At 70.2% G+C, this 108838-nt stretch carries 123 protein-coding genes and 1 pseudogene (2 of these 124 only partly in view); 55 read left to right on the top strand and 69 right to left on the bottom strand.

The window, feature by feature from the left end:
• From MQN93_RS11145 to MQN93_RS11090, 12 genes are all read right to left on the bottom strand, one after another.
• Positions 1-628: the beginning of a PBSX family phage terminase large subunit gene (locus tag MQN93_RS11145; protein ID WP_242709348.1), read on the bottom strand. Its footprint begins 650 nt before the window's first position; the window shows 628 of its 1278 coding nt (coding positions 1-628); it begins with the start codon at positions 626-628; its stop codon lies beyond the left edge, outside the window.
• Entirely contained in the window at positions 615-1112 is a 498-nt protein-coding gene (locus MQN93_RS11140) for a helix-turn-helix domain-containing protein (protein ID WP_242709347.1), read from the bottom strand. The genes MQN93_RS11145 and MQN93_RS11140 overlap by 14 nt, the downstream gene beginning before the upstream one ends.
• A 168-nt stretch (positions 1113-1280) precedes the next feature.
• The gene (locus MQN93_RS11135; protein ID WP_242709346.1) at positions 1281-2093 is read right to left on the bottom strand and encodes a hypothetical protein; all 813 of its coding nucleotides are present in this window, start codon (positions 2091-2093) and stop codon (positions 1281-1283) included.
• A gap of 208 nt (positions 2094-2301) precedes the next feature.
• Entirely contained in the window at positions 2302-2772 is a 471-nt protein-coding gene (locus MQN93_RS11130) for a hypothetical protein (protein ID WP_242709345.1), read from the bottom strand.
• Positions 2773-2925: 153 nt separating this feature from the next.
• On the bottom strand, positions 2926-3549 hold the full coding sequence (locus tag MQN93_RS11125; protein ID WP_242709344.1) for a hypothetical protein: 624 nt from the start codon (positions 3547-3549) through the stop codon (positions 2926-2928).
• Complete coding sequence (locus MQN93_RS11120) at positions 3546-4073, bottom strand: hypothetical protein (RefSeq protein WP_242709343.1); 528 nt, start codon at positions 4071-4073, stop codon at positions 3546-3548. The genes MQN93_RS11125 and MQN93_RS11120 overlap by 4 nt, the downstream gene beginning before the upstream one ends.
• Positions 4074-4083: 10 nt before the next feature.
• Positions 4084-4230 (bottom strand): hypothetical protein, encoded by a 147-nt coding sequence (locus MQN93_RS11115; protein ID WP_242709342.1) that lies wholly within the window; start codon positions 4228-4230, stop codon positions 4084-4086.
• Positions 4231-4232: 2 nt separating this feature from the next.
• Complete coding sequence (locus MQN93_RS11110) at positions 4233-4574, bottom strand: sigma factor-like helix-turn-helix DNA-binding protein (RefSeq protein WP_242709341.1); 342 nt, start codon at positions 4572-4574, stop codon at positions 4233-4235.
• Positions 4575-4740: 166 nt separating this feature from the next.
• A complete protein-coding gene (locus MQN93_RS11105) occupies positions 4741-4935 on the bottom strand; it encodes a hypothetical protein (protein ID WP_242709340.1) in 195 nt (64 codons plus the stop codon).
• A gap of 36 nt (positions 4936-4971) precedes the next feature.
• Positions 4972-6198 (bottom strand): glycosyltransferase family 2 protein, encoded by a 1227-nt coding sequence (locus MQN93_RS11100; RefSeq protein ID WP_242709339.1) that lies wholly within the window; start codon positions 6196-6198, stop codon positions 4972-4974.
• 264 nt (positions 6199-6462) lie between these two features.
• Positions 6463-6642 (bottom strand): hypothetical protein, encoded by a 180-nt coding sequence (locus MQN93_RS11095; RefSeq protein WP_242709338.1) that lies wholly within the window; start codon positions 6640-6642, stop codon positions 6463-6465.
• Entirely contained in the window at positions 6642-6797 is a 156-nt protein-coding gene (locus MQN93_RS11090; protein WP_242709337.1) for a hypothetical protein, read from the bottom strand. Before MQN93_RS11090 ends, MQN93_RS11095 begins: the two co-directional genes overlap by 1 nt.
• Before the next feature lie 181 nt (positions 6798-6978).
• On the opposite strand from MQN93_RS11090, the gene MQN93_RS11085 reads away from it, so the two are divergent.
• Genes MQN93_RS11085 through MQN93_RS11075 form a run of 3 tightly spaced genes read left to right on the top strand, consistent with a single transcriptional unit; the run spans position 6979 to position 7843 of the window.
• Positions 6979-7203 carry a hypothetical protein gene (locus tag MQN93_RS11085; RefSeq protein WP_242709336.1) on the top strand — a complete coding sequence of 75 codons (225 nt, stop codon included), beginning with the start codon at positions 6979-6981 and terminating at the stop codon, positions 7201-7203.
• Positions 7196-7576, top strand: coding sequence for a DUF6221 family protein (locus MQN93_RS11080; RefSeq protein ID WP_242709335.1), 381 nt, complete (start codon positions 7196-7198; stop codon positions 7574-7576). Before MQN93_RS11085 ends, MQN93_RS11080 begins: the two co-directional genes overlap by 8 nt.
• Positions 7577-7636: 60 nt before the next feature.
• Entirely contained in the window at positions 7637-7843 is a 207-nt protein-coding gene (locus MQN93_RS11075; RefSeq protein ID WP_242709334.1) for a DUF6233 domain-containing protein, read from the top strand.
• A 6-nt stretch (positions 7844-7849) separates the two neighbouring features.
• Here MQN93_RS11075 and MQN93_RS11070 read toward each other — a convergent pair whose 3' ends face one another.
• From MQN93_RS11070 to MQN93_RS10920, 31 genes are all read right to left on the bottom strand, one after another.
• Positions 7850-8551, bottom strand: coding sequence for a zinc ribbon domain-containing protein (locus tag MQN93_RS11070; RefSeq protein ID WP_242709333.1), 702 nt, complete (start codon positions 8549-8551; stop codon positions 7850-7852).
• Positions 8552-8645: 94 nt separating this feature from the next.
• The gene (locus MQN93_RS11065) at positions 8646-9056 is read right to left on the bottom strand and encodes a hypothetical protein (protein WP_242709332.1); all 411 of its coding nucleotides are present in this window, start codon (positions 9054-9056) and stop codon (positions 8646-8648) included.
• 3 nt (positions 9057-9059) lie between these two features.
• A complete protein-coding gene (locus tag MQN93_RS11060; protein WP_242709331.1) occupies positions 9060-9320 on the bottom strand; it encodes a penta-EF hand family protein in 261 nt (86 codons plus the stop codon).
• 2 nt (positions 9321-9322) lie between these two features.
• Entirely contained in the window at positions 9323-10075 is a 753-nt protein-coding gene (locus tag MQN93_RS11055; protein WP_242709330.1) for a hypothetical protein, read from the bottom strand.
• Positions 10072-10296 carry a hypothetical protein gene (locus MQN93_RS11050; protein WP_242709329.1) on the bottom strand — a complete coding sequence of 75 codons (225 nt, stop codon included), beginning with the start codon at positions 10294-10296 and terminating at the stop codon, positions 10072-10074. Before MQN93_RS11050 ends, MQN93_RS11055 begins: the two co-directional genes overlap by 4 nt.
• On the bottom strand, positions 10293-10658 hold the full coding sequence (locus MQN93_RS11045) for a hypothetical protein (protein WP_242709328.1): 366 nt from the start codon (positions 10656-10658) through the stop codon (positions 10293-10295). The genes MQN93_RS11050 and MQN93_RS11045 overlap by 4 nt, the downstream gene beginning before the upstream one ends.
• Positions 10655-10891, bottom strand: coding sequence for a hypothetical protein (locus tag MQN93_RS11040; RefSeq protein ID WP_242709327.1), 237 nt, complete (start codon positions 10889-10891; stop codon positions 10655-10657). Before MQN93_RS11040 ends, MQN93_RS11045 begins: the two co-directional genes overlap by 4 nt.
• Positions 10888-11643, bottom strand: coding sequence for a flagellar biosynthesis protein FlhF (locus tag MQN93_RS11035; protein WP_242709326.1), 756 nt, complete (start codon positions 11641-11643; stop codon positions 10888-10890). The genes MQN93_RS11040 and MQN93_RS11035 overlap by 4 nt, the downstream gene beginning before the upstream one ends.
• A gap of 63 nt (positions 11644-11706) precedes the next feature.
• Positions 11707-12420, bottom strand: a complete 714-nt coding sequence (locus MQN93_RS11030) for a hypothetical protein (RefSeq protein WP_242709325.1) — start codon at positions 12418-12420, stop codon at positions 11707-11709.
• Entirely contained in the window at positions 12413-12976 is a 564-nt protein-coding gene (locus MQN93_RS11025; RefSeq protein ID WP_242709324.1) for a WDGH domain-containing protein, read from the bottom strand. The genes MQN93_RS11030 and MQN93_RS11025 overlap by 8 nt, the downstream gene beginning before the upstream one ends.
• 60 nt (positions 12977-13036) lie before the next feature.
• Positions 13037-13213: a hypothetical protein gene (locus MQN93_RS11020; protein ID WP_242709323.1), complete on the bottom strand. Its 177-nt coding sequence runs from the start codon at positions 13211-13213 to the stop codon at positions 13037-13039.
• Positions 13214-13339: 126 nt separating this feature from the next.
• A complete protein-coding gene (ssb, locus tag MQN93_RS11015) occupies positions 13340-13837 on the bottom strand; it encodes a single-stranded DNA-binding protein (RefSeq protein WP_242709322.1) in 498 nt (165 codons plus the stop codon).
• A 2-nt stretch (positions 13838-13839) separates the two neighbouring features.
• On the bottom strand, positions 13840-14043 hold the full coding sequence (locus MQN93_RS11010; RefSeq protein ID WP_242709321.1) for a DUF6011 domain-containing protein: 204 nt from the start codon (positions 14041-14043) through the stop codon (positions 13840-13842).
• Positions 14040-14333 carry a hypothetical protein gene (locus MQN93_RS11005; protein ID WP_242709320.1) on the bottom strand — a complete coding sequence of 98 codons (294 nt, stop codon included), beginning with the start codon at positions 14331-14333 and terminating at the stop codon, positions 14040-14042. Before MQN93_RS11005 ends, MQN93_RS11010 begins: the two co-directional genes overlap by 4 nt.
• On the bottom strand, positions 14330-14617 hold the full coding sequence (locus MQN93_RS11000) for a zinc finger domain-containing protein (RefSeq protein ID WP_242709319.1): 288 nt from the start codon (positions 14615-14617) through the stop codon (positions 14330-14332). The genes MQN93_RS11005 and MQN93_RS11000 overlap by 4 nt, the downstream gene beginning before the upstream one ends.
• A complete protein-coding gene (locus MQN93_RS10995) occupies positions 14614-15306 on the bottom strand; it encodes a zinc finger domain-containing protein (protein WP_242709318.1) in 693 nt (230 codons plus the stop codon). The genes MQN93_RS11000 and MQN93_RS10995 overlap by 4 nt, the downstream gene beginning before the upstream one ends.
• Positions 15303-16349: a phage replication protein O gene (locus tag MQN93_RS10990; protein ID WP_242709317.1), complete on the bottom strand. Its 1047-nt coding sequence runs from the start codon at positions 16347-16349 to the stop codon at positions 15303-15305. The genes MQN93_RS10995 and MQN93_RS10990 overlap by 4 nt, the downstream gene beginning before the upstream one ends.
• Positions 16350-16428: 79 nt before the next feature.
• Positions 16429-16854, bottom strand: coding sequence for a WhiB family transcriptional regulator (locus MQN93_RS10985; protein ID WP_242709316.1), 426 nt, complete (start codon positions 16852-16854; stop codon positions 16429-16431).
• A gap of 77 nt (positions 16855-16931) precedes the next feature.
• Positions 16932-17378, bottom strand: a complete 447-nt coding sequence (locus MQN93_RS10980; RefSeq protein ID WP_242709315.1) for a hypothetical protein — start codon at positions 17376-17378, stop codon at positions 16932-16934.
• Between the two features lie 32 nt (positions 17379-17410).
• Complete coding sequence (locus MQN93_RS10975) at positions 17411-18028, bottom strand: hypothetical protein (RefSeq protein WP_242709314.1); 618 nt, start codon at positions 18026-18028, stop codon at positions 17411-17413.
• A complete protein-coding gene (locus MQN93_RS10970) occupies positions 18025-19872 on the bottom strand; it encodes a DEAD/DEAH box helicase family protein (RefSeq protein WP_242709313.1) in 1848 nt (615 codons plus the stop codon). Before MQN93_RS10970 ends, MQN93_RS10975 begins: the two co-directional genes overlap by 4 nt.
• A gap of 87 nt (positions 19873-19959) precedes the next feature.
• Entirely contained in the window at positions 19960-21261 is a 1302-nt protein-coding gene (locus MQN93_RS10965; RefSeq protein ID WP_242709312.1) for an ATP-binding protein, read from the bottom strand.
• A complete protein-coding gene (locus MQN93_RS10960) occupies positions 21258-21557 on the bottom strand; it encodes a hypothetical protein (protein ID WP_242709311.1) in 300 nt (99 codons plus the stop codon). The genes MQN93_RS10965 and MQN93_RS10960 overlap by 4 nt, the downstream gene beginning before the upstream one ends.
• Entirely contained in the window at positions 21554-21802 is a 249-nt protein-coding gene (locus MQN93_RS10955) for a hypothetical protein (protein WP_242709310.1), read from the bottom strand. Before MQN93_RS10955 ends, MQN93_RS10960 begins: the two co-directional genes overlap by 4 nt.
• Positions 21799-22527 carry a hypothetical protein gene (locus MQN93_RS10950; protein WP_242709309.1) on the bottom strand — a complete coding sequence of 243 codons (729 nt, stop codon included), beginning with the start codon at positions 22525-22527 and terminating at the stop codon, positions 21799-21801. The genes MQN93_RS10955 and MQN93_RS10950 overlap by 4 nt, the downstream gene beginning before the upstream one ends.
• Positions 22524-22829, bottom strand: a complete 306-nt coding sequence (locus MQN93_RS10945; protein ID WP_242709308.1) for a hypothetical protein — start codon at positions 22827-22829, stop codon at positions 22524-22526. The genes MQN93_RS10950 and MQN93_RS10945 overlap by 4 nt, the downstream gene beginning before the upstream one ends.
• 79 nt (positions 22830-22908) lie before the next feature.
• Positions 22909-23139, bottom strand: a complete 231-nt coding sequence (locus MQN93_RS10940; RefSeq protein WP_242709307.1) for a hypothetical protein — start codon at positions 23137-23139, stop codon at positions 22909-22911.
• Complete coding sequence (locus MQN93_RS10935) at positions 23136-23981, bottom strand: BN159_2729 family protein (RefSeq protein ID WP_242709306.1); 846 nt, start codon at positions 23979-23981, stop codon at positions 23136-23138. Before MQN93_RS10935 ends, MQN93_RS10940 begins: the two co-directional genes overlap by 4 nt.
• Positions 23978-24580, bottom strand: coding sequence for a sigma-70 family RNA polymerase sigma factor (locus MQN93_RS10930; protein WP_242709305.1), 603 nt, complete (start codon positions 24578-24580; stop codon positions 23978-23980). Before MQN93_RS10930 ends, MQN93_RS10935 begins: the two co-directional genes overlap by 4 nt.
• Before the next feature lie 211 nt (positions 24581-24791).
• Positions 24792-24998: a helix-turn-helix domain-containing protein gene (locus MQN93_RS10925; RefSeq protein ID WP_242709304.1), complete on the bottom strand. Its 207-nt coding sequence runs from the start codon at positions 24996-24998 to the stop codon at positions 24792-24794.
• On the bottom strand, positions 24998-25240 hold the full coding sequence (locus MQN93_RS10920) for a helix-turn-helix domain-containing protein (RefSeq protein WP_242709303.1): 243 nt from the start codon (positions 25238-25240) through the stop codon (positions 24998-25000). Before MQN93_RS10920 ends, MQN93_RS10925 begins: the two co-directional genes overlap by 1 nt.
• A 169-nt stretch (positions 25241-25409) precedes the next feature.
• Between MQN93_RS10920 and MQN93_RS10915 the strand changes: the two genes are divergently transcribed.
• The 4 genes from MQN93_RS10915 to MQN93_RS10900 all read left to right on the top strand — a co-directional run bounded on the left by MQN93_RS10915 (position 25410) and on the right by MQN93_RS10900 (position 29444).
• On the top strand, positions 25410-25934 hold the full coding sequence (locus MQN93_RS10915; RefSeq protein WP_242709302.1) for a hypothetical protein: 525 nt from the start codon (positions 25410-25412) through the stop codon (positions 25932-25934).
• Positions 25935-26915: 981 nt separating this feature from the next.
• Entirely contained in the window at positions 26916-28100 is a 1185-nt protein-coding gene (locus MQN93_RS10910) for a site-specific integrase (protein ID WP_242709301.1), read from the top strand.
• Positions 28101-28270: 170 nt separating this feature from the next.
• The gene (locus MQN93_RS10905; RefSeq protein WP_242709300.1) at positions 28271-28630 is read left to right on the top strand and encodes an arsenate reductase family protein; all 360 of its coding nucleotides are present in this window, start codon (positions 28271-28273) and stop codon (positions 28628-28630) included.
• Positions 28631-28745: 115 nt separating this feature from the next.
• Positions 28746-29444 carry an SCO2207 family protein gene (locus MQN93_RS10900; RefSeq protein ID WP_242709299.1) on the top strand — a complete coding sequence of 233 codons (699 nt, stop codon included), beginning with the start codon at positions 28746-28748 and terminating at the stop codon, positions 29442-29444.
• 3 nt (positions 29445-29447) lie between these two features.
• On the opposite strand, the gene MQN93_RS10895 is transcribed toward MQN93_RS10900, so the two are convergent.
• Positions 29448-30308, bottom strand: coding sequence for an alpha/beta fold hydrolase (locus MQN93_RS10895; RefSeq protein WP_242709298.1), 861 nt, complete (start codon positions 30306-30308; stop codon positions 29448-29450).
• A 113-nt stretch (positions 30309-30421) separates the two neighbouring features.
• Here MQN93_RS10895 and MQN93_RS10890 point away from each other — a divergent pair, with 113 nt between their 5' ends.
• The 8 genes from MQN93_RS10890 to MQN93_RS10860 all read left to right on the top strand — a co-directional run bounded on the left by MQN93_RS10890 (position 30422) and on the right by MQN93_RS10860 (position 37749).
• Positions 30422-30850 (top strand): MarR family winged helix-turn-helix transcriptional regulator, encoded by a 429-nt coding sequence (locus MQN93_RS10890; protein WP_372504335.1) that lies wholly within the window; start codon positions 30422-30424, stop codon positions 30848-30850.
• Between the two features lie 184 nt (positions 30851-31034).
• The gene (gene glnII, locus MQN93_RS10885) at positions 31035-32066 is read left to right on the top strand and encodes a glutamine synthetase (RefSeq protein WP_242709296.1); all 1032 of its coding nucleotides are present in this window, start codon (positions 31035-31037) and stop codon (positions 32064-32066) included.
• 92 nt (positions 32067-32158) lie between these two features.
• Positions 32159-32281: a hypothetical protein gene (locus MQN93_RS43905; RefSeq protein WP_267880768.1), complete on the top strand. Its 123-nt coding sequence runs from the start codon at positions 32159-32161 to the stop codon at positions 32279-32281.
• 86 nt (positions 32282-32367) lie between these two features.
• Positions 32368-32955, top strand: coding sequence for a winged helix-turn-helix domain-containing protein (locus MQN93_RS10880; RefSeq protein ID WP_016435719.1), 588 nt, complete (start codon positions 32368-32370; stop codon positions 32953-32955).
• 60 nt (positions 32956-33015) lie between these two features.
• Positions 33016-34011 carry an SDR family oxidoreductase gene (locus MQN93_RS10875; protein WP_242709295.1) on the top strand — a complete coding sequence of 332 codons (996 nt, stop codon included), beginning with the start codon at positions 33016-33018 and terminating at the stop codon, positions 34009-34011.
• 94 nt (positions 34012-34105) lie between these two features.
• On the top strand, positions 34106-35368 hold the full coding sequence (locus tag MQN93_RS10870) for a sensor histidine kinase (protein ID WP_242709294.1): 1263 nt from the start codon (positions 34106-34108) through the stop codon (positions 35366-35368).
• Entirely contained in the window at positions 35359-36012 is a 654-nt protein-coding gene (locus MQN93_RS10865) for a LuxR C-terminal-related transcriptional regulator (RefSeq protein ID WP_016435716.1), read from the top strand. Before MQN93_RS10870 ends, MQN93_RS10865 begins: the two co-directional genes overlap by 10 nt.
• 189 nt (positions 36013-36201) lie before the next feature.
• Entirely contained in the window at positions 36202-37749 is a 1548-nt protein-coding gene (locus MQN93_RS10860) for a DUF1996 domain-containing protein (protein WP_242709293.1), read from the top strand.
• 62 nt (positions 37750-37811) lie between these two features.
• Here the strand turns inward: MQN93_RS10860 and MQN93_RS10855 are convergent, their stop codons facing one another.
• A complete protein-coding gene (locus MQN93_RS10855) occupies positions 37812-38246 on the bottom strand; it encodes a hypothetical protein (protein ID WP_242709292.1) in 435 nt (144 codons plus the stop codon).
• Positions 38247-38368: 122 nt separating this feature from the next.
• Between MQN93_RS10855 and MQN93_RS10850 the strand changes: the two genes are divergently transcribed.
• The 3 genes from MQN93_RS10850 (at position 38369) to MQN93_RS10840 (ending at position 41605) form a co-directional block, all read left to right on the top strand.
• Positions 38369-38878 (top strand): tetratricopeptide repeat protein, encoded by a 510-nt coding sequence (locus MQN93_RS10850; protein ID WP_242709291.1) that lies wholly within the window; start codon positions 38369-38371, stop codon positions 38876-38878.
• A gap of 49 nt (positions 38879-38927) precedes the next feature.
• A complete protein-coding gene (locus MQN93_RS10845) occupies positions 38928-40847 on the top strand; it encodes a hypothetical protein (protein ID WP_242709290.1) in 1920 nt (639 codons plus the stop codon).
• Positions 40848-40915: 68 nt separating this feature from the next.
• Positions 40916-41605 (top strand): TetR/AcrR family transcriptional regulator, encoded by a 690-nt coding sequence (locus MQN93_RS10840; protein ID WP_016435711.1) that lies wholly within the window; start codon positions 40916-40918, stop codon positions 41603-41605.
• Between the two features lie 23 nt (positions 41606-41628).
• On the opposite strand, the gene MQN93_RS10835 is transcribed toward MQN93_RS10840, so the two are convergent.
• The 3 genes from MQN93_RS10835 to MQN93_RS10825 form a co-directional block, all read right to left on the bottom strand.
• Positions 41629-41991 (bottom strand): 5-carboxymethyl-2-hydroxymuconate Delta-isomerase, encoded by a 363-nt coding sequence (locus MQN93_RS10835; RefSeq protein WP_016435710.1) that lies wholly within the window; start codon positions 41989-41991, stop codon positions 41629-41631.
• A gap of 120 nt (positions 41992-42111) precedes the next feature.
• The gene (gene pulA, locus MQN93_RS10830) at positions 42112-47457 is read right to left on the bottom strand and encodes a pullulanase-type alpha-1,6-glucosidase (protein ID WP_242709289.1); all 5346 of its coding nucleotides are present in this window, start codon (positions 47455-47457) and stop codon (positions 42112-42114) included.
• 106 nt (positions 47458-47563) lie between these two features.
• Positions 47564-48946: an alpha-amylase gene (locus MQN93_RS10825; RefSeq protein ID WP_242709288.1), complete on the bottom strand. Its 1383-nt coding sequence runs from the start codon at positions 48944-48946 to the stop codon at positions 47564-47566.
• Positions 48947-49185: 239 nt separating this feature from the next.
• On the opposite strand from MQN93_RS10825, the gene MQN93_RS10820 reads away from it, so the two are divergent.
• The 3 genes from MQN93_RS10820 to MQN93_RS10810 are packed head-to-tail and all read left to right on the top strand — an operon-like array spanning position 49186 to position 51901.
• Positions 49186-49542: an effector-associated constant component EACC1 gene (locus MQN93_RS10820; RefSeq protein ID WP_016435707.1), complete on the top strand. Its 357-nt coding sequence runs from the start codon at positions 49186-49188 to the stop codon at positions 49540-49542.
• On the top strand, positions 49539-51335 hold the full coding sequence (locus tag MQN93_RS10815; RefSeq protein ID WP_242709287.1) for a caspase family protein: 1797 nt from the start codon (positions 49539-49541) through the stop codon (positions 51333-51335). The genes MQN93_RS10820 and MQN93_RS10815 overlap by 4 nt, the downstream gene beginning before the upstream one ends.
• Positions 51329-51901 (top strand): hypothetical protein, encoded by a 573-nt coding sequence (locus tag MQN93_RS10810; protein WP_242709286.1) that lies wholly within the window; start codon positions 51329-51331, stop codon positions 51899-51901. The genes MQN93_RS10815 and MQN93_RS10810 overlap by 7 nt, the downstream gene beginning before the upstream one ends.
• 41 nt (positions 51902-51942) lie before the next feature.
• Here the strand turns inward: MQN93_RS10810 and MQN93_RS10805 are convergent, their stop codons facing one another.
• The 4 genes from MQN93_RS10805 to MQN93_RS10790 form a co-directional block, all read right to left on the bottom strand.
• Positions 51943-53619, bottom strand: coding sequence for a glycoside hydrolase family 13 protein (locus MQN93_RS10805; RefSeq protein ID WP_242709285.1), 1677 nt, complete (start codon positions 53617-53619; stop codon positions 51943-51945).
• A 197-nt stretch (positions 53620-53816) separates the two neighbouring features.
• Entirely contained in the window at positions 53817-54737 is a 921-nt protein-coding gene (locus tag MQN93_RS10800) for a sugar ABC transporter permease (RefSeq protein ID WP_016435703.1), read from the bottom strand.
• A gap of 13 nt (positions 54738-54750) precedes the next feature.
• Positions 54751-55755, bottom strand: coding sequence for a carbohydrate ABC transporter permease (locus MQN93_RS10795; protein WP_242709284.1), 1005 nt, complete (start codon positions 55753-55755; stop codon positions 54751-54753).
• Between the two features lie 102 nt (positions 55756-55857).
• Positions 55858-57132, bottom strand: a complete 1275-nt coding sequence (locus tag MQN93_RS10790) for an extracellular solute-binding protein (RefSeq protein WP_242709283.1) — start codon at positions 57130-57132, stop codon at positions 55858-55860.
• 360 nt (positions 57133-57492) lie between these two features.
• On the opposite strand from MQN93_RS10790, the gene MQN93_RS10785 reads away from it, so the two are divergent.
• Positions 57493-58527, top strand: a complete 1035-nt coding sequence (locus tag MQN93_RS10785; protein WP_037782914.1) for a LacI family DNA-binding transcriptional regulator — start codon at positions 57493-57495, stop codon at positions 58525-58527.
• Positions 58528-58658: 131 nt separating this feature from the next.
• On the top strand, positions 58659-59522 hold the full coding sequence (locus MQN93_RS10780; protein WP_016435699.1) for a phosphatase PAP2 family protein: 864 nt from the start codon (positions 58659-58661) through the stop codon (positions 59520-59522).
• A 17-nt stretch (positions 59523-59539) separates the two neighbouring features.
• Here MQN93_RS10780 and MQN93_RS10775 read toward each other — a convergent pair whose 3' ends face one another.
• The gene (locus MQN93_RS10775) at positions 59540-62542 is read right to left on the bottom strand and encodes a bifunctional [glutamine synthetase] adenylyltransferase/[glutamine synthetase]-adenylyl-L-tyrosine phosphorylase (RefSeq protein ID WP_242709282.1); all 3003 of its coding nucleotides are present in this window, start codon (positions 62540-62542) and stop codon (positions 59540-59542) included.
• A 753-nt stretch (positions 62543-63295) separates the two neighbouring features.
• A complete protein-coding gene (locus MQN93_RS10770) occupies positions 63296-64129 on the bottom strand; it encodes a hypothetical protein (protein WP_242709281.1) in 834 nt (277 codons plus the stop codon).
• Positions 64130-64289: 160 nt separating this feature from the next.
• On the opposite strand from MQN93_RS10770, the gene MQN93_RS10765 reads away from it, so the two are divergent.
• The 5 genes from MQN93_RS10765 to MQN93_RS10745 all read left to right on the top strand — a co-directional run bounded on the left by MQN93_RS10765 (position 64290) and on the right by MQN93_RS10745 (position 67073).
• A complete protein-coding gene (locus MQN93_RS10765) occupies positions 64290-65033 on the top strand; it encodes a helix-turn-helix domain-containing protein (protein WP_242709280.1) in 744 nt (247 codons plus the stop codon).
• 117 nt (positions 65034-65150) lie between these two features.
• Positions 65151-65666 carry a pyridoxamine 5'-phosphate oxidase family protein gene (locus MQN93_RS10760; RefSeq protein ID WP_242709279.1) on the top strand — a complete coding sequence of 172 codons (516 nt, stop codon included), beginning with the start codon at positions 65151-65153 and terminating at the stop codon, positions 65664-65666.
• 30 nt (positions 65667-65696) lie between these two features.
• On the top strand, positions 65697-66137 hold the full coding sequence (locus tag MQN93_RS10755; RefSeq protein ID WP_016435694.1) for a VOC family protein: 441 nt from the start codon (positions 65697-65699) through the stop codon (positions 66135-66137).
• Between the two features lie 179 nt (positions 66138-66316).
• Positions 66317-66742 (top strand): VOC family protein, encoded by a 426-nt coding sequence (locus MQN93_RS10750; RefSeq protein ID WP_242709278.1) that lies wholly within the window; start codon positions 66317-66319, stop codon positions 66740-66742.
• A 76-nt stretch (positions 66743-66818) separates the two neighbouring features.
• The gene (locus MQN93_RS10745) at positions 66819-67073 is read left to right on the top strand and encodes a hypothetical protein (protein WP_016435692.1); all 255 of its coding nucleotides are present in this window, start codon (positions 66819-66821) and stop codon (positions 67071-67073) included.
• A 30-nt stretch (positions 67074-67103) separates the two neighbouring features.
• Here the strand turns inward: MQN93_RS10745 and MQN93_RS44365 are convergent.
• A pseudogene (locus MQN93_RS44365) lies at positions 67104-67190 on the bottom strand (glutamine synthetase); the annotation flags it as partial.
• A gap of 298 nt (positions 67191-67488) precedes the next feature.
• On the opposite strand from MQN93_RS44365, the gene MQN93_RS10740 reads away from it, so the two are divergent.
• On the top strand, positions 67489-68724 hold the full coding sequence (locus MQN93_RS10740; RefSeq protein ID WP_242709277.1) for a helix-turn-helix domain-containing protein: 1236 nt from the start codon (positions 67489-67491) through the stop codon (positions 68722-68724).
• Complete coding sequence (locus MQN93_RS10735) at positions 68706-69284, top strand: flavoprotein (protein ID WP_308404281.1); 579 nt, start codon at positions 68706-68708, stop codon at positions 69282-69284. The genes MQN93_RS10740 and MQN93_RS10735 overlap by 19 nt, the downstream gene beginning before the upstream one ends.
• Before the next feature lie 216 nt (positions 69285-69500).
• Here the strand turns inward: MQN93_RS10735 and MQN93_RS10730 are convergent, their stop codons facing one another.
• The gene (locus MQN93_RS10730) at positions 69501-69896 is read right to left on the bottom strand and encodes a GntR family transcriptional regulator (RefSeq protein WP_242709275.1); all 396 of its coding nucleotides are present in this window, start codon (positions 69894-69896) and stop codon (positions 69501-69503) included.
• Between the two features lie 513 nt (positions 69897-70409).
• On the opposite strand from MQN93_RS10730, the gene MQN93_RS10725 reads away from it, so the two are divergent.
• The 12 genes from MQN93_RS10725 to MQN93_RS10670 all read left to right on the top strand — a co-directional run bounded on the left by MQN93_RS10725 (position 70410) and on the right by MQN93_RS10670 (position 79720).
• Positions 70410-70667, top strand: coding sequence for a DUF6284 family protein (locus tag MQN93_RS10725; protein ID WP_242709274.1), 258 nt, complete (start codon positions 70410-70412; stop codon positions 70665-70667).
• Positions 70664-70858, top strand: coding sequence for a hypothetical protein (locus MQN93_RS10720; RefSeq protein ID WP_242709273.1), 195 nt, complete (start codon positions 70664-70666; stop codon positions 70856-70858). The genes MQN93_RS10725 and MQN93_RS10720 overlap by 4 nt, the downstream gene beginning before the upstream one ends.
• A complete protein-coding gene (locus MQN93_RS10715) occupies positions 70855-71718 on the top strand; it encodes a DUF2637 domain-containing protein (protein ID WP_242709272.1) in 864 nt (287 codons plus the stop codon). The genes MQN93_RS10720 and MQN93_RS10715 overlap by 4 nt, the downstream gene beginning before the upstream one ends.
• Entirely contained in the window at positions 71718-72113 is a 396-nt protein-coding gene (locus MQN93_RS10710; protein ID WP_242709271.1) for an RRQRL motif-containing zinc-binding protein, read from the top strand. The genes MQN93_RS10715 and MQN93_RS10710 overlap by 1 nt, the downstream gene beginning before the upstream one ends.
• Entirely contained in the window at positions 72110-72280 is a 171-nt protein-coding gene (locus MQN93_RS10705; protein WP_372504329.1) for a pRL2-8, read from the top strand. The genes MQN93_RS10710 and MQN93_RS10705 overlap by 4 nt, the downstream gene beginning before the upstream one ends.
• Positions 72281-72282: 2 nt before the next feature.
• Positions 72283-72579 (top strand): hypothetical protein, encoded by a 297-nt coding sequence (locus tag MQN93_RS10700; RefSeq protein ID WP_242709270.1) that lies wholly within the window; start codon positions 72283-72285, stop codon positions 72577-72579.
• Between the two features lie 15 nt (positions 72580-72594).
• On the top strand, positions 72595-72969 hold the full coding sequence (locus MQN93_RS10695) for a DUF6251 family protein (protein WP_242709269.1): 375 nt from the start codon (positions 72595-72597) through the stop codon (positions 72967-72969).
• Between the two features lie 332 nt (positions 72970-73301).
• Positions 73302-75203, top strand: a complete 1902-nt coding sequence (locus MQN93_RS10690; RefSeq protein WP_242709268.1) for an FtsK/SpoIIIE domain-containing protein — start codon at positions 73302-73304, stop codon at positions 75201-75203.
• Positions 75204-75303: 100 nt separating this feature from the next.
• Positions 75304-76158: a bifunctional DNA primase/polymerase gene (locus tag MQN93_RS10685; RefSeq protein WP_242709267.1), complete on the top strand. Its 855-nt coding sequence runs from the start codon at positions 75304-75306 to the stop codon at positions 76156-76158.
• A 2-nt stretch (positions 76159-76160) separates the two neighbouring features.
• Entirely contained in the window at positions 76161-77636 is a 1476-nt protein-coding gene (locus MQN93_RS10680; protein WP_242709266.1) for an AICE element replication initiation protein, read from the top strand.
• Between the two features lie 495 nt (positions 77637-78131).
• Positions 78132-78371 carry a helix-turn-helix domain-containing protein gene (locus tag MQN93_RS10675; RefSeq protein ID WP_242709265.1) on the top strand — a complete coding sequence of 80 codons (240 nt, stop codon included), beginning with the start codon at positions 78132-78134 and terminating at the stop codon, positions 78369-78371.
• Positions 78372-78451: 80 nt separating this feature from the next.
• A complete protein-coding gene (locus MQN93_RS10670; protein WP_242709264.1) occupies positions 78452-79720 on the top strand; it encodes a tyrosine-type recombinase/integrase in 1269 nt (422 codons plus the stop codon).
• A 75-nt stretch (positions 79721-79795) separates the two neighbouring features.
• Here MQN93_RS10670 and glnA2 read toward each other — a convergent pair whose 3' ends face one another.
• The gene (gene glnA2, locus MQN93_RS10665) at positions 79796-81157 is read right to left on the bottom strand and encodes a gamma-glutamylpolyamine synthetase GlnA2 (RefSeq protein ID WP_016435691.1); all 1362 of its coding nucleotides are present in this window, start codon (positions 81155-81157) and stop codon (positions 79796-79798) included.
• Between the two features lie 319 nt (positions 81158-81476).
• Here glnA2 and MQN93_RS10660 point away from each other — a divergent pair, with 319 nt between their 5' ends.
• Positions 81477-82664: a globin domain-containing protein gene (locus MQN93_RS10660; RefSeq protein WP_242709263.1), complete on the top strand. Its 1188-nt coding sequence runs from the start codon at positions 81477-81479 to the stop codon at positions 82662-82664.
• A 711-nt stretch (positions 82665-83375) separates the two neighbouring features.
• Here the strand turns inward: MQN93_RS10660 and MQN93_RS10655 are convergent.
• Positions 83376-83813, bottom strand: coding sequence for an RrF2 family transcriptional regulator (locus MQN93_RS10655; protein ID WP_242709262.1), 438 nt, complete (start codon positions 83811-83813; stop codon positions 83376-83378).
• Positions 83814-84005: 192 nt separating this feature from the next.
• On the opposite strand from MQN93_RS10655, the gene MQN93_RS10650 reads away from it, so the two are divergent.
• The 4 genes from MQN93_RS10650 to MQN93_RS10635 all read left to right on the top strand — a co-directional run bounded on the left by MQN93_RS10650 (position 84006) and on the right by MQN93_RS10635 (position 89645).
• Positions 84006-84674, top strand: a complete 669-nt coding sequence (locus MQN93_RS10650) for a thioredoxin-like domain-containing protein (RefSeq protein WP_016435688.1) — start codon at positions 84006-84008, stop codon at positions 84672-84674.
• 1 nt (position 84675) lies between these two features.
• The gene (locus MQN93_RS10645) at positions 84676-85305 is read left to right on the top strand and encodes a DUF305 domain-containing protein (RefSeq protein WP_242709261.1); all 630 of its coding nucleotides are present in this window, start codon (positions 84676-84678) and stop codon (positions 85303-85305) included.
• Between the two features lie 245 nt (positions 85306-85550).
• Positions 85551-87458 (top strand): S53 family peptidase, encoded by a 1908-nt coding sequence (locus tag MQN93_RS10640; protein ID WP_199786573.1) that lies wholly within the window; start codon positions 85551-85553, stop codon positions 87456-87458.
• 162 nt (positions 87459-87620) lie between these two features.
• Positions 87621-89645 carry an NAD(+) synthase gene (locus MQN93_RS10635; protein ID WP_016435685.1) on the top strand — a complete coding sequence of 675 codons (2025 nt, stop codon included), beginning with the start codon at positions 87621-87623 and terminating at the stop codon, positions 89643-89645.
• Between the two features lie 6 nt (positions 89646-89651).
• Here MQN93_RS10635 and MQN93_RS10630 read toward each other — a convergent pair whose 3' ends face one another.
• Positions 89652-90269, bottom strand: coding sequence for a TetR/AcrR family transcriptional regulator (locus MQN93_RS10630; RefSeq protein WP_242709260.1), 618 nt, complete (start codon positions 90267-90269; stop codon positions 89652-89654).
• Between the two features lie 81 nt (positions 90270-90350).
• On the opposite strand from MQN93_RS10630, the gene MQN93_RS10625 reads away from it, so the two are divergent.
• Positions 90351-91484, top strand: coding sequence for an FAD-dependent oxidoreductase (locus MQN93_RS10625; RefSeq protein ID WP_242709259.1), 1134 nt, complete (start codon positions 90351-90353; stop codon positions 91482-91484).
• 75 nt (positions 91485-91559) lie between these two features.
• Here MQN93_RS10625 and MQN93_RS10620 read toward each other — a convergent pair whose 3' ends face one another.
• The 3 genes from MQN93_RS10620 to MQN93_RS10610 all read right to left on the bottom strand — a co-directional run bounded on the left by MQN93_RS10620 (position 91560) and on the right by MQN93_RS10610 (position 95080).
• Entirely contained in the window at positions 91560-92528 is a 969-nt protein-coding gene (locus MQN93_RS10620; RefSeq protein ID WP_372504334.1) for an endonuclease/exonuclease/phosphatase family protein, read from the bottom strand.
• 297 nt (positions 92529-92825) lie between these two features.
• Positions 92826-93446, bottom strand: coding sequence for a TetR/AcrR family transcriptional regulator (locus MQN93_RS10615; RefSeq protein ID WP_242709258.1), 621 nt, complete (start codon positions 93444-93446; stop codon positions 92826-92828).
• A 44-nt stretch (positions 93447-93490) separates the two neighbouring features.
• On the bottom strand, positions 93491-95080 hold the full coding sequence (locus MQN93_RS10610; RefSeq protein ID WP_016435680.1) for an MFS transporter: 1590 nt from the start codon (positions 95078-95080) through the stop codon (positions 93491-93493).
• Between the two features lie 193 nt (positions 95081-95273).
• Here MQN93_RS10610 and panB point away from each other — a divergent pair, with 193 nt between their 5' ends.
• The 3 genes from panB (at position 95274) to MQN93_RS10595 (ending at position 98155) form a co-directional block, all read left to right on the top strand.
• Positions 95274-96140: a 3-methyl-2-oxobutanoate hydroxymethyltransferase gene (panB, locus tag MQN93_RS10605; protein WP_016435679.1), complete on the top strand. Its 867-nt coding sequence runs from the start codon at positions 95274-95276 to the stop codon at positions 96138-96140.
• 165 nt (positions 96141-96305) lie between these two features.
• Entirely contained in the window at positions 96306-97331 is a 1026-nt protein-coding gene (locus tag MQN93_RS10600) for an ATP-binding cassette domain-containing protein (RefSeq protein ID WP_016435678.1), read from the top strand.
• Entirely contained in the window at positions 97328-98155 is an 828-nt protein-coding gene (locus tag MQN93_RS10595) for an ABC transporter permease (RefSeq protein ID WP_242709257.1), read from the top strand. The genes MQN93_RS10600 and MQN93_RS10595 overlap by 4 nt, the downstream gene beginning before the upstream one ends.
• Positions 98156-98174: 19 nt before the next feature.
• On the opposite strand, the gene MQN93_RS10590 is transcribed toward MQN93_RS10595, so the two are convergent.
• Complete coding sequence (locus MQN93_RS10590; protein ID WP_242709256.1) at positions 98175-101471, bottom strand: AfsR/SARP family transcriptional regulator; 3297 nt, start codon at positions 101469-101471, stop codon at positions 98175-98177.
• Positions 101472-101616: 145 nt separating this feature from the next.
• Between MQN93_RS10590 and MQN93_RS10585 the strand changes: the two genes are divergently transcribed.
• Positions 101617-102384 carry a site-2 protease family protein gene (locus MQN93_RS10585; RefSeq protein WP_016435675.1) on the top strand — a complete coding sequence of 256 codons (768 nt, stop codon included), beginning with the start codon at positions 101617-101619 and terminating at the stop codon, positions 102382-102384.
• 7 nt (positions 102385-102391) lie between these two features.
• Here the strand turns inward: MQN93_RS10585 and MQN93_RS10580 are convergent, their stop codons facing one another.
• The 3 genes from MQN93_RS10580 to MQN93_RS10570 form a co-directional block, all read right to left on the bottom strand.
• A complete protein-coding gene (locus MQN93_RS10580) occupies positions 102392-102580 on the bottom strand; it encodes a hypothetical protein (protein ID WP_016435674.1) in 189 nt (62 codons plus the stop codon).
• Between the two features lie 85 nt (positions 102581-102665).
• The gene (gene npdG / locus MQN93_RS10575) at positions 102666-103382 is read right to left on the bottom strand and encodes an NADPH-dependent F420 reductase (RefSeq protein ID WP_242709255.1); all 717 of its coding nucleotides are present in this window, start codon (positions 103380-103382) and stop codon (positions 102666-102668) included.
• 37 nt (positions 103383-103419) lie between these two features.
• Positions 103420-104493, bottom strand: coding sequence for a sialidase family protein (locus MQN93_RS10570; protein ID WP_242709254.1), 1074 nt, complete (start codon positions 104491-104493; stop codon positions 103420-103422).
• A 79-nt stretch (positions 104494-104572) separates the two neighbouring features.
• Between MQN93_RS10570 and MQN93_RS10565 the strand changes: the two genes are divergently transcribed.
• Together MQN93_RS10565 and MQN93_RS10560 are read left to right on the top strand one after the other, a co-directional pair.
• Positions 104573-105175, top strand: coding sequence for a hypothetical protein (locus MQN93_RS10565; RefSeq protein WP_242709253.1), 603 nt, complete (start codon positions 104573-104575; stop codon positions 105173-105175).
• Between the two features lie 82 nt (positions 105176-105257).
• Complete coding sequence (locus tag MQN93_RS10560; protein ID WP_242709252.1) at positions 105258-106565, top strand: MFS transporter; 1308 nt, start codon at positions 105258-105260, stop codon at positions 106563-106565.
• A 14-nt stretch (positions 106566-106579) separates the two neighbouring features.
• Here the strand turns inward: MQN93_RS10560 and MQN93_RS10555 are convergent, their stop codons facing one another.
• Positions 106580-106810, bottom strand: a complete 231-nt coding sequence (locus MQN93_RS10555; RefSeq protein WP_242709251.1) for a hypothetical protein — start codon at positions 106808-106810, stop codon at positions 106580-106582.
• A 58-nt stretch (positions 106811-106868) separates the two neighbouring features.
• Here MQN93_RS10555 and map point away from each other — a divergent pair, with 58 nt between their 5' ends.
• Positions 106869-107726 (top strand): type I methionyl aminopeptidase, encoded by an 858-nt coding sequence (gene map, locus MQN93_RS10550; RefSeq protein ID WP_242709250.1) that lies wholly within the window; start codon positions 106869-106871, stop codon positions 107724-107726.
• A 41-nt stretch (positions 107727-107767) separates the two neighbouring features.
• On the opposite strand, the gene MQN93_RS10545 is transcribed toward map, so the two are convergent.
• On the bottom strand, positions 107768-108574 hold the full coding sequence (locus MQN93_RS10545; RefSeq protein WP_242709249.1) for a hypothetical protein: 807 nt from the start codon (positions 108572-108574) through the stop codon (positions 107768-107770).
• Positions 108575-108643: 69 nt separating this feature from the next.
• Positions 108644-108838, bottom strand: the final stretch of a protein-coding gene (locus MQN93_RS10540) for a PhzF family phenazine biosynthesis protein (RefSeq protein WP_037782533.1). 462 nt of this gene lie beyond the right edge of the window; the window shows 195 of its 657 coding nt (coding positions 463-657); its start codon lies off the right edge, out of view; its stop codon occupies positions 108644-108646.

The raw sequence follows: 108838 nt of genomic DNA, 5'->3' as shown, positions 1-108838 counted from the left end.
GGCGGTACCACAGGCCCGTGAAGTTCCGCTTCATCCGGGCCTTGTACTCGTCGGACAGGCCCGGGTTGTCGTCCATGACGAAGTGCCAGACGCGGATGCCGAGCTCGTCGGCTCGGTTCAGCCATTCCTTCTTCGCCCAGTGGCCGGGGTTGTCCGGGTTTGTGGTGGCGAAGATCAGTGCGCCGGGCACGGACATGCGGTCGACGAGGCGCTTGAAGAACTCCTTTGGCAACAGGGTCAGCTCGTCCACGTAGGCGCCGGCCCCGGTCAAGCCTCGGAGTCGGGCTTCGGCCTTCGCATCGTTGGCGGTGATGACTTCGATCTTCTTGCCGAGGATCCACGCCACGCTCGAACCACGCGTGTACGAGACGAGCTTGGCGGTGTGGACGCCGACGATGTTCGGGTCCTGCAACGGGCCGAAGACGTTGCGGGCGACGGTGTCGTAGGTCTTGCCGACGACGACGAGGTCTCCGCCGGCGGGTGCTGTCCAGACGTACATGAGCCAGCGCAGGAGGGAAGCGATGGTCTTGCCGGATCGGACGCTGCCCTCCCACACGTTGAGCCACGCGGTGGAGTGGGCGATGCTCCGTTCCTGCTTGTCGGACAGCCCGAGCTCAGTGGTCGCCATGCTTGGCTCGGAGCTTGTCGAAGAGGCCCACCAGCAGGGAGCCGACCTCGTCTGCGCCGCCCTCCTCCTTCGGTGGGGAGAGCTTCAGGGAGCGGTCGACGGCGGTGGCGACGAGGGACATGTAGGCGCGCTTGTCGCCCGGGGTGGGCTCGTTCGCGGTGTAGGTGTCGAAGTCGTGTTCCTTGCCGCCCCAGTCCCAGTACTCGTGCGGCTGGTTGATCTTCGCGGCCTCGGCTTCGGCGATGTCCTGCAGCTTGATCGCGAACGCTGCGCGCCGCGCGGCGAGGTCGGCCTGGCGGATCTCGGTCGCCTGGCGCACCTCGCCCGCGCGGGCGAAGGACAGCCCGAGGCCCGTCGCGATCTCGCTGATCGTCCGCCCAGAGCGGCCGAGGATCTTCGCGATCTCGTTGCGGCCCTTGCCCTGCGCGTGCAGCTGGCGGACGCGTTCGCGTTCCTTGTCGGTGACCGGCTTGGCGGCGCCCATGCGGGTCACCCCCTGGACATGGCGGAGGCCCGCACAGTGGCGGGCCTCCTCATGCGCCCGAGGGGCGCGAATCAATCTGGTTATGAGTCAGTGTGTCCGGGCACGCCGGACTTGCAGACAGGCTGCCTGACTGTGATCGGAAATGCAACTACACCCGTAGTGTCGCGCCTAGACCTTGCAGAATCCTGAACGCTTCAGCGCCCCGTTGATCTTCGCGCCCTGCGCTTCTGACGTCGTCACGTCCTTGTACGTGAAGCGCTGAGACGCTACCCAGTTAAGCCGATGCGATCCTCCATTGATCGCTGAGCACTGGTTGCGTGCGGCTTCAACGGCCTTGTCCTCGTACCGCACTACGTCCGGGGCGACTGCGGCCAGGGTGGCGAGGAGCCTTCGCCGGTCGGCTCCTGTCGGCTCGGGTGGGATGCCGGCTGCCTTCTGCGCGGCCTTCCGATCTGCCTCGTCCTTGGCCTTGTCGGCGGCGCTCACCGGGCACTTCTGACCAGCGTTCGTGGAGAATTCGGTCCCGCCCGCCTTGAGTCCGGTCGTGGCAGCGCCCATGTTCCCCACTGCCTTCTGCCCGTTGGCCAGGCGGTTGTCGAGGTCCTTTGTGCCACCGGTTGAGCAGTTGATGATGATGGAGTAGCCAGCCTCGTCGGTGAGGTCGTTGGCCACGGCGTCGAAGACGGCACGCAGGTTCTTGGTGGTCTCGACCTCGACCACGACGTTGCGCTTGTGGCCGGTGTCGTCCTGCTCCACGACCTTGTACGGCGGAGCCTTCGTCTCGGGCTTGTCGTTGCTGCCGTCGGCCAGGGCCGCCACGATGACGATCAGGATCAGGAAGGCGAGGCTGCTGAGACAGCCGATCGCCGCGATCTTCCCGCCTGCCTTCTTCGGTGGCTGTGGAGCTGGTGGCGGTGGGCCCCATGCGGGCTGCTGGGGCTGTGCCCAGCCGGGCTGCGGTGGTGGCTGCTGGTAGCTCATGGTCCCCCCTGGACACGGTTGCTGAGGGGGCATCATTGCGCCGGTTGTGGTGATCCTGTGCGGGTGTGGCTGTTCTGTGACGTTCCGGCCCGTCATGACGGGCGTCAGGATGCGCGTCGGCCCGCGGTCACAGGGGGGACGGCGGGCCGTTGGGCGCACAGCAGGAGCCCGGATGCGTCGGTCGCGCAGCGCCAGTGTGCCCAGAACGTCAGGCCTGCGCCAGCACCCACTCGCCACTTTCGTCCTGGATCATGCTCACGCCGCAGCGGCCGCACAGGCCGACACGATGCGGCAGATCCTGGTACGTCGTCGTGTCCTCGGGCTCGTGCTCCAGGCAGGTTCCGGATCGCCGGAGAGCGATGGTGAGCGCGGCCACGGTGCCGGCCTTGGGCGGGATGCCGAGAAGGTCGTGCTCCAGGACGGCGATGAGAGTGGGGTTCGCGCGCGGCCGCGCGGGCGCTGGCTCGGGCGCAGAGCGACGATGCGGCCACTTCATGGTCAGCTCCTGTCGACTTCGGTGGAGACCTTCAATCTCCTTGATCTTGCAGCTGGTGGAGAGTTCGGCGCGTACGGGGTTGTCGCCGGGCACGCCGGCCTTGCGCGCGGCGTCCACGAACTCGGCGAGCTCGTCCAGGGTCAGGTCCTTGTCTTCACCGGTGAAGCGGAGAGCGGCAGGCATGAGGCCAGGATGACGTAACGGGCCCCGCCGCGGGAGGGGTTCGCGGCGGGGCCCGGTCGGGATCAGTGCCCGCAGTGCGGCTTGGTCCACCATCCGCAGATGGCGCAGTACTCATAGCCGAGGGTGGCGCGGAGGCGTCGGATCATCGGTCGCTCACCTCCCCCGGCTGTTGAAGTAGTCCTCAAGGAGGTCGAAGATCCGCAGTCCGGCATCGGTGCGCTCTACACGGATCCCCTCTCCGGGGCCCTCTCCAAGGCCGTTGTTGCTGTTGCTGTTGTCGCCTGACCTGCAACAACAACCCTCGCTATGCGCGTCGGCGACAAGGGGAGGGGCGGCCGGGATGTCGTTCTTGTGGACACCCGGGCCATTCCCGTGTGGGGTGCGCACGGCCTTCCACGTGATGCCGTCGGCGTCGAGGAGACGCTTCACGACCTTCGTGTTCGGCAGCTTCAGGTCACGTTGGAGGCGGGTGAGGAGTACGCCGTTGTCGTCGCCAACGAGGCGGCGCAACGCTGCGCCGACATCCGGCGGCACGGCCTCCTCTGCGGCCTCCGTGGCATCGCTGCGCTTCGCACGCCAGGCCTGCCACTTCTGCACGCCCAGAGTCCCGAGAATCCCGACGATGACGTACGCCACGTTCGGGAAGGCGACCAGCAGACGCCACACGATCAGCGCGAGGACCACGATCACGGCGCCCTTCGCCGCGCGGCTGGGCTCGTCCTCCTCCCCCAGTTCCTCGGCCTGCTCGGCGGGCTCGTCCTCGGCCGGCCGCTTCACAGCAGCCCCATCACGTAGTCGCCGGCCCACGAGACGGACGGGGCGACGATGAGGCCTACGGCGCCCGCGATGCTGGACGCGAGGCCGAGGGCGATCCCGGCGAGGATCTGGCGGACGAAGTCCCAGCGCACGCCCTTCCTGGAGCAGACCGCGAGGACGACGACAGTGATGATGATGATCGCGGCGTGCCCGCCGGGGGTGAGCGCGAGGTGGCTGGCCCTGGTCACGTTCGGGGTTGAGGCGCCGAGGCCGTAGACCAGGACGATGTCGCCGGCGGTGTTCGTGCCCCACAGGGACCAGTCGGCGATGGCGCCGATGATGCCGCCGGCGGACAGGATCAGTAGCGCGCCGTACGCCATGCACAGCAGCTGGGGCAGCAGGTCGCTCAAGGCGCGCAGGGCGAGGCGCTTCTTGTGGCTGTTCCACCAGCGGGTGAAGTCCCAGGCGAACAGGGAGAGTCCGACGGTGACGCCTCCGAGGGAGACCAGGCCGTAGGTCGGGATGTCGAGTGGTGGCAGAGCCATTGCTGGTGCCTCAGTGGAGGATGGCCACGGCGAGCGCGGCGAAGGTCAGGATGAGCGCGCACGTCCCGGAGATCTTGGGGACGTCGCGAGGGACGATGAGCCACAGCCCGGCGAGGGCGAGCGCGGCACAGGCGGCGAAGAACAGGCCGGCTAACACGGCTACGTCCTGGCCGGGTGAGGCGTGCGCGCGTCAATCACCGCGTCGGCCGTGGCGCGCACCGCGGCCCGTACGGCCGCCACATTCTGCGCCGCCGTGTCGGGCCCGTTGTGGACCGAGCGGAGTACCCGAAGTGCCTCGCTCAGTGGCTCGTCCAGGGGCAGCACGAGTGCGTTGTCCGGCACCGCGTCGGCCGCCACAGGGGGCGGCTCGGGTGCGGGCGCATTCTGGAGGTCCCTGCGCACGGTTTCCTTGGAAACGCCCAGCTCACTCGCGATCTCCGGCAGGGTCATGCCGTGGCCGGTGAGGCAGGCGACGATGAGGATGCGGGTGTCACGGGACATGCCGGCCACGAGGCCTCACTCCGTTCAGTGTTGGTGCCGCAGATGCGGCGGGTTTGTGGCGGGCGAGTGGCCGCGGGTGTGGCTCCCGGTGTGGCGGCAGATGTGGCGCGGCCTGGCTGTGCTGGGCGACCACCGAACGGCCGGGCCCGTCCTGGCGCCGCTGCTTTCAGGCCCGCCCCGGCGTGCGGGCGATCACTGCGCCGCCCATCGGGTAGGCGAGTTCCAGCTCGTGGTCGCGGGCGAATTGGCGGGCCACCTGGTCGAGCTCGGCGCGGGCTGTTGCGTCGCTGTCGGCGCTGACCGGGTGCTGGTTGACGAGGTTCTCGTTGTTGTCCCAGACGTGGATGACGTAGCTGGTCATTTCCGGTTCTCTCTCCGTCGAGTTATCAAGGGGCGGTCAGCGGGCGGGCAGGGCGGTCTGCAACGTCCGCTCGGTGTCGGGATCGCGGAGCTTCACCAGCGGGATCTGCAAGGTGTCGTCATCGACGGGCACGGGATCGGCCGCGACCGGCTGAGGCTTCGAGGCGAGCAACCCGCGGTGCGCGCCCGCGTGGCGTCTGCGTCGCGCGTCGGCGCGGCCCTTCTCGTACACGTGCAGCCCACGGGACAGCCCGAGGGGTACGAGCACGAGCTCGTTGATCAACGCCTTCCAGTCGTAGTAGGCGTTGAAGAACTTCAGGACGTAGAACGACGGGTAACAGGCGATGACCTTGAGCGGGTTGATCTTCCGCTTCGCCGTGGCGTAGGCGAGCGCCGGAGCGAGCGTGAGTGCCTCACCGCCGATCCACCATGCGGCCACCGACAGTGCGGAATGCCCGTGCGTCGCCCACCACACGGGCAGCGTGAGCATGACCGGGGACAGGAGGATCTCCGCCACGGACAGGCCCACCCACAGGGCGAGCCACCGTTTGCGGGTGATGAGGCCGCGCGCGTGCTGGCGGACGTTCTGGAAGTAGCCGGACTTCCATCGCCACAGCTGCTTCTTCATGAACTTCGCGTTGATCGGCTCGGCCGCGTAGGCGACCGCGTCGGCGACGTACACGGCGCGGTGTCCTGCGATCTGCTGCGACCAGCTGTAGTCGATGTCCTCGACGATCGTGCGTGCGGGGAAGCCGCCAAACGCGCGGAGCATGTCGGTGCGGAAGGCGGAGCAGCATCCGGAGCAGACGACTGGGGAGCCGTAGGCCTGTTGGACGGGGCGGAACCAGTGGAAGCCGAAGAGGTATTCGATCTGCCTGCCGCGTTCCCACACGGTGTTGGTGAAGCGGGTCATGACGCAGCCGGCCGCGATGGCGACGTTGGCGTCGTCGAAGGGGTCGCGGATGAGGGCGGCGTAGTCGTCGGCGAGGACGGTGTCTGCGTCGACGGGCAGGACGAGATCCGTCGTGCAGTGCGGGAGCGCGTAGTTCTGTGCGCCGGCCTTGGATCCGGTGCCGGGTGCGTCGAGGACGGTGACGCCGTAGGAGGCGGCGACCTCGTGGGTGCGGTCGGTGGATCCGTCGTTGACGACGATGATCTCTTGCGCGGGTTCGGTCTGCCGCAGCAGCGATTCGAGGGTGGCGGGGAGGCCTTCCTCTTCGTTGTAGGCGGGGACGATGAACGTCAGGGTGGGGCGACTGGTCACCGGTTCCTCCTGCCGGAGACCTTGGCGATGATGCCGCTTGCCACGGCGATGACTCCGGTGACGGCGTAGATGACGGTGGAGAAGCCGGTGGTGGCCAGGTTGTACACGTGGGTTCCTGTTCTGGATCGGTGTTGGTGGTGGCCGGGCCCGCAGGGGATGTCGGGCCCGGCCGGTCTGTGGGTCAGGCGGGGATGACGCCTTGCGGGTGCGGGCGCGGCGGCCTGATCGGGAGCGGCTCTTTCGCGCGCTCGTGCTCGCCGGCCATCAGCTGCGCCTCCGGAACACCGCGGCCGTGGCGACCGACACGAGGGCGATCAGCAGGCAGCCGCCGTAGTTGGTCTGCGGCTGGTTGTCGAAGGAGGCGCGGTCCTCCAGCTGGCGGCGTGAGTGACCGCGGCCGTCGTCCTGCGGGCGGTTCCAGGTGCCGCCGAAGGTGTCCGGCATCAGATGCCGCCCTGCTTGCCGGTGCCGCCGCAGGCCTGGCAGCGCACCCAGTGCTGGCGGGTGATGCCACCGCTGCTGGTGTCGATGGTGCGGCCGCCGGCGCCGGAGCATCCGGTGCACGCCTGGGGCTGTGGCTTTGGCTGTTGCTCGGTCACGCGATCCCCCCTTGGGTGTAGCTACACCGCAAGTAGTCCGCGACTCCGGTTGAGTGCGGGTGTAGCTACACCTTAGAGTGGGGTGTAGCTACACCGCAAGCCGCTCCCGTACTTCGCGTGTAGCTACCGATGAGAGGAGCCTGCATTGCCCCCTGTAGCTACACGCCGATACGGTTTGCGCATGCCAAACGCGCCGAAGACCCCTGCTCGCCAGATCCGCATTGGCGATCAGTGGTACGACTTCGACGAGGCGGCGAAGGCGCTTGGTACTGATCGAGCCACCCTGATCCGGGAGTTCATCTCCTGGTTCCTTCGGAAGCCGGGCGCGAAGATGCCGGAGCGGCCGCCGGCGGGTCCGTGGTCCGCGGACAAGGAGCCACCCGTTGAAGAGGCGTCGGATGGATGATCTTGTGCAGTGGCTGCGCGCCCAGCTCGACGAGGACGAGCGGATCGCCCGCGCGGCTGGTGGGACGTGGTGGGCACCGCCGGACCTGCCGGGAGAGGTCTACGATTCCGGTGGCGTGAACATCGACGCCAAGCTGAAGAGCTTCGCGGCCCACATCGCCGAGCATGATCCGGCGCGGGTGCTGCGCGAGATCGACGCCAAGCGGCGGATGTTGGAGCTGCATCACTCCATCGAGCTACCTACCGAGGCGCTGGACGCCTGCGCGGAGTGCGAGGTGACAGGCGCGTACCCGGAGTACCCGTGCCGCACGTTGCGGCTACTTGCCTTGCCGTACAGCGACCGACCCGGCTACCGCGAGGAGTGGCGGCCATAGCCGTACGCACCGCAGGCCCCCGTCTCGACGAGGTGGGGGCCTGCTGTTTGAATCCCTCACGTGACCGGTTCGGCCCGCTTCAAGATCGTGCACAAGGTGTCGGGCGGCGGCGAGGAGTACGCCACCGTCCACCAGCGCGGCTGCACGGTCGACTCGGGCGAGAGGCGCTGGATCGACGCGCACGAAGCGTGGGTGGCACTGTCGGATGGAGTGCCTGGCTGCGCGTACTGCCGGCCGGACGATGTGCTCGGCTTCGACGACGACTGATCCCGGTCACGCCACGTCGCTCGTGTGCCCCGTCCACGTGCGCCCGCAGCCCTTGCACTTCACGGCCGGCACTTGGCCGTCCCCGCCCTCGATGCGCAGCTGCCCGCGGCAGTGCGGGCATGGGCGTTCCAGGACCTGCGTCTTCCGGGCCATCTCCAGGGCTTGTGCGATCTGGTCGGCGGCCCATCGGGCGGCTGTGGCGATGGCGTCCTGGTGCACGCCGGTCAGCTTGGCGAAGGGACCAGGAGCGTTCTCGATCCTGGCGAGGAGCCAGGCCGCGGCGAACGGCGCGGTACGGCGGCGCGGGTCGGTGTAGCTCCACCGTCTGGCGTCGGCCTCGTCCTTGAGGATCAGCGTGCGCAGGGCAAGGGCGACATCGTCTCCGGGGCCGGCCACGCGCACGCTGCCGTTGGCGGGGTCCCGCTGGACGTGGCTGGCGATGATGTCGGCGCTGTCGACCAGGCGCTGGTCGATTGCGGTCATGGTGTCGAGGATGGCGATGCGGAGCGGGGCCGCGGACGCCCCGATCTGGGTGGGGCTGCGCTCGAGCGCGCGCAGCTCCTTCGCGTCCTCGGTGGCCTTGAGGTGGTCGTGGAGGCGGGCGATGCCCATGACGGGGGGCCAAGTGTCGGCCTGACTGGTGGCGAGACTGGCCTGGAGGTCCGGCCAGTGGTTGATGACGGTCTGCAGGTTGTCGGCGGTGGTCATTGCAGCTCCATGGGGTGAGTGGGGCCTACAGTGATCAACGCCTGGGGGCGCGCTCGGTCTGGGGAGACTGGGGAAGCGCGCCCCTTCCGCATGCTCAGCGCCCGGGGCAGGTGGGGCAGAGGACGAGGCCGGCCTGAGTGGGCGGACAGTCGCAGTGGGCCTTCGTGGGCAGGAGGTCGGTGAGGGCCTGGTCCCAGTCGACGAAGCGCACGGCGCGGTCGTCCAGGTAGTGGTTCGCGGCCAGCTTCCGGTTTGTGACCAGCAGCTGGCCGCGAACGTTCCAGAATGGGCCGTCGTGCTCGGTGCGGCAGATGAAGCCGCGCATGCTCAGCCAGTCGGCGACCTGGATCGGGTCGCGGGTGGTGTGCACGAACACCGAGTCGGCCTCCATGAGTTGGCGGAGGCCGTCGAGGGCGCCGGGCATGGGCGGGTCGTAGATCGTCCCGTCTCCCCAGCCCCGGCTGTAGGCGTGGATCACGCCGTCAAAGTCCACAGCGATCGTCACGGGTCAGCCTTCCACCGGGTCGTACGTGGCGGCGAAGATGTCCGGCTTGCACGGGTAGAACTCGCCCTGGACGCCCTTCACGATCCAATCGCCGTACTCGAACTTCACCCACGTGTCGTGGAGTCGGTCGTAGACGGTGAAGTCCCGGTCGACGTCGTCGAGCTCGACCAGCCCGTTCGTGAAGTCGATCAGCTCGCGCATGGACATGTCCTCGGTCCACTGCATGGCTTCGATCTGTACGGGCTTCTTGCGGAACTTGGGCATGGTCACTGCTCCTTGGGCTGGTCGGCGGCCGGGGTCTCGGTCTGGTCGGGCGGGAGGATGGCGGCGTGCAGCTCGGCGAGCCGCGCGTCCCACCAGCGGGCTACGGACGTGCCGAGCGGTGGCGGGCCAGCCTGCACCCAGCGCTCGTACAGGGCGGTGACGCGCTTCAGGTCGGCGTCAGCGCTGCGGGCCAGCTCGCCGAGGAGCTTGGTGGTCGGCAGGATCACGGCCAACACGGCGTCGGCCATCCGTAGCCGCTCGGCGTCGGTGACCTCCGGCATGAACGCCATTTCGCCGCTTTGGGTGGGCCGAATGTCGGCGGTGCGTGCCAGGTGGTCGTGTAGGGCCTTGTCGATTTGGTCGCGCAGTGGTGACGTGGGTGAGCCGATCGGGCATTCGGGGTGCGGGTGGCACTCCTCGCCGTTCTCCTCGTAGCAGAGACCGCAGCCGAGGAGGCGGGGCTCGGTCGCAGGACCTTCGAGCTGTGTGCGGAGGTCGCGGGCGATGGCTGCGTACAGCTCCCGGTCGTCGGTCTTGAGGGCGTTCTCGGCGAAGCATTCGAGCCGGGTCGCGAGGCCTCGCACGCGCTCGATGGCAGCCTCGCCGCTGCGCTCTGTCGTGGCGGGCGGGGCCAGGGTGTGGCTGTCCTGGCGCGCTCCGGTGGCGAGGCGGTCGGCGATGCGGCGTACCTGCTCGGTCAACGCCTCGGCGGCGCGGACGATGGCCTTCGCGTCCGGGCTCAGGTGAGGGCTCACTGGCCACCTCGCGGGGCGCGGATGGCGTCGGCGACCGCCAGGAGCGCGGAGGCGATGGCCAGATTGGACATCGTGGCGAGCACCCGGGTCGCCATAAGCGCGTCGAGGTCGCGTGGGCGCCCGTGCGAGTCGTTGGTGATGGCGTTGAGTTGCTCGTTGGCGTGGTTGATCAAGTGGAGGCTGTGTTCGTACGGCATGCGGCTGGTGGGCGGCTGGCTCATGTGGTCTGGTCCTTTCTGGTGCAGTGGTTGGGGTCGTGTTCGGCGCCGGCGGATGTCCACCAGCGCTCGCAGCACGCGGCCGCGAGGGCGACCGCGACGACGTCGGCCGTGACGTCCGTGAGCGGCGGGCCCTGCGCGGCCGGGGCGGTGTGGGCCGCGCGCTCGGCCCGGGCCGCTTCCCGGAGGCGCGCGTCCTCCAGGGCGCCCTCACGCATGAACGCGACGACCGCCAGGCCGGAGCCGACGGCGAATGCGCCGCACGCCCACAGCGCGTGGTGGTACGCGGCGTAGACCGCGGTGACGGCGAGCCATGCGAACTGGGCGCCGTACGCGAGGTAGAGGGCGCGGGCTATGCGTCTCACGCGGCCTCCCGGTAGTCGTCGCGGCGGCAGCGCCGTCGGGCGTATCGGCGTGCGCGTGCGCGGCCGCGGGCCCACGCGGGGTGTCTGGCGGCTCGTTGGAGGCCGCGGAAGGCGTAGGTGCTGGTGCCGATCGCGGCGTAGATGATCATGGTGCCGAAGACAGCGAAGGCGATCAGCCATCCGGCGAGGGCGTAGCCGAGCGTCCAGATGGTGTCGATCAGTTCGGCGATCACGAGGGGCCTCCGCCCTGCGTCGTCTCGGTGGTGGTCTGGTGGCAGGGGCAGACGTGCCCAGGCTGGGGCGCCCCGGCGGCCAGACGGCGCAGGTGCGCGGCCATGTCGCGGACGGCAGCGCCCTGCAACTCGGTCTCGTGGTCTAGGAAGCCGTGCTCGTCCTGTTCTTGGCGTTCGATCTCGGCTTGCCTGGCCTCGATGGCGTCGGCGGCCTCCAGCAGGACGGCGGCCCGGTCGGCGGGCTCCTGCTCAGCCTCGGCCTTGACCCGCCGCTGCTGCTCTTCCTTCCACGCCTTGCGGTAACCGTCGCGCTCGCGGCCCACGGTCTGGACGTTGCGGACGAGCTGCTCGGCAGTGTCCTCGGCCTCTTCCAACTGCTCGCGCAACCGCTCGACCTCGGCGGCCCGGTCGGCGGGCGGCGTCTTGGGCTCCGGCCTCGATGGCGGCGTGTTCGGCCGGGCCAGCTGCTCCAACTCCCGCAGCGTCAGGGCGCGCAGCACAGGCAGCACCGCGTCGGCGAGGTCATCGGCCTCGTTCATGTTGAGGATGATCGGCTCACCGCGCTGTGCCATGGCGATGGCGTTCGGTCCGAGGCGGAGGCGCACGGTGCGCGCGGCCTCGGCGATGCGGTCGCGGATGGCAGCCTGGGCCGTGAGGTCGGCGCGGAACTCTTCGATGATCTTCCGGTCGCCGTCGGTGAGTTGGGCGTTCGGGTTGTTGCCGCAGCGTGGGCCGATGGTGGGTTCAGGCATGGGTGCTCCTGGTGGGATGGTGGGGTGGCGGCCGCCCGGGCTCCCTCCGGGCGGCCGGTTCGATCAGCTGTTGCGGCAGGGGCAGTTGGGGTCGCAGTCGTCGCCTTCGTCCTTGAGCTCGCCGAGCTCGCGGCGCGCCTTGTCGAGTGCGGTGCGGGTGTCGGCGAGGTCGATCGCCATCCGCGCGTACTCGCCGGCCGCGTGGTGGACGCGCGCCGTACCGACGCGGATCACGTCCTCGGCGAGCATCACCTCGGCGCGGTGGTATCCGGTGAGCAGGAGGTCGAGGGACTCGGCGCTGCTGGAGAGTCCCGTCTCGGGGTCGTCGATGATGACGGCTTGGCCGTTGGGGAACACGGCGCCGTCGAGGGTGCGCTTGCCCTGGACGATGCGGAAGGGGCGTGCCCAGGTGTCGGAGGCCTGCCACCAGTCGGCGTGCTGGTCCTGGCGGCAGATGGCGCACAGGCCGTTGTGCCGGGTGGTGGACTCGCAGCGTCGGCATTCCGTGGTGGGGAACCGCGGCGGGGCCTCGCCACGGTGCGCAGCGATGCACAGCGGGCACAGACCGGCCGGCAGCGGGCCGTCGAGCTCGTCGGTGTAGGTGATCGGCTCGGTGGGGACAACGGTCATCCGCTCGCACCTGGTGAGGACGAGCGAGCCCGGGGCGGGATCGCCGACCAGCTCGGGGGCGAAGACGGGGAACAGGTGCCGGTAGAGCGGATCGGCGTCCGCGTACGGCGAGTAGGGGTTCGGCAGGACGAAGGTCGGCTCAGGCACTGTGGGCCTCCCGCATGGCGTCGGTCGACGAGGTGTCCGCGGTGAGGCCTTCGAGGGCCAGGAGCCGGACGTGGTTCCGCATGCGCTCGTACTTCTGCTCCGTGCCGTGCCCGTCCCACTGCGCGCGCGGATCGGTCACGTCGACGACGGTGACGTGCCGGAACAGGTCCGCGTCGCGCGGGTGGATGTGCCAGGACATTTGCCAGCCGCCGGCGACGAGGTACAGGAGCTGCCAGCCGTCCTCGTCGACATCCGGGGACTGGGTGATCACGGTGCTGGAGGGGTGGAGGGCGGCGAGCCAGGAGAGGAGCTGTGCCCGCTCGCGGTACGCGCCGTCACGCTCCTTCGCGAAGGAGTCCGCGTGCTCCTTCCAGCGCTCGGCCTCCTCGCGCGCGGCCGCGGTGCCTTGACGGATGCCGGCGGCGAGGGCCTCGGAGAGGGTGGCGGGGATGCCTGTCGGCTTGGCGACGGGCGTGGGCCTGCGGCGGAGCAGGCGCGCGAACCAGGGGCGAACCGGTTCGGGGTTCTGGTTCCTGCGGGGCTTGTTGTCGGTCATGGACATGGCTCCGGTGGTTGGCCGGAGGTGGGTCCCTCGGGGGTTCCCTGTCCTCGGTGGTTACTGGTGTGGTGCGGGGAGTGCGTCGAGTGCGTCGCCGATGTCGTTGGCGAGCCAGCGCCAGCGGAGGGCTTGTTCTGGCGCGGTGTGTTCGCGGGTTTCGGCGGCTGCGATGAGGGCTTCGACGATTTCTGCGGCGTCGTCTGTGCCGCCGGGGAGTCGGAGGATGGCGGCCATTGGTTCAGCTCCCTTCTGGTGGGGTGGGTGCTGCTTGGGGTGCCGGGTGGGGCACGTGGTGGTGGTCGGCGTGGGTGCAGCTGGTGAGGAGTGCTGCGGCGATGAGCGCGGCTGCGAGGGTTCTCATCAGAAGGGCGGTTCGTTGCTGTAGCCGTTGGCCTGGTCGACGGCCCACGGGTCGTCTTGCGGGGGCGGTCCGTTGCGACGCTGTGCCTGGCCTTGGGGGCGCTGCTGGGTGCGCTGTCCGCCTTGGTTGCCTTGCTGGCCCATGGCGTCCTTGGAGACCTGTGCGACGGCGTACGCGAGGTTGGGCGCGATGCTCCGGATCAGCAGGGCCGGCCGCTCGTGCTTCTGGCCGTCCTTCTCCCATCGCTCGGTGCGGAGTTCGCCGGTGACGAGGACCTCCATGCCCTTGGCGAGGGTCTCGGCGACGTTCTCGGCGAGGCGCTCCCAGGCGGTGCCGCGGACGAAGAATGTGTCGCCGTCCTCCCACTCGTTGGTCTGCTTGTTGAGGCGGCGGGAGTTGAAGGCGAGCGTGACGCTGACGACTGCCTTCTGGGACTGGGTGAAGCGCAGCTCCGGGTCCCCGGTGAGGCGTCCGACGCCAGTGATGGTGGGAAGCAAGATCAGTTCTCCTTGGGTAGTTCGGGCTGGTACGGGATTGCGGTCTGTCCGGGTGGGACGTCGGGCGTCGTGGCGGGCTTCGTCGAGCCGCGCCGGCGGGGTCTGGCGAGCGGGATGAGTCCGCGTCTGCGTCCGCATACGGGTCCGTAGCCGCGGGCCTTGGACTCCGGCGTGGTGAGGAGCTGCGGGCAGTAGCGGCACTTCATCGGCGCTTCTTTCGGCGGTGCTCGTCGAGGCTGGTCACGCCGACGGGCAAGGCCAGTTGCTGGATGCGGGCGGGGCAGGTGGCGACGTGCGGCATGTGGAGTCGCTCCCAGCCGCAGAGGGGGAGTTCGTCGGTGGGGCGGCGGGATCGGAGGGTTCCGGTGCCGTCGCGCCAGATGGCGGCGTTGCCGGCGGGGTCGGGTGTGGGGTCGACTGCGAGGTGTTTCCCGGCCTCGGTGAGGGTCCAGAGGATGGGCTGCTGGCAGTCGTGGCATGTGGAGTGTCGGGTCATGGCGTGGTGGTGGTCGGGGTGTTGGCGGCGAGGGTGCGGGCCTGGTGGACGTCGGGGGTGAGGGTGCAGGGCTGGTTGGGTGCGGCCTGGCAGATGCGCTCAGGGCACCGGGTTGACATGACCCTGATCCATTCGGTCAGTCGAGCGGAGTGCACGTCACGGCGCCGGTCCTCCGTGCCGCGCTGGTTCGTACACAGGGCGCCCGGGCGCGCGCGGCACCAGGTGCACTGCACGGCCATCGCGGCGAATCGGTACGGGCCTCGTCGGCGGACTGGTGTCGTCATGACGCCTCGGCCTCCTGCTCCTGGTCGTCGCGGGCGAGAGCGGCGGCGCTGGCTGCCTTGATGCGGGCCTCGTCCTGGTCGTGGTCGAGCAGGGGGAGGCCGGCGGCCGCGCGCTTGGTGTCTTCGAGGCGGACGGGGTGGACGTCTCGGCGGCGCTGGCCGTTGGTGGTGCAGCTGCTGCCGGGGGTGGCTCCGCAGCGTCGGCAGCCGCGGCCGCGAGGGTCCTGCGAGGTGTCGCGGTCGGCGGGCATCTTGCCGATGGCGGCTCGGGCTGCGGCTGCACGCCCGGCGTACGGGCCAGGATCGGCGCCTGGGGGCAGTGCGGGGCGTTCGGCGGTGCCGAGGGACCCGGCGATGCTGCTGGGGCCTGTGAGGCCGTCTCCAGCGGCTCGGATGATCTCCCGGAGGTTCTCGGCGGACTCGGCGCCGGTCTCCAGCGGGTTGCCGTCGTACACGATGTTCGCCAGCTCGATGCGTTCGGCTCGGCGGGCCTTGATCTCGGTGATGATCTCGGCGGGGGCGATGAAGGCCTGGCGGGCGGCGACGGTGACGACCGCGGCCCGGGCCTCGTCGAGGGCGTAGGGGGCGAGGACGTCGCCCCAGACGTCGGGGGTGTGTTCGTTGAAGCGCTGCTGAGGGCACAGCTGGTGGACGTAGGCGCAGAGGGCGGTGGCCTCCTGGCTGTTCATGTGCTGCCTCCTTCTGCGGCTGCGGCTTCGTCGCGGGCCTTGGCGCGGGCCATGGCGCGGTCGAAGAGGTTGGTGCCGGTGGCGGGGTCGTAGCCCGGGCCGGTGGACCGGTTGGGTGCGGCGGTCTGCTGGCGTTGGGCGGCGAGGCGGAGCTGGTCGTACTTCTCGCGGAGCTTCGGCATCGAGAGGACGTTGGCGCGCCAGAAGGTGTCGGCCTGGCACCAGGCGATGGCGGTGAGGACCTGGTCCGGGGTGCGGCCGTCTTTGTCGATCAGTAGGCGGGCTTCGCGGCGCCAGGCTTTGGTGATGGTGGGCCGGCGGGAGCCGTTCGCTTCGATGGCGTCGGCGAGGGCGAGGCAGACCTGTTCCACGTCTTCGCGGTTGGGGGTCTCGTCGGGGATCTCTGATCCCGGACGTTCTCCTCCTTCCTCGTAAGAGGAAGGAGTATTGGGGTTGGGGTTGGGAGCATCCGTTACCGGCCCGTTAGTAGCGTCGTGAGTAACGGCGTTACTGGTGGCGTTACTTGGGTCGTCGGTAACGCCGTTACCTGGCTCGTTACTTGGGTCGTCACGGCGGGGAGCGGGAGGCTTCTGCGCCTGCTTGCGGCGCTCCTTGAATGCTCTCTGACGTGCAGCGTTCTTGTCGCGCTCGGCATGGATCTGGTCGGCCGACTTCTGGTAGTCGAGGTAGTCGTGGATCAGGTAGCCGTCTGGGTGCTCGCTCCACAGCCCTGCGGCGACAAGTGTGCTGATCGTGTTGCTGCGGAGGACGGTGGCGGCGAGTGCGTGATCCATCGTGTTAGAGCCCGGATTACCACCTCCGTTAGTAACGCCGTTACCTACCGCGTTACTGGCATCGGCGATGGCGTCCACCACGTCCTCGAAGTCGAGGAGCCGCCGGGCCACGGCGCGCGGTACGACACCGTCCGTGAGGTTCCTGTTGGACCAGGCCAGCGAGGAGGTCCACAGCGCAACCCCCAGCGCGCCCACCCGCTGGAACTTCGGGTGGTCGTAGAAGTCGTCTGACAAGCGGACCCAGGCCATTCGGTGGCGCCTCTCTCGTGGATCTAGTGGTGGCCGGTGGCCTGGCGGGCGCGGATGTCGACCGCCAGGCCACCGGGGCTCATCGGGATGCCGGGACCTTCGTCGACCCCGTGGCGCGATACGCCACGCCGCTCGCGGCGTTCGCGGCCCGGCACGCGTCGTCGATCGGCTCCTTCTTCCGCACGTGCCGGTCGTAGGCGGCCTTCGTGCCGCACGCCGCCAGCTGGCGGCCGGAACCAGCCGGCTTCGTCCTCGCCTTCGTGGGCTGCGGAGCGCGCCGCCGGGCGACCTTCGCGCGCTGGGCGCCGGTCAGGCCGGCGAAGATCCCGGCGCGCAGGCTGTCGGGCGTCCCCGACTCGCGGGCGAGGATCGCCTCCAGGCACTCCTCACGGACCGGGCATTCGTCCCGGCAGATCCTGCGGGCCTTCGTCCAGGTGGTCTGCGAGAACCAGATCTCCGGGTCCTGGCCGAGGCAGGCGGCCTTGCTCTCCCACTCTCGATCCATGACGGGGCCTCCGTACGGTCTGTGATCAAACGAATTTCTGCTGGTGGCGGGTACGCGGCAGGCGTCGTCGGCGGGCATCATGAGGCCACCGCCGAGAGTTCCGGGGCACCGATGTACGTCCCGTGCAGCCGGTAATGCCGGTCGGCGAGGGCGTTGGCCTCCTTGCACCTCTGGCACTGCCGCTCACCGCGCTTGCGGTGCCGCCTGTAGCCGCGCCGGGTCCCGCATCGGACGTCGGGTGTCGGCGCCGGCAGCCCGCGCGGCCCGCCGCGCGCCATGTACTCGGCAGCAGGCTCGATCTCACCCGGGAACCAGGCATCCAAGGTGGTTCCGCTGACGCCTACGCGCGTCGAGATGATCGAGTACGGCACCTCGGCGTCGAGCATGATCCGGGCTGCGAACCACTTCTCGTCCCGCGTGAGCTTCCAGCCCTTCCGGCGGCCGTTCATTGCCAGTTCGACGGCGATCAGGTCGAGCAGGACCAGGCCGTCCCGTGTGGCGAGCCATACCGTCGGCATGGTCATGCGGGGAACGGAGATCCACTCCGGGGCGCTGGTCACTCGCTCACCGCCGTCACGGTGCCCTCTGGTTCGGGGGCGACGTCTTCGAGGAGGAGTCGGATCAGCCGTGCGATGTCGTCCGGTGAGAGATGCCGACGCAGGGCTGCGGCGAGGGAGTCGGGGCGACTGACGGGGACGCTGACCGTCTTGGGCCGGAAGCCGGCCTGGACCATGGCCGCGTGTGCGGAGAGGCGTCCCGCGAGGACGTCGGCGTGCAGCTCCGGCTTGTCCTTGCGGAGGCGGCGGAGGGCGGCGGCTTGGGTCGTACCTGTAGGCGCCTTAACTTCTTTGCTAATATCCAAGAGGTCGGTGCGCTCCCCCTGCCTCCCGGCAAGCGCCTGGTCAAGCAAGTCGAGAGCCTCAGCATCGCTGGCGATGATCCGGCGTACGAGGTCGACGGATGCACCGATGCCCTGCGTAGGCGGCGTGGTCACGAAGTCCACGAACCGCTCGTGCTGCACAAGTTCGCCCCGCGGTGTGACGAACTCCCGCCACGACTCCTCAGCGAGCACTCGCTTCAGCAGGTCCGGCACATCCTCCAGAGCGTTCCCACCGCGGCGCAGCGCGGACCCGAGAGCCTCGACCAAGACAGCGTTCCCCTTCGGGCTGGTCACGCTTCCTCCAGCCACTGATCCAGCAGCTCCAGGCGCCGGTTGAGAGTCTCCGTAGTCGCGGTCTTGGCCGTGTCCCCACAGCGCTTGTTCAACTCTGCGTGGATGTGCGAGAACTCGGCTTCGGTCCGGCGGTTGAGCTGACCCACCCTCCGCTTGATCAGCTTGCGAAGCGCTGCCTTCGTCTCGGCCAGCGTCTTACCTTGCTCGACAGCCGGCGGTTCGACACGCGCCGTGCCGACGACCCGGCCCGCGCCCGCAAGACGCAATGCGTGCGCCATCATCTCCGCGCTCACCGAGCCGGGCATGCCAGCCTGCCTGGCGGCGTTCTCCGCTCGTTTCAGCTCACCGTCGCTGAACGATTCAGCACGGAAGATCGTTGAGTGGTGGACCGCCTCAGTGGAGTCCAGCGGCTCGACAAGATCGAAGGTGAGCGCGGTCTGCTTGGCTCCCTGTTCGCCCCGCTCGCGCAGCTCCTTCTCTTCTTCAGCCAGAACGGCTTCGACCGTGCGCTCGATGTCACGCGCGTACGACATGAGCGGCTCGATGGACGGGATGAACAGGGTCGCGGTGGTCTCGTCTTCAGAGCCACGCATCCGTACGAACCGACCGACGACCTGCCGGAAGAACATCTCTGTCGAGATGCGAGAGGCATACACCCCGAGCGCGAGACGCGGAATGTCGACGCCCTCGGAGACCATCTGCACGGCGACGATCCACCGCTGACTGCCCCTGGCGTATGCCTTGATCAAGTTGGAGGCGTCGGCCTCGTCGGAGATGGCGACAGTGGGCGTTTCACCGGTGATCCGCTTGAGGATCGCGGCGTACTGGCGGGCGTTGTACTGGTCGGCCGCGACAACAAGGCCTCCCGCGTCGGGGGTCTCTTCACGGAGACGGGTGAGTTCGTCATCGGCGCGGCGCAGCACGGAGCGGATCCACTCGCCGGTCGGATCGAAAGCCGTGTCGAGAGCGCGGGTCAGCTTCTTCTCATCGACCGTGGCGAGTTCCGCGGTGACGATGGCCCCCGCATCCCGCCAGCGCATCTTGCCGTCCAGGACCGGGAACGCGACGGGCCGGACCACGTCGCGGTCGGCAAGTGCGGTGCCGTAGTCGTAGTTGATGCTCGGCACGCACTTGCCCTGGTCGTACGTGACGAAAGGAATCGGCCGCCCGTCGGAGCGGAACGGGGTCCCAGAGAGCAGAAGCCTGCGGTGTGCCGGATCGAACGCTTCGGTGAGCGCCGGGCCCCAGCTGAGATGGTCGGCGTCGCCCGCGTGATGGACCTCATCGAGGACGACGAGGGCGCCATGCTGGGTGGCCAGCTTGCGCCAGAGCTGTGGCTGAGCGGCGACGGTGGCGTAGGTGACCACGGTGCCGTCGTAATCCCGGGCGATGACCGTGTTGCCGTTGGCGAAGGTGTTGTCGAGTTGGATACCGACCTTCGCGCCGGCCTGTGCCCACTGATTGCGGAGATGGGCGGTGGGGACGACGACGATGATGCGGGAGATGTCTCCGCGGTCGATCAGGAGCTTCGCGGCGGTGAGGGCGAAGGTGGTCTTGCCTGCGCCGGGGGTGGCGACGGCGAGGAAGTCGTCGTTGTTGCGGAGGAAGCGGCGTACGGCGTCTTCCTGCCAGGCGCGGAGCTGCATGTGGCGAGGGCCTTTCTTGAGGTTGCAGGCGGGGCAGAGGGACTGGCCGTTGACTACGTCTGTGGTGCCGCCGGCTGAGTAGGGCTTGATGTGGTCGCCGTGCCAGCCGGGTTGCAGTTCGATGCCGCAGATCTCGCAGTGGCCGTCAGCGGCGAGGTAGAGGGCCACGCGTTCGCCGGAGTTGAAGCGTCTAGACATCGGGCTCCTGAAGGGCGGACGTCGCTTGTCAGGTGCGGGCCCGCCCCGCGCAGGGGAAGTCGGGGCGGGCCCGCGGTCAGTGGTGAATCAGGCGGACTGATGGGCAGCGCGGCGTTCCTCGGCGAGGCCGCGCACCATCTCGGAGAAGTCGCTGACCGGCGTCTCGCGGTCCCCGAAGGCCGTCAGCGTGTCCAGGAGCGTGGCGGCCTCAGTCGAGGTCAGTTCGTTCGCGGACTGGATGTCGCGGCCGATGATCAGGGCAGTGGCCTGGAGCCGACGGGCACGCTCCTCCTTAGCGCCGAGGCCGACCTTCGCGAAGCAGGCATGCATCATCCGCATCTGCGGGGCGCTGACGGGCCCCGGCGCCTGGTCCTGCTCCGAGGTCTGGGTGACCGCAGGGGCGGACCCTTCGGCGTCTGCCAGCGAGTGCGCCGAGGGGCCGCTGTACTCGCCCTCGTTCGCGTCCTCGGTGGCCTGCGTTGACGGGGGCGTGACGCCCGTCGTGACGGGCTTGACGGCCTGCCCGTACTCCTTGATGACGTCGCCGAGCTTCGCGGGCTCGCCCGTCTTCGGGTGCAGGAGGTCGGCACCGAGGAGGCGCCGGCTGTTGGCCTGTGCGTGGAGCTCCAGCGCCCGCTCGTACGTCAGGCCGTCGCGGACCAGCTCGTCGACGATGACCTGGACGGGGTCGACGCCCTGGCCGAGCTGTTCCAGGATCGCGTCGGCGAAATCCTCGCCGGGGTGGTGAACGCAGGCGCCGTCCAGGGCGGTGTACCGGGTCTTGGTGACCGTGCCCGTGCCCTCGATCATGTCGATCACGACGTCTACTTCGTACTCGGCGCCCTCACGCTGGACGGTCTTCACGCCCAGCTTCTTGACCTTGCCGCCGGACAGTTCGTAGTCGTTCTTCGTCCGCATCGTGACGATGACGTGGCCAGGGAAGCCGAGCAGGGCGTCGAGCATGTCCTGTTCCATCTCGTTCACCGGGCCCCAGGCGGAGAACTTCCCGCCGCTGATCTTCTGGCCCTCTTCGTCGACGCGGGCGAGGAGTCCGCCCTTGCCAGCCCAGAAGTGGGACCAGGAGTCGATGATCAGGACGGCGAGCCGTGCCTCCTCGGCGGCCTTGACCGCGGCGATGAGGTTCTCCGGGGAGCAGTACGCCATCGGAAGGTGGGCGAACTCGTGGGCCTCGATGTCCGGGCGGCCGGGGACGGGGGCGTACTTGAGGGCGGAGCCGCGCTCGGTGTCGACGACGCCGATCTGTCCGCCCTTGGCGAGGCCCTCGGCCATGCGGAGAGCGGTCTTGGTCTTGCCGGAGCCGCCCGGGCCTTGGAGGGCGATCCGGGCGCGGGCCTGCTCGCGGGTGGCCGGCTGGAAGGTGAAGGTCATGACGTGCTCCGGTTGTCGCGCTGGTGCGGAAGAGTCGGGCGGAGGGGTGCGGCCGCCAGATGACGGACCGTGTTGACCACTCGCATCGCGGCTCCGTACGCCCTCTGCTTCCGCTTGAAGGCGGCGTCGGTGTCCGTGTCGGTGCGCCGGTACTTGCCGGCCAGCTGCTGCTCGATGGCGTCCGCCAGCTCGGTGCCGAACTCCTTGCGGAGGTCGGCGAGGAGCAGCGCGGCCTCGCCGGGGCGCAGAGCCCGGCCGCTGGTGAGGGCCCGGTAGGCCTTGGCGTATGCGCTCACGAGGCCTCGCCTCCGACGTCCGTGACGGACGGGGTGAGGTCCTGCCACGTGCCTCGGCCGGAGTGCCGGGCGAAGCTGAGCAGTCGGCCAGCCGCGGCGAACTTGCGTGCCTCGCGGTACGCCTTGCGGCGGTCCATGGTGCTGAACTCGGCGCTCGTCCGGGCGCCCGTACGGCGGGCGATCCGGATGACGTAGAGGCACGTGTTCTGCGTCTGCTCCTTGCCGTGGTGCTTACGTCGCTTCACTCGGCCACCCCCATCGGCGGGGTGTCGGCGAACGCGCACAGGATCACCACGTGCGTACCGCGCCACGTGGCGTGCGAGGTGACGCAGCCGCCCCGGTTGGTGGTGCGGCCAAGGTCGACCTTCAGAGCCTCCTGCCACGCCCTCCACTGCTTCTTGCTGGCGGTCAGCTCCAGCTCGATCGTCTTCGAGCCGGGGATGTACGCGGCATCGGCGTGCCAGGCCGGGGCGACCGTCAGGAGATCGCTCACCTCCTCGGCACGCAGGGCCTGCGTCGGCGCGATCTGCCGCGTGATCCCATCCGCAGAACGGACCGTGTGCCGCTCATTCACCAGGCGCTCCGCCTCAGCGAACGGCAGTTGCCGGTACCCGGGGCAGCCGCACGGCTCTTTGCCGCGAATGTTCCCAACGAAGCAGGAGTGCGGCTTCGGCACCGTGTGGACGAGCTTGGAGTGCCCACACCGGCACAGCTTCGGGAGGTAGCGCGCCTCCAGCTTGGTGACCCGGGCCCGGAGCGCCTCGCGGTCCGCGTGGACGTCCGCGAGGTCCTGCGACCGCTGCGCCAACTCAGCACGCAGCCTCTCCAGTTCAGCGGCCGTCTCAGGCGACTGAAGCTGCTGCGACGACTCCAGAGCCTCGGCGGCCTGCGTCGCGAGGTCGTACGCCGGGCCGTTCAGCCAGGCGGCCTCGATCGTCTTCTTCGCCGTCATGGCGAGCTTCGAGATCACTCCGCCTCACCGCCCGTCACAGCGGAGAGAGCGTCGGCCCATGCCTCGTCGGGGTCGCCCACGTAGCGGGCCTCGACCCGTACGCCGAACTCCGTGTGCTCGCGCCGTGCCTCGTACGCCCCTGCCGGCGCCCAGGGCGACTCGGCCTTGCGGCCGGGGCCCACGTAGGCCTTGCGGATCGTCGTAGCGGTGCTGTCCGCGGACTGCATGGAGTTGTACTCGCCGACCTCCTGCCACTCGCCGGAGTTGGCGCGGCAGCGCGCGGCGATAGCGAAGTGGTCGGTCGGCCTCTTGTGCCTCACTCCGTCTCACCACCCGTCGGAATGCAGGCGGCGACGACACAGAGGACGACGCAGACCGTGAAGGCCAGGAAGATCCAGATCACGAGCCCTCACCGCCCCGCTCCTTGTCGAGAGCGGCGAGCACGCCCCGCAGCCGGAGGTTGAGCGAGACCGCGGCATGCAGCATGGCGCTGTGGTCGTGGATGTTCAGGCCAGCGGTCTCGTCCAGGATGCGGCGCGAGGCAGCGATCTCGACAGCGAGGGACGCGGGTTCGGGGGACGGGTCGTTGGGGCCGAACAACGGGTCGTGCGCCGAGGAGCGTTCGGTCATGCCCGCTCACCACCCTCAGCGCCCGTCGTCACCGGGGCGGCCTGCGGCGTGGGCGCGTTCGGGACGGGCGTCAGCGGGCCGCGCATCCGCACGATGTTCGCCAGCGAGCAACGCTCCGGCCGACCGTCCAACGACAGCAGCGGCATACCGTCCGCCGTGCGCACGCCCTGGTAGAACCACTCATCGCCGTCCCCGTCCTGCTGCGGGAGCGCCAGGTCGTAGACGACGCCCTCGAACTCGAACGGCTCCTTGGCGATCGACAGCGCGTGCTTCCGTGCCTCCGGCAGGTCGTACGCCACGACCGAGACACGGATCCCGTCGCGGTAGCCGTCGCCGGCCACCATGTAGGGGAGCGCCGTCTCCTTGTCGTGCGTGATGCCGAAGTAACGGCGCCACTGCACCCACTCGCCCTGGTCGACGATGTGCAGCGCGACCAGGACGCGGTCGCCGTCCAGCTGGACGTTCTGGAAGGACCGGTGCTCGCCGATGTGCCGGCGAATCTGCGCGGCGACCTGGCGGGCACGCCCGCAGGCCTCGTCCCACGCGGCGGCCTGCTGCTCCAGCTCGGTCCGCTGAGTCTCCGGTGCAGGTCCGGCGGCCGGGGGCTCGACGTGCGCCTGGTGCTCGCGCGGGCCCTCGGTCGGCGTGACCGTGTCGTCGACAGCCTTCGCCCACCCACCTGCAGGCGCGCGGGTCAGGAGCATTCCGTACGAGCGCTCCGGGTCGACCAGGAGACCAGCGGAGTTGAGGCCATGGACGATGGCGGCCGCCAGGTCGTGGTGTCCGCTGGAGGCGATGGCCTGACGGACGACCTTCAGGGCGTGCGGGAAGTTCTTGTTCATGCCGCAGCTCCCTCGGCCTCGGTGAGCGCGTGCTGCATGCTCCGGACCGCGCGGAACGTCAGCGTCTTGACCGCGCCGTGGTTCTTGCCCATCCGCTCGGCCGTCTCGCCGATCGACAGGTCCTCGAAGAACCGCAGCTGCAGGCACTCGCGCTGAGCGTCATTCAGCGTGGTCATCGCCACGGCTACGGTCTCGGCGGCCTCGACGACCTCCAGCTCCCGGAGAGCGTCGACCTCGGCACTGTCGAGCCGCTCATCCGCGTCGAAGAACTCGTCGGCAAGGACTTCCAGGCGGGTGCGGCTGCACTTGAAGTGGTCGGTGAGGATGTTGCGGGCGATGGTCATCAACCAGCCGGCGAACGTGCCTCCCGGGAGCGGCCTGAAGGTCTCCAGCCGACGCAGCGCGCGGACGAAGACGTCCTGGGTCAGGTCCTCGGCGAGGTGCTTGGACCGCGTCCGGTGGAGCAGGAAGCGGTGCACCTCGTCGTAGTGGTCGGCGTAGAGGCGAGCGAACGCGTCGCGGTCTCCGGCCTTGGCCCGGGCGACGAGCGCGGCCGTCGTATCTCTCGGGATGATCACAGCGTTAACCTGGGTAGACACAGCCAGGTCTCCTTTGACGTAGGTAGGGGTTTTCGGTTGTGCGAGGGCCGTTCCGGGTCGCATCCGGGCGGCCCTCGGCGTGTTCAGGGGGTAGATCAAGCTCCGAGCGGCCGAGGGCGCCGGCACTTGCGGCACTCCATGCGCCCCTTCGGGTTGCGGTGCTCGCACGTGGGGCACTGCCAGCTGAGGAGGCCTCGGCGTCGTCCGCGCATCAGGCGGCTTCCAGGAGCCGGACCAGGGACGCGGTGATGACGCGGTGTCGGCCGTCGAGCGGCAGGACCTTCACGGGCGACTCGTTCCGCTTGATCAGGTCGTGCAGGTAGCTCTTGGAGATGCCGAGCGCCGTGGCGGCCTTCGGGACGCTGACGGTCGCCGGCCATGCGCGGACCTCGTCGAGGGTCGGGACGGTTACGGGCATCAGGCCGCACCTGCCTCGTCCTCGCGTGGTTCCGGCTCCGGCGGCATCAGGTCCTCGACCTCGCAGTTGAGGGTTTCCGTGAAGCGCTTCAGGACGCGGGGCGAGGCACCCCGCAGGCCGCGTTCCAGCAGTGACATGTGCGAGGGCGAGACTCCGGCTGCTTCCGCTAGCTCCTTCTGGTTCAGCCCCGCCTCGATGCGCCGTCTTCTGAGGCGCTTCGGGTCTTGAGTGGGTGGTGACATGCCTCAAGAGTAGATGAAAGTAGAAGAGAGTCAAGGCGTGAGTAGCAGTAAGTAGAACCTTGTTTGTGAAGAAGTTGTGCGGTGGGCTACTCGGCTTGGGCGTAGGGGCCTACACCTGGGAGAGTTGACGGAAGTTGACGAAAGTCGACAAGAGTAGGAGGACGTAGCCATGGGCTCGCCCGAGCACGGCACCCCCCAGCCGCCGCCCGAGGCAGACCTCATCCGTCTCGCCCGACAGGCACGGGGCCTCAGTCCAGAAGAGGCAGCAGACCGCACCCCGGTCAGGATCAAGGGCTTCCGCTGGCGACAGATCGAGAAGGGCTGGAAGGGCAAGCCCGGCGAGTCCGATCGCGTGATCGGCCCGGACAAGACGATTGCCCACATGTCGCACACCGTCGGCGTCACCTCGGCCCGTCTCGCCGAGCATCGCCCGAAGGCCGCGGAGATCCTCCGTGAGATTGAGATCCAGAGCATCGAGCGCTCTGACAACCTGCCCGACCCCCTGGGCAACCTCACCGCGGAGCGTCAGCGCATCATCCTGGAGATGGTCGCCGAGCTCGCCGTCGAGGACCGGGCCCCCGCCTTGCGCCGGCTTGCGGAGCGCCTGGAGGCCGGTGAACTGGGAACAGCCGATGGACCGTCAAGGTCCACCGACCTGCGTGGAGTTGACGAGCGCCCCCCTCGCGCCATGTAGTAACAGTTCAGTCACGATACGTGCCTGTTCGAATCACATAAGTCAACTTCTGTCGCATTGTTTGTAACCCGCACATACACGCCGACATGTGCGGAGACCGAGCCAACCGTGCACAGGGGACGAGAATGATCTGGATCGTTCTCGCGGCTGGGCTCGGCGCCAACTGCATCGTGCTTGCGCTGCTCTTCCGGCGGCTGAGGGGGGACCTCAACCGGCAGCTGCGCGACATGCGTGCCGAGCACAACAGCGAATGGATATTGCGCGCCCTCAGAGACGCGCCAGAGGAAGCGGCCATGGCCGCGAACGGGAGAGGATTCGAGCCGCCGCCCATGGGCCCGCAGCCCGTCCGGCGGAAACGGCACCTGGGCTTATTCCTGGGTGGGGCAGCGGCTGCACTACTCACCATCAGCAGGGCAGCACGGGAGACGTGGCGGAGCCACCGCGGTCAACTCGCCACGGCCGCGGCAGCAACGGCCGCGACCGTGGCGACCGTAGTGCTGATTGTCGTCAACCCGTGGTCGGACGACAGCGACGACGGGCCACCGTCCTCCGCACCGACCGCCAGCCCAACCGCTACTCTTCCGCCTGGCCCGAGCCAACCGCCCCCGGGCACAAGCCCGTCGGCGAGCGGCGCAGACCCCGGAAGGAACGACCGCCCGGAAGCCGGGGGCTCCCCCATGGGGAGTGATCCCACCTTTAGCTCCCTGACGCCAGTCGATGACACGTCGCAGGACTCGGGGACACAGGGCCCGTCCAGGGAGCCGCCGCCACAGGGCGGCGAGTCCTCGCCCGGCTCACCCGAGCCAGGTACGTCTCCTCCAGCCGAGTCCCCGCCGCAGGAGACGCCTCCCGGACAGCCCCCGACCGAGGAATCAACGGGCCCGCCGGGCCTGTGCGTTGGCCTCGCGGTCGGCTCCCTGCTGGACCTTCAGGTCTGCCTCCTCGGAGGTGGTGCCTGAATCCGAGAGAGAAGGAGAGGAAGTGCCGGAGATCAAGAAGATCGTGCTGCGAAGCGGCAAGGTCCGCTATCGCACGGTGGTCGACGTGGGCCGAGATGCCCAGGGCAACCGGAAGCAGTTGACCATCACCAGGGACAAGAAGTCGGAGGTGGAGAACGAGGTTTCCCGCATCCGACACCAGCGCAGCACAGGGCAGTTCATCATGCCCAGCAAGATCACAGTCTCGGAGTGGATCGACCAATGGCTACGCAAGAAGGCCCGGGACCTCGAGGAAACCACGCTCCACAGTTACGGCCTGATGGTCGTTCACATCCATCAGGGCCTCGGCGGAGTCCGCCTCCAGGAGCTGACCGAGGAGGACGTCGAGGAGTGGGTGGAGTGGCTGCTGACTGCAGCCCGGCGCCGGGGAGGTAAGGCCGGCACCGGGCTGCGCCCGTCAACTGCGGAGGGGATTCTGGGGCGGCTCAAGGAGGCGATGCGGGCCGCGGTCGCCAGGAAGCTGGTGCACACGAGCGTTGCCCAGGAGGTGAAGATCCCGCGGCAGGCCAAGAAGCAGGACCGCCGCGACAACGAGAAGGTCAAGCCGTGGAACGTCGAGGAGGTGAGGGCGTTCATCAGCGGCATCAAGGGCGACCGGCTGTACGCGATGCTGCTGCTGTCCCTCATGGGCCTGCGGCCGGCCGAGGTGGCGGGCATGCGCTGGGAGGACGTCGACCTGACGGCCGGGACGGTGGCCGTCCTCAACACCCGCACCATGCTGGGCAATCTCGTCGTGCACGAGAAGGACACGAAGACCACCAGCGGTGAACGCACCCTGCCCCTGCCGCAGGAGGTGTGGGACGCGCTCAAGCGGCTCAAGCGCCGGCAGGCCCGGGAGCGCCTGGCGGCGGGCGAGGGCTACACGGACAGCCCGTACGTGTACGTCGACGAGCTCGGCGTGCCGTGCACCACCAGGGACTTGCGTGAGCACGCGTACAAGCTGATGGCCTCGGTGGGGCTGCGGCGCGTGCGGCTGTACGACGCGCGGCACTCGTGCCTGACCTACCTCGCGAACAACGGGGTGCCGGACCACATCCTCGCCGCGTGGGCCGGGCACACGAACGCGGCCTTCACGAAGGCCAAGTACGTGCATCCGGACGCCGAGGACCTGAGGCCGGCCGCGGTCGTGCTCGACGGGCTGCACCGGTTTCCGCAGGCTCAGGTGTGAGATTTTGTGCGAAATGATCTAGGAATTCCCTCACCACAGCGTCCTGACGTGTGCTCATACCCTCGCTCGTAGAATCCTGCTTCTATTCTACCGCCCGCCACTGACAAAAGCCCCTGGCCACAAGGGCCTTCGGCCGGCCCTCGACGCCGCCGATCGCGTACCGTGAGCCCATGGAGATCTGGATCAACCCCGCCTGCTCGAAGTGCCGCAGCGTCCTCAGCCTGCTCGACGCGGAGGGCGCCGACTACACGGTCCGCCGCTATCTGGAGGACGTCCCGAGCGAGGACGAGATCAGGGACGTACTGGACCGGCTCGGCCTCGAACCCTGGGACATCACCCGCACCCAGGAGGACGCCGCCAAGGAGCTCGGGATGAAGGACTGGGCGCGGGACGAGTCCTCCCGCGACCGGTGGGTCAGGGCCCTCTCCGAGCACCCCCGGCTGATCCAGCGCCCGATCATCACGGCCGAGGACGGCACCGCCGTGGTGGGCCGCACCGATGAGGCGGTACGGGACGCTCTGTCCCGATAACGGGCCAACCCCCTTGTGACGTACGTTACTTCAGTGAATCCCGTGACCACTGAGTAACCTCGTTCGGTATCTCGTACATAGCGGCGTACGCTCCCCTACCCCTCAGGAGGCGCGCATGTCGCGCAGGCGAAGGCTCGGTACGAAGAAGAAGATCGCGCTGCTGGTGAGTGCGGCGGCGGTGGCGGGAGGTGGGGCCTTCGCCATGGCGAGCACCTCCAACGCCGCGCAGAGCCCGGGCCCCAAGACCCTGTCGTCCGCCGCGGACTCGAACGTCTGCCTGGGGCTGGCCACGGCCCTCGGCAACAACCAGAAGTTCATCGACGGGCAGAAGGCCAGTCCCGACGCCCAGTCCGCGGCCCGGATCGCCAATCGCGAGGCGGTCATCGAACAGATCAAGGTCCAGCAGAAGGCGTCCGGTTGCACCGTTGGGGAGTCGGCTCAGGGCTCCCAGTCGACGCAGCCGGCCCAGAACGGCGCCGGAGACCAGGCGGGAGGCGCGCAGCCTTCGCAGACGGCCTCGGCACCCGCGGACGACGCGGGCGGGGACGCGGGCGGCGGCGCCTCCGGCCAGCAGGTGTGCAACGGCTCCACCGTCACGCTCTCCGGCGAGGCGGGGGCACCTGCCGCCTCCAGCAACCAGTTCCCGGTGGGGACGACGCTGAAGGTCACCAACCTGGACAACAACAAGTCCACGACGGTGAAGGTCACTTCGGTCTCCGGCAGCTGTGCGCTGCTCAACAACGCGGCCTTCGAACAGGTCCGTGAGCCCGGCAAGTTCCTGATCCGCCGGGCCCTGATCGAGAAGGTGGGGTGAGGCTCAGCGACACAGGAACTCCGTGAGGCGGCGGCCGAGTTCGGCGGGTGCGCTCTGCGGCAGCGCGTGATGGGAGACGTCGGGGAGGACAACCGTCTCGACACGCGGCAGCAGCGCATCCGCCCTCGCCGCCACCCGGTACGTGTCACAGGTCCTGCTGTTCCCGGCCAGGAGCAGCAGGACCGGCATGTTCAGCCCGCGCAGCGCGTCCGGCGCCGGGCGCGGACCGGTCACCGGCTTCGAGACGGAGGGGAAGCCGGCGGCCGCCTCCTGCAGACGGAGCCAGTCGGGGTCGAGCGGGACTCCCCCGGTCTCCCACGTGAGGAACGCCCGGGCCCGGCGGGGCGTGGGCCGCAGCAGCAGCGGCAGGGCGTGCAGCAGATACTCGGCCTTGAAGCCGCTGAAGCTCGTGGTGGGGTCCAGCAGGAAGAGGCGGTGCACGCGCGCGCGTGCCCGCAGCGCGTAGTGCAGCGCGATCCAGCCGCCGTAGGAGTGCCCGCCCAGGTCCACCCGCTCGAGTCCCAGGCCGTCCAGGACCGCGCCCAGCCAGTCCACCAGGTCGGCGACCGCACGGGGGTGACGGTCGCCGGCCTCGGTACCGCGACCGGCGCAGCCGACGAGGTCGACGGCGAAGACGCGGTGGGTGCGGGCGAGTTCGGCAACCTGGGCGTACCAGGAGGCGGAGGTGGCTCCCCCGCCGCCCGGGAGCAGGACGACCGGCGGGCCGTCGAGCGGACCGCAGGCGTTGACGTAAGCCGTCCCGAAGGGCGTGGCGACCGTCACCGCCTCGCGCTCGGCGGGCCACTTGGCCATGACCTTGTCGTACGCGGCCAGAAAGCCGTTCATGTCGTACGCGGACCCCATCGCCCCTCCCCCTGCCTTCCCCTCTTGCCCTTCCCCTATTATCTCGCCGAGCGAGATACTCGCTGAACGAGATGATAGAGGGGAGACCGGTCGTGGGGAACCTCGGACCCGAGATGGAGGTCGTCCATCTGCTGCGTGCCGTGACCGTCGAACTCGGCCTGCACAGCGCACGGTTCGCGCACCGGAACGGGATGCACCCGACGGACGTACGCGCCCTGATCGCCCTGATGGACGCCTCGCGGGCGGGCACGGAGATGACCGTCGGGCGGCTCGGGGCGGCGCTCGGGCTGAACTCCGCGGGGACGACCGCGCTGATCGACCGGATGGAGCGGGCCGGGCAGGTACGGCGGGTGCGCGGGGCGGGGGACCGGCGCCGGGTGCTGGTCGAGGTGACCGAGACGGCGGTCGAGCTCGGGTGGGCCTCCTTCGGACCGCTGATCACCGCGGCGGTGGAGCTGCTGCGTGTGTACGACGAGCGGGAACTGGCCGCCGTCAAGGGGTTCCTGGCCGGGGTGCTGGAGGCGGCGACGCACGGGAAGTGAGCGCGGCGGTGGTGCTCACGCCGTGAAGCGCGCCACACCGGCGCCAGGTAACACGGGGTTCACATCCGAGCAATGGTCGGGAAATCGCCCATTGACAGGCTCGCGGGCAACAACGGCGGCGCTCCGGTGCCGCAGCGCCGCAGCACCCGCACGTGCGTCAGACACACCCCGAAGGAAGTGGCCCGTGACCTTCAAGGCTGAGTACATCTGGATCGACGGCACCCAGCCGACCGCCAAGCTCCGCTCCAAGACCAAGATCATCACGAGCGGTTCCTCCGATCTGGACGCGCTGCCGATCTGGGGCTTCGACGGGTCCTCCACGAACCAGGCCGAGGGCCACGCCTCCGACTGTGTCCTCAAGCCGGTCTTCTCCTGCCCGGACCCGATCCGCGGCGGCGACGACGTCCTCGTCCTGTGCGAGGTCCTCAACATCGACATGACGCCGCACGAGTCCAACACCCGTGCCGCGCTGGCCGAGGTCGCCGCGCAGTTCGCCGAGCAGGAGCCGATCTTCGGCATCGAGCAGGAGTACACCTTCTTCCAGGACGGCTACCCGCTGGGCTTCCCCAAGGGCGGCTTCCCGGCCCCGCAGGGCGGCTACTACTGCGGTGTCGGCGCCGACGAGATCTTCGGCCGTGAGGTCGTCGAGGCGCACCTGGAGAACTGCCTCGCCGCCGGTCTCGCGATCTCCGGCATCAACGCCGAGGTCATGCCCGGCCAGTGGGAGTTCCAGGTCGGCCCGGTCTCCCCGCTGGAGGTCTCCGACCACCTGTGGGTGGCCCGCTGGCTGCTCTACCGCACCGCCGAGGACTTCGGCATCTCCGCCACCCTCGACCCGAAGCCGGTCAAGGGCGACTGGAACGGCGCCGGCGCGCACACCAACTTCTCCACCAAGGCGATGCGCGAGAGCTACGAGGCGATCATCACCGCCGCCGAGTCGCTCGGCGAGGGCTCCAAGCCGCTCGACCACGTCAAGAACTACGGCGCCGGCATCGACGACCGGCTGACCGGTCTGCACGAGACCGCCCCGTGGAACGAGTACTCCTACGGCGTCTCCAACCGCGGCGCCTCGGTGCGTATCCCCTGGCAGGTCGAGAAGGACGGCAAGGGCTACATCGAGGACCGCCGTCCCAACGCCAACGTCGACCCGTACGTGGTCACGCGTCTGCTCGTCGACACCTGCTGCTCCGCCCTGGAGAAGGCCGGCCAGGTCTGATCCGTCCGGACTTCATCTGTCCATGCAGTGAGATCTGTCCATGCAGTGAGAGGAGACTCCTGTTGCCGGTCCGTGTCTGCTTCAATGTGGACATGACCGGCTTCCAGGAGTTCACCGCGACGGGTCGCCATGACCTGGAGCCCTTCTGGCCCTCCCGTCAGCACCACGACTTCGACCGGGTGTGTTGTCGCGCGATGAACGCGCCGGCCCTCTAACGCCGTACCTCCACCCGGCCTTCGGCCAGCGCGCAACCGAGTACGTCCTTCCCGACGAACCTCTCGCGCGAAAGAGCTGACCTGTCATGGCGATCCTTCGTTCACTGTCACCCACCGTCCCCGACACCTCCTCCCCCAGCGGCTCCCGGCACCGGCTGCGTGCCGTGGACCGGGACGAGGTGATCGACGTCTCGGAGTTCCTGCCGCCGGGCGCCACCTGGCTGCCCGCTCCGCAGCACACCCTGCCCACGCTGCCCGGGCAGCCCCCGATGGTCGGGTACCTCGTCCTGATCCCGGCCGACCGTCTGCACCTCGCGGAGGCCGCCCTGCCGGGCGGTGCCGACGGGGCGCGCGGCGCCGACGGGGCAGGAGGCGCCGGCGACCCGCTGGTCCGGGTCGATCCGGTGCAGCGCACCGCCGCGGTGGACGGCCGTCAACTCGACCTCACCTACCTGGAGTTCGAGCTCCTCGCCCATCTCGTGGCCCATCCGCACCGGGTGCACACCCGCGATCAGCTGGTCACCACGGTGTGGGGGTACGGCCACGTCGGCGACGGCCGTACCGTCGACGTCCATGTCGCCCGGCTGCGCCGCAAGCTGGGCGCCGAGCACCGCGGGGTGATCCAGACGGTGCGGCGGGTGGGCTACAAGTACGCCCCGCCGGCCGGCCGCTGATCCTCTGCCGAGAGCAGATCGGCGTTCCGTCCCGCGCCCGTACCGGGCAGGCTCACCGGCATGAGACTTCTGGTGCTGGGTGGTACGGAGTTTGCGGGACGGGCCGTCGTGGAGGCGGCGCTCGGGCGGGGCTGGGAGGTCACCGTCCTCAACCGGGGGCGGCACCGGCCCCCGCCCGGTGTACGGGCCTTGCAGGGTGACCGCACCGCGTCCGACGGGCTCGCGGCCCTCGCCGACGGTGAGTGGGACGTGGTCGTGGACACCTGGTCGGCGGCGCCCCGGGCGGTCGACGACGCGGCGCGGCTGCTGCGGGGCCGCGCCGGCCGGTATGTCTATGTGTCGACCTGCTCGGTGTACGCCTGGCCCGCGCCCGCCGGGTACACCGAGGACGCGCCGCTGGTCGAGGGCGCCGAGCCCGACGCGGACGGGACCGACTACGCCCGCGACAAGCGGGGCGCCGAGATCGCGGTCGTCGACGCCTTCGGCGCGGACAGCTCGGTGCTCGTACGCGCGGGGCTGATCCTCGGCCCGTACGAGAACATCGGCCGACTGCCCTGGTGGCTGGACCGGATCGCGCGCGGCGGGACCGTGCTGGCCCCGGGACCACGTGAACTGCCGCTGCAGTACATCGACGTGCGGGACATGGCCGAGTGGATCCTGGGCGCGGCGGAGCGGGAGCTGAGCGGCCCGTACAACATGATCAGCCCGCAGGGGCATGCCACGATGGGGTCCCTGCTGGAGGCGTGCGTGCAGGTCACGGGTGCGACGGCCGAGCTGCGCTGGACGGAACCGGACGTGATCCTCAAGGCGGGCATCGAGCCGTGGACCCAGCTGCCGGTGTGGGTACCGCCGGGCAGCGACATGCACGGCGCCCTGCAGTCCGCGGACGTCTCACGGGCCGTGGCGTCCGGTCTGGTCTGCCGTCCCGTGGAGGAGACCGTCGCCGACACCTGGAAGTGGCTGCGGGACATCGGCGGCAGCGCACCCCGGCGCCCGGACCGGCCGTCCCCGGGACTCGACCCCGCGGTGGAGGCGGAGGTGCTGCGCGGGCTGTGACCCGGGGGTGATGGTCGGGGGTGTACCTGGCACCACCCCCGGCCGGGGGCATCGACCCCGTGACCTGCCGGGCGGGCTCGGCGAGACTGTCGCCATGACCACCGACACGAAGAGCGGATCCCCGGCGGGGCGGATGCGGGCCGTCGCACTGGCGGCGGGGCGGGGGTTCGTGCTGGCCCTGGTGACCCTTCCCGGAGCGGTCGTCCTGTTCGTTCTGGCCCTGCTGTCCATCACGCTCGTGCCGTTCGGCATCGGGGCCTACACCACGCCGTGGCTGCTGACGGGCGTACGGATGTTCGCGGACTGGCGGCGGGTGCTCGCCGCGGAGTGGTGCGGGGTGCGCATCCCGTCGACGTATCGCCCGGTCCCGAAGCGCGCCAACCCCTGGGCGCGGACGTACGCCATGCTGCGCGATCCGGCGGTCTGGCGTGATCTGCGCTGGCTGCAGGTCGACATGACGGCGGGGTTCGTCACCGCGCTGCTGGCGGCCGTCCTCGTGTTCTACCCGCTGGAGGGGTTCGTGATCGCGGCCGGGCTGTGGCGGCCGTTCGCCGCGAGCGGCGGCTACTGGTACGGCTTCGTGCACGTCACCGACCAGACCTCCGCCCTGCTCGCCGGCGCCCTGGCCGCCGCGCTCCTCGCGCTCTCCCCGCTGGCCCCGCGTCTGCTGACCGCCCACTTCCGGCTCACCCGGGCCGTACTGGGCACGACCCAGGGCGAGTTGGCCGAGCGGGTCCGGGTGCTGACCGAGACCAGGAAGGACGCCGTCGACACCTCCGCCGCCGAACTGCGCCGTATCGAGCGGGATCTGCACGACGGGGCGCAGGCCCGGCTGGTCGCGATGGGCATGGACCTGGGCACCATCGAGGCGCTCATGGACAAGGACCCGGCGAAGGCCAAGCAGCTTCTCGCGCAGGCCCGCCAGTCCTCCGTGGACGCCCTCGGTGAACTGCGCGACCTGGTCCGCGGGATCCACCCGCCGGTCCTGGCCGAACGCGGACTCGGCGACGCGGTGAAGGCGCTGGCGCTCAGGCTGCCCGTGGCCACCGAGGTGAACGTCGAGCCGGGCGAACGTACGGACGCGCCGGTCGAGTCCGCCGCCTACTTCGCGGTCAGCGAGGTGCTCACCAACGCGGTCAAGCACTCCGGCGCGGACCGGATCTGGGTCGACCTGCACCGCCGTGACGGCATGCTGCGGATCTCGGTCACCGACAACGGCAAGGGCGGCGCGGTGATCGCGGCGGGCTCGGGCCTGGCCGGAGTCGAGCGGCGACTGGGTACATTCGACGGCGTCCTGGCCGTCAGCAGCCCCGCGGGCGGTCCCACCATGGTGACCATGGAGATCCCTTGCGCGTAGTCCTGGCCGAAGACCTCTTCCTGCTGCGCGACGGACTGGTCCGGCTGCTCGAGGCCCACGACTTCGAGATCGCCGCCGCCGTCGAGTCCGGCCCCGAGCTGGCCCGCGCGCTCGCCGAGCTGGAACCGGACGTCGCCGTGGTCGACGTACGCCTGCCGCCGACGCACACCGACGAGGGACTGCAGTGTGCGCTCACGGCCCGCCGCAACAGACCCGGCCTGCCGGTGCTGGTGCTCTCCCAGCACGTGGAGCAGCTGTACGCGCGTGAGCTGCTCGCCGACGGCACCGGCGGGGTGGGCTATCTGCTCAAGGACCGGGTCTTCGACGCGGAGCAGTTCGTGGACGCCGTACGCCGGGTCGCGTCGGGCGGCACCGCGATGGACCCGCAGGTGATCCAGCAGCTGCTGTCGCGGCGGGCCGCCGACGACCGTCCACTGGCCCGGCTGACCCCCCGTGAGCTGGAGGTTCTGGAGCTGATGGCGCAGGGCCGCTCCAACGCGGCGATCGCCGGGCAACTCGTGGTGACAGAACGGGCCATCGCCAAGCACACCTCCAACATCTTCGCCAAACTGGACCTGGAGGTGTCGGACGACGACAATCGTCGCGTTCTGGCGGTCCTCGCCTATCTGGACCAGGGCCGGTAAGCGCTTGCTGATTTTCCGTAACTCCCGCTGTTCAGGCGGCTGTTGAGGCCTGTCGGCCGATCAATCCTCTGATTTGTTGGTGGGGCTGGTGAACACCCCTGGGACACGATCCGTATCCATGGGCGCCGCTTCACTCCTGTCGGGCGCCTCGATGCCCCGCCAAGCCCGCAAGGAAGTCAGAGGAGTTCCATGGGACGCAACACACGAAAACGCCGTACGCCGCTGGCCACCAAGGCCATAGCCGCATCGGCGGCCCTAGCGCTCGGTGGGGGCGGGCTGATCTGGGCGAACTTCTACGCCTCGGCGCACGAGTCGAACTCGGGGCAGAACCAGACGAAGGCCGCCGCCGGCCAGGTGGCGACCATCTCCTGCCCCGACGTCGGCCAGAAGCTCACGAACGTGCCCCAGCGGGCCCGTCGGGCCGTGGCGAAGGAGCTCGCGAACCTCGACAAGCAGATCACCGAGGCCTACGCCAGGCTCGCCTCCACGCGACAGGCGCAGACGCGGGACGCCAACTTCGTGCAGAACTCGATCGTCGGCCCCCTCAAGGAGAAGCGGGCCGCGTCGCTCGACCGGATCCGCCTCGACATCCAGCGGGTCGGCGGCCGGGTCAACACGTCCGGTCTTGGCTCGCTCGCCCCCTGCACGACGCAGCCCGCCGACCAGACCAACGCCGGTGGCGGTCAGAACGGCAACGGCGGCCAGGACAACGGCCAGAACGGTCAGGACGACCAGAACGGCAACGGTCAGAACGGCGACGGTCAGAACGGCCAGAACGGCAACGGCGATCAGCAGGGCGGCAACGGCGGCCAGGCGGGCAACGGCCCCGTCGCGGCCGACTTCGTGGACATCACCAAGGTCGCTCCGAACGTCCAGGCCAAGCCGCAGAACTCGAACAACGCCTCGACCGGTTCGTTCACCACCAACTGCGGTGTCAACGCGAACAAGAACTTCAACAGCGACAACGTCATCGCGGCGCCCGGTGTGACCAACGGCGCGCACCACACGCACGACTACGTCGGCAACCAGAAGATCAACGCGTTCTCGTCCAACGACAACTTCCTGCAGGGCGGGACCAGTTGCCAGAACAAGAACGACCTGTCGGCGTACTACTGGCCGGTGGTCCGGCTGCAGGACGGCACGCAGGAGTTCGACCAGAACAACGACGGCGGCGGCAAGGAGGGCAACGTCGGCAAGATCCTTACGCCGGTCCAGGCGCAGATCAAGTACGTCGGCAACCCGCAGAGCAAGGTCGTCGCGATGCCGCAGTTCCTGCGCATCATCACCGGTGACGCCAAGACCACCACCAACGGCCTGGCGAACGCCAACGCGCACTGGAGCTGCACCGGTTTCGAGGACAAGGTCCAGCTGACCGAGCAGTACCCGCTGTGCCCGCAGGGCAGCAAGGTGGTCCGTACGTTCGCCTTCCAGAGCTGCTGGGACGGGCAGAACATCGACAGCGCCAACCACCGCACGCACGACGCCTTCGCCGACCCGGCGAGCGGTGCCTGCCCGAACGGCTTCAAGGCCATCCCGCAGCTGACCATGCGCCTGGTGTACGACATCCCGACCCCGACCATCGAGAACGGTCAGGTCAAGAACCCGTACGCGGTCGACAGCTTCCCGGAGCAGCTGCACAAGCCGGCCACCGACCACAACGACTTCATCAGCATCACCACCGGTGGTCTGGCCGACAAGATCGCCAACTGCATCAACAGCGGCAAGCAGTGCAAGTGATCCGCTAGAACGATTGCGGGCGGTGGGTTTTCCCACCGCCCGCTTTTGTGTGCCCGCCGAGTTCAGCCGCTGTGACCGCTGTGACCGCTGTGACCGGTGTGCTGGCTGTGGTTGGCGCCGATCTCCTCCTGGCCGCCCAGCGTTCCCTGGAGCGCCTTGACGACCTTGTCGTCGCCGACGGCGACCCACTTGCGGCCGACGAGATAGAAACCGCCGTAGTCCTTGGCGTCGTTGATCCACTCGCGCTGGCCGCGGTCGGTGGCGAAGGTGGCGAAGATGTACTTGCCGTCGGACGTCTTGCAGATGGCCTGGCGGACCGTGTCGGAGTCGATCTGCATGTCCGGCTTGCACTTCGCCCTGGCCGCCAGGCTCTCCAGGCTGCCGGTGGCGGTGGTCGGCACCTTCGCCGCCGCGTCGCTGTCTCCGGATCCACAGCCCGCCAGCGCCAGGACGGCCGCGGCACCGGCCACGGCGAGCATCGGTCGGGTCACCCTCATCTGTTCCTCCGGTCGCATTGCTGGCCCTGAAGCCACGGGCCCGTCCCCTTCGATACGGCTGTGGGGCGCGGTGCGCTCAAATTCGGTGGGGCCTGACGTACGGGTGTGCGAGGGTATGGCCCGTGAACCGAGACTGGGAAGATCGTGTGACGGCCGCCTGGGCCACGTTCGACGACTACGCCGAGGAGGACGCGGCCGACTTCCGGGCCGTGATCGACGCGCTCGTCGCCGAGCTGCCGGACGACAGCCCGCTCGGGCCCTTCGAGCAGGCCTGCGCCTGGGCCTCGACGGGCCACTCGGACAGGGCGGTGCCGCTGTACCGCCGGGCGCTGGAGCTCGGGCTGAGCGAGGCCAGCGGGTACAAGGGGCGGCGCGCGAAGATCCAGCTGTCGAGTTCGCTGCGCAACATCGGACAGGCCGAGGAGGGCGTCAAGCTGCTGACGCCCGAACTGGACGGGCCTTCCGACGAGCTGGACGACGCGGTACGGGCCTCACTCGCGCTGTGCCTGTCCAGCCTGGGCCGCGACCGCGAGGGCCTCTCCCTCGTGCTGGGCGCCCTCGCCGCCCATCTGCCGCGCTACCAGCGGTCCATGGCGAACTACGCACGCGCTCTGGTCGAGCCCGTCGGCTGAACCGCCCGGGTGACGGTGACCATCGCACGATTCGCTCGTTCTGCTGAACGTGCAGTCACAGGATGTCGCCCCACGCCCCGCACCCACCTCAGCCGACCCGGTCGTCGACGTCGAGCAGGCGGAGGCCGCGCTCGTCGAGCACTACCCGCGGCTGGTCCGGCTCGCCTATCTGGTGCTGCCGCCGAGCCTGGGCCGCAACCGGCGCGTGGTGACCGCGCACGCCCTCACCCAGCGCGCCCTGCCCCGGGGCCGGACCCCGGCACCCGTGATCCCGGCCCAGGCGAGCGGCCGCGACGGCGACCCCGGGTACGCCTTCGTCCGCCTCCGGGTGCTGCACACGGCACTGGAGGCGGGCCTGCCGCTGAAGCGCGCGGCCTGGCCCAAGCGCTCCCAACTGCCGCCGCTGCTCCCCCAGGTGTGGGGTCTGCGGCTCTTCCCGCGCTCCGGCGGGGCCGACGAACTCGCCCTGGACCAGCGGCTGTCCGCCCTGTCCGGACCGGCCCGCGCCGCCTATGTCCTGCGCGGTCTGGAGAAGCTCACCGACGACGAGGTGTGCCGGGTGCTGGCCGCGGCCGGCTGCGCCGACCCGGACGCGGCGCTCCAGGAGGCGGGCGAGGTCCCCGAGCAGTACGCGCTGCTCGACTCCCCCGAGTTCGACCCCTGTTCACTGCAGGCCAGGCCCACCGATCTGATGCGGCGCAGGCAGCACGCCAAGGCCGCGCTCGCGGCCGCCGCGGCCCTCGCGGTGTGCGGTGCGCTGCTCGGTCTGCCCGGTGACGGCTGGGCCCCCGACGGTGCGGCCGCCCCCGTGTACGCGAAGAACCCGTCCGCCGAGGCCGCCCTCGACCCGGCGAAGCTGACCAGGGTCGCCCCGACGGCCTGGCAGGTCTCGGCGCGCACCGACTTCTCCGTGTGGCCGGCCCGCGGCGACCTCACCGGCGACCGGGCCCTGCTGCGCCGCGCCCTCGCGGTCTGGGCGCGCCCCGGCGAGAGCGTCCGGGTCTCCGCGACCCCGGGCACCCCGTCCGGCGGCCCCTCCGGCCCGCCCCAGCTGCTGTACGCCGGGACCGTCGACGGCGCCCGGGTGGTGATCCTCTACGACGGTCTGCGCATCGTGCGCTACGCCGAGGCGAAGGACAGCACGAAGGGCGCCGCCCTCGACTTCGCCCGGGTCGACGGTGCGGGCCGCTCCGAGGCGAGCGCGCTGGTGCTCGGCCGGGCCGACGGCAACGTCCGCTATCTGACGGCGCCCTGGGTGACGAAGGCCGCCGAGCGCGACCTGCTCAAGCCGGGCGCGGGCGCGACGGACCTGGCCGTCACCGACGGGGTGACGGCGCCGCTGGCCAACTCCTCGGCGCAGAACGGCACCTGCACCTCGTGGAACGTGATGCAGCTGACCGACGCCACCGGCACCCGCCTCGCGACCGACCTCGGCGAGCTCGTTCCGGCCCGGCTCACCACCGGACGCCCCGGCGCCACCCATGAGGTCAACAGCGCCGAGGCGCTGCGGACTTGGGCGCCGTACGCCTGCTCTCTGGCCGCGCTGCGCTCGGCGGGTGTGCGCGGTGTCAACGCCTGGGCGTACGCCCGGCAGCCGCTGCCCGACGCGAGCGGCTCGGCGGACTGGGTGTGCACCCGGGCCGAGACCTGGCGCGGCGGCGGCACCCGGGTGCTCGCGCAGTTCCGCACGCCGGGCGGGAAGTACGGGGCGGTCGCGGCGAAGGCGGAGAACGTCCCGGCCTGCGGCACGAAGGATCCGCAGGTGCTGGCCGGGGTGCTGTGGAAGGCGGAGAAGGGCGGCTGGTATCTGCTCGCGGCCGGCAGCCGGGGCACCGCGTCGATCAGCACGACGGGCGGGATGCGGGCGAGCGCACAGGGCAGTCTGCTGGCGGCGCGGGCCCGGCAGGGGGTGCGGGCCGAGCTGAGGGGCACCACGGACGACGGACGGTCGATCAGCGGGCTCGGTTAGGCCAGACCCTGAACACCCATGGTCGGTCCCGTCCGTTCGCGGCCGGATCCGATCGGTAAGGTGTTCGCATGAGTACCGGGGTTCGCCGCAGAATGGGAGTCGAGGAGCGGCGGCAGCAGTTGATCGGCGTCGCCCTCGAACTGTTCAGCCAACGCTCTCCCGACGACGTCTCCATCGACGAGATAGCGTCCGCCGCGGGCATCTCCCGGCCGTTGGTCTACCACTACTTCCCCGGCAAACTCAGCCTGTACGAGGCCGCGTTGAGGCGTGCCGCGCAGGATCTGGCGGGCCGGTTCGAGGAGCCGAGGAACGGTCCGCTGGGCGACCGGCTGCGCCGGGTGATGCGTCGCTTCTTCGACTTCGTCGACGACCACGGGCCCGGCTTCTCGGCCCTGATGCGCGGCGGCCCGGCGGTCGGCTCGTCGGCCACCAACGCCCTCATCGACTCCGTACGGCAGGCCGCGTATGACCAGATCCTTTCGCATCTGGGCGTGGAGGATCCGCCCGCGCGACTGGAACTGGTCGTACGCTCCTGGATCTCGCTCGCCGAGTCGACGGCGCTGATCTGGCTGGACGGACGGCGCATCCCGCGCGCCGAACTGGAGTCCCAGCTCGTGCACGACTTCGCCGCGCTGGCCGCCGTGAGCGCCGCCTACGACGAGGAGATGGCCGTCCTGCTGCGCGGCATCCTCAAGGACGAGCCCGCGGACGGCCCCTTCGCGGACCTGCTCACCCGCCTGCTGGCACTGGCTTCCTAGGCCGGTCCCAGCGGTCTGGCGGTCTACCGGTCGAACTTGCGGTACGACGCGTCGAGTTCGCGCACCTCCGCGGAGGCGTGCACCGCGATCCCCTCGTCGGCGATGTGCTTGCGCAGCAGCTCCAGCGCGGTCTCCGTCAGCTTCGCCTTGGTCTCCTCGGTGCGCCCGGCGAGCAGTCCCACGGTGACGTGGACGACCGCGTGGCGCGCTTCGGCGGGGTCCTCGTAGGAGTACGCGGTGTGCTCGCTCGGCCGGAACTGCGTCTTGCACGCCTCCGGCTTGGCCGCCGCGATCTCGACCGTCGCCTCGTGCAGGGCGCGGGCGAAGCCGTCCCGGTCGAAGGCGGGCTCGATGGTGCGCGAGTAGTCGACGGTGATCTGCGGCATGGTTGCTCCTGTTCCGGGACGTCGCTGCCACCCTAAGTCCTCGCCCGCGTGGTGGGGGCCTCGCCCGGGTGGTGGGGGCAGACCGGGTCGTGGTCCGCCCCCACCGGTGCCGTGCCGGTGTCAGGACGCCCGGGAGAAGACCGCGACCGTGCGTCCGGGCACCGCGAACGTGCCCGTGCTGCGATCGTAGGACGACGACTTCACGACGGCGTCCGTCCCGGTCGCCTGCACCGGGTGCAGCCGGTAGCCGGTGCCCGACAGGGACGTCACGTGCTGCTCCTGCCGGTCAGGCGTCGCGTTGAACACCACGACGAGGTCACCGAGCCGCATGGTGATCACGCCGGGGGTCTCGTCCTTGCCCGACAGCGGGAAGGACAGCTCCGACTGCACCTGTGCGGCCGTGCCGAGCGAGAACGCCGCCTCCGTGGAGCGGATCCTGAGCAGGTCCTGGTACGCGGCCGAGGCGCCCTCGATCTGCGGGCAGCCCACCTTCACCGAGCTCAACACGGGCTTCGCATACGGCCACTTGGACTCGTTGTCGGCCGCCGGCGGCAGCCCGCGCCCGAAGCCGTTGCCGTCCGCGCAGTTCCAGTGGACGGCGTTGAACCAGTCGCCGCTGTCGAAGGAGTTGCGGTCCAGGGACTTCGACCGCAGCAGGTCCGAGCCCGCCTGCGAGAGGGACGGGCCCTGCGACAGGGTGGCCGTCGCCATCGCGAGGACCTGCATCCGGGCCCGGTCGGCCGCGGAGGTGTCCTTCGGCAGCTTGTAGGTGAGGGCGTCGAACAGGGACTCGTTGTCGTGCGCGTCGGCGTAGGCGACGGCGTCGCCCGGCGCGTCCGCGTAACCGGCGGGCTGTCCGTTGTAGTCGACCCCGGCGCCGGTGACCTCCTTGCCGTCGGTGTCGGTGAAGCGGTACTTGGCGAGGTTGCCGGTCAGCCCCACCTTGATCAGGTCCTGGTAGTGCAGCAGCCGGGCCTTCTGCTCGGCGGACGTGCCGTTGGCGGACGAGGAGTTGGGGTCGGTGTACAGCCCGGACGCGAAGCCCTGGACGCCGGGGTCCTCGTCGAAGGGGCCCCCGCCGCGCACGGCGTCGCGCGCCCGGTCGGAGAAGGTCGCGATGCCGGTGCCGGCCATGTTCTTCTGGGTGGCCTGGACGAAGCGGGCGTCGTCGGCGACCTCACCGAAGTTCCAGCCCTCGCCGTACATGATGATCTTCTTGCCGTCGACGCCGTCCTTCGCGGGGGTCAGCGCGTCGAGGGCCTTGCGGACGGCGAGCAGGTTGGCCTTGGGCTGGTGGCCCATGAGGTCGAAGCGGAACCCGTCGACCTTGTACTCCCTGGCCCAGGTGACGACGGAGTCGACGACCAGCTTGCCCATCATGGCGTTCTCGGTGGCGGTGCCCGCGCAGCAGGTGCTGTTGGCGACCGAGCCGTCGGCGAGGAGCCGCTGGTAGTAGCCGGGCACCACCTTGTCGAGGACGCTGGTGTCGGCCTGGCCTGCGGACGCCGTGTGGTTGTAGACGACGTCCATGACGACCCGGAGGCCGTCCTCGTTCAGCGACTTGACCATCTTGCGGAACTCGACTGTACGGGCCGTCCCGTCCGGGTCGGTCGCGTACGAGCCCTCGGGGACGGTGTAGTGGAAGGGGTCGTAGCCCCAGTTGTAGGCGTCCTTCGCGGCGGTCTTCGCGACGCACTCCTGCTGCTGGTCGGAGTCGGCCGCGTAGGAGGCGAGATCGCAGTCGGGGCTCTCCTGGTCCGCCTTCTTCTCCGGGATGGTGGCGATGTCGAAGGCGGGCAGGAGATGGACGTACGACGTCCCCGACTTCGCCAGTGCCCGCAGGTGCTTCGAGCCGTCGCTGTCCTTGTCGGTGAAGGCGAGATAGGTGCCCTGGTCCTTCACGGGCACCGTCTTGTCGGCGACGGAGAAGTCCCGGACGTGCAGCTCCTGGATCTGCGCGTCCTTCAGCGGTACGGCCTTGGGCTTGGCCAGGGTCGACCAGCCGCCCGGTGCAAGGGACTTGTCGTCCAGGTCGACGACGAGGCTGCGCTCGGAGTTCGCGGTCAGGGCGACCGAGTAGGGGTCGGTGACCTTGTTGGTGACGACCTTGCGGACCGAGGGCGCCCACACCTTCACGACGTACCGATAGGGCTTGTTCTTCCAGGACTTGGGCCCGGTCACCGACCAGACGCCGGTGGTGTCGTCGCGCTTCATCGTCTTCAGGGAGCCGTCGAGCTCCAGGGAGACGCTCTGCGCGGTCGGTGCCCAGACGGAGAGCGTGGGGCGGCCCTTGTCGAAGGCCGGGCCCAGGTCCGCCTTGGTCGCGCTCGCGTACACGTCGTCGAGCACGCCCGCGATCTGCACGCCGGTCGCGGCCAGCACGGCGCCGTTGGCCGCGCGCTGCGAGGCGACGATCTGGCCGTCGAGCGCCTCGCGCACCCGGTCGCGGTCGCGCGGGTCGACGGAGAAGGCCGTGTAGTCCTTCAGATACGGGAACCTGGCCTTCTGGGCATCGGTCAGCGTGGTCTTCTCAAGGCGCAGCCAGCGTTCGTCGTCGCTGGTCAGTGCCCCGTCCTTCACGGCGATCGAGCCGTCGTGGGAGTACAGCAGCTGAGTGGAGGCGGCGGCGTCGGAGCCGTTCCAGGCCACGGTGTCCCGGTCGATCCAGACCGCCTTGGAGGTGGTCAGGTCGAGCGCGGCGGCCGAACCCGCGGGCTGGGGAAGCAGATACTTCTCCTGTCCGTTCAGCAGCCACACCTCGTGGCCGTTCGCCGTGAGGTCCAGCGACTGGTCGGCGGAGAGGTCCTTCTCGTCGCCCTTGTGGATGATGTAGCTGAGGCTGGTGGCACCGTCGGTGAGCGGTACCTCGAAGACCGCGCCGTAGGCGTCGGTCTTCACCGGCTGCAGCGGGCTCGACCAGTCCGTCGGGTTCGCGGCGCCGGTCCACACGTGCAGACCCCAGCCGTCGTAGTTGCCGTCGGCGCGGTGGTAGTGGATGACGGCCTTGATCTTGTCCTGCGGCGGGTACGCCCCGTCGGGCCTCGTCTCCGTCGCGTCGTCCTTACCCTGTTCGACCCAGACCTCGCCGGTTTTGGCCAGGTCGAGGGAGCGCTGCGGGCCGTCGGCGGCACCGTCCTTCTCGATGCGGTACGTGATCTCGCCCGCCCCTTCCGGGACCTTCACCCAGGCGAACGCGCCGTAGGCGTCCCGCCCGCTGAACTCGGCCTCCGCATCAGCCGTCTTGAGCCGCCAGCCGTCGTAGTCGCCGTCGGTGCGCTTGTAGTGGACGATCGCGTAGTCGCGGGAGGTGGCGGTGGGGGGCTCCTCGGCGGGCGGGGTCCCGGTCGTCGAGGCGGCCGTGGCGCTCGCGATGTGCCCGGCCGAGTCGACGACAACCGCCTTGTAGCGCAAGGGAGTTCCGGGCCGTACGTCCTTGCCGATGGTCTGTGTGACCTTGTAGGGGGCGTGGTCGGCGGAGCCGAGGGTCTTCCACTTGCCGTTGCCCACCTGGGCGGCGAAGACGACGCGGTTGAGGCCGCCGTCGTCGACACCGGCGGAGAGTTCGACCGTGCCGGTGGCGCCCGCGTCGGGAGCCTTGAGGGTGAGGGACGGCCTGGTCGCGGGCTTCGCGAGCCTCCCTGCCGCCTTGAGGACGACGGCGGACTCGGCCGGGACGGTGACCGTGGTCTTGCGGTCCGCGCCGGAGGTGACGTCGTCCGAAGTCCCGTAGATGCCGCGGAACTTCATGTGCGCGGAGCCGGTCGCGAAGGTGGCGGTCTTCGCCTCGCCGGCGTTGTTGAAGGCGACCACGTACTCCTGGCCGGTCCTGGCGTCGGTACGGCTGAAGGCATAGATGCCCGGTCCGTCGGCCGCGTAGCGCTCGGTCTGCACGCCGTCCGTGAGGGCCGGGTTGGCCCGGCGCAGCTCGGCGAGGGCGCTGATCTGCTCGTAGAGCGGGGCTTTCGGGTCGTAGGCGTCGCTCGCGTGCGTGCGGTCGGTGCCGATCTCGTCGTCGTCGAGATAGTCGGCGACCTTGGAGGCGAACATCGTCTGGCGGGCGTCCTTGTCGCCGCCGGAGCCGGTGAAGCCCTGCTCGTCTCCGTAGTAGACGACGGGGTTGCCGCGGCTGAGGAACATCAGCTCGTTCGCCAGCTCGTCCTTCTTCAGCAGTTCGGCGTCGGTGGCCTTCGGGTTGTCCTGGTCCAGGAAGTACCCGATGCGGCCCATGTCGTGGTTGCCGAGGAAGGTGACCTGCTCGTAGGCGTTGGCCTTGTCGGTCGTGTACTTGTAGTCGTCGCCGAAGACGGACGCGAGCCTCTGCGCGCTGCCGCCCTGGGAGGCGTAGGAGCGGGCGGCGTCCTGGAAGGGGAAGTCGAGGGTGGCGTCGAGGCGGCCCTGGGTGACGTACGGCGAGGTGACGGAGGTGTCGGCGGAGTAGACCTCGCCGAACATGAAGAAGTTCCTGCGCCCGTGCGCGGCGGCGTACGTGTCCAGCGCCGTCGCCCACTGGGTCCAGAACTCCATGTTCACGTGCTTGACGGTGTCGATGCGGAAGCCGTCGATGCCGAAGTCGCGCACCCAGCGCTGGTAGATCTTCTCCATGCCGCTGACGACCTCGGGGCGCTCGGTCCACAGGTCGTCGAGGCCGCCGAAGTCGCCGTAGCCGGCGCTCTCCCCGGCGAAGGTGGAGTCACCGCGGTTGTGGTACATCGTCGGGTCGTTGAGCCAGGCCGGGACCTTGGCCTTCTGGTCGGCGGCGGCGACCGTCGGGGTGCGGGGGAAGGAGCCGGTGCCGACGGACGGGAACTTCCGGCTGCCGTCCGCGTAGTCGGCGTCGTCGAACGGTTTGCCGTCCTTCGTCAGATACGGGAAGGCGCCCTTGGAGAGGTAGTCGTAGGACTTCTCCTTGTAGTCGACGACGTCCGCGGTGTGGTTGGTGATGACGTCGAAGAAGACCTTCATGCCCTTGGCGTGCGCCTTGGAGATGAGGGTTTCGAGGTCCTTGTTGGTGCCGAAGTGCGGGTCGACCTGGGTGAAGTCGGTGATCCAGTAACCGTGGTAACCGGCCGACGCGTTGGCGCCGGTGCCCTGCACCGGACGGTTCTTGAAGATGGGAGCCATCCAGATGGCGGTGGTGCCGAGGCCCTTGATGTAGTCGAGCTTTTGGGTCAGGCCCTTGAGGTCGCCGCCCTGGTAGAAGCCCTTGTCGGTGGGGTCGTAGCCGGTGCTCAGGCGTGAGCCCGTCAGGCCGCCCTCGTCGTTGCCGGTGTCGCCGTTGGCGAAACGGTCCGGCATCACGAAGTAGAACTGCTCGCGGGTGTCGTCGTGCCGGGCGGGCGCGGCGGCGAGCTTCGCGTCGGAGGGCGGCGCGGGCGGAGCGGCCGCCTGCGCGGCCAGTGGCTGGATCAGGGCGGCGGCGAGGGCCACGACAGTGACGGCCGATACCCGTCTCGCTCTCGGTATCACAGGCGGAAACTCCTTGCGATGACGGCTCTGGTGGGTCCGACCCCGCGCGACCGTATCGCTGTCGAAAGGTTTACAGCAAGACTTGTGAAACCCATAGCAAAGAGTTTCAGCAGCTCGACTTCCCCGCGTAGACCGCCAGCGCCGTGTTGGCGTTGAGTGTCGCGGTGAGTTGTCCACTGGAGTCCACGGTGACCTGCGTGTTCTTCTGGACGTCGCAGTAGGTGCCCGCGGGCAGGGAGGTCTGGTAGGTCCGGGTCAGCGAGCCCGACTCGTGGTTGATGGCCACGAAGCCCTTGGTGCCGCGTCCGAAGGCGATGGCGTCGCCGCCGTTGTCCCACCAGTTGGTGACGGACTGGCCGCGGGTGGCGTTGCGGAAGGCGACCATGGACTTGATCTCCGGCCAGGCGTGCTGGCACTTCCAGCCGTCCTGCCAGCAGGCGTTCACCTGGCCGCCGTTGGGCGGGCCCGCGTCCGGGTCGGACCACTCGTAGCCGGAGTTGATGTCCGGGGCGCCGTAGGGGTAGGCCAGCATGAAGACGTTGGCCAGGGTGTAGTTGGCGCCGTCCTTGTAGTTCAGGGTGGAGCCGTTGCGCTCGGTGTCGTGGTTGTCGACGAAGACGCCGGCCACGGAGCTGCTCATATAGCCCCAGCCCTCGCCGTAGTTCTTCAGGTAGGCGAGGTTCTCGTTGTTGAAGACGCGCTTGAGGTCGTAGGCGTAGCGGAACTCCTGGACGTCGCCGTTGCCCGTGTACTCGGTGGGCTGGACGGCCTCGCCCGCGCCGTAGATGACCTCCTGCTTCCAGTACGCGTTCGGGTTGGTCAGCCGGGACTTGATGTTCGCCAGGTCGGCGGTGTCGATGTGCTTGGCCGCGTCGATGCGGAAGCCGTCGACGCCGAGGGAGAGCAGGTCGTTCATGTATCCGGCGATGGTCTTGCGGACGTACTCCTCTCCCGTGTCCAGGTCGGCGAGGCCGACGAGTTCGCAGTGCTGGACGTTCCAGCGGTCCTGGTAGTTGCTGACCTGGGAGGTGCAGTCGTCGAAGTCGTAGGAGGAGTACAGCCCGGGGTAGTCGTACTTGGTGTACGACGAGCCGCCGGTGCCGGTGCCGCTGCCCGCGGACATGTGGTTGATGACCGTATCGACGACGACCTTCACACCGGCCGAGTGGCAGGTGCTGACCATGTTCTGGAAGGCGCTGCGGTCACCGAGGCGGCCTGCGATCTTGTAGCTGACCGGCTGGTACGAGGTCCACCACTGCGAGCCCTGTATGTGCTCGGCGGGCGGGGAGACCTGGACGTATCCGTAGCCGGCGGGGCCGAGGGTGTTCGTGCACTCCTTGGCGACCGAGGCGTACTTCCACTCGAAGAGGACGGCGGTGACGTCCTTGGTGCCGGGCGGCGAGGCCTGCGCGGCCGTCGGGTTCATGACAAGGGCGGCGGCCGCGAGAGCGACCGTCGCGGAGAGCGTGGGGAGCGTTCTGCGTGCCATGTGGGGGCTCCTTCACCGTTGAAGGCTCTTGCTGCAAGTTTTCAACTACCTTGCGGTGACGGAGATGTTAAAGGCCTGTCGCCTGAAAAGGCAGCGGGGCGTGTGAAGTTGATGCAAGAAATTTCAGCGACGGCCTGCCGGCCTCTCCCCCACCCGATCCGGTGAGCGCACCAGGAAGTGCCCACCACGCCGAAGCGGCCCTCCTACCGTGGGCGTCCCGGCACTCGGAAAGGGAGGCCATGCACGTTCAGTTGCGTGCCGCGAAGGACGACGGCACCCTCATCGCGCTCGACCTGTACCGATGGCTGCGGCAGGACCCCGAGGTCCGGCACCGCACTCCGGTGACACGGGGCACCGCACGCCCGGGTGACGGGACCATGGGAGCCGTCGAGGTGATCGACCTCGTGCTCGGCCAGACCTTCACGGCGCTCAACCTCGCCCTGGCCTACGCGGCCTGGCGCACGGCGCGTCCGTCCGGGACCCCGGTCACGATCACGGCGGAGGGCCGTTCGATCACGGTCACGGGAGCCGACGAGGAGACGGTGGCCCGCATCGCGGCACATCTGCGCCCCGAGGCAGAGGACGCCTGCGGGTGAGCCTGCCGGATCCCGTCGCCTCGCGGGCCGTACTCATCGGCGTCACGTCGTACGCCCACCTGGACCCCCTGCCCTCGGTCGCCAACAACCTCGTGGGTGTACGGCAGTTGCTCACCGGCCCCGAATCCTGGAATCTCGCCGCCCCCGAGCACTGTGTCTCACTGCTCGACCCGACCTCCAGCGTCGAGGTCCTGGACGCCGTCAGCAAGGCGGCCGAGGAGGCCACGGACGCGCTCCTCGTGTACTTCGCGGGTCACGGCCTGGTGTCGGGGCAGGGCAGCCTGCACCTCGGGCTGCCGAACACCCATCTGGAGCGGCTCTGGGACTCCGTGGACTACGACCAGCTCCGTCCCCTCGTCCACGAGTGCCGGGCCCGGCGCAGCGTCGTCGTCCTCGACTGCTGCTACGGCGGCACGGCCATGCGCGGGCACATGGGTCAGGAGTTGTCGCTCGCCGACCTCACCAGCATCGAGGGCACGTATCTGCTGACGGCGTCCGCCGCCACGCGCACGGCCATGGCGCCGGAGGACGAGCACTACACGGCGTTCACGGCGGAGCTGTTGAGGGCGGCCGTGGAGGGTGTGCCCGATGAGCCGGAGATCCTCGACATGGGCACCGTGTTCACGCACGTCCGGCGGGAACTCATCGCCAAGGGCCGCCCGGTGCCGCAGCAGTGGGCCCGTGACCTGGGCCAGCACATCGCCCTGGTGCGCAATCGCTGGTCCCCTGCCCCGGGCCCCGAGGCGGAGGCCTATGCGTCGGCGCTGCGGGCCGCCGTCGAACGGGCCGGGGCCGACGCGGCCCGACTCCCGGGGGACACCGCCGTGGTGGGCCGCTGGCTGCGCGGAGAACGAGCCGCTCCGAAGAAGTTCGTCGATTCCCTGCCCGCCCATGGCGTCGTCCTCGCGGAGTCGGACCTGTCCCGGCTGCACTCCCTGCGCCGGGCCGCCCAGCGGACCGCACCGGACCTGGCCGACCAACTCCTGTACTGGCAGGAGGAGGTGGAACTGCTGCGGCAGGAACTGGGGCGCGCCGCGGACTACAGCCTGACCGTCGGCACCGAACTGGCCGAGGAGCAGGAGCAGATCCGGCGCCTGAAGACGGAGGTGAAGGTGCTGCGGGAGCAGGTGGAGTGCCTCATGAGCGAGGAGCCGGCGCGGGCCGCGGTGGCCGTGGAGATCGCCGTGGGGGCCGCACGTACGGCAGAGGCCCGAGCCACGCGTGCGGGGAATCCGGAAGCCGTCACGGCCGAGGGAGCTCCCGCACCGGCCCCGGCGCCCCCGTCCGGTTGCGGACTCGGCGCCCTGGCCGCCGTGTTCGTGCTGGGCGTGCTGTACGTCGCGGTCGTCTGGCTGTTCAGTCTCGGCTCGGTGTCGCTCACGTACGACAGCGGCCGCAAGCCCGCATCGGCCGGGCGCGTGACCTCCGTGGTGAACGCCCCGGAAGGTCCGCGCTATGTGTGGGACGTCGCCGACAGTGTCGAGAGCACGTTCCGGCCCGACGGCGACGATGCCACCGACCGGCTGTTGGGTGACCTCACCGTCACGGTGCCCAGGGGGTGCGAGAGCCGGCACATCGGCTGGCAGGTCTCGGTCGACGGACGGCGGATCGGCCACGGTTCCCTGAGCGGCGGGCTGGAACACGAGGTGAAGATCGACCGTGCGCTGTCGGGCACCGCCGGGAAGGTGGCGCTCGAGGCCTGGTGGGACGGCGGCAGCGGCTCCTGCAAGAGCTTCGGCGTGGTGTGGAACGACCCCCGGCTCTCCAAGAGTTTCGACTTCCTCGCATGGTGAGCGCCGCGAAGGAGCAGGGCAGGTGGGGGACGGTGTTCGGAGGGAGCGCCGCCGCGCTGGTCGCCGGCGGGCTGTTCCTCGCCGTCATGCTGGGCGGCTGCACGACCGCTGACCGCCCGCTGCGGTACTCCGCCGGTGCGCGGCCCGCCACCGTGATGACCTACGGCGGCGATCGGTTCAACGACGCGGAGTACGAGCATGCCTGGGATGTACGCCGTCGCGTCGAGACCACCTTCACGGTTCCCGACAACTTCGGCGACGCCGACGGCGCTCATCTCTTCGCCGGGCTGCACGTGGAGGTGCCCGAGGGCTGTGCCGACCGGACCGTCCGCTGGGAGGTCCTCGCGGACGGCACGCGGATCGGTGGCGGTCGGCTGCGCTGGCTGCGGGTGTACGAGGTGCGGAGCAGTCTGCGCACAGGGGGCCTTCCCGACCGGATCACGCTCCGTGCCCAGTGGGACGGCGGCAGCGGCAACTGCCCGTCCTTCACGCTGAGTTGGGACGACCCCAAGGTGTACCCGAACGCCGACTTCGACTTCCTGGACCCGGACTTCTACCCCTGGTAGGGCCCGGGTCTCGCGCGACCCACCGGCGGCACGCGGAATTGTCAGGCCGTGGTGAACCACACCGTCGTGTCCGCCGGCACCTTCGTCTCGCCGTCCGCCTGCGTCACCTCGTCGCTGGTGAGCAGGACGCGGCCGTACGACGCTGTCGTCACCGACTCGCCGGTGGTGTTGGCGACGCAGACGAAGTCGCCGCGCCGGAAGGCGAGTACGCCCTCGGGAGCGCGCAGCCACTCCACCGCCTCGCCCGCACCCAGGTCGGGGTGGTCACGGCGGGCCGCGAGGGCGGCGCGGTACAGCTCCAGCGTCGAGCCCGGCACACCCCGCTGTGCCTCGACGCTCAGCTCGCCCCAGCCCGCCGGCTGCGGCAGCCAGCTGCCGCCGCTGCCGAAGCCGTACGACGATCCCTCACGCGTCCACGGGATGGGCACCCGGCAGCCGTCGCGGAAGCCGTCCTGTCCGGCGCCGCGGAAGTAGGCCGGGTCCTGGCGGACCTCGTCGGGGAGGTCGACGACGTCCGGGAGGCCGAGCTCCTCGCCCTGGTAGACGTAGGCCGAGCCGGGCAGCGCCAGCATGAGCAGGGTCGCGGCCCGGGCGCGCCTGAGTCCCAGTGCGCGGTCGCCGGCCAGCCGGATCTGGGTGCCGAGGCCGGGCGGGTTGGCGAAGCGGGTGGCGTGCCGGGTGACGTCGTGGTTGGAGAGCACCCAGGTCGCGGGGGCGCCGACGGGACGCATCGACTCCAGGGTGCGGTCGATGACCTCGCGCAGTTCGCCCGCGTCCCAAGCGGTCGACAGGTACTGGAAGTTGAAGGCCTGGTGCAGCTCGTCGGGGCGGACGTAGTTGGCGGTGCGCTCGACGGTCGGGGTCCAGGCCTCGGCCACGAAGATCCGCTCGCCGGGGTACTCGTCGAGGATGAGCCGCCACTGGCGGTAGATCTCGTGCACCCCGTTCTGGTCGAAGAACGGCATGACATCGTTGCCCAGCAGCTTCAGCTGCTCGTGCGAGCCGAGGTCGGGCAAACCCGCCGCCTTCACGAGACCGTGCGCGACGTCGATGCGGAAGCCGTCGACGCCCATGTCCAGCCAGAAGCGCAGGATGGAGCGGAACTCGTCGCCGACCGCCGGGTGTTCCCAGTTGAAGTCGGGCTGCTCGGGGGCGAAGAGGTGGAGGTACCACTCGCCGGGGGTGCCGTCCGGCTCGGTCACCCGCGTCCAGGCCGGGCCGCCGAAGATGGACTCCCAGTCGTTGGGCGGGAGTTCGCCGCGCGGGCCCTTGCCGGGCCGGAAGTGGTAGCGCTCGCGCAGCGGCGAGCCGGGGCCCTCCCGCAGCGCACGCTTGAACCACTCGTGCTGGTCGGAGGAGTGGTTGGGCACGAGGTCGACGATGATGCGCAGGCCCAGCTCGCGGGCGTCGCGCAGCAGCGCGTCCGCGTCCAGCAGATTGCCGAACATGGGGTCGACCTCCCGGTAGTCGGCGACGTCGTAGCCGGCGTCGGCCTGCGGGGAGGCGTAGAAGGGGCTGAGCCACACGGCGTCGACGCCCAGGTCGCGCAGGTAGGGGAGGCGGGAGCGTACCCCCTCCAGATCGCCCATGCCGTCGCCGTTGCTGTCGGCGAAACTGCGCGGATAGACCTGGTAGATCACCGCGTTCCGCCACCAGTCGCTGCGCTTGACTTCGGCGGGGTGCCCTGCCGGGGCAATGGCGGAGTGCTGCTGGCTCATGGTGTCCTTGTATGTAACGGAGTTCGGATCATGGCGAGTTGGTGACGAGGCGGTCGCGATGACTGCGGGGTCGGATGGACATCACGACCGCCTCGGGTTTCGGGTGCGGCGCCTTCGTGGCTGGTCGCGCCCACGCGGCGGAGCCGCTTATAGATACAGCCCCGCGCCCCTAAGGGGCGCGCTGCAGAACCGGCGTTCTAGCCCTTCGTGCCGCCCGCCGTCAGGCCTGTCACCAGGTTCTTCTGGACCAGGTAGAAGAAGGCGGAGACGGGTATCGCGATCAGTACGGCGGTGGCTGCCATGAGGTTGCGCTGGGCGTCGTGTTCGCTGACGAAGGTCTGCAGGCCGACGGCGAAGGTGTACTTGGTGTCGGACAGCATGAACGTCGACGCGAACGCCACCTCTCCGAAGGCCGTGAGGAAGCTGTAGAACGCGGCGACCGCCAGGCCCGGCTTGGCGAGCGGCAGGATCAGTCGCGCGAACGTGCCGAAGGGGGTCAGCCCGTCGACGCGTCCGGCCTCGTCGATCTCGAACGGGATCGTGTCGAAGTAGCCCTTCAGCAGCCAGGCGCAGTAGGGCACCGCGGTCGAGCAGTAGACGAGGACGAGACCAAGATAGCTGTCGATGAGCTGCAGGTCCGAGAGGATCTGGTACATCGGCACCATCAGGACGGCCACGGGGAACATCTGGGTGACCAGGAGGACCCACATGAACTTGCGGTAGCCCGGGAAGCGCATGCGGGAGACCGCGTAGCCGGTGGTGGCGGCGATCAGCACGCCGATGAGCGTGGTGCCGAGCGAGACGATCAGGGAGCTCTTCAGCCAGTCGAAGAACTGGGTGTGCTGCAGCACGAACGAGTAGTTGGAGAACGTCGCCTTGCCCCAGATCCCGCCGGGGTGCAGATAGTCGTCCTTGTCCGGGCCGAGGGACAGGAAGACCAGCCAGGCCACGGGGAAGAAGGCGATCAGGCTCGCGACGACGAGGATGCCGTGCGAGAGGGCGGTCGCCAGCGGTCCCTTCTGCCCGCGCCGGCGGACCGGGCGGGGCCGTGCCGCGTCGTGGGCCTGCGGGGTCACCGTGGTGTCGGACGTGATCTCGGGGGGCGTTGCGGTGCTCATGGTGACTCCTGCCTCAGATCGCGAGCTGCGGCTCATTGCGGTTCAGCCAGCGGCGGTAGAAGGAGGTGAAGACGATCAGGATGGCCAGCAGCAGGATGCCGTAGGCGGCGGACTGCGCGAAGTCGCGCGGCTGCTGTCCGAAGCCGAGGTAGTAGGCCCATGTCACCAGGATCTGCGCGTCCGGGGCGGTGTTGCCGAACAGCAGGAAGATGACCGCGAACTGGTTGAAGGTCCAGATGATGCCGAGCAGGACGACGGTGGAGCTGACCGACCTCAGGCCCGGCAGGGTGACGTACCGGAACTGCTGCCAGGCGCTCGCGCCGTCCATCTCGGCGGCCTCGTACAGGGAGGCGTCGATGGACTGCAGCCCGCCGAGCAGCGAGACCATCATGAACGGCACACCGCACCAGGTGTTGACCATGATCGCGGCGAACCGCTGCCAGAAGGTGGACTCCAGCCAGTCCGGGGTGGGCAGGTGCAGGGCGTCCAGGGCGAGGTTGATGATGCCGCCGTCGGCGAGCATGAAGCGCCAGCCGAAGACGGTGACGAAGGTCGGGACCGCCCACGGAAGGATGAGGATCAGCCGGTACAGCGTGCGCCCGCGCAGCTTCTGGTTGAGCAGCAGCGCGAGGCCGAGTCCGATCGTGTAGTGCAGCGCGACGCAGAGCGCGGTCCACACGATCGTCCAGATGAAGTGCGACCAGAAGCGGTCGTACGACGTCGGGCCGAACAGGATGTCCTGGTAGTTGTCGAGTCCGATGAACTTGTAGGTGGCGTCGATGTGGTTGACGCCGATCGTGCGCGCGGTGTTCAGGCTGTTGGCGTCGGTCAACGTCAGATAGAGGCCGTACACCAAGGGGTACAGCACGAGGACGCCGAGTACGACGATCACCGGGGCGATCATCACGTAGGCGTACCAGTGCTTCTGGTAGCCGTGCTTGAGGCGTTGCCCGAGGCCCCGGCGTGGCCCGCGGCCACCCCGGACCTTGCCGGTCGCGCGGTCGATGGCGACTGTCATGTTCGACACCTTCTGGAAGTTCTACGGCTCTGAGAGGTGGCTGCACGCAGGCCGGTGGCCGTCGGGCCCTCCCCCGGGGCGGGTCCGACGGCCACCCGGGGCTCACTTGCTGAAGTCGGGCACCAGCTTGGCGATGGCGAGTTCAGCGTTGCTCAGGCCCTTGTCCAGGGACTCCTTGCCGCCGGCGATCTTGGGCAGCTCGGTGTCCAGCGGTCCCCACAGGGAGCTGTACTCGGGCAGCGCGGGACGCGGCCGGGCGGCGGGCAGGACCGTCTGGAAGCCGGCGATGCCCGGGTCGGACTTGACCTCGGCGGTGTAGGCGTCGTCGCGGGTCGGCAGCGTCGAGTTCTTCAGGGCGATCTGCGTCTGGGACTTCGCGGAGGTCATGAAGTTGACGAACTTCAGCGCGGCCTTCTGGTGCGCGGAGTCCGAACCGGCGTAGACGGAGAGGTTGTGGCCGCCGGTCGGGGCGCCCGGCTTGCCGGAGGTGCCGGCCGGGACGGTGGCGATGCCGAGATTGGACTTGTCCTTGAAGGCGGAGCCCTTGTAGAAGTTCGTGATCTCCCAGGGGCCCTGGATGATCGCGGCGACCTTGCCGTTGACGAAGGCGTCCTGGATGTGGGCGTAGGCGTCGGCGGTGGTGTCCGCCTTGTGCAGGCCCTTGCCGTCGAAGAGGCTCAGCCAGGTGCCGTAGGCCTTCTTGGCCTCGGGCGAGTTCACGGTGATCTTCTTGGCGGCGGCGTCGACGGTGTCGGTGCCGTCGCCGTAGAGGAAGGACTGGGCGTAGTAGGCCTGGGTGGAGCCCCAGTAGCCGTCGACCTTCGCCTTGTCCTGGACCTTGGCGGCGTCGGCCTTCAGCTCGTCCCAGGTCTTCGGGGCCTCGGTGATGCCGGCCTTCTTGAACAGGGCCTTGTTGTAGACGAGGGCGAGGGTGTCGGTGACCAGCGGGACGCCGTAGGTCTTGCCCTCGTACTGGGCCTGCTTGATCAGGCTGGACTGGAACTTGTCCTGGTCCTTGAGGGCCTCGGTGCCGTCCAGCGGCAGGAAGTAGCCCTTCTTGGCGAAGGCGGGGGTCCAGCCGACCTCGGAGCGCAGCACGTCGGGGGCGCCCTTGGAACCGGCGGCGGTGTCGAACTTGTTCTGCGCCTGGTCGAAGGGGACGTTGACGTAGTTGACCTTGATGCCCTTGTTGGCGGCCTCGAACTCCTTGACCAGGGCCTTGTACGTCGGCGCCTCATTGGTGGCGTTGGAGGTGTCCCACCAGGTGAGGGTGACCGGGCCGTCGCTCTTGTCGCTGCCGCTGTCACTTCCGCCGCACGCCGTCGCCGCCAGGGCGAGGGACGCCACCAGCGCGGTGGCCGCTATGCCACGCCGCATGAGTTCTCCTTGAGGGTGAAAGCCCGTGTGTGCCGGGAGGGCCCCGTCCGCCGCTCCCGTCGTGCCGACTGCGCCGATGGAGCCGCCGGGCGAGTGGGAACGTAACAGCGATGCAAGCCTTGCGAAAGACCTTGCAGCAAAAAAGTGCAAGGGGCTGCAGAAGTTACCCCGCCGTGACCCCGTGTCGACCGCCGCGAGACCCGTGTTCCCCGGGGTCGAGCGGGGGTTGCCGGGGTTGTGCAAGACTCTGCAAGCTCTTGCCATCCTGCGTCCGCACGGGAATCATCGCCTTGCGGGACGAGGGGCACCGACCAGAACTGAGGGACCGCGATGACGATACGGCCGGTACAGTCCGGTGCCGTGACCACACGGCTTGCGGACATCGCTGCGCAGGCGGGGGTGAGCGAAGCGACCGTCAGCCGCGTCCTCAACGGGAAGCCGGGCGTCGCCGCCACCACCCGTCAGTCCGTGCTCGCCGCCCTCGACGTCCTCGGGTACGAACGCCCGGTGCGTCTGCGGCAGCGCAGCGAGGGCCTGGTGGGCCTGATCACCCCGGAGTTGGAGAACCCGATATTCCCCGCGCTGGCCCAGGTGATCGGCCAGGCCCTGACCCGGCAGGGCTACACCCCGGTCCTCGCGACCCAGACCCCGGGCGGTTCGACCGAGGACGAACTCACCGAGATGCTGGTCGACCGCGGCGTCGCCGGCATCATCTACGTCTCCGGACTGCACGCCGACACCACCGCCGACATGGAGCGCTACGACCGCCTGCGCGCACAGGGCGTTCCGTACGTGCTGGTGGACGGCTTCTCGCCGAAGGTGCAGGCGCCGTTCATCTCCCCCGACGACCGGGCCGCGATGACGCTGGCGGTGACGCATCTGGCGTCGCTCGGACACACCCGGATCGGACTCGCGCTCGGGCCCAAGCGGTTCGTGCCGGTGCAGCGCAAGATCGAGGGCTTCGTCCGCGCGATGCAGGACCAGCTGGGCCTGAGTGCGCAGGAGATCGAGACCGAGCTGGTCCAGCACTCCCTCTACACCCTGGAGGGCGGCCAGGCCGCCGCCACCGCGCTGATCGACCGCAACTGCACGGCGGTGGTGTGCGCGAGCGACATGATGGCGCTCGGTGCGATACGGGCGGCGCGGCAGCACGGCCTCGAAGTCCCGCGCGAGATCTCGGTGGTGGGCTTCGACGACTCCCCGCTGATCGCCTTCACCGACCCGCCGCTGACGACGATCCGCAAGCCGGTCCCGGCGATGGGGCAGGCGGCGGTGCGCACGTTGCTGGAGGAGATCGGCGGAACGCCTGCGCCGCACAGTGAGTTCGTGTTCATGCCCGAGCTGGTGGTGCGCGGTTCGACCGCTTCGGCACCTGGGGACCGGAATCGTCCCTAGGGCGGAGAATGCGGGGCCCTGCGCCGTGCGCTGGTAGGAGGCCGGGGCCTTCCGCCGTCGTAGGACATGCGCTTCGAACCCGACCGAGGGATGATCGGTGGGCGAAGGCGTTTCTGGCAGACTTTGTGCCTATGGGTGACTCGACCGTGACCAGTCTGGAAGACCGTGGACATACGGCCGCTCCTGACTCCCTCACGGCCGCGGACCGACCGGGTTTTCTGCGCCGGCTGCGCACCCCGCGCCGACCCCGCCTCTGGTTCGAGATCGTTCTGATCGCGGTGAGTTACTGGACCTACTCGCTCATCCGCAACGCGGTTCCGGAGCAGCGCCACGACGCGCTGCGCAATGCCGACTGGCTGTGGCGGATGGAGCACCATCTCGGCATCGCCGTCGAGGAGTCGGTCAACCACGCGGTGAACTCGGTGACTTGGCTGATCGTCGGCATGAACTACTACTACGCAACGCTGCACTTCGTGGTGACGCTGGGCGTGCTGGTGTGGCTCTACCGATGGCACCCGGGCCGCTACGCGGCGACACGACTGGTGCTGTTCGCGACCACGGGCGTGGCCCTGGTCGGCTACTACCTGTGTCCGCTGGCACCGCCGCGGCTGATGACCGGCAGCACCTTCGTCGACACGGTCATGGTCCACCAGACCTGGGGCTCGATGGCCTCCGGCGATCTGAAGCACATGTCGAACCAGTACGCCGCGATGCCGTCCATGCACATCGGGTGGTCGGTGTGGTGCGGGCTGACGATCTTCTTCCTGGCCAGGGCGCCCTGGGCGCGGGTGCTCGGCCTTCTCTACCCGATGGCGACACTGACCGTCATCGTGGCGACGGCCAACCACTTCTGGCTCGACGCGGTGGGCGGACTGCTGTGCCTCGCCTTCGGCTTCGCGGTGGCCCGCCTCTGGTACGGCCGCCTGCCGTACGCCCTGCCCCGCATGCCGGCACCCGCTCGACCCGCTCCGTCACCGAAGGTCTACGCGCCGTAGAACGGCTCACCGAAGACCTACGCGCCGTAGAACAGCTCCTCCACCACGGTCCGGGCCCGTCGCGTGGAGCGGCGGTAGGCGTCGAGCATGTCGCCGACGTGGCCGTCGGCGAAGCCCAAGTAGCGGCCGACCGCGGCCAGTTCGCGCACGTCCGACGGGAAGGTGTCGCCGGCCCGGCCGCGCACCAGCATCACGGCGTTGCGCACGCGCGTGGCGAGCACCCAGGCCTCGTCCAGGGTCGCCGCGTCCTCGGCGGAGATCAGCTCGGCCGCGCACGCCGCCGCCAGGGCCTCGCGGGTACGGGTCGTCCGCAGCCCCGGCTCGGCCCATCCGTGCTGCATCTGCAGCAGCTGGACGGTCCACTCGACGTCGGACAGGCCCCCGGGCCCCAGCTTGGAGTGCAGCTTGGGGTCGGCGCCGCGCGGCAGCCGCTCGGACTCCATGCGGGCCTTCAGCCGCCTGATCTCCCGTACGGCGTCCTCCCCGAGCCCCTCGGCGGGGTAGCGCAGCGGGTCGATCAGCTCGACGAAGCGGCGGCCCAGGTCCTCGTCGCCGGCGACGGGCTCGGCCCGCAGCAGCGCCTGTGACTCCCAGACCAGGGACCAGCGGCGGTAGTACGCCTCGTAGGACTTGAGGGTGCGCACGAGGGGCCCCGACTTGCCCTCGGGGCGCAGGTCGGCGTCGATCAGCAGCGGCGGGTCCGCGCTCGGGATCTGCAGCAGCCGCCGCATCTCGGAGACGACCTTGTTCGCGGCATCGGCGGCCGTTCGCTCGTCGACGCCCTCCAGCGGCTCGTGCACGAAGAGCACGTCGGCGTCGGAGCCGTAGCCCAGTTCGTGCCCGCCGAAGCGGCCCATGCCGATGATTGCGAAGCGGGTCGGCAGGGTGTCGCCCCAGCTCTCGCGCACCACCGCGCGCAGCGTGCCCGCGAGCGTCGCCGCCGTCAGGTCGGAGATCGCGCCGCCGACCCGGTCCACCAGGCTGCCCTCGTCGGCCTCGGCGGGCTGGGTCTCGGTGCCGTAGGAGCCGACGATGTCGGACGCGGCCGTGCGGAACAGCTCCCGGCGGCGTACGCCGCGGGCCGCGGTGACGGCCTGCTCCGCGTTCTGGGCGCGGCGCACGGCGGCGAGGATCTCCTGCTCCAGCTGCTCCCGGCCGCGCGGTTCGAGGCCGCCGCCGTCCCCGCCGCCGTCGCCGAGCAGGGCCACCGCCTCCGGGGCGCGCATCAGCAGGTCGGGGGCGAGGCGGCCGGCGGACAGCACGCGCGCGAGGTTCTCGGCGGCGGCGCCCTCGTCCCTGAGCAGCCGCAGGTACCAGGGCGTCTTGCCGAGCGCGTCCGAGACCTTGCGGAAGTTGAGCAGGCCCGCGTCCGGGTCGGCGGAGTCCGCGAACCAGCCGAGCAGGACCGGCAGCAGGGTGCGCTGGATGGCCGCCTTCCGGGTGACGCCCGAGGCCAGCGCCTCCAGGTGGCGCAGGGCCGCGGCCGGGTCGGCGTACCCGAGCGCGACCAGCCGCTCGCGGGCCGCCTCGGCGCTCAACCTGGCCTCGCCGGGGGCGAGTTGGGCGACCGCGTCGAGCAGCGGGCGGTAGAAGAGCTTCTCGTGCAGTCGGCGTACGACGGAGGCGTGGCGGCGCCACTCGCGGTTCAGCTCGGCGACCGGGTCGACGCGCAGGCCGAGCGAGCGACCGATGCGGCGCTGGTCGGCCTCGTCCTCGGGGACGAGATGGGTGCGGCGCAGCCGGTAGAGCTGGATGCGGTGCTCCATGGAGCGCAGGAAGCGGTAGGCCTCGTCGAGCTGCACGGCGTCGGCGCGGCCCACGTAGCCGCCCGCCGCCAGCGCCTGCAGCGCGTTCAGCGTGGTGCCGCTGCGCAGGCCCGCGTCCGCGCGGCCGTGCACCAACTGCAGCAGCTGTACGGCGAATTCGACGTCCCTGAGGCCTCCGGGGCCGAGCTTCAGCTCGCGGTCGACCTCGGCGACGGGGATGTTCTCCACGACGCGGCGGCGCATCTGCTGGACGTCGACGACGAAGTTCTCGCGCTCGGCGGCCTTCCAGACGAGGGGTTCGAGGGCGGCGACGTACTCCTCGCCGAGCTCGATGTCGCCGGCCACCGGGCGGGCCTTGAGCAGGGCCTGGAACTCCCAGGTCTTGGCCCAGCGCTGGTAGTAGGCGACATGGCTGGAGAGGGTGCGCACCAGCGGGCCGTTCCTGCCCTCGGGCCGCAGATTGGCGTCGACGGGCCAGATCGAGCCCTCGACGGTGGTCTCGGAACAGATCCGCATCATGTGCGAGGCGAGCCGGGTGGCGGCCCGCAGCGCCTTGTCCTCGTCCGCGCTGTCGACGGCCTCGCCGACGAAGATCACGTCGACGTCGGAGACGTAGTTGAGCTCGTGGCCGCCGCACTTGCCCATCGCGACCACCGCGAGGCGGCACATCGCGGCGTCCTCGGGGGCGGCGGCGCTTGCGATCGCCAGGGCTGCGCGCAGGGTGGCGGTGGCGAGGTCGGCGAGTTCGGCGGCGTTCTCGGCGATGTCGGTGGTGCCGCACACGTCGCGGGCGGCGATGGACAGCAGACAGCGGCGGTAGGCGACGCGCAGGGAGACGGGGTCGGTGGCCTCGGCGAGCCCCCGCTCGAACTCCTCGACGCCCGGGTGCAGGTCCCGCGGCTCGTAGGTGACCAGGGCCTCCCAGTCGCGCGGGTGGCGGTGCAGGTGGTCGCCGAGCGCGGCGGAGGCGCCGAGCACTCCGAGCAGCCGGTCGCGCAGCGGCTTGGCCGCTATCAGCGTGTCCAGCAGTTCGTGGCGCGCGGTGGGTCCGGGCTGCGCCTCCAGGAGCCGTACGAGCCCGAGCAGCGCGAGATCCGGGTCGGCGGTCGCCCCCAGCGCCTCCAGCAGGACCGGGTCGTCGCGCACATGCATGAGCTCCACACTGTCCAGCAGCCGCTCGGCGGCCGAGGGATCGGTGAATCCGTGCCGCAGCAGCCGCGTAAAGGTACTGCTCCTGCGCCCCGGCGCGCTCATCCCCGTCCTCCTGTTCGAACCCTCGGACCAAGGTCGTACTGCCGAGAGCCTAGCCGCTGACGGGGGCGGGGGCGCCTGGGCGGGAGGGGTGTCTCAGCGGGTGAGCGGTGCTGGGGTGGGGGCGGGAGGGCCTGGGCGCTGGGAGCGTGGTTCTTGGTGGGTACGGCGGCTGAAGGTGTGGCCTGTCGGCCGGGCGGGGGCGGGGTGGTTGGCGCCGTGGGGGGGTGGCGTACGGGGCCGGGGCTGTTGGCGCCGTGGGCGGTGACGTACGGGGCCGGGGCATTTGGCGCCGTGGGCGGTGACGTATGGGACGTCCAGGCACGTGGCGCGTGGGTGCGGGAGTGCGGGCGCCTGCACGGAACGCCGCCTCAGCGGATGAGCACCGCCGTGGCCGGGTGGGACGGGCCGGGAGGACCCGGTCGCCGGGAGCCCGACCGGGGAAGGCGATGGCGTTTGGCGCGGTGCGCGAGTGCGGGCGCCTGCACGGAACGCCGCCTCAGCGGATGAGCACCGCCGTGGCCGGGCGGGGCGGGGCCAGGAGGACCCAGTCGCGGGGAGCCCTGCCGGGGAAGGCGATGCCGTCAGGCGCGCGAGTGTGGGCGTCTGCGCGGAACGCCGTATTAGCGGGTGTGTTCCACCGTTGCCGGGCGGGACGACGGGGCCAGGAAGACCCGGTCGCCGGGAGCCCGGCCGGGGAAGGCGGTGTCGTTTGGCGCGGGTGGCGCGAGTGTGGGCGTCTGCGCGAGCGTCGTTTCAGCGGGTGAGGATCAGTGTGGCCGGGCGGGATGGGTCCAGGAGGGGCTGGGCGTTGGGGAGCGGGGTGGTGTGGTCGGTGGGGATCGCGATCGAGGGGGTGTGTCGGTCGGCCAGGGGGAGGAGGATCTGGTGGACGGTGCCGGGGTGGGCGGTGCCGGGGGTGGTGGCGTACTGGATGTTCAGGCAGAGGGCGCGGAGGCGGGTGAGGGCGGACGTCACGTCCGTGCCCCGTTCGATGTCCGGCAGGGTGGCCCGGCGGGGTGTGTCCGGGTCGAGGTGCGTGCACGCGTGCGTGGTGGGCGGTGGGACACGCTGTCCGGGCCCACCCCCGTGGGGCCCGGACAGCGTGAGTCGGGTGAGGTCGCCCGGCGCGTTGCCGGTGGCATCGACGCGGATCGTGTCGCGGCGCAGCCATTGCAGGTGGTGACCGTCGAGACCGGCCCGTACCCAGCTCGCGGTGTCGACGAGGAATCCTGTCTCGACGGGTTGCTCCTCGGGCGGCAACTGCCGGGTCGGGCGTTCGAGCGAGGCCCGTTTCGTGCGGGACTCGGGCCAGTGCCGCAGCACGACCAGCAGCCGGTCACCGGGCCGGGCGAACCGGTACGCGCGGCCCGCCGTCACCGGGTGCGTCCCGGCCGGCGTGACCGCCGCGCGCGAGGCACCGTGGATCGCTATGTCGCCACGGGCGCCGAAGGTGAAGCCGACGGCCGAGAACGCCTTCTCCCCGGATGCCGACTCGGCGGACGCTCCGTCGCAGCCGGTGGCCAGCAGGACGGTGGTCAGAGCGCCGGCGCCCGCGGCGCATATGGGGTGCATGTGCATGAGGTGCATGGGGTGCCTCCGTCGGACCCGACGGCCGGAGCAGCCGTACGAGTCGAGGGTGCGCGCAGCAACGCCCCGCGCCCATTCGTCATTTGACGAATCCCGCACCGCCGGACGCCCGACGGGCCTACATTCCGAGGAGGCCGAAGTCCGGCCCCGGGAGGCCGACATGACCACGGCACAGACCCATCTGCGGCGCATGGCGGACGTGTTGGACGAGGCCCGGCACGATCCCTCGGACGAGGTGCCCCCCGTATCCCTGCTCCTCGGCCTGCAACGCCTCATCCCCTGCGACTGCGCCTGCTTCTCCGAACTGGACGTCCCGACCCGGATCCACGTCAACGAGCAGGAGACGCCGTACGACGACTGGGGCGACGTGGGCGGCGACGCGACACTGGAGGGCTACTGGCGCTGGCGGCATCAGCATCTGCAGTGCGTGGAGGTCGCGCGAGTGCACGTCAGCCCCCAGGTCACGCAGATGACCGACTTCATGTCCCTGCGCGAGCTCATGCACCTGCCGATCTACACGGAGCACCTGCGCCCCTTCAAGTGCATCGCCGCCGTCGCCCTGCCCACGGCCCCGGCCCGTACCCGCGTCTACCAGTTCTTCCGCCAGGACCCGAAGCCGTTCACCGACCACGAGATGACCACGCTCCGCCTGATGGCCCCGCACCTGTACGCCATCTACCAGGAGGCCGCCCTCCGACGCCGTCCCCCGGTCCGGCTGACCCACCGTGAACTCGACGTCCTGCGCTGCCTCGCCCGCGGCATGAGCACCCCGCAGATCGCCGCACAGCTCGCCGTGACCCCCGGCACCGTCCGCAAGCACCTGGAGAACGCCTTCGGCCGCCTCGGTGTATCCAGTCGTACGGCGGCGGTGGCCCGGGTCTTCCCCGAGGCCGTGACCGTCTGACCCGGATGGCCGGGTTGACCGGGCGGCCGGGCAGCCGGGCAGCCGGGCAGCCGATGAGTTCCCGCTCCGGCCGCAGTCACCCCTTGGTACGGATCTTCGGCACGAGGAGGACGGCCCATGTCGGACGACAACACCCCGCAGACCCGTCTCGACACCCGCTACAGCTCCCCGGGGGCGACCGCGACCGGCTGGCCGGAGGCCGAGGCGCGGATCGCGGAGGCCGAGCTGTTCTGGATTGCGACGGTACGGCCGGACGGGCGGCCGCATGTGACGCCGCTGCCCGCGGTGTGGGCGCACGGCGCGCTGCACTTCGGCACCGGGCCGAAGGAGCGCAAGGCGCGCAACCTCGCGGCGAACCCGCACGTCACGCTCACGACCGGCACCAACACCTGGGACAAGGGCTACGACCTGGTGGTGGAGGGCGAGGCGGTGCGGGTCACCGACGAGGACAGGCTGCGTGAGCTGGCCGCCGCGTGGGAGGCGAAGTACGGCAGCTTCTGGCACTTCGAGGTGCGGGACGGCGCGTTCCATCACGGCCCCGGACACGCGTTCGTCTTCTCGGTGGCGCCGCGCACCGTTTTCGGTTTCGGTAAGGGGGAGCCCTTCAGCCAGACACGGTGGCGCTTCACCTGAATGACCGACGTACGACGAAGGAGTCGTTCCATGGACATGAGTCTCGAAGTGCTGTTGATGCCCGTCTCGGACGTGGACCGGGCCAAGGAGTTCTACCGGGACAAGGTCGGCTTCCATGTGGACCTGGACGGCGAGGTGATGCCGGGCGTACGGATCGTGCAGCTGACGCCGCCCGGCTCGGGCTGCTCCATCGCGCTCGTCGACGGCCTGGAGGTGCCGACCGGCACGCCGCGGCCGGGGACGTACCACGGCATGCAGCTGTGCGTGACGGACGCGAAGGCCGCCTACGAGGAGCTGACCGCGCGCGGCCTCGACGTCACCGAGCCGCAGCAGTTCGCGCCCCAGGACGGCGCCACCTTCATGTACTTCAAGGACCCGGACGGCAACGGCTGGGCGATCCAGGAGTACCGGCGCCGTGAGTCCGAGCCACTGCACAAGGTGCTGGCCGAACAGGCCGGCCGGGAGGAGTAGCCGAGGCCGCCACGGCCCGCTGGGTACAAGAAGCGCGTGAAGGGCCTGCCGAAGGACGCGCCGTGGCGGTCCCGGCCGACGGCACGGGGCCGTCACGCCGCATCAGTACGGCGTCGGTGTCTCCCGCGTATGTCGGCTGACCGCGCGCACCGGGGCGCCGGGCACGGCACAGTGGAGGCATGAGCGCAGACGTCGGCAGGACGATGGCCGGAGCCCGTGTGATGCCCCGGCTGCCCGCGCAGGACCTGGAGCGGGCGCGGCGGTTCTACTCCGAGAAGCTCGGGCTCGACCCCGTCGACGAGCGGCCCGGCGGGCTGCTCTACCGGACCGCCGGCACGGAGTTCGTGGTGTTCCGCTCCACGGGGGCCTCGCCCGGGACCTTCACACAGATGGCGTGGGAGGTCGACGACCTGGACGCGGTGGTGGCCGAACTCCGGCGCCGTGGCGTGCGGTTCGAGGACGTCGACGTTCCCGGTCTGCGTACCGTGGACGGCATCACCGAGGTGCAGGGCCACTACCCGAGCAAGGGCGCCCGCGCCGAACGCGCCGCCTGGTTCCGCGACAGCGAGGGCAATCTGATGGGCATCGGACAGCCACTGCGCTGAGCCGTCCCGGGGGCGGGAGGGATGCCACCTCTTAGACTCCATGCCTGTGGCACACAGTTTCGATGATCTTGTGACGATGCAGCGCGCCGTCGACCGGGCGAACGCGCACGTCCTGGCCCTCCGCGACGAGTACGGCCGACCGGCCGACGAGACCGGCTGGAGCGACGAGCAGACGGAGGCCTACGACCAGGCATGGCGGAAGTGGCGCGAGCTCGCCGCGGACGTGCAGGCCGCGATCACCGCGTACGCGAAGGACGAGGGGGAGCCCCGCTTCACCGTCGAGGCCCAACTGCGCAGAACGGTCCGCCACCCGGAGCCGGTCGAAGGCTGACGTCACCACACCACCGGCCCCGCTCCGCCCTTACAGCACCGGCAGGTTCTTCTTCAGCTCGAAGGCCGTCACCTCGGAGCGGTACTCGTGCCACTCCGCCTGCTTGTTGCGCAGGAAGTGACGTCGGCACGGAGCGACCTCGTGCGATCGACGTTGGCGCAGTGTCGGCCTCTGGTCGGATAGTCGTCATTGGTCGTTGTTGGTCGCTGTGGGCCACCCTTCGACGGCCCACAGACGGCCCCGACGGCCCGCCCCGAAATGCGAGATCAGAGACCCGGACAGTCCGTCCGGGTCTCTTCGTGTCCGGCCCCTCAGTCTCGTACTAGCACGTGTCGGCTGCAATGCCGACTACCCGCTTTGTGGCCCGCTCTGTACCGTGAAACGGGCCCCCACAACCAGCAGGAGGCAGCACGTAATGCGTGGTCTTGGAGATCACCTCAGCATCGGCGAACGCATCGCGTTCTACCGGAAGCGTCGCGGCTACACGCAAGAGGTGCTCGCCGGTCTGGTCGGGCGTAGCACAGACTGGTTGGCAAAGATCGAGACGGGGCGTCGGAAGCCTCCCCGGATCGACATGCTCGCGGAGCTGTCGCGCATCCTGCGCGTGCCCCTCGGGGACCTGCTCGGACAGACCGTGCTCATGGAGGACGAGAAGCAGCAGGACGACGTTCCGGCCGTGCGCGACGCGCTCATGAGCCCGCGCCGACTGTCTCGTCTGCTCTTCGGCCCCGAGGCTGAGGTGCAGCTCCCCACACCTGCACCCGTGGCCGTACGTGTGGAGCAAGCATGGAATGACTACCAGGGCGGGCGGCTGGGTAGTGTCATCGCCGCGCTTCCCGCGCTCCTCCAGACTGCGCAGGAGCTGGAGGAGCGAGCCGCACGGCGCGGCGAAGACCGTAACGACTGCTGGGCAGTCTCGGCCCGTACCCACCACCTCGCTGCAACGACCCTCGCGAAGATCGGCGAATCGGACATCTCATGGCTCGCTGCCGAGCGCGCGATGCGTGCCGCAGACGAGTCTGACGACCCGCTCGTGTTGGCGTCCGCCGCACGCTCCGGCACGCACGCCCTACTGGCCAACGGCCGATACGACGATGCGTTGGAGCTGGGTAACACGGCCGCCGCGTGGCTCTCGTCTCAGGTGACCGACAACGACCCGGCGGCACTGAGTCTGCTGGGGATGATTCACCTACGGGCCGCTGTCGCAGCGGCCCGCCACCCGGACCGGCCCACCGCAACCAGCCTGCTGAATCGAGCCGAGGAACTGGCGGATGACCTCGGCTCAGATGAGAACTACTGGCAAACCGGCTTCGGCCCCACGAACGTCCTCCTCCATCGCCTGTCGATTGAGCTGGATCTCGACAACGTGTCGTATGTGGTGGAACACGGCCGGATCAATGTCGACCACATGCCCCAGGAGCGCAGCGTGTCGCACCGCATCGACTTCGCGCGCGCTCTCTCACTCAACGGCCAGGGCGACGAAGCGTTCACGGAGCTCCGCACGGCTGAACGCACGTCACCGCAGCTCGTACGCAACAATCCGAGGGTGCGCGAGACGCTGCGGGATCTGATCAAACAATCCCCGGTCACCGGTGGCTCGCGATCGTCCGAGGTGTTCGTGATGGCTCAACGGTGCAGGGCGGTGCAGTGAGTTCAGGCAAGCGTGGGGTGCTCGGAGTCGTCGGGTCGGCGGCCGGAGGCGTAGAGGCATTGCGCACCGGCCTCGTTGAGCCCGCGTTGGAGCGCGGATGGCGGGTGGCCGTGACCCTGACCCCGACCGCCGGTCAGTGGCTGCGGATGAGTGGCGAGGTCGAGCAGCTGGAGAAGCTGACGGGCCTGCCTGTGCGCGATGAACCGCGATTGCCTGGCGAGGCCCGACCGCATCCGCCGGTTGACTGCTACGTGGTAGTCCCTGCGTCGGCCAACATGGTGGCCAAGCTCGCCACGGGCCTGATGGACAACCAGGCGCTGACGCAGGTGGGCGAGGCAATCGGCACCATCGGTTTGCCAGTAGTCGTCTTCCCTCGGGTGAACGCGGCGCACGCTCGTCACCCGGCATGGCAGCAGCACATTGAGACCCTCAAGGCGGGAGGCGTGCGCATCGTCTCGGGCCCGGATGTATGGCCACTGTACGAGCCGCGCGAGGCGTCGGCGGGGCGTGACCTCCCCTGGGCGGCAGTGCTGGACGCCGTGGACGAAGTCACCAGGTGACGAGCCGTCAACCCTCCTGACCTGCAAGGAAAGAGGACCCGGACACTCTGTCCGGGTCCTCTGCCGTTCACGGCTCCATGCTCATTGGCATGTCAGGGATCAATGAGCGAAGCGGCGAGATGGACGGCATGACTCCTGCTGAACTTGCTTTGGTCAAAGCGAGTTTGAGGGATGCCCGCGTCAAGGTCGAGCGACTACTGAGGCGCGCGGACGAACTCACGGCGAAGGTGGAGTCTCGCTACCCACAAGCCGCTCAAGCCGGTCAAGCCGCTCCCCGAGCAAATGGAGAGCGTCATGAATCGTGCTGAGCTCTGCGGCCAGGGCCGCGAAAGCGGGACTGCTCCCCGGCTCGGTGCCGAGTGGTACCGCAGGATCACGGACGAACGTCCCGCGTCCCTGCTGGGTGAGAATCAGTCCTTCGTCACGGAGTTGGCCATACGCGCTCTGAACGGTCATGAGCTGTACACCAAGTTCCTTGGCGAGCGCCCGAGCTGCTGGGAGCCGGTCCCCCGCGTCGTACTCGCGATCGGGGCCCGTGATCTTCTCGCGGAACCGCGCGGCAATCTCCTTGGCCGTGGGCGTGGGCTTGGGCACTTCGGGGCTCTGATCCATACCCCCGAGAGTAACCGGACCTAGGTCAATCTCTCTCCCTTCTGCCGCACCCGCTTGACAGTCAGATTGACATGGGTCAATCTGAACTTACGCCGCCGTGCAAGGCCCGAAAGGGCTTCTCCGGCCGTGCAGTGCCCGGAAGCAAGGCCCGGATTCCGCACTGCGAAGAACTCAACAGTGTGCCGACCCAGCCACCTGAACACGGGTGGTCGATGGGTGCGAGTCACCACCTCGACCGCCCATGTCGGGCTGGGTGACCTGCCCGGATCTGCCTTCAAGGGGGATCTGGCACTGCGTGATCAGTCATCCGTAGAACCTTCCGCGGCACTTGCCGCGATTCGTGAAACAGCCTCTTCGCCGCGTACACCGCGGCGGCCGGTTGCCTCCGTCGCTCGTCTCGCACGAGCGGCGCTGAGGGGAGCCGGATGTTCCGACTTCAACGGCGCGCGCCCCCGGAGCGGCAACTCCGGGGGCGCTGTAGGGCCGTTCCCCTGCTGAAAGGAACCACGACCCATGAGCCCCATCGTCACTGTTCAGGAAGCTGTTACCGCGTTCGCCGACTGGATCGAACCGACGGACGCTGAGCTGGACGCGATCGAGCAGGAGTTGCCCGCGATCCTCGCGGACGTCGACCTGCTGGACGCACAGATCATCACCCTCGACCGGGCACCGAACGAGCTGGACGCCCGGCGCATCCGCCGTGCCCACCGCCGCGTGCTCGCGGAGCGGCGCACGCTGGCCAACCGCACGGCAGCGGGCGGTGCGGCATGAGTGCCACGCCATCCCCGCGCGGCTGGGAGCTCCTGCTCGTCATGGCGGGCGCCCTCGCTGCGATGACCGGCACGACGGCCGCGTACGTCACGCACGACCACGTGTGGCGCTACCTGGTCGTGGCCGGTTGCTTCGTGCAGTGCATTGGTTGGGTGCGCCACGGCTGCCGCCAGAGGGGCGGTGCGCGATGAATCGCACGGGCCGCATCCTGCTCGTGGGCGCGCTGGTCGTCGTGGTCGGTATGGCGTTTCGGGTCTCCTGGAACGCGCTGCGCGACATCGCCAACGCGATCGGCGCGGACCACACCGCCGCCACCCTCTACCCGTTCGTGGTCGACGGTCTGATGGCGCTCGCGCTGGTCGCCACGCTCGTCCTGGTCGGCCGTGACCGCACCTTCGCGCTGCGGGTGTTGGGCACCTACACCGCTGCCTCGCTGGTCCTCAACTACGTGCACGGCCTGGTCCCCGCGCTGCACGGAGCCACGGTCGACTGGGGACGGTTGGCCGACTGGGACCCCGCCAACTGGGCGCTCGTCCTGCTGGCCACGTCGCTTCCGGTCGGGTCGATCTACTTCGGCTCCGATCTGGTCGCCAAGGTGCTGCACCACCGCCCCGCCCCGATTCCGAGCACGGACACGAATGCGGAGGAATCTACCGAGACCATGATGAATCGGTCTACGGCTGACCTGCCGGAATCGACCCCGGAGCCGATCACCGCGACGGTGGTGCGGCTGCCCGATCCGGTCGACTTCCTCAAGCCCACCGCGCCGCTCAAGCCGGTCCGCGCGCTCGCCCCGATCGAGCCGCCCAAGCCTCGCACGGTGCCTGCTGAGTCGAGTCGAGCCCGGCGGGCAACCTATCGCGTCCCCGAGGCAGCCAAGGCGCCTCGGACCAGGCGCACCCCGGAGCAGTTGCTCACCGAGGCGCGTACCGCGACGGCCGGTTGGCCGGACGCGCAGATCACCGCTGAGGGCATCCGGCGCGAGGTGCGCACCTCGCCCGTCAATGCCCGGATGCTGCGGGACACGCTGCTTGCCGAGCGGGCCGCGTGATGTCGGCCGCGTGGGGCAAGTGCTTCGACCCGAACGGCGCTCGCTACGGCGTGCCCACCTATCCGTGGCGGCTCGCCCCGGACGGGCTGTGCACGCGCCGGCAGTTACGGGCCCAAGGTCTGCGTCCGGGCGGTCAGCCGATCGCCGCGCAGGTCATGCAGATCAACCGGCGGGCCGGAAGCCCGCGCGTGGCCTACCTGTACCGCGAGGACCTGGCGCTGCCGGTCCGGCCGATGACCTCGCGCAAGTGGGGCGCGCTCGCCCTGGCGATGCTGGCCCGCCGCACCTGCCCGTCCTGCCGGATCACCTACGACTACTGCATTTCCCGCCGCTACGGCCTGTGCGGGCTGTGCATCGACGCCAACACCGGTTCCCAGGAAGGCAGTTGTTCATGAAGCCGATGGAGACGCCTCCGGGTGAGTGCCCGCAGTGCTGGCAGCACGCCTACGACAAGAGCATTCACCGCAGGCTGCGTCCCGATGAGGACTGCCTGCCGTGCCTGGACCACATGCGCAACGGCTGCCCGTACTTCGTGCCCAAGCCGAAAAAGAGCTGGTGGTGAGCATGGGCGACCGTTGCCCCGCCGCTCACCCGGACGACCTCACGCCGTGCGTCGGCCCGGTCGTGGTGACGGTGCTGGATGCGGTCAACGCGGGGGCCGACGGGTGCGAGCACCACGGCGCCCGGCTGCTGGCCTCGCTGCACGGCGGTCGCGTTTACCCGCTGCCGGATGCTCCGTCCGGCGCGGCCATCCGCACCTTCAAGGCCGCCGCCACTCTCCGCCCGTTCTGCTGGGTCGACGCACCGTGTGAGCCGTCCCAGCTCAGCGACATCGCCGATCGCGCCCGCGACGGCCACTGACTTGGGAGGTCCCTGGTGGACTCCGACAACCTGCCCGTGCCCGGCGTCATCCGTCTCCCGGATGGCCGCTACGTCTACAACGACACCCCGACCGCCCTCACCCCCGTGCCGCCTCAACAGGTGGCGCCGACGGTGATTCAGCACATCCACCACGCACCGCCGGACCGCACCGTGCAGCGCATCGCACTCGGCTCCGGCGTCGGAGCCGGAGCAGTGGCCGCCGGGGTCTACTTCGGCCCGCTGCTGGTCGGCGTGCTCACAGCGATGGCCGCCAACCTCGCCATCCTCACCCTGCTGGCCGTGGCCATGGCGTGGGGCGTGGTCACCGTCGTCCGCTCGATCGGCGGAAGCGACGGCAAGGCCGCCGCCAAGCGGCTGCGTGGACGTTGACCGCCCGCCGCTCAACTCGGAAGCCGTAGACGGCCCGTGGGGCGCTCCAACCCCCTCGCGTGAGGGGTCAGACCCCCGAGGCCGTGAACGGCCGCCCACGGCCCCGCAGAAACGCTGCGTGACCGCATTTTCCGGGCCTCTACGCGCGCGCGTGCGTAGGGCCCCTCTCCCCGGAACGGCGCAACTCCGCAACTTCGCAGGTCAGATGCGGTTGCGGGGGTTCAACCGGCGTTGCCGACGCAACCGGCAGCGTCAACCACCCAAATCGGGCGGGCCGGTGACGCCACGCAACGGCGCACCGGCCCTGATCCACGGTCTTGGAGGACCCTTTCGTGGACTGGAAACAAGCATGGTCGACCACCGCCGCTACGACCAACAGCGCGTTGGATGCGCTCGCGCCGATGTGCGCGCCGTTCGCCGCACGGTGGGACCGTGAGGCAGAGCGACGGGCGCAGCTCCGTACCTCGGACAACTTGAAGGCGCTCATGGTGGCGCAGCGCGAGCACAACTCCGCCCGCTCCACGCATGCGATGGCGCGCAATCAGCGCAGCGCGGCGCGCAAGGCGTCGAACAATCCGCTGTCCGCGACCCGCCGCGCCGCGCGCACTGCCCACAAGGCCGCGCGGCAGCATCACAGCCAGGCGCGCTCGGTGTTGAAGGAGGCGCGGAAGAACTACCCGGCCACCCTCGCGGCCCGCGCGGTGCAGACGCACGTCGCGCACGCGGTGCCGGGCGGGCTCGCCTCGTGGCTGATGACGGAGGCCGCGCACGCGCTCACCGTGTGGCCGGCGTCCATCTCCGCCGGACTGATCGGCCTGAACGCCGCCGGGTTGTGGCTGGGCCGTCGGCAGCCGTCGGCGCGGCTCGATGACGGGATGACCGCGGAGGAGCGGCGCCTGGCCTCTCGACTGGACCCGTCGTTCTGGGTGCAAAACGCGGACGCGCGTGGCCTGGCGGGCACCGTGCCTACCCCGGCCAAGCTCACCCCGGCCGGACTCGTCTCACACGTCCGGCTGGATGGCCGGTGGACGCCCAAGACGTTCCGCGCGAAGGCGGATGAGATCCGGGCCCTGCTCGGGGCGCGCACCGACCTGCGCATGGAGATCACCTCCGGCAGTCACGGCGACCGCGCCACCATCACGCTGCGGACCCGCAGCGCAGCCGACGGCATCGACCTGAGCGGCTGGAAGGCGGGCGAACCGTGGGGCGTCGACACGGTCACGGGCGAGCCGGTCATGGTCCCGCTGGGCCGCCGGATGCTGATTGCGGGCACGTCCGGCTCGGGCAAGAGCTGGTCGACCCGCGCCCTTCTCGCTGAGGCGTCCGAGGCGCCGGATCACCGCCTGGTGGTCATCGATCCCAAGCGGGTGGAGGCGATCAACTGGGAACACCGCGCCCGCACCGCGATCACGATTGATGAGGTGCTGGAGGTCACCGACGAGCTGGTCGCCGAGATGCACGAGCGGCTCGCCCTGGTCCCGCGCGGTCGGGACACGATCGAGATCTCCGAACAGCGGCCCCGGATCACGGTATTCGTGGACGAGGGAGCCGAAGTCATCACCATGGCCCGCAAGAAGCGGGCCAAGGGCAGCGACGGCGAACCGGGCGATCCCGACTGGTCGCAGATCATGGAGAACCTCGGCACGCTGGCCCGCATGGCGCGGGCAACCGAGATCATCCTGATCTGGGCCACGCAGAAGCCCACCATGGACGCCAAGGGCGGCATCGACCCGCAGATCAGCGCCCAGATCACCTACCGGGCCGCCCTCGCCCTCAGCACGTCGGGGGAGTCCCGGGTCGTGTTCGGCGACGACGCCACCGAGAAGGGCTGGCACGCGCACGAACTGCCCATGCCCGGCGTGGCCATGCTGCGCTCCGGACCAAAGGCCAAGCCCCACCCGATCAACACCCGCGCATTCTCCCCCGCCGACGTCATCGCCCTGCCCGACCGACCCATCTGGAAGCGCGGCACCTCCAAGCCAACCCGAAGCACTCTCCGCCTGGTCAAGGAGCCGACCGCCACGGCGGCCGAGTCCGCAGCGACCGGGACGGAGACCAACCGGGACCGGGTGCTGCGAGCCGTGCACGACGGTGCCCGCACCCTGCGGGACGTCACCGACCGGACCGGCATCAACAAGGGCACCGTCTCCCGCGAAATCAAGGCGCTCACCAGCGCGGGAGACCTCCGCAAGAGCGACGACGGAATGCTCCTGCCCGGCAAGGAAGCGGCCTGAGCACCCGCGCTTGAACCCCCCGCACGCACGACAACGGCGGCCCCCTCACGCCAATGACCGGGGCCGCCGCCAATCCAGCGCAGAACTGGAGACCTCCAGCATGACCCAACTCACCGACATTCGGGGAGAGCACCTGCAGACCGCTCTCTCCCTGGCAGCCTCCGGCATGCCGGTGCTGCCCTTACGGGCAGGGAAGGTGCCGTTCGGCAACTGCCCGGCGTGCGCCGGTAACGGCTGCGGCGGCCGGCCGAACATGAAGACCCCCGGCCCCTGCTACTGCCCGCAGCCGTGCCACGGCTGGGCCGCCGCCACCACCGACCCCGAAGTCATCGACTCGCCCACGTGGGAACGAACGTGGCATAGGGCGGCAGCCGTTGCCTACCACCCCGGCGGCGCCGGTCTCACCGTCGTCGACCTCGACAACCCGGACGCCATCGCATGGGCCCACGCGACCCTGCCCACCACCCGCACCGTGCCGACAACGCGCGGCGAACACTGGCTCTACCAGGGCGTCATGGCCTCCGCCAACGCCGTCCGGCCTGGCGTCGACGTCAAGTCCACCATGGCCTACGCCCGCTGGCTCGGGCCCGGCACCGGCACCCTCACCACCCTGCCGGACGTCGTGCGCGCCCTGGCCGTGAAGGAGAGCGCGGCAGTCCGACCGGTAACCATCCCCGTGACGGCACCGGCCAGAGCCGGGCAGTGCCCGCACCGCACACACGCCTACCTGGAGCGCGGCATCGCCATGGCGGAGCAGCGCATCACCGAGGCGCGCAGCGGGATTCACGCCGAGGTCTATCGGACGTTCCTCGCGGTGCTGTCCACGCATGGCCGCTGCGGTTGCCTCACCGAGGCGCACATCGCGCGGCTGTTCACCGCCGCGCAGGCCAAGGGTGAAACGGCCCGGCACTGCACTGACGCGTGGATCAACGCCCGTACCAGGTTGGGACTGTAGCCATGTCCGAGGACGACAAGACCCCGGCCCGCGAGGTCATCGCCGACTACGCCCAAGAACACTTCCGCTACTTCCGCACCGCCGACGGCACCGTCTACGCACAGCGCAACGGCCACCCCGTGGCCCGCCCCATCCGCTCCCAGGGAACCACCGGCAGCCACCGCCAGGAACTCATGGTCGGCCTGTTCAGGGACGGGCGCGGCGTGTTCAACGGCACGGCATTGAAGGAGGCGTTGGATTTGATCGAAGCGCTCGCGCTGTCCGAGGACGTGCAGCCCGTGCATATCCGTGTGGCCCCTGGGTTCGACGGGGCGACGTGGCTGGACCTGGGCCGCAGCGACGGGAAGTCCGTCCGCATCCACCCCACCGGCTGGGACATCGCCACCCCCGACCCGCGCGAGGTGTGCTGGCGGCGCACCCAGCTCACCGGGGAACTGCCCCTACCCGCCAAGGACACCAACGGCAAGGGCATCGACCTCCTGCTGAGGCTGTGCAACTTCGCCACCGCCGAGACCGAATGCCTGGCCATCGCGTGGCTCATCGGCTGCCTCGGACCGTCCGTGCCGGTGCCCGCCCCGTTCCTCACCGGCCCGCAAGGCGCCGGCAAGTCCACCGGCGGGCGGATGCTCGTGCGGATTATCGAGGGCATGAGCGGCGACCTGCGCCGCGCCCCCAGGGATGAGGAGAACTTGATCGCGGCCGTGGCGGCGGGCTGGGTCACCGCGCTGGACAATCTCTCGCACCTGACCCCGGAGCTGTCCGACGCGGTGTGCTGCGTCGTCACCGGAGCCGAGAGCGTCAAGCGCGCGCTGTTCACCGATGGGGATGTCTTCCGCGTCGGTTACCGCCGCCCGCTGCTGCTGACCGGCATCGACGTCGGCGTCATCCGGGGCGACCTCGCGGAACGGCTCCTGCCGCTGCGATTGGAGCGGCCCAAGGTCCGGCGCACCGAGGCGGAACTGTGGGCGGAGTATGCCGAGGCGCTGCCCGTCGTCCTTGGTTCGCTCCTGGATCTCACCGTGAAGGTGCGGGCGGCGGAGGCGGAGACGCCCACCGATCTGCGGATGGCGGACTTCGCGCATCTGTGCGCGCAGCTCGATGCCGCGACCGGGCTCGGGGCGCTGCCCGCCTACCGGGCGAGCCTGGACGACCTCAACGACGACGTCATTGAGGGCGACCTGTTGGCACAGACCGTGCTCCGGCACGCCGAGAGCATCGAGCCGGGCGGCGCGCAGCGGATGACGTCCACCGAGTGGCTGCACCACCTCAGCGGCCTCTACAGCAACGACGAACCGCGCCCCCTGCCCAAAGGGTGGCCCACCACCGGCAAGGTGCTCTCCGATCGGCTCAAGCGCCTCCAGCCGACGCTGGCCGCGCGCGGTGTTCTCATCGATTCCGGGCGTACCAGGACGGGCCGCTACCTCGAAATAACCCGCTCGGCCGCGCCGCCGCCCCACGAGCAGCAGCGGGCGTTCTGACCTGCGCCTCGTGCGCTCACCCGGACAAGCAAGAAGAGCACCAGGCAGCGCGTGCTCCTCTTGCTGTTCGGCGCCACGCGCCGCCCAAAGGACGAGCCGCGTAGCGGCCCCTCATTGCTCTTCCGGCGGCACCGCCGCCGCCCAAGAGTCGTGCCGCGAAGCGGCTCCGCCTTCACGCTTTGAGGTGCCACCGCACTACAACCGGCACCCCCTCTTTTGTCTTAAGAGGGAAGACGCTGCGTCACGTGCGTCACGCACGCCAGAAAGCGGCCCCTGAGCTGCGGCAACAGGCGTGACGCAGACGGAATCCTCTGCGTCATCCTGCGTCATCTGCGTCACGCAGTGACGCAGCCCGTGACGCGCCGATGACGCACCCGCCCGCCGCCACGTCACACAAAGTCACAGGTCAGAAGCCCAAATGACGCTGGTGACGCCGTGACGCAGAAATCCACACCTCGGACAGACACGGCCACGCCCGCCCCGCTTGGAGTCCCTATGGCAAAGCCGATAGATCCCGACCCCCGCGCCACTCTCCGAGGCGGCCTCCCTGACCGGTACCTAACTCCCGACGACATCGCCGAAGTGTTCGAGGTGCCCCTAGAGACCGTTTACCAGTGGCGCAAGAAGCGCACCGGCCCGCCCGGCTTCCGCATCGGCAAGCACCTTCGCTACGACCCCGTCGATGTACGCGCCTTTGTAACCGGCCTCAAGGACGCCGATCGCAACGCCGCCTGACCAAATACCCGCCAAGGAGAGCAGGGAGAGCCGCTGCCAGCGGCTCTCCCTGCGTCATGTTGAGGAAGGACTGCCACCCCATGGCTGGCCACATCCAAGACCGCTGGTACAAGACCGAACCCGACGCCAACGGCAGTCCCCGCCGCGTGCGCACCGACCGCTACGGCACCGGCATGAGGTACCGCGCCCGGTACATCGGCCCGGACGGCACTGAGAAGAGCAAGTCATTCCCCGACGGACAGAAGCGGCTGGCCGATCAGTGGCTTGCCCACATCGAGGCCGACATGTCGCGCGGCCAGTACATCGATCCCGCCGCTAGCCGGATGACATTTCGGCAGTACGCCGAGAAGTGGCTGAACACCCAAACCACCGACTTGACCACGCGAGCGTCAGTGGATTCCGCGATTCGCGGCCACGCGATCCCATACCTGGGACCGCGCCCGCTCGGGTCCTTCAAGCCGGAACACATCCGAGACTGGCTGAGCGAACTGGAGCGAGTCGTACCCGCGTCGTCGTACCGGCGCGTGATCTACAACAACGTGTCAACGGTCCTCAACGCGGCTGTTGACGACGGCCACTTGTCGAAGAACCCCTGCCACGCGCAATCCGTGCGGCCCCCTGCTGCGGGAAGTGGTCGCGTTGTGCCATGGGCCGCAGAGCGCGTCTTCGCGGTACAGGCAGCACTGCCGGAGCGCTACCGCGCGACAGTCGACCTCGGAGGCGGGTGCGGGCTCCGGCAAGGGGAAATCTTCGGGCTTCCGGTCGACGAAATCGGCTTCGACTCCGGCTGGCTCCACATCGCGAATCAGGTGAAGGTGACCAAGCAGGGTCTCGTGTTCTCCCCACCGAAGCGGAACAAAATTCGTGACGTCCCCTTGCCGGACCGCGTGGCGCACGTCCTCAAAAGGCACATGGAGACGTTCCCCCCGGTCGAGGTCACGCTGCCGTGGCTCCGGCCGGACGGTCCGCTCATCACCAAGCGGCTGCTGTTCACCCGCCTCGACGGCGGGGGCGCAGTGCGGCGGACCGACTTCAACGACCGCACGTGGAAGCCCGCTCTCGTCGCGGCCGGAGTCATCCCCGCCCCGAAGCCGGGCGAGCGTCACCAGGCCGCCCGCGAACACGGCATGCACGCCCTCAGGCACTTCTACGCCTCGGTCCTGCTGGACGCCGGCGAGAACATCAAGGCCCTGAGTCACTATCTCGGACACAACGATCCGGGGTTCACACTCCGGGTCTACACGCACCTCATGCCGAGCAGCGACGCACGGGCCCGGAAAGCCGTGGACAGCCTCTACGAGGGCACCGATCCGGCGCCAGACGGCCCAGAGACGGCCCAGGAGCAGTGACACGCGATGGGGCCGACGGTCCGCGACCGTCGGCCCCATCCGCCGAATGAGCAAGAAATATGCTCTGAACTGCCCTTACAGCACCGGCAGGTTCTTCTTCAGCTCGAAGGCCGTGACCTCGGAGCGGTACTCGTGCCACTCCGCCTGCTTGTTGCGCAGGAAGAAGTCGAAGACGTGCTCGCCGAGGGTTTCGGCGACCAGGTCGCTGCGCTCCATGAGGGTCAGGGCCTCGCCCAGGTTCTGCGGGAGGGGCTCGATGCCCATCGCGCGGCGTTCGGCGTCCGAGAGGGCCCAGACGTCGTCCTCGGCGCCCGGCGGGAGCTCGTAGCCCTCCTCGATGCCCTTGAGGCCGGCGGCCAGCAGGACGGCGTAGGCGAGGTAGGGGTTGGTGCCGGAGTCGATGGAGCGGACCTCCACGCGCGCGGAGCCGGTCTTGCCGGGCTTGTACATCGGCACGCGGACCAGGGCGCTGCGGTTGTTGTGGCCCCAGCAGATGTACGAGGGCGCCTCGCCGCCGGCGCCGGCCGTGCGCTCCGAGCCGCCCCAGATGCGCTTGTAGGAGTTCACCCACTGGTTGGTGACCGCGGAGATCTCCGCCGCGTGCCTGAGCAGACCCGCGATGAAGGAGCGGCCGACCTTGGAGAGCTGGTACTCCGCGCCGGACTCGTAGAACGCGTTGCGGTCGCCCTCGAAGAGGGAGAGGTGGGTGTGCATGCCGCTGCCCGGGTACTCCGAGAACGGCTTGGGCATGAAGGTCGCCTGGACGCCCTGCTCCAGCGCCACCTGCTTCATGACCAGGCGGAAGGTCATGATGTTGTCGGCCGTCGAGAGTGCGTCCGCGTACCGCAGGTCGATCTCCTGCTGGCCCGGCGCGCCCTCGTGGTGGGAGAACTCGACCGAGATGCCCATCGACTCCAGCATGGTGATCGCCTGGCGGCGGAAGTCCATGCCGATGTTCTGCGGGGTGTGGTCGAAGTAGCCGGAGTTGTCGGCGGGGGTCGGGCGGGTGCCGTCGAGCGGGCGGTCCTTCAGCAGGAAGAACTCGATCTCCGGGTGGGTGTAGAAGGTGAAGCCCAGGTCGGAGCCGCGGGTCAGGGCGCGCTTGAGGACGTAGCGCGGGTCGGCGAAGGACGGGGAGCCGTCCGGCATGAGGATGTCGCAGAACATGCGGGCGGTGCCGGGGGCCTCGGCGCGCCAGGGCAGGATCTGGAAGGTCGAGGGGTCGGGCTTGGCGATCATGTCGGACTCGTAGACCCGGGCGAAGCCCTCGATCGCGGAGCCGTCGAAGCCGATGCCCTCGTCGAAGGCCTGCTCCAGTTCGGCCGGGGCCACCGCGACGGACTTGAGGAAGCCCAGCACGTCCGTGAACCACAGGCGTACGAACCGGATGTCGCGCTCCTCCAACGTCCGGAGCACGAACTCCTGCTGCTTGTCCATCTTCCGCTTCCCCATCCTTGCTGGTCAGGCCGCCTTGTCTCCCTGTCCCAAGGAGGCGGTCGGGCACCTGAGCATCACACCACAACAGCATTTCACGCGCGTTGCCGACCATGATCGGCCGAGCGACCCCGGCCTGAATGCCGCGCATACGGCGGGTGGACGGCTCTGCTGCCCATACTGCCTGCTCGGACTGACATCCGTAATGCCCTGCCCCACCTCGCACCCGCCTCGCACGTGAGGAGCGCCACGCCCGTTTAATTTGCATCTCAGATGCAAGTTTAACTAGCGTGCGGAGCAGCCGAGTTCACAAGGAGCCCCGATGCTGTCCGAACCTGCTGCTGCCGTCGTCCGCGCCACGCTTCCCGCCGTCGGCGCGTCGCTCGCCGAGATCACGGAGCGGTTCTACGGCGGACTGTTCGCCGCCCGCCCCGATCTGCTGCGCGACCTCTTCAACCGCGGGAACCAGGCCGCCGGCACCCAGCGCCAGGCCCTCGCGGGATCGATCGCCGCGTTCGCGACGCACCTGCTGGAGCACCCGGAGCAGCGGCCGGACGCGATGCTGTCCCGCATCGCCCACAAGCACGCCTCCCTGGGGGTGACGCCCGAGCAGTACGCCCTCGTCCACGAGCACCTCTTCGCCGCCATCGCCGAGGTCCTCGGCGAGGCCGTCACCCCGGAGGTCGCGGCCGCCTGGGACGAGGTCTACTGGCTGATGGCGAACGCCCTCCAGGCCGTCGAGAAGCGGCTGTACGAGGAGTCCGGGGAGCCGGGGTGGCGGCAGTGGGAGGTCGTCGAGCGGGTCGCGGAGACCGCGGACGTGACCACGTTCCGGCTGCGCCCCCTCGACGGAGGGGCGGTCGCGGACTTCCGGGCGGGGCAGTACGTCTCCGTACGGGTCGAACTCCCGGACGCCGCGCGTCAGATACGGCAGTACAGCCTGTCCGGGGCGGCCGGTTCGGGTCTGCGGCAGTTCAGCGTCAAGCGGGTGCCCGGGGACGGCGGCGCACCCGAGGGCGAGGTCTCGAACCACCTCCACGCGCGCGTGCACGAGGGCGACGTCCTGGAGCTGTCGGCCCCGTACGGCGACCTCGTCCTGGAGGACGCCGCCGACACCCCGCTGCTGCTGGCCTCCGCCGGCATCGGCGTGACCCCGATGATCGCCATGCTGGCACAGCTCGCAGAGGGCGGTCACGGCGCCCCGGTCACCGTCGTCCACGGCGACCGCTCCCCCGCCGACCACGCCCTGCGCGCCGACCACCAGGCCTACGCGCACAAGCTCCCGGACGCCACCGTGCACTTCTGGTACGAGCGTGACGCCACACCCGGCACCCACACCGGCCTCGTCGACCTGCACGCCATCACCATCCCGCCCGGCACACGCGCGTACCTCTGCGGCCCCCTCCCCTTCATGCGCACCATCCGCACCCAACTCCTCACCAAGGGCCTCTCCCCCGCCGACATCCACTACGAGGTCTTCGGCCCAGACCTCTGGCTGAGCCGGGCCTGAACGGGCCGGGCGCCCGCTGAACGCGGGGCGGACCCGTCGAGACGAGGCCGCCCCGCCACCATCCACCACGACCCCCTGAGCCCGGACCTCTCGCCGAGCCAGACCTGAACCGGCGCCACCAGGGCCACCGCGCCCGGCGCGACACCCACCGCCGGGCCCGGCAAGGGGCGCCCCGCCGCAGCCCAGCGCCCGGGACGCGGCACCCAGCACCCGCAGCACGCGGGGCGGACCCACCGAGGAGAAGCCTCGCTGGGCCACCGCGGCCCGACGCCGCTCCCGACCGCGCCCCCGGACCGCGGCGGCCTGACGCGCGGCCGACCTCAGCCTCGCGACGTCCGCGTCCCCGGACCCGGTGCACAGTGCCGCCGCCCGGCACCTTCAGGGCGCAGGGCGTGGCGCATCCGCCAAAGGGAAACCGCCCCACCGAACATCCCGAGCGCCCCCCGACCCGAGCCACCCCGACGCGCGCCCCACCTCAGCCTCGGACACGGCACCCGCCAACTTCAGGGCGCGGGGCGTACCGCCGAGATTTGGCCGCTCACGGCCGTACATCCCCGGCGCCATACAGTGCGCCGCCTCAAACATCCCCGGCACCGCCCGTCGACCCGCGGCCCCGGCCGAATCGGCCCGACGCGCGCAGCCGACCTCAGCCTCGCGAAGTCCGCGCCCCCGGACCCGGCGCCATACAGCGCGCCCCCCCCGGGGGGCGACTCACCGCACCCCCGGCATCCCCAGCAGGAGCGCCCCCGTTGGCTCTGCTGCGATGTCTGCCACCGTTACCGGGTCCAGGGAGGTGAAGAAGGCCTCCTGGGCCTGGCGGAGGGCGGTGCGGAGGCGGCAGGCGGTGTTGAGGGGGCAGGGGGTTGCGCCGCCCTCGCAGTCGACCACGTCGCCGTCGCCCTCGAAGGCGCGGACCAGGGCGCCGACGGATGCCGTACGGCCCTTCGCGGTGAGCGAGAGGCCGCCGCCCCGGCCGCGGCGGGCGTCCAGCAGCCCCATGTGCTGGAGTTCGGCCACCACCTTCGCCGCATGCGTGTAGGGCACGTCCATGTCGGCCGCGACCTCGCGGGTCGCGGGCGTGGACTCACCGGCGACCGCGAGACGCATGAGGACGCGCAGCGCGAGATCGGTGGATCGGAGCAGCCGCATACCATCAGCCTAGATAATGCGCATCCTGCATTCAAATTTCGGCCGGATGGCGTCGGCCTGCTGCCGGGTCGCTGTCGGGTGCTGTCGGGTTGCTGTCGATCCGGCCAATCCCCGGGCCTGCCGACTGCACGCCCCTTCTCTCCCATTACCATCAGCAAACCCGACCGTCCCTTTTCCCAGAAGGACACCCTCATGGGCTCCGCCAACAAGACCCAGAGCGCGGCACGCAAGGCACGGATAGAGGAGATGCGGCGCGCCGAGCAGTCCCGGCAGCGGCGCAACCGCATCCTGACGGTCGCCGCGAGCACGGTGGTCGTCGCCGCACTGGTGGTCGGCGGAGTCTTCGTCGTGAAGTCGCAGGACGACGGGAAGAAGGACACCGCCGGCGACTCCAAGGCCCAGGGCTCGGGGCACTTCGTCACGGGCAAGGACGGCGTACGGACCTGGACGGGCAAGCTGACCCGCAACCACGTCCAGACGACCGTGGACTACCCCATGCACCCGCCGGTCGGCGGCGACCACAACCCGGTGTGGCTCAACTGCAACGGCAACGTCTACACCAAGCCCGTCAAGGACGAGAACGCCGTGCACGCCCTGGAGCACGGCGCGGTCTGGGTGACGTACACCGACCAGGCGAAGAAGGCGGACGTGGCCACGCTGACCGCGAAGGTCAAGCAGACGCCGTACTCGCTCATCAGCCCGTACCCGAACCAGAGCGCCCCGATCGAACTGTCCGCGTGGGGGCACCAGTTGAGCGTGACGAGCGCGAACGACCCCAAGGTCGCCGCGTTCTTCGAGACGTATGTGCAGGGCAAGCAGACCCCGGAGCCGGGTGCCTCCTGCACGGGCGGGACGATGTGACGTGAAAAAGTACGCCGGCTGGATCACGGCAGCCACGGTCGCGGTGCTCGTCGCGGCCGGGGGCATCACCTACGCGGTCGCCGAGGACGGCGGCGACCCGGGCCCGGCCACCCCGTCGGCCGACTCCGCGGACGCCGGCTTCGCGCGCGACATGGCGGTCCACCACCAGCAGGCCGTCGAGATGTCGTACATCGTCCGCGATCGTACGAAGAACACCGAAGTGCGGCGGCTCGCCTACGACATCGCCCAGACGCAGGCCAACCAGCGCGGCATGCTGATGGGCTGGCTGGATCTGTGGGGGCTGCCGAAGGTGTCGGCGAAGCCGCCGATGTCCTGGATGGGCATGGGTGACATGCCCGAGCGCGGGGACGGCTCGCTGATGCCCGGCATGGCGACCGACACCGAGATGAGTAAGCTCGGCACGCTCAACGGCAAACAGGCGGAGATCTTCTATCTGCAGCTGATGACGGAGCATCACCAGGGCGGTATCCACATGGCCGAGGGCTGTGTGGCGAAGTGCTCCGTCGGCGTGGAGAAGCGTCTCGCGCAGGGCATGGTCGACTCCCAGCAGTCGGAGATCAAACTGATGGCCGACATGCTCAAAAAGCGGGGCGCAACGGCCCGTTCGTAACACCACCGAAGGAATGAAAGCCCCAAATCCCCCCAACTGACGGTTCCTTGGGGTTCTCTTGGCTTGCGCATTCCCCTGGCATGAACGGTTCATCGCAAGAGTGACCCCTGTCGCTTGATCCATTGCCCGCTCCTCCGCCGCGGAACGGGTCGTCCGTGGACCGGTGACGACCAACCACACATGCGAAGAACCGCATCGCAGGGGGTTCCATGAGATCCAATCGCGCCAGAATGCGCGCCGCGAGCATGGCAGCAACACTGCCCATGATCGCCGGCGCGCTGGCGCTCGGCATACCCGCGGCGCACGCCGCGGACAACCCGGGCCGGGACACGCTCGCGGGCACCAGGCCCGCCTGGGCCACGGCCAAGGCGGACAAGGGCGCGACCTCGAACAGCGCCCAGGTCTCCGCCCGGGTCTATCTGGCCGGCAAGGACGCGGCGGGCCTCGCCGCGTACGCGAAGGCCGTGTCCGACCCGAACTCGGCCTCGTACGGCAAGTACCTGAGCGCCAAGCAGGCGCAGTCCCGCTTCGGCGCGACCAAGGCCCAGGTGGCCGCGGTCACGTCGTGGCTGAAGTCCGCCGGCCTGAAGGTCACGGGCGTCACGCAGCACTACGTCTCCGTCACCGGTGACGTGGCCGCCGCCGAGAAGGCGTTCGGCACGCAGCTGCACAACTACACCAAGGGCTCCAAGACCTACCGCGCGCCGTCGAGGACGGCCTCCGCGCCGGACAGCCTCAAGGGCGCCGTCCTGACCGTCACCGGCCTGGACAACGCGCCGCACAAGGCGAGCCACAGCGACCAACTGCCGGGTCCGGGCGCGGTGTTCAAGAACGCCGGTCCGTTCTCCTCGTACTACGGCTCGAACGTCGCGAAGACCCTGCCGGACGCGTACGGCAAGAAGATCCCGTACGCGGTCAAGGGCTACACCGGCAAGCAGCTGCGGGCCGCCTACGGTGCCGGCACGTACACCGGCAAGGGTGTCCGTGTCGCCATCACGGACGCGTACGCCTCGCCGACCATCGCCTTCGACGCGCAGACGTACGCGAAGAAGCACGGCGACGCCACCTGGAAGACCGGCCAGCTCAGCCAGTCGCTGCCGAAGAAGTACACGCACACCGGCGCCGACGAGTGCGACGCGTCGGGCTGGTACGGCGAGGAGACCCTGGACGTCGAGGCCGTGCACGCGGTCGCGCCGGCCGCGAACGTCACGTACGTGGGCGCCGCCTCCTGCATGGACGACGACCTGCTCGACTCGCTGAGCAAGATCGTCGACAAGCACATGGCCGACATCGTCTCCAACTCCTGGGGCGACATCGAGGCCAACCAGACGCCGGACCTGGCCGCCGCGTACGACCAGGTCTTCCAGTTCGGCGCGGTCGAGGGCATCGGCTTCTACTTCTCCTCCGGCGACAACGGCGACGAGGTCGCCCACACCGGTGTGAAGCAGGTCGACACCCCGGCCAACTCGGCCTGGGTGACGGCGGTCGGCGGTACCTCGCTGGCGGTCGGCAAGGGCGACAAGTACCTGTGGGAGACCGGCTGGGGCACCGAGAAGGCCAACCTCTCGGCCGACGGCAAGAGCTGGGAGGGCTTCCCCGGGGCCTTCACCTCGGGCGCGGGCGGCGGCACCAGCAAAACGGTGCCGGAGCCGGCGTACCAGAAGGGCGTCGTGCCGCAGGCGCTGGCCACGGCCAACAACGCCGCCGGCAACCGCGTCGTCCCGGACATCTCGGCCATCGCCGACCCCAACACCGGTTTCAAGGTCGGCCAGACGCAGACCTTCCCGGACGGGTCGGAGCAGTACGCCGAGTACCGCATCGGCGGCACCTCGCTCGCCGCTCCGGTGATCGCGGCCGTCCAGGCCCTGGCCCAGGAGGCGCGCGGCGGCAAGGCGATCGGCTTCGCCAACCCGTCGATCTACGCCAAGTACGGGTCGAAGGCCTACCACGACGTCACGGACAACCCGACGGGCTCCGGCCTGGCGGTCGCCCGGGTCGACTTCGTGAACGGCGTCGACGACTCCGACGGTCTGGCCACCTCGGTCCGCTCCCTCGGCAAGGACAGCTCGCTGTCGGCCGTCAAGGGCTACGACGACGTCACCGGCGTGGGCACGCCCGCGAACGGTTACGTGGAGTCGTACCGCAAGCACTGAGGCACCGCCGGCGACGGCACCTTGAGGGGCGCGGGGTGGCACACACCCCGCGCCCCTTCGCCGTGTCCGGATGCGCCGCACGCGGACCCGGATCACCCGCACACCCCATCGTGTCGCTCTGACGATTACACTGGACGGGTGCCTCACTCGAACTTCTGGTCCATGTATCAGCACGGCTTCGCACGGATCGCCGCGTGCACGGGTCACACCGTGATCGCGGACCCGCAGGCCAACGCCGAAGCGGTCCTGCGTCAGGCGCGCCGCTGCGCCGACGAGGGGGTCGCGGTCGCCGTCTTCCCGGAGCTGGGGCTGTGCGGCTACTCGATCGAGGACCTGCTGCTGCAGGACGCGCTGCTCGACCAGGTCGAGGCGGGCCTGGCGCAGGTGGTGGCCGGGTCGGCCGGTCTGCTGCCGGTGCTGGTCGTCGGCGCGCCGCTGCGCCACCGCAACCGGGTCTACAACTGCGCGGTGGTCGTGCACCGCGGCCGTGTGCTCGGCGTCGTACCGAAGTCGTATCCGCCGAACTACCGGGAGTTCTACGAGCGCCGGCAGATCGGCGACGGCGCCGACGAGCGCGGCGGTTCGATCCGGGTCGGCGGCGAGAGCGTGCCGTTCGGCGTGGATCTGCTGTTCGCGGCGTCCGACGTGCCGGGGCTCGTGCTGCACACGGAGATCTGCGAGGACATGTGGGTGCCGGTGCCGCCGAGCGCGGAGGCGGCGCTCGCCGGTGCGACCGTCCTGGCCAATCTCTCCGGCAGCCCGATCACGGTCGGCCGGGCCGAGGACCGCAAGCTGCTGTGCCGCTCGGCGTCCTCCCGCTGCCTCGCCGCCTACGTCTACGCGGCGGCGGGCCTCGGCGAGTCGACCACCGACCTGTCCTGGGACGGCCAGGCCATGGTCTACGAGAACGGCGTGCTGCTGGCGGAGACCGAGCGTTTCCCGCTCGGCGACGAGTACGCGGTGGCCGACGTGGACCTCGACCTGCTGCGCCAGGAGCGGCTAAGAATGGGCACGTTCGACGACAACCGCCGTACGCACAAGGCCCGCACCGACGACTTCCGCACGGTCTCCTTCGAGCTGGCGCCCCCGCTCACCGACCTCGGCCTCAAGCGCCGCCTGGAGCGCTTCCCGTTCGTGCCGGCCGACGCCGAGCGGCTCGCCCAGGACTGCTACGAGGCGTACAACATCCAGGTCGAGGGCCTTCAGCAGCGGCTCGCGGCGATCGGCGGCTCGAAGGTGGTCATCGGGGTGTCCGGCGGCCTCGACTCCACGCACGCGCTGATCGTCGCCGCCCGCGCGATGGACCGCGCGGGCCGCCCGCGCAGCGACATCCTCGCCTGGACGCTGCCCGGCTTCGCCACCAGCGACCACACCAAGGGCAACGCCCACAAGCTGATGAACTCGCTCGGCGTGACCGCGGCCGAGCTGGACATCACGCCGACCGCGCGGCTGATGCTGAAGGAGATGGGCCACCCCTTCGCCTCCGGCGAGCCGGTGTACGACGTCACCTTCGAGAACGTGCAGGCCGGTCTGCGCACGGACTATCTCTTCCGGCTGGCCAACCAGCGCGGCGGCATCGTGCTCGGCACCGGTGACCTCTCCGAGCTGGCGCTCGGCTGGTCCACGTACGGCGTGGGCGACCAGATGAGCCACTACAACGTCAACGCGGGCGTGCCGAAGACGCTGATCCAGCATCTGATCCGCTGGGTCATCAGCAGCGGGCAGTTCGACGAGGAGACCGGGAAGACGCTGGCCGCGATCCTGGACACGGAGATCAGCCCGGAGCTGGTGCCGGGCGAGGAGATGCAGTCGACGGAGTCGAAGATCGGGCCGTACGCCCTGCACGACTTCACGCTCTTCCACGTCCTGCGGTACGGCTTCCGGCCGTCGAAGATCGCCTTCCTCGCCTGGCACGCCTGGCACGACCCGGAGGCGGGCGAGTGGCCGCCGAACTTCCCCGACGCCAAGCGGGTCGCGTACGAACTGGCCGAGATCCGGCGCTGGTTGGAGGTGTTCTGCCGGCGCTTCTTCGCCTTCGCGCAGTTCAAGCGCTCGGCGATGCCCAATGGGCCGAAGGTCTCGGCCGGGGGTTCGCTCTCGCCGCGCGGTGACTGGCGGGCGCCGTCGGACAGCAACGCACGGGCCTGGCTACGGGATCTCGCGCGCTTCGACGACCTCACGGACTGACGCTCCTCACGGATTGAGGGCGCTCCAGCCCGCCTCCAGCAGTGCGAAGGCGCGGGTGACGGCCCGGCGCGGGTCGTCGTGGTCCTGGGCGACGCGGGGCGCTTCGAGCGCGAAGTGGGCGAGGGCCGTGCAGGCGGGGTCGTCCGCGGGAAATCCGCTCTCCTCCGCGATCACGCGCGCCAGGGCGGCGGTGTGGCGCAGCCACATGCGCTGGTGGTAGTCGCGCAGGGCGGGGGTGTCGTTCACCAGGCGCAGGAAGGCCGCGAAGCGGGGGTCGCCGTCCGCGGTGAGGAGCCGGGAGCGCAGCGCGTGCTCACACAGCGCCGCGGGGACGGACTGTCCCTCGGGCCGTTCACGCACCGCGGTGAGCAGGGCGGCCTCGACGTCGTCCTCCTCGTCGAAGACGAGGGCCTCCTTGACCGGGAAGTGCTTGAACAGCGTCGTGGTGGACACGTCGGCGGCGTCCGCGATCTCCCGGATGCCCACGTCGTCGTATCCGCGCTCCAGGAACAGGCGCAGCGCGGCGTCCGCGATGGCCTTCCGGGTGGCGGCCTTCTTGCGCTCGCGGCGGCCCTGGGGCGCCGGCGGGACGGTGGCTGCGGGGTCGGTCGTGATGTCGGGCATGCCCACACCCTACCGCCACGGTTGTACTGATTCAAAAGTTGAGTCGTTGCACTTATTGTCTCGGTGTGCTTTTCTGTGGCCATGAACACCACCCACGCACCCCGCATCGCCATCGTCGGCGCCGGTCCCGGCGGTCTGACCTGCGCCCGCATCCTCCAGCGGCACGGCATCACCGTCACCGTCCTCGACCGCGACGCCGGGCCCGACGCCCGCAACCAGGGCGGCACCCTGGACCTGCACGCGGACAACGGCCAGCTCGCCCTGCGCGAGGCCGGGCTGCTGGACGCCTTCTTCCGGCTGGCCCGCCCGGAGGGCCAGGAGATGCGCCAGCTGGACACGGCCGGCACGACGCTCTTCCACCATGTCCCCGAGGAGGGCGAGCAGTTCAAGCCGGAGATCGACCGCGGCCATCTGCGGGACCTTCTGCTCGACTCCCTGAGCCCGGGCACCGTGCGCTGGGGCCGCACCCTCACGAAGGTCTCCGGCCCCGCGGAGGGGCCGCGGACCCTGCACTTGGCCGACGGCACCACCGTCGAGGCGGATCTCGTCATCGGCGCGGACGGCGCCTGGTCCACGGTCCGCCGCGCCGTCTCCCCCGCCACCCCCCGGTACACCGGCGTGAGTTTCCTGGAGGCCCGCTTCGACGACGTCGAGAAGCGGCACCCCCGCGTCGCCGGACTCGTCGGCCAGGGCAGCACCGCGGCGGCCGACGGAGAGCGCGCCCTGTTCGCCCAGCGCAACAGCGGAGACCACATCCGTGTCTACGTCATCCAGCAGGTCCCCGCCGACTGGATCGCCGGCGCCGGTCTGACACCGGACGACACCGACGGCATCCGCCGCGTCCTGCTGGAGCGCTACGCCCACTGGTCGCCCCGCATGCGGGAGTTGATCGCCGACAACGACGGCGCCTACGTCGACCGCCCGATCTTCGCCCTGCCGGTGCCGCACACCTGGGACCGGAACCCCACCGTCACGCTGCTCGGTGACGCCGCCCACCTCATGCCCCCGCTCGGCGTCGGCGTCAACCTCGCCATGCTCGACGCCTGCGAACTCGCCCTGGCCATCGCGCACAACGGCACCGTCGCCGAGGCCCTCCGCGCCTACGAGCGGACCATGGTGCCCCGCTCCACCGAGACGGCCCGACTCCTCGACGGCGCCACCGCCGGACTGCTGTCCACCGAACTGCCCGACTTCGCCGGGGCGGACCGGGCCTGAGCGGCACCGGGTGCCCGGCGGCGGAGAGCGGGACTCCGAGCCGCAATATCGGGGCTACGAGCCGCGATATCGGGACTACGAGCCGCTCTTTAGGTTCACGCGGGCCGCGATCGGCAGGTGGTCGCTGGCCGTCGCCGGCAGCGTCCACGAACTCACCGGCTCGACGCCCTGGACCATGATCTGGTCGATGCGCGCCATCGGGAACGACGCCGGCCAGCTGAACCCGAAGCCGCTGCCCGCGGCGCCCTGCGTGGAGCGCATCTGCGCGGTGACGCCGTTCAGGGAGCGGTCGTTCATGGTGCCGTTCAGATCGCCGAGCAGCACCTTGCGCCCCAGCGGGTCATGGGCGATGGCCTCGCCGAGCGCGTCGGCGCTGGTGTCGCGCTGCCGGGCCGTGAACCCGGCCTCCAGCTTCACCCGCACCGAGGGCAGATGGGCGACGTAGAAGGCGACCGGGCCCTCGGGGGTGGCGACCGTGGCGCGCATGGCCCGGGTCCAGCCGAGCTGGATGTCGACGGACTTGACGCCGCTCATCGGGTACTTGCTCCACAGCCCGACGGTGCCCTGCACCGAGTGGTACTTGTACGTCGGGGCGAGCGCCTTCTCGTACACCGGGACGACCGACGCCTTCAGCTCCTCCAGGGCCAGCACGTCCGCGCCGGAGGCGGCCACGTCCCGGGCGGTGCCGGACGGGTCGGGGTTGTCGGCGTTGACGTTGTGCGTGGCGACGGTGAGGTCACCGCCGCTGCCGGTCCTGTCGGTGAGCAGCCCGCCGAAGAGGTTCAGCCACGCGGCCACCGGCACCACCAGTGCGATCAGCGCGACGGCCGACCTGCGCACCAGCGCGAGCAGCAGCAGGAGCGGGATCAGCAGGCCGAGCCAGGGCAGGAAGGTCTCGGTGAGACTGCCCAGGTTGCCGATCCGGTTGGGGATGCGCGCGTGCAGCAGCATCACCAGACCGAGGAGCACCGCGATCGCCGCGAGCACCAGGCCGCGGCGCCAGATTCTCGGGTCGCCCCGCCATCCGGACAGCAGACGGTCCATCAGGCGCCGGAACCCGTTTCCCCGGCGCTCGGGCCCCGAGCCGCCGTTGTCGGTCTCCGTCATGTACGCCTGCTGCGCCATACCGCGTCGCCTCACTGCCTGCCGTGCACACCGTCCGCCCCTCGTGTCTACGACCCTAGGGGATGATCGGCTCTTCTCCTGCCGTCCATGACGGCCGTACGGGCAGTGGGACGAAGAAGTCGGCAAGGGGGGTTCCGGATGCCCGCGCCGAAAGCGCCCTCTGTGACGGAACGCGCATATTCGGACGAGGCAATGACCGGCGAGCGGGGCGAACGGTCAGCGGGCGGGCCGCAGTCCTTCGAGCAGTGTGTCGACGATCTCCTCCGACAGGCCCTCGGGCAGATCGGCGTCCGCGCGCATGACGCTGCGCAGCAGCATCGGGCCGACGAACATGTCGTTCATCAGCTCCACGTCGACGTCCTGGCGCAGTTCGCCGTTGGCCTGGCCGCGGCGCAGGATCTCGACCTGCAGTCTGCGCCGCGGTTCGACGACGTTCGCGTGGTAGGCGGCCCAGACCTTCGGGCTGCTCTTCATCTGGGCGAAGACGTTGTGCAGCAGCACCGACGTACGGGTCATCACACCGCGCCGGCGCAGCTGTTCGAGGAGAGCGACGAGGTCGTCGCGCATCGAGTTGCCGGGCAGTTCCGGGTCCGGGGGCTCGGCGGTGCGCACGACGTCGACGAAGAGTTCCTCCTTGCCGCTCCAGCGGCGGTAGATGGTGGCCTTGCCGACACCCGCGGTGCGGGCGATGCGCTCGATGGACAGGTCGGCGAGCGGAACGCCGTCCTCGAGGAGCTTCATCACGCCCTCGATGATGGCCCGTTCCACCGCCTCGCTGCGCGGGCGCCCCCGGGCCGGTGCGGGACCCGGGACTGCATGGCTGTCGGCGAGGCTCACTTCGCTGCATCCCTTCGCTCAACTGCCCCCGTTCTTGGGCGGAACTATTCTGCGGCAGCCACCAACTCCTGCTCCTCCTCACCCTTCTGCGGGGCGGCCGGCTTGCCGGGCAGGAAGAGGAAGACCACGGCGGCACCGATCAGCGCGACGACGGTGCCGCACAGCGCGGTGACGTGCATGGCGTGCAGGAAGGCGTCGTTGGCCGGGGTGACGAGGGCCTTGCCCTGCGGGCCGAGCTTCGCGGCGACGCCGAGCGTGGCCTCGATGGACTCGCCGGCCGTGTCCCGCAGCCCGGCCGGCAGCAGCGAGAGCTTGTCCTCGATGCCGCTGCGGTAGGCCGTGGACAGCACCGAGCCGAGCACCGCGATGCCGAGGGCGCCGCCGACCTGGCGGAAGGTGTTGCTCAGTGCGGAAGCGGAGCCGGCCTTCTCGCGGGGCAGGGCCTGCATGATGACCACGCTGGTCGGGGTCATGACGTGCGCCATGCCGGTGCCCATGAGGAAGAAGATGATCTCCAGGACCCAGATCGGGGTGTCCTTCTCGAAGCTCGCGAAGGCGGCGAGCATGCCCGCGAGCAGCACCAGGCCGCCGCCGGTGGTCACCTTGTTGCCGAACCGGTCGACCAACAGCCGGGCCCGCGGCGCGAAGATCAGCTGCGCGAGGGCCAGCGGCAGCATCAACGCGCCGGTCTGCAGGGGCGAGTAGCCGCGCACGCTCTGCATGTAGAAGACGGAGAAGAAGGTCACGCCCATCAGCGCGAAGAAGACCAGCGCGATGGCGGCCATGGCGGCGGAGAACACCTTGTTCTTGAAGTAGGTGACGTCCAGCGACGGGTGGTCGCTGCGCTTCTCGTACACGATGAAGGCGGCGAGCACGACGAGTCCGGCGGCGATGGTCGCGAGCACCTTGGCGTCGGTGAAGTCGGCGAGTTCGCCGCCCTTGATGATGCCGTAGACGAGCAGGACCAGGCCGATGACGGACAGCACCACGCCGACCGGGTCGAGGCGGCCGGGGCGCGGGTCGCGGGAGTCGGGCACCAGCCAGACCATCAGCACGAACGCCAGCACCACGATGGGCACGTTGATCAGGAAGACCGAGCCCCACCAGAAGTGGTCGAGGAGGAGGCCGCCGGTGATCGGACCGATGGCGATCGCGAGGCCGACGCCGCCGGCCCAGATGCCGATGGCCTTGGGCTGCTCCTCGCGCTCGAAGACGTTCATGAGAACAGCGAGGGTGGCCGGCATGACGAAGGCGGCACCGAGCGCCATCAGCGCACGGAAGGCGATGAGCTGGGCCGGGGAGCCGGACTCGGCGGCCAGTGCGGAGCCGACGCCGAACACGACGAGCCCGCCGAGCAGCACCTTCTTGCGGCCCACCCGGTCGCCGATGAGGCCCGCGGTGAACAGCAGGCCGGCGAAGACGAGGGTGTAGGCGTTGATCGCCCACTCCAGTTCGCTCTGCGTGGCGCCGAGGCCGACGGGAGCCGGGGTGGAGATCGTCTTGATGGCGACGTTGAGGATCGAGTTGTCGAGCACCACGATCAGCAGGCTCAGCATCAGCACGCCGAGGATCGCCCAGCGGCGCCGGTGCACCTCTTCGGGGATCCGCGCGGCGGCGGCAGGTGGAGTGGTCATGCGGTCCAGACTAGAGAATTAAGATACGAGACCGTCCCGTATCGTAAATCTTTTTACCCAGCTCTTACGTGATCTCCCGCATGACCTCTTGCGTGACGCAGGTCCCCTTGGCTGCGGTCGGCACGAGGTGCCACCATGGACCTGATCCGGGGACGCCGTCAGGGCGCCTCGAGATGACTGAAGGAGCGTTGCCATGACGCAGCTTTCGGCTGCCCGAGCGAAGCCCTCCGACGGCAGCAAGGCGCTGTACGGGGGCAAGGGCACCCGCCGCATCACCGTTCGCGACATCGCCCTCGCCAAGGAGCGCGGCGAGAAGTGGCCCATGCTCACCGCCTACGACGCGATGACCGCGTCCGTCTTCGACGAGGCCGGCATCCCGGTGCTCCTCGTCGGCGACTCGGCGGGCAACTGCCACCTCGGGTACGAGACGACCGTGCCCGTCACCATGGACGAGATGACCATGCTGTCGGCCGCCGTGGTGCGCGGCACCCAGCGCGCCCTGATCGTCGGCGACCTGCCCTTCGGCTCCTACCAGGAGGGCCCGGTGCAGGCGCTGCGCTCGGCGACCCGGTTGGTCAAGGACGCCGGCGTGGGCGCGGTCAAGCTGGAGGGCGGCGAGCGCTCGCACGAGCAGATCCGCCTCCTGGTGGAGTCCGGCATCCCGGTCATGGCCCACATCGGCCTGACCCCGCAGTCCGTCAACGCGATGGGCTACCGCGTCCAGGGGCGCGGCGAGGAGGCGGCCCAGCAGCTGCTGCGCGACGCCAAGGCCGTCCAGGACGCGGGCGCGTTCGCGGTGGTCCTGGAGCTGGTGCCGGCGGAGCTGGCGGCCGAGGTGACCCGGGTGCTGCACATCCCGACCGTCGGCATCGGCGCCGGGCCCGAGACCGACGCACAGGTCCTCGTGTGGACCGACATGCTCGGCCTGACGCAGGGCCGGGTCCCGAAGTTCGTCAAGAAGTACGCCGCCCTGCGCGAGGTCATGGGCGACGCGGTCAAGGCGTACGCCGAGGACGTCGTCGGCGGCACGTTCCCCACCGAGGAGCACAGCGTCCACTAGCTGTTCTGCTCCATCCGCTTCACCTGGACCATCGCGGTACAGAGGCAGCCCGCCGATCCTCCCCCGTCGGCGGGCTGCCGGTTTGTCTGCGGCCTGTCGGCGCCGGCCGGGCGCTGTCGGTGACCTGTCGGTGGTTTGTCGGTGGGACCTGACACTGTCGGTGCCATGACGCGAATCGACAACAACGCCAGTGACGACGGCATCGCCGTCACCGTGCGGGGGATGGTCAAGCACTACGGCGAGACCAAGGCGCTGGACGGCGTCGACCTGGACGTGCGCGAGGGCACCGTGATGGGTGTGCTCGGGCCGAACGGGGCCGGCAAGACCACCCTCGTGCGGATTCTGTCCACGCTGCTCAGCCCGACCTCGGGCGAGGCGACCGTCGCCGGGTACGACGTCCTGCGGCAGCCGCGACAGCTGCGCCGGGTGATAGGACTCACCGGGCAGTACGCCTCGGTCGACGAGAAGCTTCCCGGCTGGGAGAACCTCTACATGATCGGGCGGCTGCTCGACCTGCCGCGCAAGGACGCCCGCGCGCGTGCCGACGAGCTGCTGGAGCGGTTCTCGCTCACGGACGCCGCCAAGCGGCCCGCGAGCACCTACTCCGGTGGTATGCGGCGCCGCCTCGACCTCGCCGCCTCGATGATCGGCCGGCCCGAGGTGCTCTTCCTCGACGAGCCGACCACGGGTCTTGACCCCCGTACCCGCAACGAGGTGTGGGACGAGGTCAAGGCGATGGTCGGCGAGGGCGTGACCGTGCTGCTCACCACCCAGTACATGGAGGAGGCCGAGCAGCTCGCCTCCGAGCTGACCGTCGTGGACCGCGGAAAGGTCATCGCGGGCGGTGCCATCGACGAGCTGAAGGCCAAGGTCGGCGGACGGACGCTGCGGGTGCGGCCCGCGGACCGGCTGCAGCTGGAGCCGCTCGCCGCCGCCCTCGACGAGCTCGGCATCACCGGGCTCGCCACCACGACCGTCGACGCCGAGAGCGGGTCCGTGCTCGTGCCGGTCCTCAGCGACGAGCAGCTGACCGCCGTGGTCGGCGTGATCATGTCGCGCGGCATCACCCTCGGCTCCATCACCACCGAACTGCCCAGCCTGGACGAGGTGTTCCTCTCGCTCACCGGCCATCGCGCCAGTGCTCCGCAGGACACCGTGCCCACCGAGACCCGCGAGGAGGTCGCCGTATGAGTGCCGCAACCGCAACCGCCGCAGCTCCGGCCGCCGTTGCCGACGCCCGTATCCCGCTGCGCGGCCATCTGCGCCACACCGGGGCCCTGGTCCGCCGCAACCTGCTGTGGATCAAGCAGGACCCGGAGTCGATGTTCGACGCGCTGCTGATGCCCGTCGTCTTCACCCTGCTGTTCGTGTACGTCTTCGGCGGGTCGATCGGCCAGGCGCTGGGCGGCGGTCAGGACGGGTACGTCCAGTACGTCATCCCCGGCATGATCGCGATGATGAGCATGACGCTCTCGCAGGGCGTCGGAACCGGCTTCAGCCAGGACTTCAACTCCGGTGTCATGGACCGCTTCCGGTCCCTGCCGATCGGGCGCGGCTCGGTGCTGTTCGCGAAGATCTCGGTGGAACTGGTGCGGATGCTGTTCGCGACCACCGTGCTGATGATCGTCGCCGTGCTGGTCGGATTCGACATCCACCACTGGGGCGGGCTGTTCGCCGCCGTCGGTCTGTCCGCGGTGTTCGCCTCCTCGATCATGTGGGTGTTCCTCACCCTGGGCGTGGTCCTGAAGAACGCGCAGTCCGTGCAGGCGATGGGCTTCCTGGTGCTGTTCCCGCTGCAGTTCGGCTCGTCGATCTTCGCGCCGACGCAGTCGATGCCGGGCTGGCTGCAGGCCTTCACCGACTACAACCCGCTGTCCACGCTCGCCGACGCGGCGCGCGGGCTGATGGTGGGCGGCCCCGTCGCGCACGACCTGTGGGTGACGCTCGGCTGGTCGCTCGCCATCACCGCGGTGGCGGCGCCGTACGCGATCCACAAGTTCCGCACCAAGAGCTGACGCCCACCTCGCGCACGCCTCAGACCAGGGCGGCGGCCTCCTCCGCGGAGAGGTCGCCGCCCTCCGCGTACGCGGCCTCGTAGGCCTCGTCGCCGAGGGTGGCGCGGGTACGGGCGACTGCTCGGTCGCGGGTTTCGCGTTCCAGGCAGGAAAAGACGTGGCCGGGGGGCAGGAAGTGTGCCGCGGCGCCGAGGGCGCGGGCGGCGTCGCGGGCTCGGCGGCCGTTGTCGGCTCCGGTGAGGGCGATCGCCGCGACGGTCAGGTAGGTGGAGCGCATCGAGGGCGCTATGGCCTCCGAGAGGGGATCACCGGCCCGCTCCAGTGCCTGGCGGACCTTGGCCAGGGACTCCTCGTAGCGGCCGTCGACACCGTCCAGCCAGGCCTCCATGCCGAGCAGGAACGCGTCGAAGACGATGAAGTGCGCGATCTTGAACTGCTCGCGCAGCAGCCGCAGTTCCTCACGTGCCTGGGGAATGCGACCGGTCAGGCCGTAGCGGCCCGCGAGGAACAGCCGGGCGGCGGGCATCGCCTCGTTGGCGGTGCCGTCCTGCTGGTCGATCACCTCGTGCAGCAGCCGCTCGCCGCGCTCGGTCTCGCCCGCCTCCAGCAGCGCGGCGCCGAGCCGGGCGCTGAGCACGGCCACCTGGGCGCGGGCGCCGAGGCGCTCGGCGTGCTCGATCGCCGACTCGTAGTCGTCGGCGGCCGCACGCCAGCGGCCCTGCTTCTCGTTCGACTCGCCGCGCGCGGAGAGCGCCTCCGCCGTGCCCCACAGATCCCCGATCCGGCGGTAGATCTCCAGCGACTCGTCGGCGTCCCGGCTCGCGTCGCCCGCCCAGTCGCTGCGGTTGGCGAGCAGGTTGGCCCGCGTCTGCAGACTGGCGGCGAGCTCCCACTCGTACCCGGGCGTGGCCCGGCAGGTGCGCACCGTGGCCTCGATGAGCTCACGCAGCCGGGTCATGTCGCCGGTGAGCATGACGGCGTAGAACCACAGGGAGCCGGGGCTGCGGCAGGTCTGCGGCAACCCCGGGGTGTACGCGTCGGCGATGATGCGCAGCTTCACCTGCGCCTGCGGCGTCTGCCAGGCCTCCAACTCGGTGTCCATGCAGGCGAGATGGACCAGGTGCAGTCCGCGACGGGCCTCCTCCAGCAGCTCGCCGGTCCACGGCGGCGGGGTGTCCGTGCAGCGCTCCCAGACCGGGACGGCAGGGCGTGCGGGCTCGGTGAAGGGGTCGGGGCCGAGGGTCTGGACCTCGCGGGACCAGTTGCGGGCCTCGATGCGCAGATCGCGCATCTGCCAGTACCAGGCCAGCGACAGCACCAGGCAGATCGCCTCCTGCTCCTCGCCCTCGGTGACCGCGTGCCGCAGGGCGGTGCGCAGGTTCTCGTACTCCCGTTCCAGTGTTTTGATCGCGGCGAGTTGGTCGGGGCCGCGCAGCAACGGGTCGGTGCGGCGGGCGAGTTCACGGAAGTACGTGCGGTGGGCGCGCCCCGCCTCCCGCTGTCCGTCCACCTCCGCCAGCCGCTCGCCCGCATACTCACCGACGGTCTCCAGCAGTCGGTAGCGCATCTCCCCGTCGCCGGAAGGGGCGGCCACGACCAGGGACTTGTCGACCAGGGAGCCGAGCGCGTCGAGGGCCGCGGGCCCGCAGACGGCCTCCGCGGCGGCCAGGTCGCAGCCGCCGGCGAACACCGACAGACGGCGCAGCACGTCCCGTTCGTCCTCGTCGAGCAGGTCCCAGGACCAGTCGACGACCGCGCGCAGGGTCTGCTGGCGCGGCAGGACCGTACGGCTGCCGGAGGTGAGCAGCCGGAAGCGGTCGTCGAGCCGGTCGGCGATCTGCCGGGGCGTGAGCATCCGGAGCCGGGCGGCGGCGAGTTCGATGGCGAGGGGCAGCCCGTCGAGCCGCCGGCAGATCTCGGCGCACGCCTCGGGGTCCTCCTCGATCCGGAAGCCGGGCCGTGCGGCGGCTCCCCGGTCGGCGAGCAGCCGCAGCGCGACCGGTTCCGGCAGCGGCTCCACGGGGCGCACCAACTCCCCCGGTACGCCGAGGGGTTCACGACTGGTGGCGAGCACCGTCAGCTCCGGGCAGCGCTCCAGCAGTTCCTCGACGAGGTGGGCCGCGGCGTCGACGACGTGCTCGCAGTTGTCGAGGACGATCAGCATGCGGCGCCTGCCGCAGTGCTCGGCGAGCCGCTCCAGGGGATCGTCGTGCCGGTCGCTGCCGGCGCGCATCGCCTCGGCCCCGGCGCCGTACAGCACGGTCTCGCGGGCTCCGACGGCGGTCAGGACGGCTTCCGGTACGGCCTTGGGGTCGTCGACGGGGGCGAGTTCGGCGAGCCACACCCCGTCCCGGGCGGCGTGGCGCACGGTCTCGGCGGCCTCCTGCGACAGCCGGGTCTTGCCCGCCCCGCCGGGTCCGAGCAGCGTCACCAGGCGGGCCGCGGCGAGGTCCCCGCGGATGGCATCGATGTCGGCCTCCCGGCCGACGAAGGAGGTCAGCCGGGCCCTGAGGTTGCCGGGCGGCGGGGTGCCGGGCGGGGCGGCCGACGGAGCGGCCGGTGGGGCGGGGGGCGGCTCCACCCGGGCGGTCCTGGCACTGCCGTTCAGCAACTCGCCGTGCAGGGCGGCCAGTTCCGGCCCGGGGTCGGAACCCAGCCGGTCCGCAAGCAGCAGCCGTACGTCCTCGAACGCGGCCAGCGCCTCCGCCGTGCGGCCCGCGTCGCGCAGCGCGCGCAGCCGCAGGGCCTGCAGCGGCTCGTCGAGGGGGTGGGTGTCGCACAGGGCGGTCAGCTCCGGCAGGGACTGCTCGGCGTGGCCCAGGGCGAGCGCGGCGGTGTGGCGGGCGCGCAGGGCGTCGAGCCGGCGGGCGTCGCAGCGGGCCGCCTCGGCGGTGCGGTCGGGCAGGTCGGCGAGGGCGGGGCCGCGCCACAGGGCGAGCGCGTCGTCCAGCACGACGGCCGCCTTGGCGGGGTCGCCGTCGGCGAGCGCGCGCAGGCCCTCGCCGGTCCGGCGCTCGAAGCGGTGCAGGTCGATGTCGTCGGGCCGGGCGGCGAGCCGGTAGCCGCCCTCGTCGGAGGCGACGGCGTCCGCGCCGAGGGTCCGCCGCAGCCGGCCGACCAGGGCCTGCAGCGCGCCCGCCGCGTCGGCGGGCGGATCGCCGTCCCACACGTCGTCGACCAGCACACTCACCGGTACCGTACGTCCGGCCCGCAGGGCGAGCACGGTCAGCAGGGCACGCAGTCGCGCCCCGCCGACCTGGAGCGGGGTGCCGTCGGGGCGGAGCGCCTGGGTGGTGCCGAGGATGCGATAGCGCACGGGCCCATTGTCCCCGCTCGCGTCGGGGCCGGTCACGGGGTTCGGTCGGCGGGGCGGAACCGTGGCCCCCTCGCGGGACGTTTTCCCTCTGCGCCCGGTACCGTCGGGCAGTCCCACCGTGGACACGGACCGTTCAGGGAGCCCCATGACCACCGCCACCACCAGCCGCAGCGACCGTAGGGTCAGTCCCGTCTTCCTCGGGATCCTGGCCGTCACGGCGGTGACGGGCTGGGCCACCTGGACCGGGTTCGCCGAGCAGCCGGGCGTCGCCGTGTTCCTCTTCGTGACGGCGGCCTGGGTCGTCTCGCTGTGCCTGCACGAGTACGCGCACGCGCGCACGGCCCTGCACAGCGGCGACATCACGATCGGCGCGAAGGGCTATCTCACCCTGAACCCGATGAAGTACACGCATGCGCTGCTGAGCATCGTGCTCCCCGTGATCTTCGTGATCATGGGCGGCATCGGGCTGCCCGGCGGTGCCGTCTTCATCGAGCGTGACCGCATCCGGGGCAAATGGCGGCACAGCCTCATCTCGGCCGCGGGCCCGCTGACGAACGTCCTGTTCGCGGCCGTGTGCACCGCCCCGTTCTGGCTGGACGCCCTGGACGGCGTGCCGGGCGACTTCCGCTACGCGCTCGCGTTCCTCGCCCTGCTCCAGGTCACCGCGGCGATCCTGAACTTCCTGCCCGTCCCCGGCCTCGACGGCTACGGCGTCATCGAGCCCTGGCTGTCGTACAAGGTGAAGCGGGAGGTGGAGCCCTTCGCGCCGTTCGGCCTGCTGTTCGTGTTCGCGCTGCTGTGGGTGCCGTCGATCAACCACGTGTTCTTCGACCTGGTCGACGCGGTCCTGCGGGGGCTCGGCGTCAGCGACTGGGACACCTCGTTCGGCTACAGCCTCTACCGCTTCTGGTAGGAGCCCGCTACCGCTTCGAGGCCGCGGCCCGCTGTCCGTCCCGGGCGCGCTTGAGGTAGTACCAGCACATGTTGCTGGACAGCCCCGCCAGCAGGATCCAGACGATCCCCAGCCAGCTGCCCTGCGCGAAGGAGACGACGGCCGCGGCCACGGCGAGGACGAAGACGATCAAGGCGTAGATGCCAAGGCGGGGCATGGTCGGTCGGCTCCTGTCGGCGGCCCGGCACGTGCGGCCGGGCTCGGGGGACACTGGTGTACGCCCTCCAGTGTCCCCCACGCCCTCACACGTCCGTCACGCGGAGTCCGGCGTGCGCCTTGTAGCGCCTGTTCACCGAGATCAGGTTCGCGACCAGCGACTCCACCTGGTGGGCGCCTCGCAGCCGGCCGGCGAAGATGCCGCGCATGCCGGGGATGCGCCCGGCGAGCGCCTGCACGATCTCGACGTCGGCCCGCACCTCGCCGAGGACCATCACATCGGTGTCGATCTCGGCGATCTCCGGGTCCTGGAGCAGGACCGCGGAGAGGTGGTGGAAGGCGGCGGTGACCCGGGAGTCCGGCAGCAGGGCGGCGGCCTGCTCGGCGGCGCTGCCCTCCTCGGGCTTGATGGCGTAGGCGCCCTTCTTGTCGAAGCCGAGCGGGTTGACGCAGTCGACGACCAGCTTGCCGGCCAGCTCCTCGCGCAGTGCCTCCAGCGTCTTGCCGTGGCCGTCCCACGGCACGGCCACGATCACGACGTCGCTGCGGCGCGCGCACTCGGCGTTGTCGGCGCCCTCGACGCCGTGCCCGAGTTCGCCGGCGGCGGCCTGCGCGCGCTCGGCGGCCCGCGAACCGATGATCACCTTCTGGCCGGCCTGGGCCAGCCGGTAGGCCAGCCCCTTGCCCTGCGGCCCGGTCCCGCCGAGCACGCCCACGACGAGCCCGGAGACGTCGGGGAGGTCCCAGGGGTCCTTGGCGGGGGCCTTCGCGGGGGTCTGTGCAGCACTGTCGGTAGAGGTCATGGGCCGACTTTACGTCCGCCCGCGGCACCCGGGCGGGTCAGGTGAGTCGCGTCACGGGCAGCCTCCGGAAGACGATCCGCTCGTACGCCCCGAAGTCCCCCGTCTCGTGCAGGAGTCCGACGGTGGAGGCGTCGAGGCGGACGAGGTCCGAGTAGGCGGCGGGCAGGCCGTCCACGGTGAGGGCCGGTCGCCAGGTGATGCCGTTGTCGGTCGAGGCGCGCACGGTCATCAGGGCCCGGGCGGAGGGGCAGGCGGGGCCGGAGAACAGCAGGACGTCGGGGTCGCGCAGCTGCAGCAGGCTGCCCTGGCAGACGGGGCCCTCCAGGCCGGCCTGCGGGCGGAAGCGGATGCTCAGGGTGGTGCCGCCGTCGGCGGAGCGGGCGTCGGCGCGGTTGCCGGGGGACACGGAGTCGTTGCGGGTGTTGAAGTAGACCTGTCCGCTGGGGAGTTCGGCGGCGGTGGTCTCGTTGACGTTGATGTAGCCGTCGGTGTTGTCGTCGAGGTAGCCCAGCGACCAGGTCTCGCCCCGGTCGTCGCTGAGCAGGCAGTGGCCGCCGTTGTACTTGCCCTCGTTGCCGACGTCGGTGCCGGTCGGCGGCAGGGTGTGGTTGCCGGGGACGACGACCCGGCCGGTGCTCAGCTGGATGCCGTGGCCGGGTGTGGTGGCGTACCAGCGCCAGCCGGCCTTCTTCACCTGCCGGGTGATCTCCTTCGGGGCCGACCAGGTGACGCCCTCGTCGTCGCTGTGCTGCACCCACACGCGGCGCCCGTCGGCCTCCTTCACCTTGCCGCGCACGATCAGGTCCTCCGAGGCGGCGGCCGCCGAGCGGACATGGACCAGCAGGACGCGGCCGGTGTCGAGGGCGACGGGTGCGGGGTTGCCCGCGAGATTCGTGCCGTTGTTCGCGGCGACCGTCAGCGGGCCCCAGGTGCGGCCGCCGTCGGTGGAGCGCTTGAGCACGATGTCGATGTGGCCGTGATCGCTCGCGGAGGTGACGCGGCCCTCGCAGAAGGCGAGGAGCGTGCCCTTGCCGGTCGTGACCACCGCCGGGATGCGGTAACTCGCGTATCCCTCACGGCCCGCGCGGAAGGGGATGGTGACTTCGGTCATGGGCCGCCTGTCCCCCGGGCAGGCGAATTCACGGTGAACTCCCGGTCACGAGTGACCGATTGGTGCAGGATGCCTGCGCATGGACGCCGTACGGGTCGCGCTGCTGCGCGAAGTGCTCGCCGGGACCGAGTGGTTGGAGGCCACGCGGCGGTTCGCGGGGGCGCTGCGCGGTTCGGTGGTGTCGCACGGCGGCGGGCTGCTGCTGGTGGGCACGCAGGAGTACGAGCCCTGGCATCTGGCGGCGCATCTGGTGGACGAGGCCGCGTGGTCGGGGACCCCGGAGCTGGCCCCGACCCTCGTACGGCACGATGCGCGCCCCTCGGATCCGGCGCATCTGGCGGTCGGTCTGGGGCGGCTGGCGGCGGCCCGGCGGGGCGAGACGCTGCTCGTGGTGTCGCAGGGCGCACCGGGCGTACCGCTTCTCGAACGGGTGCATGACGCACGCCGGGCGGGCACGACGGTGCTGGCCCTGGGCCCGGCCGAGGACGACCTCGTCTCGATGGCCCACGAGTCCCTGCCCGTCCCGGAGGCCTCCGAACTCGACCTGGACACCATCCAGCACCTGGTCAGCGCCGCGGCCGGCGAGAACGCCCTGCCGTCGACGCGGGGCCACCGCCGCCTCCGGGACCGCCTCGCCCGCCTCGCGGACCACCTGACGGCACCGCCGCCGACGGGCTGGTAGGACACCCCGGCGGGGCGGCAGGACGCCTGCTCCGCCGAAAACCGGTTGCCGCGCCGGTCTCCCCGACCGAGCATGACCGGTCGTGACCCCCGACCCCGCCCCGCGCTCCTCCCGCCTGCGCGCGCTCCTGCCCGATCTCGCGCCCTGGCGGGCCTCCGTCGACTTCCGGCGGCTGTGGGTGTCGGGCACGATCTCGAACTTCGGCAGCTTTCTGACCCTCGTCGCGCTGCCGGTGCAGCTGAAGGAGCTCACGGGCTCGGCGGCGGCGGTCGGCGCGATCGGCGCGGTGGAGCTGCTGCCGCTGGTGGTGTTCGGGCTGTACGGGGGCGCGCTGGCCGACGCCCTGGACAAGCGGGAGCTGATCGTGTGGACGGAGGCGGGGCAGGGCCTGCTGTCGGTGGCGCTGCTGCTCAACGCCCTGCTGCCGCACCCCGCCGTCTGGCCGCTCTACGTGGTGGCCGCCCTGTCCTCCGCGCTGGTCTCGGTGCAGCGTCCCGCCCTCGACTCCCTCTTCCCGCGGATCGTGGCCCACGAGCACCTGCCGGCCGCGGCCTCGCTCAACTCCCTGCGCTGGACGGTCGGCGGCGTCGCGGGCCCGGCGGTCGCGGGTGTCGTCGTGGCGTACGCGGGGCTCGGCTGGGCGTACGGCGCGGACCTGCTGACCTTCGTCGTATCCGTCGCCCTGGTCGTCCGCATCGCCGCGTCCCCCGCCGCGCACGAGGCCGCGAAGCCGTCGCTGAGGGCGATCGCGGAGGGCGCCCGGTACGCCTGGGGCCGCAAGGAGCTCCTCGGCACCTACGCGGTGGACCTGGCCGCGATGTTCCTGGCGATGCCGCTCGCGGTGCTGCCGTTCCTCGCGGACGAACTGGACGCGGACTGGTCCCTCGGGCTGATGTACGCGGCCGTCCCGCTCGGCTCGCTGCTGGTGAGCCTGACCAGCGGCTGGACTTCGCGCGTGCACCGGCACGGGCGCCTGGTCGTCCTGGCGGCCGCCCTGTGGGGGCTGGCGATCGCGGGCGCGGGTGTCGTCGGGAACGTATGGCTGGTGCTGCTGTTCCTGACCGTGGCCGGGGGCTGCGACATGGTCAGCGGGATCTTCCGGGGCGCCATGTGGAACCAGACGATCCCCGACGAGCTGCGCGGGCGGCTCGCCGGGATCGAACTGCTGTCGTACTCGGTCGGGCCGACCGTCGGCCAGGTCCGCTCGGGCGGGTTCGCCGCGTGGTGGGGCGTGCGGGCCTCCGTCTGGTCCGGGGGCCTGCTGTGCGTGGGCGCGGTGGGCCTGCTGGCGCTGTGTCTGCCGAAGCTGATGACGTACGACGTCCGCACGAACGAGCACGCGGTGCGGCTGCGCGCCCGCCGCACCGCGGCCGTACCGGCACGGACCTGATCAGCCGGCCCCGGTCACTCGTCGTCGGCGCGTCCGGCCGGGGTGTCGTTCCACTTCGGGTCGTTGTCCCACTGCAGGTTGCGCTCGCGGGCGGTCTCCATCGCGTGTGCGGCCTCCTCCCGGGAGGCGTAGGGGCCGAAGCGGTCCTTGGCGGGGCACTCCGGCCCCTCCTCGACCTTCTTGTGCTTCAGGCAGTAGAACCATTCGCCCGGCTTGCCGACCGTGCGCTTCTTGAACAACGCCATGACCTGCTCCTCTCGCCTCACACATGTTCCCCCACCACGGCTCGTTAGACTCGCTGGCATGTCTGGCCAGTCACTGCTCGTCCCAGGGGAGCTCTCCCCCACCCGTTCCGTGCCCGGAAACATCCGCCGGCCCGAGTACGTCGGCAAGCCCGCGCCGACGCCGTACACCGGACCGGAGGTGCAGACGTCCGAGACGATCGAGGCGATGCGGATCGCCGGGCGGATCGCCGCGCAGGCGATGGAGGAGGCCGCGAAGCTGATCGCGCCGGGGGTCACCACCGACGAACTGGACAAGGTCGCGCACGAGTACATGTGCGACCACGGCGCCTACCCCTCCACGCTCGGCTACCGCGGCTTCCCCAAGTCCCTGTGCACCTCGGTCAACGAGGTGATCTGCCACGGCATTCCGGACTCGACGGTGCTGCGCGACGGCGACATCGTCAACCTCGACGTGACGGCGTACATCGGCGGGGTGCACGGCGACAACAACGCGACGTACCTGGTCGGGGACGTCGACGAGGAGAGCCGTCTGCTCGTGGAGCGCACCCGCGAGTCCCTGACCCGGGCGATCAAGGCGGTCAAGCCGGGGCGCCAGATCAACATCATCGGCCGCGTGATCGAGTCGTACGCCAAGCGCTTCGGCTACGGCGTGGTCCGTGACTTCACCGGTCACGGCATCAACGCGTCCTTCCACTCGGGCCTGATCATCCCGCACTACGACAGCCCGCACGCGACGACGGTGATCCGGCCCGGGATGACCTTCACCATCGAGCCGATGCTGACGCTCGGGACGCACGAGTACGACATGTGGGACGACGGCTGGACGGTCGTCACCAAGGACCGCAAGCGAACGGCCCAGTTCGAGCACACGCTGGTGGTGACGGAGACGGGGGCGGAGATCCTCACGCTGCCCTGACACCGCGTCAGTGACATCGCGTCAGTGACGTCGCGTCGGTGTCACCGCCATGGCCGCAGGCCGCCGCCCTGCGACTGCCAGGTCTCCTTGGCGGTTCTCAACAAGGCGTCCGCCCTCTCGCGTTCGGCGTCGGCCCGCTTCGTCGCCGCGGCGACCTCCGTGCGGCCGCGTTCCTCGGCCTCCGCGCGCTCGGCCTCGACCCGCTTGACCTCGGCGGCGATCGCGTCGGCCCGGACCTGCCGGTCGGAGCGGAACTCCGTGTCCTTGACGGCCTGGTTGTGGATCGCCTCGGCGAGGGCGTCGACGGCGACCTCGTCGTACCTGCCGAGGGCGAAGACGGCACTGCGCCTGCTGTGGTCCTGCCGGGTGATCCTGATGAAGGCGTGCGACCGGGTGGAGTCGAAGGTGGCGGTCAGGCCGCCCAGCGGCAGTTCCTCGTCGACCGCCGTGCCGCCCGCCCCTTCGCCCTGCGCTGGCTCCTTCTTCGTGAACACGAGGGCGTGCTCGTACAACTCCAGCTCCCCGAGCCACAGTTCGCGCCGCACCGCCGCGCCCCGGCCCGGCCGCAGCAGCTCCTGCCGTGCCGACTGCAGCTCCCGGACGCGCAGTTGGAGGGGCTGGACGATCTCCGCCACCCGGCGCCGCGCGTCCCTCACCCGACGGTCGGCGTCACGGCGGGCCGACGCGCGCTGTGACCGCGCGGCGGACAGCGCCTGCCGGGCCGCGCGCTGCTCGGCGCCGGGGCCGAAGGTGTACCGCCACCGGCTCGGCACGGACGGGTAGCCGACCAGCCACCGCCCGACGAGGAAACACCCCGCCAACACGAGCAGTACGACCAGAAATCGCACCGGCTGCCCTCCCGCGCCCGCCCCGACAACGGCTCAAGTGTGGCGACAACTCGGGTTCCGCACCAGGCTTCAGCGCTCCGGCTGACGTTCCAGATGGACCCGGCCGCCGATCTCGACCCAGCCGTACGGCTGCGGGGCGGTCAGTATCTGCGAGCCCGTGCCCTGCGTGATGTTGAGCGCACGGCCGAGCCGGTCGGTCAGCTGCAGCGCGGCGGCACCGGTCGCCTCGTCCTCGTCGATGCCGTCGTCGCGCCCGGGAAAACC

Origin of the sequence: Streptomyces spinosisporus (genome assembly GCF_022698145.1) — a bacterium.
GTDB classification, from domain to species: domain Bacteria; phylum Actinomycetota; class Actinomycetes; order Streptomycetales; family Streptomycetaceae; genus Streptomyces; species Streptomyces spinosisporus.
The sequence above is the reverse complement of the archived record's forward strand: the minus strand, read 5'-3'. Positions and strand labels throughout refer to the sequence as shown.

Bases quoted from the DNA above. Each gene is read 5' to 3' on its own strand.
- MQN93_RS11140 (WP_242709347.1), bottom strand. From the start codon at position 1,112: ATGGGCGCCGCCAAGCCGGTCACCGACAAGGAACGCGAACGCGTCCGC.
- MQN93_RS11135 (WP_242709346.1), bottom strand. From the start codon at position 2,093: ATGAGCTACCAGCAGCCACCACCGCAGCCCGGCTGGGCACAGCCCCAG.
- MQN93_RS11130 (WP_242709345.1), bottom strand. From the start codon at position 2,772: ATGCCTGCCGCTCTCCGCTTCACCGGTGAAGACAAGGACCTGACCCTG.
- MQN93_RS11120 (WP_242709343.1), bottom strand. From the start codon at position 4,073: ATGGCTCTGCCACCACTCGACATCCCGACCTACGGCCTGGTCTCCCTC.
- MQN93_RS11110 (WP_242709341.1), bottom strand. From the start codon at position 4,574: ATGTCCCGTGACACCCGCATCCTCATCGTCGCCTGCCTCACCGGCCAC.
- MQN93_RS11105 (WP_242709340.1), bottom strand. From the start codon at position 4,935: ATGACCAGCTACGTCATCCACGTCTGGGACAACAACGAGAACCTCGTC.
- MQN93_RS11095 (WP_242709338.1), bottom strand. From the start codon at position 6,642: ATGCCGGACACCTTCGGCGGCACCTGGAACCGCCCGCAGGACGACGGC.
- MQN93_RS11085 (WP_242709336.1), top strand. From the start codon at position 6,979: ATGCCAAACGCGCCGAAGACCCCTGCTCGCCAGATCCGCATTGGCGAT.
- MQN93_RS11080 (WP_242709335.1), top strand. From the start codon at position 7,196: ATGGATGATCTTGTGCAGTGGCTGCGCGCCCAGCTCGACGAGGACGAG.
- MQN93_RS11070 (WP_242709333.1), bottom strand. From the start codon at position 8,551: ATGACCACCGCCGACAACCTGCAGACCGTCATCAACCACTGGCCGGAC.
- MQN93_RS11060 (WP_242709331.1), bottom strand. From the start codon at position 9,320: ATGCCCAAGTTCCGCAAGAAGCCCGTACAGATCGAAGCCATGCAGTGG.
- MQN93_RS11050 (WP_242709329.1), bottom strand. From the start codon at position 10,296: ATGAGCCAGCCGCCCACCAGCCGCATGCCGTACGAACACAGCCTCCAC.
- MQN93_RS11035 (WP_242709326.1), bottom strand. From the start codon at position 11,643: ATGCCTGAACCCACCATCGGCCCACGCTGCGGCAACAACCCGAACGCC.
- MQN93_RS11025 (WP_242709324.1), bottom strand. From the start codon at position 12,976: ATGACCGACAACAAGCCCCGCAGGAACCAGAACCCCGAACCGGTTCGC.
- MQN93_RS11020 (WP_242709323.1), bottom strand. From the start codon at position 13,213: ATGGCCGCCATCCTCCGACTCCCCGGCGGCACAGACGACGCCGCAGAA.
- MQN93_RS11010 (WP_242709321.1), bottom strand. From the start codon at position 14,043: ATGAAGTGCCGCTACTGCCCGCAGCTCCTCACCACGCCGGAGTCCAAG.
- MQN93_RS11005 (WP_242709320.1), bottom strand. From the start codon at position 14,333: ATGACCCGACACTCCACATGCCACGACTGCCAGCAGCCCATCCTCTGG.
- MQN93_RS11000 (WP_242709319.1), bottom strand. From the start codon at position 14,617: ATGACGACACCAGTCCGCCGACGAGGCCCGTACCGATTCGCCGCGATG.
- MQN93_RS10995 (WP_242709318.1), bottom strand. From the start codon at position 15,306: ATGAACAGCCAGGAGGCCACCGCCCTCTGCGCCTACGTCCACCAGCTG.
- MQN93_RS10990 (WP_242709317.1), bottom strand. From the start codon at position 16,349: ATGGCCTGGGTCCGCTTGTCAGACGACTTCTACGACCACCCGAAGTTC.
- MQN93_RS10985 (WP_242709316.1), bottom strand. From the start codon at position 16,854: ATGGATCGAGAGTGGGAGAGCAAGGCCGCCTGCCTCGGCCAGGACCCG.
- MQN93_RS10980 (WP_242709315.1), bottom strand. From the start codon at position 17,378: ATGACCATGCCGACGGTATGGCTCGCCACACGGGACGGCCTGGTCCTG.
- MQN93_RS10970 (WP_242709313.1), bottom strand. From the start codon at position 19,872: ATGTCTAGACGCTTCAACTCCGGCGAACGCGTGGCCCTCTACCTCGCC.
- MQN93_RS10965 (WP_242709312.1), bottom strand. From the start codon at position 21,261: ATGACCTTCACCTTCCAGCCGGCCACCCGCGAGCAGGCCCGCGCCCGG.
- MQN93_RS10940 (WP_242709307.1), bottom strand. From the start codon at position 23,139: ATGACCGAACGCTCCTCGGCGCACGACCCGTTGTTCGGCCCCAACGAC.
- MQN93_RS10935 (WP_242709306.1), bottom strand. From the start codon at position 23,981: ATGAACAAGAACTTCCCGCACGCCCTGAAGGTCGTCCGTCAGGCCATC.
- MQN93_RS10925 (WP_242709304.1), bottom strand. From the start codon at position 24,998: ATGCCCGTAACCGTCCCGACCCTCGACGAGGTCCGCGCATGGCCGGCG.
- MQN93_RS10920 (WP_242709303.1), bottom strand. From the start codon at position 25,240: ATGTCACCACCCACTCAAGACCCGAAGCGCCTCAGAAGACGGCGCATC.
- MQN93_RS10915 (WP_242709302.1), top strand. From the start codon at position 25,410: ATGGGCTCGCCCGAGCACGGCACCCCCCAGCCGCCGCCCGAGGCAGAC.
- MQN93_RS10905 (WP_242709300.1), top strand. From the start codon at position 28,271: ATGGAGATCTGGATCAACCCCGCCTGCTCGAAGTGCCGCAGCGTCCTC.
- MQN93_RS10900 (WP_242709299.1), top strand. From the start codon at position 28,746: ATGTCGCGCAGGCGAAGGCTCGGTACGAAGAAGAAGATCGCGCTGCTG.
- MQN93_RS10895 (WP_242709298.1), bottom strand. From the start codon at position 30,308: ATGGGGTCCGCGTACGACATGAACGGCTTTCTGGCCGCGTACGACAAG.
- MQN93_RS10890 (WP_372504335.1), top strand. From the start codon at position 30,422: ATGGAGGTCGTCCATCTGCTGCGTGCCGTGACCGTCGAACTCGGCCTG.
- MQN93_RS43905 (WP_267880768.1), top strand. From the start codon at position 32,159: ATGACCGGCTTCCAGGAGTTCACCGCGACGGGTCGCCATGACCTGGAG.
- MQN93_RS10880 (WP_016435719.1), top strand. From the start codon at position 32,368: ATGGCGATCCTTCGTTCACTGTCACCCACCGTCCCCGACACCTCCTCC.
- MQN93_RS10875 (WP_242709295.1), top strand. From the start codon at position 33,016: ATGAGACTTCTGGTGCTGGGTGGTACGGAGTTTGCGGGACGGGCCGTC.
- MQN93_RS10870 (WP_242709294.1), top strand. From the start codon at position 34,106: ATGACCACCGACACGAAGAGCGGATCCCCGGCGGGGCGGATGCGGGCC.
- MQN93_RS10860 (WP_242709293.1), top strand. From the start codon at position 36,202: ATGGGACGCAACACACGAAAACGCCGTACGCCGCTGGCCACCAAGGCC.
- MQN93_RS10855 (WP_242709292.1), bottom strand. From the start codon at position 38,246: ATGAGGGTGACCCGACCGATGCTCGCCGTGGCCGGTGCCGCGGCCGTC.
- MQN93_RS10840 (WP_016435711.1), top strand. From the start codon at position 40,916: ATGAGTACCGGGGTTCGCCGCAGAATGGGAGTCGAGGAGCGGCGGCAG.
- MQN93_RS10835 (WP_016435710.1), bottom strand. From the start codon at position 41,991: ATGCCGCAGATCACCGTCGACTACTCGCGCACCATCGAGCCCGCCTTC.
- MQN93_RS10825 (WP_242709288.1), bottom strand. From the start codon at position 48,946: ATGGCACGCAGAACGCTCCCCACGCTCTCCGCGACGGTCGCTCTCGCG.
- MQN93_RS10820 (WP_016435707.1), top strand. From the start codon at position 49,186: ATGCACGTTCAGTTGCGTGCCGCGAAGGACGACGGCACCCTCATCGCG.
- MQN93_RS10810 (WP_242709286.1), top strand. From the start codon at position 51,329: ATGGTGAGCGCCGCGAAGGAGCAGGGCAGGTGGGGGACGGTGTTCGGA.
- MQN93_RS10805 (WP_242709285.1), bottom strand. From the start codon at position 53,619: ATGAGCCAGCAGCACTCCGCCATTGCCCCGGCAGGGCACCCCGCCGAA.
- MQN93_RS10800 (WP_016435703.1), bottom strand. From the start codon at position 54,737: ATGAGCACCGCAACGCCCCCCGAGATCACGTCCGACACCACGGTGACC.
- MQN93_RS10795 (WP_242709284.1), bottom strand. From the start codon at position 55,755: ATGACAGTCGCCATCGACCGCGCGACCGGCAAGGTCCGGGGTGGCCGC.
- MQN93_RS10790 (WP_242709283.1), bottom strand. From the start codon at position 57,132: ATGCGGCGTGGCATAGCGGCCACCGCGCTGGTGGCGTCCCTCGCCCTG.
- MQN93_RS10780 (WP_016435699.1), top strand. From the start codon at position 58,659: ATGGGTGACTCGACCGTGACCAGTCTGGAAGACCGTGGACATACGGCC.
- MQN93_RS10775 (WP_242709282.1), bottom strand. From the start codon at position 62,542: ATGAGCGCGCCGGGGCGCAGGAGCAGTACCTTTACGCGGCTGCTGCGG.
- MQN93_RS10770 (WP_242709281.1), bottom strand. From the start codon at position 64,129: ATGCACCTCATGCACATGCACCCCATATGCGCCGCGGGCGCCGGCGCT.
- MQN93_RS10765 (WP_242709280.1), top strand. From the start codon at position 64,290: ATGACCACGGCACAGACCCATCTGCGGCGCATGGCGGACGTGTTGGAC.
- MQN93_RS10760 (WP_242709279.1), top strand. From the start codon at position 65,151: ATGTCGGACGACAACACCCCGCAGACCCGTCTCGACACCCGCTACAGC.
- MQN93_RS10755 (WP_016435694.1), top strand. From the start codon at position 65,697: ATGGACATGAGTCTCGAAGTGCTGTTGATGCCCGTCTCGGACGTGGAC.
- MQN93_RS10750 (WP_242709278.1), top strand. From the start codon at position 66,317: ATGAGCGCAGACGTCGGCAGGACGATGGCCGGAGCCCGTGTGATGCCC.
- MQN93_RS10745 (WP_016435692.1), top strand. From the start codon at position 66,819: ATGCAGCGCGCCGTCGACCGGGCGAACGCGCACGTCCTGGCCCTCCGC.
- MQN93_RS10740 (WP_242709277.1), top strand. From the start codon at position 67,489: ATGCGTGGTCTTGGAGATCACCTCAGCATCGGCGAACGCATCGCGTTC.
- MQN93_RS10730 (WP_242709275.1), bottom strand. From the start codon at position 69,896: ATGGATCAGAGCCCCGAAGTGCCCAAGCCCACGCCCACGGCCAAGGAG.
- MQN93_RS10725 (WP_242709274.1), top strand. From the start codon at position 70,410: ATGAGCCCCATCGTCACTGTTCAGGAAGCTGTTACCGCGTTCGCCGAC.
- MQN93_RS10720 (WP_242709273.1), top strand. From the start codon at position 70,664: ATGAGTGCCACGCCATCCCCGCGCGGCTGGGAGCTCCTGCTCGTCATG.
- MQN93_RS10715 (WP_242709272.1), top strand. From the start codon at position 70,855: ATGAATCGCACGGGCCGCATCCTGCTCGTGGGCGCGCTGGTCGTCGTG.
- MQN93_RS10710 (WP_242709271.1), top strand. From the start codon at position 71,718: ATGTCGGCCGCGTGGGGCAAGTGCTTCGACCCGAACGGCGCTCGCTAC.
- MQN93_RS10705 (WP_372504329.1), top strand. From the start codon at position 72,110: ATGAAGCCGATGGAGACGCCTCCGGGTGAGTGCCCGCAGTGCTGGCAG.
- MQN93_RS10700 (WP_242709270.1), top strand. From the start codon at position 72,283: ATGGGCGACCGTTGCCCCGCCGCTCACCCGGACGACCTCACGCCGTGC.
- MQN93_RS10685 (WP_242709267.1), top strand. From the start codon at position 75,304: ATGACCCAACTCACCGACATTCGGGGAGAGCACCTGCAGACCGCTCTC.
- MQN93_RS10680 (WP_242709266.1), top strand. From the start codon at position 76,161: ATGTCCGAGGACGACAAGACCCCGGCCCGCGAGGTCATCGCCGACTAC.
- MQN93_RS10675 (WP_242709265.1), top strand. From the start codon at position 78,132: ATGGCAAAGCCGATAGATCCCGACCCCCGCGCCACTCTCCGAGGCGGC.
- MQN93_RS10670 (WP_242709264.1), top strand. From the start codon at position 78,452: ATGGCTGGCCACATCCAAGACCGCTGGTACAAGACCGAACCCGACGCC.
- glnA2 (WP_016435691.1), bottom strand. From the start codon at position 81,157: ATGGACAAGCAGCAGGAGTTCGTGCTCCGGACGTTGGAGGAGCGCGAC.
- MQN93_RS10660 (WP_242709263.1), top strand. From the start codon at position 81,477: ATGCTGTCCGAACCTGCTGCTGCCGTCGTCCGCGCCACGCTTCCCGCC.
- MQN93_RS10655 (WP_242709262.1), bottom strand. From the start codon at position 83,813: ATGCGGCTGCTCCGATCCACCGATCTCGCGCTGCGCGTCCTCATGCGT.
- MQN93_RS10650 (WP_016435688.1), top strand. From the start codon at position 84,006: ATGGGCTCCGCCAACAAGACCCAGAGCGCGGCACGCAAGGCACGGATA.
- MQN93_RS10640 (WP_199786573.1), top strand. From the start codon at position 85,551: ATGGCAGCAACACTGCCCATGATCGCCGGCGCGCTGGCGCTCGGCATA.
- MQN93_RS10635 (WP_016435685.1), top strand. From the start codon at position 87,621: ATGTATCAGCACGGCTTCGCACGGATCGCCGCGTGCACGGGTCACACC.
- MQN93_RS10630 (WP_242709260.1), bottom strand. From the start codon at position 90,269: ATGCCCGACATCACGACCGACCCCGCAGCCACCGTCCCGCCGGCGCCC.
- MQN93_RS10625 (WP_242709259.1), top strand. From the start codon at position 90,351: ATGAACACCACCCACGCACCCCGCATCGCCATCGTCGGCGCCGGTCCC.
- MQN93_RS10620 (WP_372504334.1), bottom strand. From the start codon at position 92,528: ATGGACCGTCTGCTGTCCGGATGGCGGGGCGACCCGAGAATCTGGCGC.
- MQN93_RS10610 (WP_016435680.1), bottom strand. From the start codon at position 95,080: ATGACCACTCCACCTGCCGCCGCCGCGCGGATCCCCGAAGAGGTGCAC.
- panB (WP_016435679.1), top strand. From the start codon at position 95,274: ATGACGCAGCTTTCGGCTGCCCGAGCGAAGCCCTCCGACGGCAGCAAG.
- MQN93_RS10600 (WP_016435678.1), top strand. From the start codon at position 96,306: ATGACGCGAATCGACAACAACGCCAGTGACGACGGCATCGCCGTCACC.
- MQN93_RS10595 (WP_242709257.1), top strand. From the start codon at position 97,328: ATGAGTGCCGCAACCGCAACCGCCGCAGCTCCGGCCGCCGTTGCCGAC.
- MQN93_RS10585 (WP_016435675.1), top strand. From the start codon at position 101,617: ATGACCACCGCCACCACCAGCCGCAGCGACCGTAGGGTCAGTCCCGTC.
- MQN93_RS10580 (WP_016435674.1), bottom strand. From the start codon at position 102,580: ATGCCCCGCCTTGGCATCTACGCCTTGATCGTCTTCGTCCTCGCCGTG.
- npdG (WP_242709255.1), bottom strand. From the start codon at position 103,382: ATGACCTCTACCGACAGTGCTGCACAGACCCCCGCGAAGGCCCCCGCC.
- MQN93_RS10570 (WP_242709254.1), bottom strand. From the start codon at position 104,493: ATGACCGAAGTCACCATCCCCTTCCGCGCGGGCCGTGAGGGATACGCG.
- MQN93_RS10565 (WP_242709253.1), top strand. From the start codon at position 104,573: ATGGACGCCGTACGGGTCGCGCTGCTGCGCGAAGTGCTCGCCGGGACC.
- MQN93_RS10555 (WP_242709251.1), bottom strand. From the start codon at position 106,810: ATGGCGTTGTTCAAGAAGCGCACGGTCGGCAAGCCGGGCGAATGGTTC.
- map (WP_242709250.1), top strand. From the start codon at position 106,869: ATGTCTGGCCAGTCACTGCTCGTCCCAGGGGAGCTCTCCCCCACCCGT.